The following is a 115,343-nucleotide window of genomic DNA, read 5'->3' on the forward strand; positions in this document are numbered from 1 at the left end:
TTACATTCTCAACCGCTAGCACTAGAAGACAGGAGCCTTGCTCACCTTTTGTATGGGCTTATGGCCTGCTTTCCACTTTTTCTCGTTCCCGCAGCGCTCAGCCTGCTCATTAATGTCTACCAGCCACAACAAGATTCAAATAGCACTATGGCAGTGCATTTGCGTTGGCAGCGCTGGTCTATCGTCGGTCTGTTTGCTGTTATTCTCGTTGGTTATCTAGCTAGCCCGCAGTGGCTCAGTACAACACTCTATGTTGCTGGTGCAGTGTGGTTTGGTGGCCGAGTGTTTAAAGGCTGGTTGAGCCTAATTGAAGGCCGAAAAATCTAACCCTACATATCCTAATACTATATTTAGAATCAGACTGAGAACCGCCTGTGACTAGTTACGAAATCCTATGCCTGCTATCTGCACTGTCTTTAGTCATTTCGCTTATTTCCTCCCGTTTACATCGCTGGCAACAGACTATAACGATTACCGCCTTAGCTTTAGGCTTAAGCCTAATAATTTTAATTGCTGGTAAAACTTTTGGTGTAGAACTCTATTCCACTTTAGTGACCGATTTAGAGCAACTCGATTTTAAAGCGTTATTACTCAATGGAATGTTAGGTTTCTTGTTGTTTGCAGGGGCCTTGCAGATAAAGCTCAATGTACTCAAACAGCAGAGGTGGGAAATCTTTGTACTCGCCTTTGTCGGTACCTTGATTTCCACCCTCATTATCGGTGGTTTGCTGTATGTGCTTTCTGGATTTTTAGGCCTACAGCTTAATTTTAGCTATTGCCTGTTGTTTGGAGCCTTGATATCTCCTACTGATCCTATTGCTGTGCTGGCGATAATTAAGCAGTTGGGGGCGCCAGAAGATATCGCAATTCAAGTCGAAGGCGAGTCACTGTTTAATGACGGTATAGGATTAGTTATTTTCGTTGCCATATCTCAGGTGGCTTTCTCCACAGAGCCGCTAACTTTTGCTGGTGTCAGTGGTTTATTTATTCGTGAGGCGTTAGGTGGACTGCTTTATGGCGGGGTGTTAGCTGCGATGCTTCATGGCATGCTGCATTTATCCGAAGATCGTACTCAGTACTTGTTAATGACACTTTTAGTGCCAAGCGCAGGTTATGTGGGCGCAGATATGCTTGGAGTATCTGGCCCGTTAGCTATGGTGGCATCGGGGATCATCATAGGCAATGTCAGTGTACCTAAGTTACTCAAAGAGAGTGAGTGGGAGCATCTTGATAATTTTTGGCTGTTGATTGAGTCTTTCTTTAACTCATTATTGTTCTTGCTGCTTGGCTTACTCTTGCTACTGATCCATTTTGACGCTGAGCTATGGTGGTTTATGTTGCTTTCAGTGCCTATTGTACTCGTTGGCCGCATCATCAGTATCTATCTTCCTTATTTCGGATTTAGGCGCTTTAAGCGCTATAACTCTTATGCCGAGAAGATATTAGTTTGGGGCGGCCTACGTGGTGGCTTGGCTCTTGCTATGGCAATGAGTTTACCTACTGGGGTATTGATTATATCTGGTAGCAATATTGATTTGCGTGAGTTACTTATGGTGATGACGTATGCGGTAGTAGTGTTTTCAATACTCGTTCAAGGAACCACAATTCCAAGCTTAATCGATAAAAGTAACGCTGAGCATGCAGCTCAGCGTAAACCTTAATCTGTACTAATTTGAACACTTACTCAAGATTCGCTCTGCTCTGACTCATAGCTGTTGCAGGTCATCGCGAGTATTGGCTAGTGGTACAAATTACCTAATACTGCTTTAACGAGTTCCTCTGGATGAGCCTGAGCCGCTGTATCTATCGCGCTTAGGTTCATCATGACACCATCACCTTTAAGCTGCTTAATTGCTTTAGCAAATGTTGCTAGCTGATCGGTATCAATGGCATAACTTGGGTTAACAACAACCGGTAAGTGACTTAGGGCTTTTAACTCAACTAATGCGGCCAAATCTAGCGATGGTTTGCCTGAATTGTTAAGTGTGGTTACGCCTGACTCGCAAAGTATAAGCTGCTGATTGCCCTGACTTAAAACTTCTTCAGCGGCATTAAGCAAGTCATCTACACTTGCCATTGCATTACGCTCTAAAATGACCGGGACCAGTAAGCTACCGAGTTGGCTTAGTATGGCTTGGTTATACATCAAGTTACCTGCAAGCATCACCACATCGGCAAATTGAATTGCCATGCTTAAATCTGTTTCGTGCTCAATAGCTAACACACAAACTAGATTGAATTGGCCTAGGGCATGCTTAAACTTTTCTATCGAGCTAATAAGATCACTCTGCTGACTCAAGCCCTGAATAACAACCGCCTGGAATCCAGACTCTTTAAGCTCTTTTGCCATTTGTTCAAATTGCTGTAAATCGAGTGGCAGTTGTACTTGAGCTATAGCTCCTAAGTTACCATTACCAAGGCTCAGTTGGCCGCAAATCACTTGAGTTGACTCACTCTTGTATTGCTTACTCACGCGCATCTGTTTGTTTGGCGGCGTAGCGGTAACCGTGGTCGACTTAGAAGTGTCAGGCTCTATCATTAATTGACTATTACTTAGTTGAGTTGGTTTAACCGTTTCACATGGGTAGCAGCCAAGCACCTTGATAAAGCGAGTGGTTCTTTCTAACTCTTTCAGCGCTGCCTGCATTGGCTCACTCGACAAGTTGGCATCAATATCGAGATAGAACATCTCTTCCCATGGGGTACCAGGAATTGGACGCGACTCGAGTTTGCTCATATTAAGGTTTCGGGCTTTAAGTACGAGTAAGGCTTCAACCAATGCGCCAGGCTTTTGCCCTGTCGCCATAATCAGTGTGCACTTAGCTGGAAGCTGAGAAGGCACTTCAACAGCTTTTCTTGCAACAACAATAAAGCGGCTTTGATTGATTTTTTGATTGGCAAGTCCACTTTCAACGGCTTCTAATTGATATAGAGCGCCACCTTCAGCGCTGCCGATAGCAGCCACGCTGTTATCATTAGCATTGCATACCATCTCCATCGCTTCTGCGCTGCTTGAGCAATACTCGAGTTTGAATTCACCATGTTGGCTCAGGTATCGACTGCACTGACTTATTGGCTGTGGGTGGGCGTAAACGGTTTTGATATCGTTAATGCTGCTGCCGCTCTTTGCTAATAAACAATGGCCAACTTCAATAGTGGTTTCACCGACAATGGCAAGGCTGGTGTGCTGTAACACATCATAAACCTCGTTGATTGAGCCTGATGAAGTGTTCTCAATGGGTAGGAAACCATAATCCGCGTGACCAGATTCGACGGCCTGAACGATTTCATCAAAACTTTGGCAGCCTAAATCTTGCATCTCTACTTGGCGTCTATCGCAGTAACGACTCGCTGCAAGATATGAATAAGAGCCGCGCGCCCCTAAGTAGGCGATACAATATTGTTGCTGTTGAGTTTCTGGGTTTGCACGGCCATGCAAATAGGCTTGTTGGTTAAGTACAGAGTCTTCGATAATGCTTTGATAAAGAGATATAACGTAGTGGGCATCTAAACCTTGTTCTCGGCCTTGTTTCACCAAGCGAGATAACAGCTCTTTTTCTCGAATGGTATCGCGTATAGGCCTAACATCAACCTCTTTACTGCGGGCGACATCTAAACTTAATTCACGGCGCTTAGCAAGCAGGGCCAGTAGTTCATTATCGAGGCTAGTGATCTGCTCTCGAGTGTGGTTTAAGGGTTGTGGTTTACTCATCTTAGCCTCTGAATCTATTTCTAATATCCGTAGCAATAAGCATGAAGATACAGCTTATCTTTGCTGATATAAAAAAGCCTCCCATGTGGGAGGCTTTGGAATTTTTACTTTCGTTTTTACACCAAAGTTCCGCCTCCGAGGGTGGGGGACATAAAAAAGAAAGTAAAAAATACAGTATGGATTTTGTTCATGGAATTAAAACTAAAGGGGTGGGACTAGAGTGTCAATCAAAACTTGGTCTAATTGAGTTTTTTGCATAAAAAAGCGCACCCGAGGGTGCGCTTTGCGTGTAATTTTAACAATGATATCAAGCTGCGTATTCCTCCTCTAAGTTATCATCAAAGTCGTCATCAATGGCATCATCTTCTATTTTAAGTGTTGCGTGACGTTGACTTTCTGGTTTATGAGTCAGGCGATTTAGCTGTTTCTCCAGCTTTTGTCCCATTGCATTAATTGCTGCGTAAAGGTCGTCGTGTTTCGCCTGGGCAAATAACTTGGCACTTGGTATGCCCACAGAAGCTTCAATCTTAAACCCTTGCTTCTCCTGTAGAATAATAACGTGTGGATTAATTAGCTGCACATCGTGTCTGGCTAACTTTTCTAATCTGGCTTCAATACGTTCGCGGATAGATTCAGTAACTTCGAAATGCTTGCTAGTAATCTTTATCATATATCGAACCTTTTGTTGTTTCCTTGAGTTCAGACTACCAATCTCAGGTAGGAAAGTCGTGATCTAAATCACGTTTTAAGGGCTCTTTTAGACTGTTCGGCTTTTATTTGATCACTTAGACAAATATAGCCAATAAATGGCCAAATTTCCTTGAAAACAGGTAAAAAGCAGGTCATATTGGATTGGATAAGTCCCCCCTTATTTAGCACTTCTTACAAAAAAATGTGTGTAAATAACCCGATAGCACTCTCTTTAATCCCCCTTTATAATGCTGACTTGAGATAAATTTATTTTCGAGAGTAGCCGAACATGGAACGAAATGTAGTCAAAGTGAAGGTATGGGATCTCCCGACACGGGTTTTTCATTGGGGTATGCTGTGTTTGCTTGGTGGATTGTGGTGGACTGCTGATGCTGGAGAGATGGAGTGGCATCAGATCTTAGCCTACATGTTGATGATACTCATTGTCGTGAGGCTTATTTGGGGGATTATAGGAAGTGAAACAGCTCGATTTAGTCACTTTGTTCGCTCACCAAAAAGCGTCATCAACTATCTTGGTAAAACTCGACGTGAGGGGATCTCGTCATCTCTCGGCCATAACCCTGTAGGGGGCTATATGGTGGTCACACTCATCGCACTTGTTTGTGTTCAGCTCACAACGGGTTTATTTGCAACCGATGAGATTTTTACTGAAGGTCCTCTTTATTCTCTCGTTAGCTCAGATACAGCAAGTTGGTTAACTTGGCTGCATAAAAAGAACTTCGATCTTATTTTACTCCTCGCCGCAGTGCATGTGCTTGCCGTTGGGGTTCATATGTTGAAAGGGGATAAGATTTTAGGTGCGATGTTTAGCGGCTATAAGAAGTTACCTGAATCGATGCAGCTAGATGACAAGAGCGATGAACTCGCATTTGTATCAATTTTGAGAGCGCTAGTATTAGCCTTGATTATTGGCGTCATAGTGGTGAACTATTTGATGTGGCCAGTGATTGATATGCTCTAGGGCTCAGCACCGTTTATAAACTAAGTATATTTGGTTAGCCAATAAAAAAGCCTGTTGTTTAACAGGCTTTTTTAATTTAAAAAACTGACAAGTCAGAATTAGTCTTTCTTGTAAACGTCATGGCAGCCTTTACAGCTCTTACCTGTATTACCAAAGGCTTTCTTAATCTCTTTCTTATCCCCTTTGCTAGCAACAGTCGCTAAAATGGCTGCATTGTCTTGGAAAGTTTTCATCTTGTTATCGAAGTCAGCTTTGTCGCTCCAGATTTTTGCCAAGGCTTCAGTATCACCTTTATCAGAACCAGCAATAAAGCCTTCAAGAGGAAGCTTTGACAGCGCAGCCACATTTTCTGCACGCATAGCAAATACTTCAGCATTGTATTCTTTCTTACCTTTTAACATGGCGCCCATGTCACCAAAGTTATAAGCAATCATGCTAAAAGCAGATTGACGGTAATGGACAGCATCTTCAGCTTCTTTAAAATTATTTGCGTAAACACTTGTTGCGAACGTTGCAGTTGCTGCTAGTGCTATAAGGCTCATCTTTGCAATTTTTTTCATGGTGATTCTCACGTTTTTATTGTGTTATGTGATCTTGCTTTTGCCATTGTATAGAGTTTTATCCTGCTGACACTAATCGTTTTTTACGATCGTTACTCTTAGTTACAAATGAGTGTTATTTAGTAAGTACTAATGATTTATCAAAAGTGTATTAAGGTGGCGGTTTTGCTACAATCCATTGTAATGACGCACTAGTACGTGAAGAGCTTAAATTAGGAGATTGCATGCGCGCAGAGTGGGATTCAGTGTTAGAGAAAGTCTTATTGCAGCAAGAGCTGCAGAATTTAATCGTATTATTTGAGCTATTGCTTACTGAAGAAGAGCGCAGTGCTGTTGCTGGTAGATTAAAAGTTTTTCAAACACTATTGCAAGGTGAGATGAGTCAGCGGCAAATTGCTCAAGAGTATCAGATAAGTATCGCAACCATTACTCGCTGCTCCAATTATCTAAAACACATGAGTTTGCAGCAAAGAGAAAACGTTAAGCTGTTAATATTATAAAGATTAACAGCTCTGCTTTAGGTTACTTATGCTCAATATCGTGTATTGGTGTTGGCGATATCATTTAGCAGTTGTGAAGTGACGGTTGTGTGCTTGCGGTTCATAGAGCGCCGAGCAAAGATATACAGAGCATAGCTAAACAAGATGATGCTAAGCACGGGAGCCAGTTTAGAATCGAGCTTCAACAGCAGTAAAGCTGTTAACACATATAAATACGGCGTGTGCTCGTAGATAAATGCAGGTAATCTACCTTCTTTTCTGCGCCTTTTCGAGTCAGTACGGCGGTTTTGGGAGCGTAATGCATAGACTCTACTGCCCATGAGAAATAATAGAATTGAGAACGCTTGGGCATAGGTTTGCTCAAGCATCATGACACTTATGCTACCGAGAGCTAAATATGTGTAGGGCAGGGCTTCGTATACAGGTTTAGATAACATTTGCAGTTCCTTTGCAAAAATCTGGCTTAGATCCGTTGTAAACTTCTAGTCATTAGCATTGATAGCTAACGGCTGCAGTGTAGACCAAAAAAAAGCCCGCTTCACATTAATCGGTGAAACGGGCTTAAATTCATTCTAAAGAACTAGCAGAATTTAGTGTCTGCAGCCACAGCCGCCGTTACCGTCACAGCCTTCTTTAGCTTCTTTTGTTTCATCGTCACTACAGCAACCGCCTTCGTGTCCGTGATCGTGTTCACCACCACAGCAACCGCCTTCTTGTCCGTGATCGTGTCCGCCGCCACAACAGCCGCCTTCATGAGAGTGGCCATGGCTACCACATCCGCCGCCATGAGCGTGGATATGACCGTGAGCGATCTCTTCTTCAGTTGCTGCGCGTACTTCAAGTACTTCAACGTTGAAGGCTAGAGATTGGCCTGCAAGAGGGTGGTTACCGTCAACAACGACAACATCATCTTTAACCTCAGTAACTTGAACTGGGCGCTGGCCCATTTCAGTTTCTGCAATAAAGCGCATGCCTGGAACGATATCTTCGATATCGCCAAATGCAGAGATTGGCACTTCTTGGCGAAGACCATCATGATATGGGCCGTAGCCTTGCTCTGCATCAACAGTTACATCAAGGATGTCACCTTGTGCTTTGCCTTCAAGCGCAGCTTCTAAACCAGGGATCATGTTTTCTGCACCATGCAGATAGATCATTGGCTCGCCTTCAAAAGAACTTTCTACAAGCTGACCTTTCGCATCTGATAATCGGTAATGGATGCTAACAGCACATTTTTCGGTGATTTTCATATTGGCTCCAATCGGAAATTTGCGCGCATTCTAGCCTGCTTTAAAGGGATTTGCGATAGAGTGAATGTACTTCTGCTACCTAAGCCACATCTTTAATTTCGGTAAATACCGCAGAGTCGAACAAGTTTTGCCCTTGAAATATAGTTTTTATTGGTTAGTAGCAAATTAATTTGCCTATTTTATTAAGCTAGAATTGACTATTTTTTTGAGCTTATCTGTTGATAATATCGGCTAGATGGCTGTTTTGATTTGAGCTAATGCTATTGCCATATAGTCGCTTATTTATTGCTCTCGCCATGGATTTTATCTATTAAATATCAGTTTGTTACAGATTTTATAGGTTTTAGTTTACGTAAGCGTAAGCTGATTTCTCACCTGTTTATGGTGAGATGATTGATTACAAATAGGTATTTATGAGCACTTTGTCTTGAGTTTTAGACTGTAAGCTTGTTAATTACAATAAACTTACATTTAGGGCTTGACACTCGCAGGTGAAAAAGGCAATTCTGTTAGTACACGAATTATTCCATTTGGATAACGACAAATTTTTATGTTTAGCCACGTTTTAATGATCACCATTATTACAACCACCACGATTACCAACGTGGGGGCGGGCTAAGCACAACCTGATATAAGTGAAATATCAAGCCCGCTCCCCCTAAAGGAGCGGGCTTTTTTGTTTCTTAAGGTGGCGCGGTAAAAGGAGTTTACGATGAAAGTTATGAAGTTTGGTGGTACCTCGCTTGCTAATTGGCAGCGTTTTAAAGGCGCAGCGGAGATTGTTAATCGCTCAGCAAGTTCTGAACCGACAGCAGTGGTTTTGTCCGCGCCAGCGACGGTAACAAATGGCCTGATTGAGATGGTTGAGGTTGCCATCAATGCCGGTGATTATCACGCCGTTCTTGCTAAGGTTGAAAAGGTCTTTAACGATTTATATGGCGCAGCTGCTGAGAGCTTAAACCCTGAGCAAAACGCAGTTCTAGCGGAGAAGCTTAAGTTACAGCTGAGTTTTTGGCAGAGTAAATTGCAGGGGATGAGCTTACTTGGCGAGTGCCCTGAAAGTGTCGAAGCGCAGATCTTGGTTGGCGGTGAGAAGCTGTCGTCTGCGTTAATGGTCGAGGTGATGAAATCCTTTAACCATAGTGCCGACCTATTAGTGCCTGAGTCTTTACTGCTCGGCTATGGACCTCGTCTTGAATCTGCCGTCGATATTGAAGCCAGTAAACTTCGTTTTAACGCTGTGGATCTGTCTGCGGTAACAGTTTGGGTGATGCCAGGCTTTACTGCCGGTGATTCCCAAGGCAATGTTGTAACACTTGGACGTAACGGATCCGATTATTCAGCTGCGGTATTATCGGCTTGTATTGGCGCCAGTTGTTGTGAGATCTGGACCGATGTTGACGGTATCTATAATACTGACCCAAGAGTGGTTGCCGATGCGAAACTGCTGTCACAACTCAGTTATCAAGAGGCGATGGAGGTTTCATATTTTGGGGCGAAAGTTTTGCACCCTAAGACAGTGGCACCTATCGCGCAGTATCAGATCCCTTGTTATATCCGTAACACTTTTAATCCTGAGGCCGTGGGTACTCTAGTATCTGATAAGCCCGATGAAACAGGGCTTAATGTAAAAGCCATTTCTAACCTAGACGATCAAACTATGTTCGATGTCTCAGGTCCGGGTATGAAGGGTATGGTGGGTATGGCGAGCCGCACACTGGGAGCCATTTCTCGCTCAGGGGTTTCGGTGTCTTTGATCACCCAGAGTTCCTCTGAATATAGCATCAGCTTCTGTGTTGCCACTGAAGATGCCATTAAGGCCAAGTTCGCTTTAGAGCAAGAATTTGAGCTTGAGCTTAAAAGTGAGATTTTAGAGCCGATAGAGATGCGTCATAACTTAGCAATTGTCTCCTTAATTGGTGATGGCATGCGCACCCATAAAGGTGTGGCGGCTAAGTTCTTCCAAGCGCTTGCTCAAGCAACCGTTAATATCGTGGCGATTGCTCAGGGCTCTTCAGAACGTTCAATCTCTGCGGTTGTAGAGCAGCGAAAAACTAAGCATGCTATCGCAGCCTGTCATCAATCTTTCTTCGATGTGCAGCACTACTTAGATGTATTCCTTGTCGGTTGCGGCAACGTGGGCGCAGGTTTGCTTGAGCAGATAAAGCTGCAACGTAGCATGTTAAAGGAGCAGCATATTGCTATTCGTGTCTGCGGCATCGTTAACTCTAAAAAGATGTTGCTAGACCCTCAAGGCATCGACTTAGGCAACTGGCAGGGCGTATTGGCCGATAGTGAACAAATTGCCGATCTTGATGCCATGCTCGTATGGGCAAAGGAGCAGCAATTACTCAACCCTGTGCTGGTAGACTGCACTTCGAGTGAATTGGTTTCAAATAAGTATCTTGATGTGATGAATGCAGGTCTGCACGTAGTGACGCCAAATAAGAAGGCCAATACTCGAGATATGGCTTATTACCAAGAACTGCGTAGAACAGCGCTTAAGCAGCGTCGTCAGTTCCTGTATGAAACCACGGTTGGCGCTGGATTGCCGGTTATCGACAACTTAAAGAAGTTACTGTTTGCCGGAGACAAACTGCTGCGTTTCAACGGTATTTTATCAGGAAGTCTGTCTTATATCTTCGGGATGCTAGATGAAGGCATGACGCTTTCACAAGCAACATCAATCGCCAGAGAGAAGTGTTTCACAGAGCCTGATCCTCGTGATGATTTAAGTGGTATGGATGTTGCGCGTAAGGTGCTGATCCTTGCTAGAGAGGTGGGGATGGAACTTGAGCTGAGTGATATCTATGTCGAATCTGTGCTACCAGAATCATTCGATGCCTGTGGTGATGTTGAGCAGTTTATGGCAAATCTTCCAGCGGTAGACTCAAGCGTAGCTCAGCGAATTGAAGCGGCTAAGGCACAAGGCAAGGTATTGCGTTATGTCGGTCAGATCGATGACGAGGGTTGTAAAGTGAGAATAGCCGAAGTCGATGCAAGCGATCCGCTATACAGTGTTAAAGGCGGCGAGAACGCCCTAGCTTTCTATAGTCGTTACTACCAGCCAATTCCATTTGTGCTTAGAGGTTATGGCGCCGGTACCGATGTGACAGCTGCTGGTGCATTTGCCGATATATTACGTACTTTAAATTGGACTCGTGAGGTGGGCGTATGAGCGTAACCATTTATGCTCCAGCATCTATGGGCAATGTCGGAGTCGGTTTCGATCTGCTTGGTGCCGCTTTGGCACCAATAGATGGCAGCCTACTGGGCGATACCGTCAAAGTTGAATCTGCCGAGCAGGGGCTTTCACTCGTTCTTGCTGGCCACTGGGCAGGCAAGCTGCCGCAAGATGAGCGAGACAATATTGTTTATCAATGTGCAGAGTTTTTCTTAAGTCATTTAGATAAAGATGTAGGCCTTAAGTTGACCCTAGAGAAGAACTTACCTGTAGGCAGTGGGCTAGGTTCTAGCGCGAGTTCAGTGGTTGCGGCTTTAGCGGCCCTGAACGACTTCTTCGATAAACCTTTCTCTGAGCAAGATTTACTGCGTTTAATGGGTGAGTTTGAAGGCAAGATCAGTGGTTCAATCCATTATGACAATGTCGCGCCTTGTTACTTAGGTGGTATGCAGCTGATGCTAGATACTCCTAAAACAGTTTGTGAAGCGATCCCTGACTTTAAACAATGGTATTGGGTGGTGGCCTATCCAGGGATCTCGCTATCGACTTCTAGAATGCGTCAGTTGATGCCAAGCGAGTTTGATAAGCAGACCACGATTGATTTTGGCCGTTATCTCAGTGCGTTTGTGCATGCTTCATATAAGCAAGATGCTGAGCTAGCGATTTCAGTATTGAAGGATGTATTGGCCGAGCCTTATCGCGCGCCGGAAATTCCCAATTATCAAAAGGCAAAGTCTGCTTTAGCCGAATTGGGCATGTTAACCACAGGGATCTCTGGCAGCGGACCGACGCTGTTTAGTATTACCGATGATCTCGATGTGGCCAAACAAGCGCAGCAATGGCTAGATGCGAACTATGTTGAGCCCGGTAAAGGCTTCTCTCATATATGCAGAATTGATAATCAAGGGACTCGTCGAGTCGATTAAACGTCTTAACTAGACCTAATAACAGAATTTAAGGAAGTCGTCATGGAGCTGTATAACCTAAAACACCCATCACAGGTGGTGAGTTTTACCCAAGCGGTCAAGCTAGGCCTTGGAAAAGACAGAGGCTTATTTTTCCCGAAAGTCATCCCAGAGTTGCAAGATGTGGAAAGCTTATTGGCATTGCCATTTGTTGAAAGAAGTAAAAAAGTCATCGGTGCTTGGTTAGCATCGGAGCTTGGCCAAGATACCGTCGATAGATTAGTGGAACGTGCCTTTAACTTCGAGCTTCCTTTAGTGAAAGCCGATAGCAATCTCTATAGTCTTGAGCTATTTCACGGGCCAACCCTTGCCTTTAAGGATTTTGGCGCACGCTTTATGGCGCAGTGTTTAAATGAGTTGGCAAAGACGGAGAAGATTAACATCTTGACCGCTACCTCTGGTGATACCGGGGCGGCGGTGGCTGATGCCTTCTATGGCTTAGACAATATCAATGTGGTTGTCTTATACCCTAGGGGGAAGATCAGTGTGCTCCAGGAAAAGATGTTCACCACGTTAGGGGAGAATATTCACACGGTAGCGGTAGAGTCTGATTTTGATGCGTGCCAAAGCTTAGTGAAGCAATCTTTTGAAGATCTGGATATTCGAGATGGCTTGCACCTTAACTCTGCAAACTCAATCAACATTAGCCGCCTATTGGCTCAGATCTGTTACTACTTCGAGGCAGTTGCTCAATTTAAACAACACAATGAAAGTGAGCCTGTCATTGCAGTTCCTAGTGGCAATTTCGGCAACCTAACGGCGGGTCTATTTGCTAAGGCGATGGGACTACCAGTAAAACGTTTTGTGGCTGCAACAAACAGTAATGATACTGTGCCTCGCTATCTAGGCAGCGGTGACTGGCAACCTGAAGCAACAGTCGCCACCATATCTAATGCTATGGATGTAGCTGAGCCGAGCAATTGGCCACGTGTAGAGGCAATTGTAGAGGCGATGGGCTGGTCATTGGCAGATATCATAGGTTTAGGCGTCTCTGAGACTGATACTGCTGAGTCGGTAAAAGCCTTGAACAGTGCCGGATATTTGTCTGAGCCCCATGCTGCGATTGCGGCATTGGCACTAAAACAAACCATGTCTGCAGATGAGAAAGGTATCTTCTTGGCAACGGCGCACCCTGCAAAGTTTAATGAGGTGGTGGAAGATATTCTTAAAATAGAGCTTACTCTGCCAGAACCTTTAGCCCGAGTTGTGCCAAAGCAAATTTTATCGGCTGAGTTACCAGCAGATTTTGGTTTACTAAAACAACATCTTTTTAAGTTGTTAGCCGACTAAAATTACGACAATAGTTACGACAAAAGATAGCCATTACCTAAACAAGGAAGCTGTTAATGCTTCCTTTTTTTTGTTGGTTAAATGTGTGTATTCATTTAAATGTACACTTGTTCTTGTTGTTGGTTTTCATGTGCTTGACACTTGATTGTATTTTTTAACATTTGATACTAAATGTGCAGCCTAAACCTAGTGCTGTGCGATCTGTGTCACAATTCTTTGCTAGGAATTTTTATATCTTGCGCCGCAGATTTTAAAAGGCGGGAGTCATTGTGTTACGTTTTGTCATGGGTGTTCTACTAGTAAGCCTATTAAGTGGCTGTGCAACAGAAGATTTTGAGCTGTACCACCGAATTAACGAGGCCTATGACTTTGAGGTGACACATTGCGATAGCTTTGCGATGGTGACGGGCTTTGGTCGTGGCGATAATGCGCTAGCCGATGCCAGATTAAGTGCCATTAAGCAGGGTGAGGAGCTTAAAGGCACTCATATCGTATGGTTGCAATCTGACTTGGGTGAGCCAACAAAAGTGGTCGCTGTGATCTATAAGTGTTTGATCTAGTCCTTCAGCGCTGCCTTACTGTTTTGCAAGGTAGCGTAACCAATTAATCTCCTCTTGCCAGATCTCTGCTCGTACCGTCTCTAAAATTAGCGGGATCCCCTTTACGGCATCTAACTTCATTAAGCTGGCAAATGCCTCTTGGCCGATTTCACCTTGACCTAAAGACTCGTGACGGTCGACCCGACTGTTGAGCGGCGTCTTGCTGTCATTCAGATGCATGGCCTTTAGGTATCGGTTGCCGACAATTTTATCGAATAGTTCAAAAGTCTGCTCGCAGGTGGCTTTAGTTCGAATATCGTAGCCTGCAGCAAATAGGTGGCAGGTATCGATACAGATACCAACTCTAGTTTTATCCTCAACTCCATCGATAATCTGTGCTAGTTGCTCGAAGCTGTGGCCAAGGTTTGAGCCCTGACCTGCGGTATTTTCGATTACTGCAGTGACATTAGATGTACGTTCCAAGGCTAAATTAATCGACTCGCTAATATTGGTTAAGCAGTCATCGATAGGCATTTTTCGAAGATGGCTACCCGGATGAAAATTGAGTAGCTTTAATCCTATCTGTTCACAGCGCTGCATTTCATCATAAAAGGCTTCTCGTGACTTATTGAGTAACTCAGGATCGGGGTGGCCAAGATTTATGAGGTAGCTGTCATGGGGCAAAATCGCCTCAAATGCAATGTCAGCTTCGACGCAGTGCTGCTGAAATAGTGCTACCTGCTTAGGATCTAATGGGGCTGCTTGCCATCGACGTTGGTTCTTGGTGAATAGGGCAAAAGCATTTGCGCCAATGGCTGCTGCGTTAAGGGGGGCATTGGCTATGCCTCCAGCTGCGCTAACATGTGCTCCAATAAGGTGAGTAGCTTGCATCTTTATGTATCCTTGTTGAGCCTAGGTTTGTTCTTTGGCTATTATGCCATGCAAGATAAACCCTGTACTGAGCATATTTATTTTTAGTCAGTCCAATAGCTACAAGTTCTTGTTAGTTAATCCAAAATAGCTTGATCTCTATCATTAACCCGACTGTAAGTGGTTTGTTATGTTGGGCGTTATTTATACTGTTTACTAATATAGATGATAGTGGGGGCGAATTAGGATGGAGATGACTATGCTAGCGAGACTCATGCACGACCATAAGCATATTGCTATTTTGCTTAAGGTTTTAAAGGCTAAATATACTAAATTAGCCGCAGGTGAAGCGATAAACTATAACGTGGTACGAGATATAGTGGAATATATGCAAAGTTATGCAGAGCATAGCCACCATCCATTGGAAGAAGTGATTTCTGAATTTTACTGGAACAAGCTTGGCCGCTCACACATCAATGAAAAGCTGACTTCTGAACATTTTAAATTAGGTGAAGCCTCTACTTCGCTTATGGCGACGTTAAACCTGATTTTAAACGATATTGTGGTATCGAAAGAGCAGCTGGTTGCCGATCTAGAAAGTTATGTTCGAATGCAGCAATCACACATGGAATATGAGGAGTCAACTGTATTTCCTAAGTGGGATGAAGTGATTACCGATGAAGACTGGCAGAAGGTAGCGGCTCTGTGCGACGCGCGTTTGATTGATGACCCTTTGTTTAGTGATAGTGATAAAGTGTTGTTTGAAGAGCTTAGAGAGTACTTGGAAACGGCAGATTAACTAATTACGACTTGTATGATAAAACTAAAAAAGAGCGCTTTAGCGCTCTTTTTGTTTCAATCACATCAGGAGGGTATCTAGCTCGCCACTGAAATTATTATCCATTTCTTGAAGTTCCTTAAGTAAGCGGTGCTTCTCTTTTAGAGCTTCAATTTCACGCCACTTCCGCTTCTTATTGGAGCTTCTTGAGCGGCTTGGCTTCTCTACTATACTATCTAGCGCACTACCATAATCGAGTCGATTCATGGCAACCTCCTGTTTTTTTATTTTGTCTTCAATTTAATAGCATGATTTTTGTTCATGTTGCAACTAAAATGTTTCAAAAATGTTAAATTCAAATGAAGTTTTAATGTCTTAGTTTGAGTTCGTGGAGGTTAAAAATGAATGTGTTTCAAGTTGCAGTGGAATCTTTATACCAATCAGTATAAAGATTTGGTCGCTCAGCGAGAGTTTAGTGGTTCTGAGGCGAGGTCATTAAATGCTCCTCGGTAACTGCTCCTGCGTTACTCTACCTCCTATATCCATATAGTCGTGCATTAATGACATTCGCCGCATCCATGCAGCTTGCAACGTGTGAAGAGCATAGTTGAACTAGGGTTAAGCTCACTCTTGTTCCTTAAGAGTCAAAGCGTCAGAGTCGCTAAAACTCGCCATTCTGGAGCGTTTTTGGCTGCCTACTTCAGCGTTGAACAGCTTTACAAGGGAATAGCCATTCTTACAGCTATTCGCCTTGAATTAGTTTGCCAAAAACCGCTCTGAGTAGATCAACTTCTTATACTGATTGGTATTAGCTAGTGAAAAACAAAAAAGCCAGTAGAAACTGGCTTTTTTTGTTAGGCATGGAAAGCCGTGTGCTGAGCAGTATTAAATTTTGCCCTGCTTAAACAGGTTAATTAAACCATTGCTCGATGAGTCGAGCTCTTTGGCTTCAGTATCAGCGACCAGACGTTCTAGTACATCATTACCGAGTTGTTTACCTAGCTCTACACCCCACTGGTCGAAAGAGTTTATCTGCCAGATAGCGCCTTGAACAAAGGTTCTGTGCTCGTAAAGGGCAATAAGTGAACCTAAGGTCGACGGTGTTAGCTTATCCATCAAAATAGTATTGCTTGGCTTATTACCTGGCATCACCTTATGCTTAGCGATAAGCAGCTTCTGCTCCTCAGCTAATCCACTTTGGTTAAGCTCAGCTAATGCCTCATCGAATGTTCTGCCCTGCATCAATGCTTGGGTTTGTCCGAAGCAATTTGAAGCAAGTTGTACATGATGCTCACCCACTGGGTTGTGGCTATTTAGCGGCATAATAAAGTCAGCCGGGATAAGCGCTGTACCTTGATGCAGTAGCTGGTGGTATGCATGCTGGCCATTGGTGCCTTCACCTCCCCAAATAATCGGGCCAGTGCTGTAATCAACATCAGTACCGTTTAGGGTGACAGATTTACCATTACTTTCCATATCGAGTTGTTGGAAGTAAGCTGGTAGACCTCTCAGGTAATGATCATAGGTAAGCACGACATGAGACTGTGCATTGAAAAAGTTGCCATACCAAAGCGAGAACATACCCATAATCACCGGCATATTGCTCTCTAATGGGGTATTGGCAAAATGTTCATCCATCTCATGAGCGCCAGCCAATAATTGACGGAAGTTATCCATACCGATTAGCAGGGCGATAGGTAAGCCAATAGCAGACCATAATGAGTAACGTCCACCGACCCAATCCCACATTGGGAAGATGTTGTTAGCATCGATACCAAACTCAGTAGCTTTAGAGACGTTCGAGCTCACGGCGACAAAATGCTTTGCCACATCAGACTGTGATGCACCTTGGCTTAAAAACCACTCTTTTGCGGTTAGCGTATTGGTTAAGGTTTCTTGGGTACCGAAAGACTTAGAAGACATCACAAACAGGGTGGTTTGTGGATCGAGCCCTTTAAGTTTTTCAGTGATAGAAGTACCGTCCACGTTTGCCACAAAGTGACAATTTAGCTCACCTGTCCAATAAGGACGCAGGGCTTGAGAAACGATTTTTGGGCCTAAGAAGGAACCTCCAATACCTATGCTTACCACATCAGTAATGGTTTTACCTGTATAACCTTTCCACTGACCAGAAGTCAGCGACTCGACGAACTCACCCATTTTTGCCAATGTCTGCTGAACTTCGGCGACAATATTATTGCCATCGACATTAATAACTTTGTCAGCAGGGGCACGCAGAGCTGTGTGCAAAACTGCACGTTGTTCTGTGTTGTTTATCACGTGTCCTGCAAACATCGCCTTAATTTTCGATTCAAGCTGAGAGTCTTTGGCTAGATTAAACAGTAATGACATCGTCTCTTGTGAAGCACGGTTTTTAGAATAATCTAAAAATAGGCCGCATGCCTGAGTCGACATATTACCGAAGCGTTCAGGTTCAGTAGAAAAGAGTTCGCGCATATGAGGAAGCGATTTACTGTGCTTCTCAAGTGCTTGCCAGCTAGCTTGTTGAGTGAGTTCTGTCATAGTCTTGTCCTATTCCGTTAAGACGAAAGCTTTTCTTTTAGCATAACTTCGAGCTTACCCTGGTCGATAGCGAAGTTGCGAATACCTTCGGCTAGCTTCTCTACTGCCATAGGGTCTTCGTTGAACTCCCAACGGAACTGGGCTTCAGTCATTTCAGCTTCTGGAGCAACTACTTCGGTTGCTGGAAGAAGCTTTTGTACGATAGGCGTGGTGCTATTTTGTAGCTCTTCTAGTAGTGCAGGGCCAATGGTTAGTCTGTCACAGCCGGCAAGTTCAATAATCTCGCCTGTGTTTCTGAAACTTGCGCCCATAACTACAGTATTAAAACCATGACGTTTGTAGTAGTCATAGATACTTGTTACTGATACTACACCTGGATCGTCCGTGGCGCTGTATTCAAGACCCGTGTCTTTCTTGTACCAGTCAAGGATACGACCAACGAAAGGAGAGATTAGGTAAACCCCGGCTTCTGCACATGCACGAGCCTGAGCAAAACTAAATAGCAAGGTTAAGTTACAGTTAATACCTTCTTGCTCAAGTTGCTTAGCGGCGCAAATTCCTTCCCAAGTTGACGCTAGCTTAATAAGGATACGAGACTTGTCGATACCAGCTTCTTGGTAAAGCTTGATAAGCTTGTGTGCTTTAGCGATTGAGCCTTCTTTATCGAATGAAAGGCGGGCATCAACTTCTGTAGAAATACGACCTGGAACAATTTTTAAGATCTCAAGACCAATATTGACGGCAAGTTTATCACCGGCATCTTCAATCTGTTGCGCTAGAACATCACTCTGGCTTTTGGCCCAGTCGATGGCGTTTTCAATAAGTGCGCTGTATTCAGGAATTTCAGATGCTTTTAAAATAAGAGAGGGGTTGGTCGTGGCGTCTTCTGGCTGGTAACGTTTTATGGCTTCAATATCACCTGTATCGGCAACAATTGTTGTGAAAGCTTTAAGTTGTTCTAATGTGTTGGCCATGGGTTTTACATCCTTTACTCTATGAGCAGCATCGATTGGACAATAAATTTAGCAGCTATTAAAAGCCATTTTAATGAACATTCCAACCATATATGAAAAAAAATTACACAAAAGTTGCTAAAAGTCATTTAAAGGGCTTTTTTTTGTAATCTAACTACGTGTTGTAGTTTACTGCTGCGGCTTAATAAAAGTCTAATCAAGAAGTATAGCTTTTTTATGAATGCATAAAATTAAAAAAGCCCATGGCTGTGATAACCATAGGCTTTTGTTAACTTTTACCTGAATTACTTAAGTACTGGCACTTCTTCTGTGCCGGTAACATGAGCTTCGATACGGCGATTGGCTTCGTTTGCTTCTGCAGAGCTTCCTTCAATCAGTGGCTGAGTTATACCGTAGCCTTTAGATGATACTTTGCTCGATGCAACCCCGTACTCATTGATAAGGATCTCGGCAACCGCTGCGGCGCGGCGCTCAGAAAGCGCCATATTGTAATCAGCTTTACCTGTATTTGAAGCATGACCAGAGATAGTCACTTCGGCATTAGGGTGCTGACTCATGTATTCAGCAAGCTCCTTGATATCACCGTATGATGACTCTTGTACCGTGGCGGAGTTGGTAGCGAACTTAGCTTCGATATCAAACTTGTCTTCAGCTTCTTGATAGATAGTACAACCGTTAGCATCCACTTTGTGAGTCGATGGTGTATTAGGGCACTGATCCATATCATCAGTCACGCCATCATTGTCAGAGTCTGCCACTATTACAGGTGCTACAACCGGAGCAGGCTTTGACTTGCTACCAAAACGATAACTTAGCTCAAGCCCCCAGTAGTTACTTTCCATCTCTAGGGTTTTCCACTTATCTTCGTCAAGGTTTTCATAACGACGGTACTTAGCTTGGATTTTAAGGTTATCGGTAATGTTATAACCAATGCCTGCTCCTACGTATGGAGCGACGCCATTATCGCTGTAGTATTCACTACCATAGTTCTTGTTGTTGGAGATGATGTAGTTAAAGGCACCCGCTTCGGCAGACAGGCTCCAATCACCAGCAAACGGCCAAAATGCCACTAGGCCAAGGTTCATTCCTTTAGCACCAACGTCATTTAGCTTGTTTGAATAGTCGACCCACTGAGCTCGACCTAGGTCTCGATAACCTAGCTCTGCACCAAAGTAGTCATTAAATAAATAACCTGCGAATACGTCCCATGCATAAGGGTCGTCCTCACCACAGCTTTTCATGGTTTTTTGATCGCAATTGGGTTGGTAGTTATTGATACCGACACCGCCACCTACATACCAGGGGCTCATGCCATCAGCCGCGCTAGCAGCAAAAGGTAACATCGAAGTAAGCAGAACTGCTTTTAGTGTGTTGTTCATCATTCAAAATCCTTATGTTTTATAAAAACTTCTCCATCTGCTTTTATTCAATGTAAGCAGGGCTAGCACTTATCACGGAGATCCTTTTATGCTTTAGCCAGCTGGCACTATTATCTGCTGCAAATGTAATATTTTCCACTTCAATTGTTAAATTATACGGGTAAATTAGGTTGCAAAAAAAGGGCGCTTTAAAAAGCGCCCTTAAATTTGCAGTGAAATTAGCTCTCAGATGAGGCTGTTACCGAGTCCAAACCCAGTTTTCAATGCTTTCTGGGTCAACCCCGTTAGCCTTGATATAATTCCTGTGGTCGACTAAGCGCTGCAGCATATCAGTGGTGATTGCTACATGCTGGGTTTCATCAATAACGCTTTGCTGGAATAGTTTATACGCCATGTCTATAACCAAGTGGTAACGTGAAGTACCGTTACGCACGCCCATATCAAATGGTGTTGTAGTTGAACCTTCCTCTTCATAGCCTTTGATTCTGAAACGCTTACTGCCTTTATAGTCAAATACCAGTTTCTTAATGGTGTTTGGATAACCGTGATAGTTAAATACCACGCCTTTATCGGTGGTAAATATTTCATCCATCAACCAAGGCTTACTTTGGAACTCTAAGCTACCTAGGCCACTACTTGTAAGCTCGGTAACACTCACGAAACGAATACGTACACGTGGTAAGAGCTCGCGGATAAGTACCAGTGAGGCCATTGCTTCTTGGGTGACGTAGTCCCCACAACCAACAAGAACTACATCAGGACTTTCATCTGAGGCAAAGTCCCAAACCATGACACCGTCTTTAGCTTGTTGGCGGGCTTCATTGAGCGTGAGCCATTGTGGCAGATCTTTCTTACCTGCAACTAAGATGTTTAACTTGTCTCGATCGGCATAGGCGCGTTCGGTGTAAACCAGTGTACTGTTACCATCTGCGGGTAGATAAGCCGAAATGATCTTAGGATGTTTCTCGAGCATAGCACCTAGGAAAGATGGATTTTGATGTGAGTAACCATTGTGATCTTGACGCTCAAGTAGTGATGACAATACTACGTTACAAGCAGGTACAGGCTTACGGAAGTGCACACCTTGGCTTGCGTATACGTATTTACAGTATTGATCTGCCATCGATGATACAACCTGCGAGAAAGCCTCATAAGTTGGGAACATCGCATGGCGACCCGTTACGGTATAACCATGTAGCATACCGAACAATAGGTTTTCTGAAAGTAGCTCAATGACTCGGCCATCACGGGACATGTCTTCATCCCAGCTTTCTATAGGCCACTGCCATGCACGACTCGTTTCTTCAAACACTGCTTGTAGCTGGTTTGAATAGGTTTCATCCGGGCAGAAAATACGTAGATTGCGTTGGTCGCGATTGAGCTTAAAGGCATCACGCATCCATTCACCCATCTTATACATAGATAAGCCGCGATGACCGCGTGGAGTTTCCGGGCCGTAGGCAAGCTTTTCAAGATCGGGTTGTGCCAATGCTCGAACCACTTCACCGCCGTAGCTTAAATGTTGTCGACCACAAGACAGTTCTTTAGGCGGTAGCAGAGACTGAATGTCTTGGTCGAAGATAAGCTCGCCTTTGTCGCTGATGCTATATAACTCGCTGAACTTGTAGCTGGCTAGCCATGTATTGAGGGCATCTAGATGCCCCTTGTCGCTAGCACACTTATTAACGATAACTTGGTGGGATTCGCAGTTACCCTCTAACTTCTTACCATTAAACTCAGCTGTACCCGTCCAGCCTTTTGCCGTACGCATCAAGATCACTGGCCAGCGCGGCTTTACAATGTCTTCGCCAGCGCGAGCTCGGGTCTGGATGTCATTGATCATTTCATATGACTTATCCATTGCCGCAGCCATTTGAAGGTAAACGTCTTCTTCTAGCTGGTCATCAACAATGATTGGCTGATAGCCTAAGCCTCTAAACTCAAGGTCGAGCTCTTCATGGCTCATACGCCCCATACGAGTTGGGCCAGAGATCTTGTAGCCGTTAATATGAACGATAGGCAGCACAGCACCATTGTTCTTTGGTGAAACAAGGCGGTTAGCGTACCAAGATGCGGCTAGTGGCCCAGTTTCAGATTCCCCATCACCAATTAGACACGCTGCAATCAGATCTGGATTATCTAACACGGCGCCCCAAGCAACAGACAGTGAATAGCCTAATTCGCCGCCTTCTAGGATTTGGCCTGGCGCTTCAGGGTTTGCATGGGAAGGGTAGCCATAGGCTGCTGAGAATTTCTGGCAAATATCGGTAATACCGTCTTCGTTATATGGAATGGTGTCTGGGTAGAAATGGCTTAAGGAGCCTTCCATAAATAAGTTTGCTTGAACGGCTGGGAAGCCGTGACCAGGACCGACCAAGTAAACGAAGGAGCGTTTGTGTTTGCTGATAAGTCTGTTGACGTTAGCATAAACAAAGTTGATCCCCGGACAGGTTCCCCAGTGGCCGAGTAGCCTTGGCTTGATATCGCTATGTTCGAGTGCGCGTTTATGCAGCACGTTTTTCTTTAAGTAAATTTGTGATGTCGCTAGAAAGTTAGTTGCTCGAACAAATTTCTTTAGTGCGACAATTTCTTGCTGATGTGCCATAAATATCTCCATTTACGTAATCATAAAGTTAAACAAATTTCATATTGGTCACTATATTTGTAATTTTATTACGAGAATGTGGCCTAGCTCCGATTTTTTGAATGCAATTTGTACAAAAAGTATCGCCAGCAGGATGTGAGAATTGTGTTAATTTGGTTATTTTGAGTGGTGTGGTTTGTGGGAAGGTGTGATGCTGATGTCAGGTAAGTGCTGAACTGTGATCTATATCGCTCAGGGTTGAAGCAATGCTATGCTATTTTGCTGCGCGGAATACAGCAGGCGTGATGTAGTTTTTTCACGTTTAAGACAATTTGAAAATAAAATCTGCTGTTATTTAAATACTTAGGAAGGTTAATACAGGATAGACACCATCGATGGCTGGTTTAGCTCGATTGGGTTTGTCATGGGGATTGAAATAATATGATAGAAACAACGGTTAATTTTCTCAATGCGCTGCTTTGGGGAAAACTATTAGTATATGGTCTGGTTGGTGCTGGACTGTACTTTACAATTCGACTGGCATTTATTCAGCTTACTCATTTTAAGCATTCTGGCGAAATCATGCTTAAGAGTCGTCAAGGCGGCGGACGAAGCGGCCTTTCTTCTTTCCAGGTTTTCTGTACCAGTATGGCGGCTCGTGTTGGCGCTGGTAATATGGCCGGTGTGGCGGTTGCGATTACAGCGGCAGGCCCAGGTGCAGTATTCTGGATGTGGCTTATTGCCATCCTAGGTATGGCAACGGCAATGGTTGAGTCAACATTGGCGCAGGTTTATAAAGTACGCGATCAAGACGGGCAATACCGCGGTGGCCCTTCCTATTACATGGAAAAGGGCCTTGGTCAGCGTTGGATGGGAATTTTATTCTCAATCTTCTTGATCATTGCTTTCGGCCTAGTGTTTAACGCTGTTCAAGCCAATACCATTACTGGTGCAATGACTCAGGTCTTTAATTTAGATGCGACTTACGTCGGCATCGCAATTGTGATCCTCAGTGCCTTTGTGATTATGGGCGGCTTAAATAAAGTGGCTAAGGTATCGGAAATCGTCGTTCCGATTATGGCTATTGCCTATATCTTGATCGCTTTTGTTGTTGTGGCAATGAACATCGAGAAGCTTCCTGATGTATTTATGCTGGTGATAAAGAGTGCGTTCGGTCTGCAAGAAGCCGTTGCAGGTGGTGTGGCATATACTATCGCTCAAGCGATGCAAGCTGGTATCGCTCGAGGTTTATTCTCTAACGAAGCGGGTATGGGTAGCGCGGCAAACGTCGCAGCGAGTGCATCGCCAAATCCAAATCATCCAGCGTCGCAAGGCTTTGTACAGATGATGGGTGTTTTTGTCGATACCATAGTTATCTGTACAGCAACAGCGGCAATTATTTTATTGGCGGGTGACTTAGGTTCAGACGGTGATGGCATTAAGCTAACCATCGAGGCATTGACACAACACGTTGGACCTTGGGGTGGTGGATTTGTTGCATTAGCAATTTTGCTATTCTGCTTTACCTCTATCATTGCTAACTACTCTTATGCTGAAACCAACGTAATGTACTTGTCGGGTAACAGCAAGAAAGCACTGCCTATCTTTAGAGTGTGCGTTTTAGGTATGGTGATGTTCGGTGCTGTAGCTAAGATTGGTCTAGTGTGGAACTTAGCCGATGTGTCTATGGGCCTAATGGCGACTGTGAACATTATTGCCTTATTACTGCTGTCTGGTTTAGCGATTAGAGTGATTAACGATTATCGTCAACAATTAAAAAGTGGCGAAACTCCAACCTTCGATGCAAGCAAGTTCCCTGAGCTATCTAATTTAGAAGGTGGGATCTGGACCAGCAAAACCGTTGAAGAAGAAGCCAAGGCTCAGGCTAAGGCCGAAGCGAAAGCAGAAGCTGCTGGCGCTTAATCTATAAGCGGTATCAGTACAATCTAAAAAACCACGCCGTTTAAGCGTGGTTTTTTTGTTTTTGTTCAGTATCATTGTCTTAGAATATCTTTAAAGGACCTATGCATGCTGATCTTAGTCTCTCCAGCAAAAACACTCGATTTTGACAATCCTCCCGGCAGCGAAAACTATTCAATGCCAACGTTACTCGATCAAAGTGAACAGCTGATTGAAGTTTGCCGTAAGTTAACACCGACTGATGTGGCAACACTGATGAAGGTTAGTGATAAAATTGCAGGCTTAAACGTAGCAAGATTTAGCTCTTGGCAAAAAGAGTTCACTCCGACGAATGCTAAGCAAGCTGTATTCGCTTTTCGAGGTGATGTATACACAGGGCTTGACGCCGATACTCTTTCGCCACAGAGCTTGGATAGGGCCCAGCAGCAGTTGCGGATCCTGTCGGGTCTATATGGTTTGCTTAAACCTCTGGATTTAATGCAGCCCTATCGTTTGGAGATGGGCACTCGTTTGGCGAATGAGCGAGGCACAAACCTCTATCAATTCTGGGGCGATATCATCACTGATGAGTTAAACCAAACGACGGCAGAGCAGGGGAGTGAGTTTATTATTAACCTCGCGTCAAATGAATACTTTAAAGCGGTTAAGCCTAAAAAACTAAACGCAGGCTTGATTACTCCAGTGTTTAAAGACTGCAAGAACGGTCAGTACAAAGTGATTAGCTTCTTTGCCAAAAAAGCTCGTGGCATGATGGTACGTTATATTTTAGATAATAATGTCGACTCGTTAGAGGCGTTGACCAAGTTCGATACAGCTGGTTATTACTACAGTGAGAAGGACTCGACAGTGAACGAGCCCGTCTTTTTGCGTGAAGAGCAATAGTGGTCAGTAACGCTAGTCGAAAAAGTTAAAAAGCAGCCTGATGGCTGCTTTTCTATTTTTAAGCTTACAAAATTTTATAATTAGGCCCCTCTTATCAGGGCTCCAGAGGCTTTATTAGAGACGGTAACTATCTCATCTGCATCGAATATGATTAATCTCTTAAATCCTTATTCACAGACTCAGAAGTCTATCTGATAGGTTTGACAGTACCGAAATTAAGTTTATATAAAGCTGTTCGAAATCTAGAGGCATTAAAAAAGCTGGGCAGCGATAAGAACATTGCAGTCCCTTTGAGTTTAGGATCAACTTCAACAGTTAAGGATACAACAAGTTCGTTAGTATAAATAAAACGAAGGGCTCTTTGTTGTAATTTCACCGCTACAAGATTGTCTCTATAGTCCGTATGGTTTTTTTATTGGCCATTAAGCAGAGACAAACTGTCTCTAAGACCATGTAGAGATAGATGTTTATTATGAGTTTTCTCTGTTTTTATTACTTATATCTCACTTTTAAAAACAATCTAGCAAAAAGTGTGCTTTACCTCCCGACTATATCTGTAAGGCAACGCTATATTAGGGCGTCGGTTTGTTTTAGGAGAAATGGCTCGTAATGAATATAGAACTAATGCAGCAACGAGCAGACCATGCCGTTGTATTGTTGAAAGCGTTAGCCAATGAACGTCGTTTATTTATCTTGTGCTACCTTCTTAATGAAGGCGAGATGTGCGTTGGTGAAATGAACAAGAAATTGGGTTTAAGCCAATCAGCTCTGTCCCAACATTTAGCTTGGTTACGTAAAGATAATTTAGTGGAAACACGCAAGGAAGCTCAAACGGTTTATTATTCGTTAAAGAGTAACGAAGTTGCAGAGATCATTAAATTATTGAACAACATCTATTGTGAAAGCTTAAAGACAGTAGCTTAGTTAAAGCTAAGGCCAGTTGTTAGCTGAGATGGTTTATTTTGCTAACGAGGCTCTTGTCTGGAAAGTCAGCACCGTGGATGTAAAATAGAGAGGCTTGCCTCTCTATTTTTTTATCTACTGATTCTGAAGTCTTGGTATCAGAGCTGTTGGGTTGGGATGTTTGAAAGGTTTTATTGCACCCAGTTAGCAGATTAATTTCATGCTTGACGCATATTAGAGTCTTTATCATTTATTGCAATGTACAGTAATGGCAAATTTCAGATATAAAAAAACCGGCCAAGGCCGGTTTTTTTCATTTGCTTTAAACTAAAATTAAGCTACTAGAGCTTTGATTTTAGCATTCAAGCGTGACTTATAACGAGCAGCCTTATTCTTGTGAATAAGACCTTTAGTCGCCATACGGTCAACAATTGGTTGTGCTACAGCGAAAGCAGCAGTAGCTGTCGCGTGGTCACCTGCATTGATTGCAGCAATTACTTTTTTAACGTAAGTACGTAACATTGAGCTACGGCTAGCGTTGTGTTGGCGACGCTTTTCAGATTGAAGCGCGCGCTTCTTTGCAGACTTGCTATTAGCCAAGGTGCAACTCCTAAAACTGGGTTTGGTATTTTTAAGGTCGAGGAATATGCCGTATTTTTGTCACTTTGTCAATGACAATGTTCGAATCAATCTGATTAACTCAAAATAATCCAACCAGCTTGGCTATCTTCAACCTAACTCGTGTAATATGTGGCCCAATTCTAGCAGGTATTACCATGAGACAATAGAGGCAATACCAATTTTTACGTGATATTGCCTAAAGTAATTTAGCTCTATTTCGGAGCAGGGGGCGTTTTGAGCAAGAAGTTAGTGAAGTCAGGCATTATCGTGAGTGCTATGACGTTGATTTCCCGTGTTTTAGGTTTAGTTCGAGATGTTGTTATAGCGAACCTTTTGGGAGCAGGAAGTAGTGCGGATGTATTTTTCTTTGCGAATAAAATTCCCAACTTTTTAAGACGCCTGTTTGCCGAGGGCGCTTTTGCACAAGCATTTGTCCCCGTTTTAACTGAGTACCAAGAAAAAAACACCAGTGAAGAGGTCAGAGAGCTGATTTCCAAAGTCGCAGGTACCTTGGGGATACTGGTCACTGTCGTGACTTTAGTCGGGGTAATTGCTTCTCCTGTCCTAGCTGCGCTGTTCGGCGGAGGCTGGTTTTTAGCCTGGGTGAATGACGAGCCTAATGGAGCAAAGTTTGAACTAGCCTCCTTGATGTTGAAGATTACCTTCCCTTATTTGTGGTTTATCACCTTTACCGCTTTAGCGGGATCGATTTTAAATACCCGTGGTCGTTTTGCAGTCTCAGCCTTTACCCCGGTGTTTTTAAACATCGCTATTATCGCTGCAGCCATCTATCTTGCGCCAAATCTGAGTCAGCCCGAAATCGGCTTGGCTTGTGGTGTGTTTTTAGGTGGTTTAATTCAGTTTTTGTTCCAAATACCTTTCTTAATGAAAGAAAAGGCGGTGGTTAAGCCAAGCTGGGGCTGGAATCATCCTGGTGTGACCAAAATTCGTACCTTAATGATCCCGGCACTGTTTGGTGTATCTGTCTCACAAATAAACCTGCTACTCGACACGTTTATTGCAAGCTTCTTAATGACGGGGTCAATCAGTTGGCTATATTACTCAGACCGATTACTCGAGTTTCCGCTCGGTTTATTTGGTATTGCTATCGCAACCGTTATATTACCAGCGTTATCTAAGCGTCATGTGAATGCTGAAAGTGTTGAGTTTGCAAAAACTATGGACTGGGGCGTAAAAGCGATAATCTTATTAGGCCTACCAGCAATGTGCGGCCTTATCATGTTGGCTAAGCCTATGCTGATGGTGCTATTTATGCGCGGTGCATTCAGTTATAACGATGTTGAAATGGCATCTTATAGTTTGATGGCGTATGGCAGTGGCCTTCTCAGCTTTATGTTGATAAAAATCTTGGCCCCTGGCTATTACTCCAGACAAGATACCAGAACGCCAGTTCGCTACGGGATTATTGCTATGGTGAGTAATATGGTGTTTAACCTTATTTTTGCGATCCCATTCGGTTATGTCGGCTTAGCTATTGCGACTTCGATGTCGGCGCTGCTTAACGCAGGTCTATTGTATCGCGGGCTGCATAAGGCAAATGTCTATCGAGTCAACAAGGCTACCGTGATGTTTTTAGTTAAATCAGCAATAGCGGCTGGGGTAATGTTACTGGTATTGTTTCAGTTCGACCCGACAACACCGCAGTGGCTTGATTTATCCTTTGTTGAACGCAGTTATACCTTGGCTAAATTGATTGTATTTGCAGCAGTCGCATACTTTATTTGCCTAGTTTGCCTCGGAATTCGTCCTTGGAAGATGAAAGCTGCAGTTTGAGTGCTGATTATAAAGGCTAGCTGGTATATAATCCGCCCATTTACTCTCATGTGTCGTGTAAGATAATGGAATTAATCCGCGGTATTCATAACATTTTGCCGAAACATCGAGGTTGCGTATTAAGCATAGGCAACTTTGATGGTGTTCACCGTGGTCATGCGGAAGTGATTAATCGGTTAGTCAAGAAAGCAGAGCACCTAGGTTTGCCTGCCGCAGTGATGACCTTTGAGCCACAACCGCGAGAGTTATTTCAGGGTGAAAGTGCACCAGCTCGTTTAAGTTTGTTGCGAGACAAGATAGTCTTGCTCGATGAGCTAAAGATCGACCGCTTATTGTGTGTAAACTTTAATAATAAGTTTTCCAGTTATAGCGCTGAAGATTTTATTGAGCAGTTACTCGTTAAGGCTTTAGGTGTTAAGTACTTAGTTGTTGGTGACGATTTTTGCTTTGGTAAACAGCGCCAAGGTAATTTTGATATGTTACGCAAAGCCGGTGAGAAATTCGGTTTTGCAGTGGTTAGCACTCAAAGTTTTATTTTGGGCGATAAGCGTGTCAGTTCAACGGAAATCCGCAAGTTACTTGCAAAAGGCAACCTAGAGCAAGCAAGACGATTATTAGGGCACCCTTTCACCTTAAGTGGCAAGGTGGCTCATGGTGAGAAAATTGGTCGAACGATTGGTTTTCCTACTGCTAATATTGCTTTAAAGCGTAAAGTTACACCTGTTCGAGGTGTATTTGCGGTCAAGCTATATTGGGATAACAGCGATATATATGAAGGCGTGGCTAACGTTGGCTTTAGACCTACGGTAAACGGCCAAGTCTGTCAGTTAGAAGTCCACCTATTTGATTTTGACGGCGACCTTTATGGTAAAACCGTCGAAGTGGAGTTAGTGGCAAAGATTAGAGACGAGCAGCCATTTGGATCGTTAGATGCGCTGAAAAAACAAATTAAAGATGATGCCAATAGAGCGAAAGCCCTACTTGGTAGCGATGCAGGCTGAACAGCTTAGCGAACAAAACGGTAAAGGATCAATGAGCGACTATAAATCTACTTTGAATTTGCCGGAAACAGAGTTTCCGATGCGTGGTAATTTGGCTAATCGTGAGCCAGAGATGTTAAAATCTTGGACCGAAAATGGACTGTACCAACAGATCCGTGAAAGCCGTAAAGATGCCAAACCGTTTATTTTGCATGATGGTCCTCCATATGCGAACGGTGACATTCATATTGGCCACTCAGTAAACAAAATTCTTAAAGATATTATTATTAAGTCAAAAACCATGTCTGGTTTTGACGCGCCATACATTCCTGGTTGGGACTGTCATGGTCTACCTATCGAGCTTAAAGTTGAGCAAAAAGTGGGTAAGCCAGGCCATAAGGTTACAGCGGCTGAATTCCGTCAGAAATGTCGTGAATATGCGGCTAAACAGGTAGACGGTCAACGTGATGATTTTATCCGTTTAGGCGTATTTGCTGATTGGCAAAATCCATATTTAACGATGGATTACAGCACTGAAGCTAACATCGTCCGTTCACTTTCAAAAGTAATTGATAATGGCCATCTGCACAAAGGTGTTAAGCCCGTGCATTGGTGTACTGATTGTGGTTCTGCTTTGGCTGAAGCTGAAGTTGAATATGAAGACAAGATGTCACCAGCTATCGATGTGGCTTTCACTGTTGTCGATAAGCCAGCCTTACTTGCTAAGTTCGGTGTAAATGAATACCCACATAACATCTCTATGGTTATCTGGACGACGACACCTTGGACTCTGCCTGCTAACCGTGCGTTAGCTGTAGGGGCTAATGTTGAGTACACCTTAGTTGAGATGGTTAAAGAAGGTCAGGCACAAGCATTAGTGCTAGCGACTGATTTGTATGAATCATGTGTTGAGCGTTTTGGCGCTGAATCTCACACTGTGCTTGGTACCGTTGCGGGTAGTGATTTAGAACTTCTGCGTTTTAACCACCCATTCTATGATTTCGATGTTCCCGTTATTTTAGGCGATCACGTTACTGTTGATTCAGGTACGGGTGTGGTTCATACCGCTCCAGGTCATGGTCAAGACGACTTCGTGGTTGGTCAAAAGTACGGCCTAGAAGTGGCTAACCCAGTTGGTGATAACGGCGTTTACAAGCCAGATACAGAAATCTTCGCTGGTTTACATGTATTTAAGGCTAACAAGAACGTTGTTGAACTGCTAGAAGAGAAGGGTGCACTACTTAATCATGTACAGATTAAGCACAGCTACCCACATTGCTGGCGCCACAAAACACCTATTATTTTCCGTGCAACACCGCAGTGGTTCATCTCGATGGATCAAAAAGGTCTACGTCAGCAAGCATTAGGTGAAATTGAGCAGACTCAGTGGATCCCTGACTGGGGCCAAAGCCGTATCGAGAAGATGGTGGAGAACCGTCCTGATTGGTGTATTTCACGTCAACGTACATGGGGCGTGCCTATTACCTTATTTGTACACCGTGAAACAGAAGAGCTTCATCCTGATAGCGTGTCGCTAATGGAGCGCGTTGCGGCTCGTATCGAGCAAGAAGGCATTCAAGCTTGGTGGGATCTAGATGCATCAGAGCTATTAGGTGATGAAGCTGACCAATACCGTAAAGTTACCGACACATTAGATGTTTGGTACGACTCGGGTTCTACTTTCTCGTCGGTTGTTGCTGCGCGCCCAGAGTTTAATGGCCACCCAATTGATCTGTACCTTGAAGGTAGCGATCAACACCGTGGTTGGTTTATGTCATCGCTAATGATTTCGACTGCGATGAACGGTAAGGCACCTTATAAGCAAGTGCTTACTCACGGTTTTACCGTTGATGGACAAGGCCGTAAGATGTCTAAGTCTGTTGGTAACGTGATTGCACCACAGCATGTGACTAACAAGCTAGGTGCTGACATTCTACGCTTATGGGTTGCAGCAACAGATTACAGCGGTGAAATGACTGTATCTGATCAGATCCTAAACCGTAGTGCAGACGCGTACCGTCGTATCCGTAACACGGCTCGATTCCTATTGGCTAACATCAATGGCTTTAATCCTGAAACTGATATGGTTGCAGTTGAAGACATGGTTGCCTTGGATCGTTGGGTTGTTCGCCGCGCAGCAGCACTACAACAAGAGTTACTAGAAGCGTATGACCAGTACAACTTCCACTTAGTCACACAAAAGTTGATGCAGTTCTGCTCTGTTGAGCTAGGCAGCTTCTACTTAGATATCATCAAAGACAGACAATACACAGCGAAAGAAGACAGCAATGCTCGTCGTAGCTGTCAGTCTGCACTGTATCTTATCTCTGAAGCTATGGTTCGCTGGATAGCGCCAATTCTAAGCTTTACCGCTGACGAAATCTGGAAGCTACTTCCAGGTGAGCGCGGTGAGTACGTGTTTACTGAAACTTGGTACCAAGGTTTACAGTCAGTCGCACTTGAATCTGATCTAAGCGATGAGTACTGGGATCAATTACTTGCTGTTCGCGCAGAAGTAAACAAGGTGATTGAGAACGCACGACGTGAAAAACAAGTCGGTGGTTCATTAGAAGCTGAAGTGACCTTGTATGCTGATGAGGCACTTCAAGCGGTACTTGAGAACTTAGGTGATGAGCTACGTTTCGTATTGCTAACCTCTAAGACTGAAGTTGTTGCTCTAGCTCAAGCACCAAGTGATGCAATTGAGACAGAACTTGCTTCATTGAAGTTAAGCTTGAAGAAGTCAGAAGCTGAGAAGTGTGAACGCTGCTGGCACCATAGAGAAGATGTTGGCGCAGTAGCCGAGCATCCAACTCTATGTACTCGCTGCGTAACTAATATCGAAGGCGAAGGCGAAACTCGTCAGTTTGCTTAAGTAAGTGATAGCAACGGCTCTTTTATAGGGCCGTTGTTTTTTTGTAAGTTAATTTTGTATTGTTTATCATTTTATTCTAAAGAATACGAGTTGATGCTATCTATGGAAAAGGAACAGTTGATGCCAACTAACTGGAAAGACAGTGGCCTGCGTTGGTATTGGGTCGTTGTGTTGGTTTTTTTAGCCGACCAACTATCTAAGCAATGGGTATTGTCGAATTTTGACCTATATGAGTCGATTCAGTTACTGCCAGTGTTTAATTTTACCTATGTACGTAACTATGGCGCTGCGTTTAGCTTCTTGAGTGATGCTGGCGGATGGCAACGTTGGTTGTTTACCTTCGTAGCAGTTGGCTTTAGCGTATTGTTATCGGTTTGGCTGCGTCAGCAACCAAGCAAGATGTGGCGCTTAAATCTTGCATACACCTTAGTGATCGGCGGTGCATTAGGTAACTTAATTGACCGCCTACAACATGGCTACGTAGTCGACTTTTTAGATTTCTATTGGAATACTAGTCATTTCCCTGCATTTAATATTGCTGACTCGGCAATTTGTGTTGGGGCAGGACTTATTATTTTGGATTCTTTTGTTGCCGGTAAAGACGACAAGAAATCAGATGGTATAAAGGAGTAACTTAAGTGTCAGAGATGCATTCAGTTTTATGTCATATGAATATTGTACTTGAAGACGGTTCTACTGCAGAAAGCACTCGCTCAAGTGGTAAGCCTGCAAGATTCAACGTGGGGGATGAGAGTTTGAGCCCAGCGTTTGAAGCTGAGATAGTTAACCTTAAAGAGGGTGACAAGCACAGCTTTACACTGCAGCCTGCCGATACTTTTGGTGAGTCGAATCCCGATGCTGTTCATCATATGGACAGAAGTCGTTTTCCTGCTGACATGAAACTGGAATCTGGCGTGATAGTGAGCTTTGCTGGCCCTGGTGGCAGTGAGATCCCAGGTATGGTGAGAGACGTGGTCGCTGACTCAGTGACCATAGATCTGAACCATCCACTCGCAGGTCAAGTGTTAACCTTTGAGCTTGAAGTGGTACAGGTACTGTAATTATGAATATTCTTCTGGCAAATCCTCGTGGTTTTTGTGCAGGTGTTGATCGCGCCATTAGTATTGTTGAGCGCGCATTAGAGTTATTTTCTCCACCTATTTATGTCAGGCACGAAGTGGTTCATAACCGCTACGTGGTGCAGAACTTGAAAGAACGTGGTGCCGTGTTTGTCGAAGAGCTAGATCAAGTACCAGACGATAGCATCGTTATCTTTAGTGCTCATGGTGTATCTCAAGCCGTTCGAGCCGAAGCTAAGAGACGCGGCTTAAAGGTGTTCGATGCGACTTGTCCTCTTGTCACTAAGGTTCATCTACAGGTCGCTCGTGCAAGCCGTAAAGGTATTGAGTGCATCTTAATTGGTCATGCAGGACACCCTGAAGTGGAAGGCACCATGGGTCAGTACGACAACTCTGCTGGTGGCGTACATTTAGTTGAGTCACCTGAAGATGTAGCAAAGCTTGTGGTCAAAGATCCTGACAACCTTTGCTTTGTGACTCAAACAACCTTATCAATGGACGATACCGCGGATGTGATCTCGTCTTTACAGAAAAAGTACCCTTCAATCGAAGGGCCGCGTAAGGATGATATCTGCTACGCGACGCAGAACCGCCAAGACGCAGTTCGCAATGTTGCTGAAGAAGTGGAACTATTTATCGTCGTTGGCTCCAAGAACAGTTCTAACTCAAATCGTCTGCGTGAGTTAGCACAGAAGAAAGGCACACAAGCTTTCTTAGTGGATAATGCCGATGACGTGGATGCCACATGGTTTAATGGCGTAGAACGCGTTGCCGTAACCGCTGGGGCATCTGCGCCAGAGGTCTTGGTTAAGCAGGTTGTCGATGCGATTGCTAAAATGGCACCGAGCGTAGTAACAGAGGTCGAAGGTCAACTCGAAGATACTGTTTTCGCGGTACCTGCTGAGCTTCGTTGAGGCTTCGTGAAGTTGAGATACAAATTGAATTAAATAAAAAGAGGCTTAGGCCTCTTTTTTTTCGCTTAAAATTCAGCCATATCTTGTATGTTAATCAGGAGTGCGCATTAATCACCACAACTCAACATTCGACTAATCTACTATTAACCTGTATGCTTTCATATTACTATAAGTCACCGATTTTAAACATTAAAAATAAATTTTAACGTCAAGAATATGACGAATACTGAGGAATTGACGGAATGAACACCAAAGAGAAAGGACTTTCATTGATTGAAGTGTTAGTTGCTTTGGTTATTTTGACCGTCGGCTTGATCGGCGTTTTCAATCTTCATGTGATCTCTAAGCGCGGTAGTTTCGAGTCTTTCCAGCAGACTCAGGCCGCCTATCTCGCCAACGATATTATTAGTCGTATCAAATTAAACCGTTCTCAGCTTACATCGTATGCAGGTACTTACAGTGGCACGTTATCTATTCCGGGCAAACGTTGCGATGTTTCTGTGGGGCAACCTATTGATACCTGTAATACATTTGAGACTCGATTATGGGATCTCTATCAATTGGATCAGCAAGTTTTAGGCTACTCAGAAGTGCTTGATGGTAAAAAAGTTGGCGGGTTAGATAACGCTACAGCTTGTATAGAAGCAAAGGATAGTGGTGAGGTAACTGTTGTACTTAGTTGGCGTGGAATGAATAAAGTAAATAAAGCTGGGCCTCTTCAACCCGTTTTTGTGCGTGGTTGTGGTGAAAGTAAAAACAAGAACCAGCGTCGATTTTACTTCATTAATACGGTAATTCTTTAATCTTATGAATACGGATAATAAATTAAGTCATGCGCAGTGGGGATTTTCGCTTGTTGAGCTGATGGTCGCAATGGTCGTGAGTTTATTTTTGACTCTTGGTGTTTTCTCAATGTTCGCAATGTCTTCTACGAACGTGACAACTACTAGTCAGTTTAATCAGCTGCAAGAAAATGGCCGAATTGCACTTGCTCTAATTGAAAGAGATGTTAGTCAACTAGGCTTTATGGGGGATATGACAGGTACCGACTTTGTGCTTGGGATGAATACAACGATTGACGCCCCTGCTATTGCTGCTGCCAATGATTGTATAGGGGCTGGGGCTAACAATGCGAGCTTTCCAAATAATCAGGCTGCTCATTTTAGACGCATTTGGGGTTATGAACATAGCGCTGGAGGTGGGGGAATGGCATGTATTCCTGATGTATCAGTCGATACCGATGTATTGCAAGTTAAGCGGTTAATCGGACCGTCTATAGCGCCTGCTGCACTGAATTCAAATCGCTATTATATGGCGACAACGTCTAGCCAGGCCGTTATTTTTGCCGGAGATCAAGCTGTACCGCCGCTAACTAACTCCCGAATTTGGGAGCTTCAACATCATGTGTATTTCATACAAACTGATAATAATGTGCCCGTACTTATGCGTAGAGTGTTAGGTAAAGGCGGAATGAAATCAGGAAGTAGCTATGAACAACTCGTTGAGGGGGTAGAAAATATTAGAGTTATGTATGGCTTTGATAGTAACGGCGATAAGAGTGCTGATAGCTTTAGGCCAGCACAAAGCACTACAAGCTTTATGTGGGATAACACCGCTTTACAGCGTTTAGTCGCGGTTCGTATTTATGTATTAGTGCGCTCTCTTGAAGAAGATAATAGTTATACAAACAACACCGTTTATACGCTTGGTGACAAAGAAATAGCGGCAAATGGTGATGGTTTTCGTCGCAAGGTCGTTATGACCACCGTCGTGCTTGAAAATCCCATTTTGCTTTAGGACATTATGTATGAAAATCAAAAAACAGAAGGGAGTTGTACTTTTTTTCTCTCTTATTATTTTGCTGATTATGACGGTAATTGGTGTAGCGCTAGCTATAAACTCTAATCAATCTATAAAAATGGCCGGGGCGGGGTCTGAGAGGATCGAAGCGATGGTTGAAGCTCATGGCGCGTTGGATAAAGTTTTAGCGGCAAAAGCTGGAACTACTTTAGCAAATATCAATGCTTCGCAAACAGTCGTTGACGATACATTTAATGCATCTAGTACTTTAGCACCTATGGTTGATGGTGATGTGGCTTGTCAAAGAAGTTCGGCCGCGAGTGGCGCAAATTTGATTAGCTGTAGGCGCGTGGAGGTTTCTACTGATGCAAGTTTCGGACGAAATAATATGGGTCGAGTCAGTATAGTCACTGGCGTAGAGCAAGAAGTATTAACTGGGAGTTAACTATGTTGGGTAAGCGAATTTTAACAGCGGTAGCATTTGCTGTAGTCGTTCTCTCTGGCGCAAGTCATAGTGATGATACTGAGCTCTATGTTTATGAATCGACCGCTCGGTCTGGGGCAAGACCTCAAGTGCTCATTATCTTTGATAACTCAGGCAGTATGGGGAATATGGTCGATGATGCTGAGGCATTTTATGATCCGGATGTCACTTATCCTGCGGTAGGAAGTGATAATTCTCTACAGGAGAGAATGGTTTATTTTACTAAAGGTGGTATTGATAATACAGCAATGCCTGTGCCTGATAGCCCATCAGAAAGCCGTCGTTTTTTATCAGAGATAAACGGTTGTGAGACCTCTTGGGAATATTTAAAGAATTACGGTGTGTTTACCGGTTTTTTCAGGGAGTATGGCTTTTCAGGGCAAAATGGGACTTGGCAGGAAGTGCCCGATAACAATGGCGCTAATATAACTCATATTGATTGTTTCGATGATATTGAAGGTAAAAAATGGCGTAATGCTCCTAATCAACCTTCAGGGTTTCCAATTGATAGTGCTGGTAATAAGAAAAATCCAATTCGCTATGCCGAGGTTAATGCTAGTTCAACCACTGCTGAAATTGATGCAGCACATACAAAAGCACAGCAGACTGGCTTTGGTACAGGTCAATCAATAACCCTCTATACCGATAACTATTTACGCTGGTATCACGGCGACCAAGAAAGTGTACCTCAGACCCGTTTAGCAATCGCAAAAGAAGTGATTAAAAATACCATTGTCACAACGCCAAGTGTGGATTTCGGCTTAGCTATTTTTAACATTAACTACCCTCGAGAGGGGGATGGTGATGGTGGACGGATTATCTCTGGTATAAAGGTGATGAACGAAGCGAATAAAATCTCTTTACTGGAAACCATTGATAACTTACCAGCATCGACCAATACGCCGTTATGTGAAACCCTTTATGAAGCCTATCGCTATTTTTCTGGTAAAAGCGTTTATTTCGGTGACGACGATTATAATGTCGGTAACTTAGGTTATAAAAAGAATATCCCCCCTCGCGACACGCACAAGGATGTTGAATCTGACGGGAAGTATGTTTCGCCTTTTAAAGAATGCCAGAACAGAGCCTATGTCGTGTATATAACCGATGGTGTTCCGACATTAGACAATAATGCTGATCAAAAAGTATTGGAATTACCCGGCGTAAGCTCTAGCGACAAATTTATAAACACTAGCCCCTCTTTTACCAGTTACCTGCCAGCGTTAGCTGGCTGGATGAATACTAATGATGTCAATACATCTGAAGCCTATCCTGATGACCAAAATGTAACGACATTTACGATAGGCTTTAGTGAAGGCGCTGATGCGGCTGCCGCGCTCCTTAAGAAAACGGCAGAGAAAGGGGGGGGAGAGTACTTTCATGCAGCGGATGCGTCCGCTTTACAGGCAGCATTACAACAGGTCTTTTCTCAGATCTTGGAAGTTAACGCAAGCTTTACCTCTCCCTCTATAGCTAGCAATAATTTTGACAGAACACGAACCTTTGATTCCGTCTACTATGCGATGTTTTTACCGAATAAAGGGCCGAGGTGGTCTGGTAACTTGAAAAAGTTCAGAGTAACAGGTGATGGTGATATCGTCGATAAGAGTGGGGCTAATGCTTTAGGCAACGATGGTAATTTAGTGTCATCGGCGTGTTCTTATTGGACATCAGATTCTACCTGTGCCTCAGCTAGTGATGGTGGTGACGGTAATGACGTTAGAGTTGGTGGGGCAGCAGACTCTATAGGATATATACAGAAGAGAAAACTATTGAGTAATATCGGCACTAATGGTGCTATGGCGACATTTAATAAGTCTAACGCATCTAGTTATGCGGGGGGCGATGCTAAACTTTCATTGCATATGGGAGTGGATGAAACCCAACTGGAAGATATGTTTAATTGGGCAAAAGGCTACGATGTCGATGATGATAATGGTAATTCACAGACAGATGATGCCCGTGACGAACTAATGGGTGACCCACTTCATTCTCGGCCATTAGCGATCAACTTTGGTACAGCTAACATACCTGATATTCGTATCATTATGGGAACCAATCATGGTTTTTTGCATATGTTTAAGGATGAAAATGAAACCGTTAGCGAGTCATGGGCCTTCATGCCTTATGAGTTATTACCTAATATTAGAGAGCTAAAGGCAAATGTACCTACGGGCGTCCACTCTGTTTATGGCCTAGATAGTTCACCCGTTAGTTACGTTAAGACTGGTGCATCAGGCTTAGATAAAGCATGGGTCTTTGTTGGTATGCGACGTGGTGGTAAATCTTACTATGCATTTGATGTAACGACTCCAGACTCTCCTAGGTTTATGTGGAAGATTGATCCAGATAGCGCCGGAATGTCTGAGCTAGCACAAACTTGGTCTGAACCCGTAGTGACCCACATCCCAGGTTGGCCTGCAGGCAATACCGATCCGAGTAAAGCTAAACCCGTATTAATTTTTGGTGCGGGTTACTCGCCGTCAACCAAAGATGGCGCTAACGTAGGAATTCAAGACACTGAAGGTCGTGGAGTTTATATTGTTGATGCAGAAACTGGCACTTTAGTGCATACATTTGGGCCTGATTCATCATCAAGTGCGACTCAGATCCCAGGGATAACAGATAGTATTCCGAACTCAGTGGCAGTTTTAGACAGTAACAGCGATAAGTTAACCGATAGGATTTATGCATCAGATACTGGCGGCAATGTTTGGCGACTAGATTTACCAAGTGCTAACCCTAAAGATTCAACCAATCCTTGGACAGCATTTAAATTTGCTGATTTAGGAGGGAGTTCTTTAACAAGCGATAGACGCTTCTTTGCTGAGCCTGTTGTTGCTCAAACGGTTTTTACTAACTTAGCTGAAGTTGATGTGACTTATGATGGCACCACTACGACAGTAAAAACTTATCAGGACATACCTTATGATGCCGTAGCTATTGGGACAGGGCATAGGCCGCACCCTTCAGACAAGACTCGTCAGGATAAGCTATTTACTCTACAAGATCGTAATGTAGTAACACGATCTTTTAATGGAACCAATGGAAATACGGTTCCAGAGCCCATTACTTTGGTGGATCTTTATGATATCACGAGTAAAGCAGCCTCTACTGAATCGGAGGATATTACCTTTGGTAAGAAGTTTGGCTGGTATTATAGCCTAGGAGCGATTGGAGAGAAGAGTCTAGCCGGCGCATCGATTATTCAGGGACGGGTTTACTTTACTTCTTATGTACCCGGTGATACCTCTTCAACCAACCAATGTCTGATTGCTGGAATGGGCCGCCTATATTCTTTTGCTTTACATAAGGGGACTCGTACATATACGCAAGAGTATATTGAATTAGGGGAAAGAGTACCAGATACGCCTCCTCCTCTAATCCCAGAGGGAGATATCTATTTTCCCATTCCAGATGCTCCAAGATTACCTTGCGTTGAGGGAGACGTAAATTGTCCTAAACCACCAGATTGTCAAAATGGTGATGATAAGTGTGTTGGATCGGCTCTTGGGATTAACCGAATTTACTACCATGCAAATGACTAAGGTATTTTATGTTTAATGCTAAAGGTTTTACACTTATTGAGTTAATGATTACTGTTGCAATAATAGGGATCTTGGCATCAATCGCATACCCCTCTTATATCGACTATATTCTTCAAGCCGGACGTTCTGATGCGAAAGTGATACTACTAGAGGCAGCTAATAAACAAGAGCAGCTATATCTAGATAGTCGAACCTATACCGTGAATATGGCCACTTTGGGTTACTCTGCAAGCCCAGCTTTGAGTGAAAATGGTTACTATAAAATCAGTAGTGAAGTCCCTGAAAAAGGACAGTTTAAATTAACTGCTACGGCGACTGGCGATCATGCTTATAGAGACCAAGTCTGTAATACAATGACGATTAATGAGTCAGGAGTTAAGACACCATTGGAGTGTTGGTAATGAATAAAATCATATGTTGCTTGTCTTTAATATTGTTATCGAGTCCAACTGTGATGGCAAAGACAAAAGAGATGAAAGACTATAAATGCTTTCTTAAAACGACCACTGTAGATCAAATAGCCTTCTATTCATGGCCAGTTAATAAGTTACAGTTAAAGATAGCAAAGTTGCCCGCGAGAAAAGTACCAGACAGAAATGATGGTAAGCGAGCTTACATTAAGGAGGTTGTTGAGTGTGTAGGCTTACATGAAACATTTAATACGGCTGCGGGTAAAAAACTAGATAGTCTTACGGTGCGATAATCGCTTTATTTAAAGCAGTAATTTAATCTATTACTGCTTTTCGTTTAGCTACAGCTTGTAGCTGCTGATGAGAATCGACTTTTCCCCGCTCGACCTAATTCAATTGCTTTCGAATTAACATTGGTTTTATTCGTTGGGCAGTACGAAATAACACCAGAAGTAAAACTTCCAGTTATAAGACCGTCAGATGAAAAACTAACGGATTTTTCATCATAAGAAACAAAGTCCTTTGAATTAAAACCGTCTATAACTCTGATCACCTTATCGTCTATACCATTTGTGCTATCAAGTGTTCCAAGTACTCCATTATCGATAAAAACGCTAAAACCATTTTGCCAATCTGTTCCGCATGTTCCATCTCTCAATGGGCAAACTGTAACGGTAGAACCGTAACTTACAGCTTGGCTTCTAGCTAACTGTAATGATTGCTGTATATTTCTAATCGCTGAGTCACTACGGGAGTTTTCATAAAAAGAATTAAAAGAGGGCGCAGCGACGGTAATTAATATTGTCGCGACAGCTAAAGTCACCATTAGCTCGACAAGAGTGAAAGCGCTTATTCTTTTTTTATAGTCTTTCATGGCGATATCCTTTGCCTAATAACATATGCAAGTATATTACAAAGTGTACTAATTTTCAGCAGATAAATCGGGCTAAAAACGCGCCAATATATTGGCTTGTAGGCATTTTTGACTTTTTAATCTGTAAGAGTTTTAGAGTATCGTAAACGCCTCTATGAAATACTAATCGCAGCTGATGTCGTTTTTCTGTGAGAACCTCACTCTTCCCGATTGGCTAACAATGACGGCACGAGATTCTGAGTTATTGATTGTATCCGGGCAGTAACTCAAGGTTCCATTAGTACCAGAGGCGAGCCCATCGGGTAGGAACCTGATTGCCGGACGGTTGTATCCAACATAATCCTTAGTGTTAAAAGGGCCGACTTGATAAATAACTCGATCATTACCGTCAATTAAGTTGGGCTGACCTGAGTCGCTGAAAACGGTAATATTATTGCGCCAGTTTTCGCTGCAGCCTTGTGCGGTGATAGGGCAAACCGTCACTCTTGAGCCATAGGAAACGGCATGATTTCTTGCTAATTGTATCGATTGTTGAATTTTTCTTATGTTTGAGTCGGCACGTGCTTGGGCATAAAAAATCGTGAACGAGGGGACGGCTATGACTATTAGAATGGTCGCTACGACGAGAGTAACCATGAGTTCGATTAAGGTAAAACCTGTAGTTTTGTGGGGCATATTAACTCATCCTTGAGTTGTTTTAATATTTACATCCTGTAAATATTAGGAGGTGGGGGTAAAAGCAAAGTGTAGCTTACAGATATCTATTGTAAGTGTTCATTGATATATTGTTCTGTTATATGAAGACTGCGTTTACTTTTGTGCTATGCCATAAATCACTTTAGGCTTCATAGTTTTACTAGTGCGTGATAAGCTAGCGCGCAGCCAAATTGAGCCTTTCAGCAAGTTTTTAGGGAGTTTTACAATGAAAAAAGTCGAAGCCATTATTAAACCATTTAAGTTAGATGATGTGCGCGAATCACTTGCTGATATAGGTATTACTGGTATGACTGTTTCAGAAGTTAAAGGTTTTGGTCGCCAAAAAGGACATACCGAGCTTTATCGTGGCGCTGAGTATATGGTCGACTTTCTGCCTAAGGTCAAAATTGAGCTAGTGATCCAAGATGAGCTTTTAGAGCAGGCATTAGAAGTTATTGTTGATACCGCGCGTACAGGTAAAATTGGTGATGGAAAGATTTTTGTCACTGATATTGAACGTGTTATTCGTATTCGTACTGGTGAAGAGAACGAAGAAGCGGTATAGCGATTAACGACTTTTTCGCATTATCAGTTATGACAAATAATGCGAAAAAGTTAGAGTTGTACTAGAAGCAGTACAAGAAGTTGAGTTAAATCTAATTAAGCTCTTGGCTTGGCAGAAGAGTCTCTAATCACTGGCTCCGGCTGGAATATTTTAGCCAAGTCTGATTTTTCCTCTCTACGTTTCGCTATCAATAATTCAGTCGCAATATGCGCGATCTCCTCATTGGGCTGATGCACGGTCGTAAGTTTAGGCCATGTTTGGCGTGAAAATGGACTATCCTCGAAGCCTACAATTGAGATCTCAGCAGGAATATCCACTCCCTCTAATCGTGCTGCAAACAAAGCACCTGCAGCGATTTCATCGTTACAAGCGACAATGGCAGTTGGTCTAACGCTTTGATTCAATAATTGCTTTGCACCTTGAACCCCTGACTCGAAAGAGTATTTACCATCGATGATATGGTCTTGGTTAACAGAGATCTTGTTATCTTCTAGTGCTTGTTTAAATCCAGCTAAACGCTCTTTAGTTGATTCATGTTCATGATCGCCACTTAAGAAAGCGATATCTCGATGCCCCAAGTCGATAAGATGCTGAGTTATGGATATCGCACCGGATCTGTCATTGACCAAAACTGCTAATCCAGAGCCTTTGTCGGCTTTCTCGCCCGCGATAATGCGCACATAATTCGCGTCGATATTATCAAGGGCGGCCAAGATCACCGGATCTTCTGATAATGGTGGTGTAAGCACCAAGCCTGATAAACGGTTATGCTTAACTAACTTGGTTAGCTCTTCACAGATGTTCTCGGCTCTTGAGTTACAAGGGTGAATTAATAATTCGTAGCCCAGATCTTTGCATGCAGACAGGATACCGTTCTGCATATCGATGATGTAATAAGCATTTGGATTATCGTAAATAAAACCAATTACATAGGACTTAGTGCCAGCTAAGTTTCTTGCAGCTAAATTAGGCTGATAGTTCAGCTCGTTAATAGCTGCATTGACTTTATCTATCGTGGCCTGCTTTACCGATGGCTCATTATTGGTAACCCGTGACACTGTTTTAATCGATACGCCAGCATGTTTGGCAACATCATTTATGGTGACTTTCATTAAGCAATATTCTCGTTAGTTACACACTTTGTGCTGCCAAAAGATGGTAACACAAGATTAACAAACAGCGTGGCAAAGGTGCAATTTGTCCGGAAATTTAGCGATATAGTGCGAAGTTTTAGTCGATTTAGCAATGATAAGCGGTCAACTTTTTATGTTTTTTCACCCTAAAGCAAAAAAGTTCACTTATTGAGCAGCTTGTTTGTGCGTAGTTAACTTTCTGTATTTAAAAGGTAAATACGCGAGTGTTTTTGCGGAAATGTTATTGTATACGATTATTGTGAGTGTGTTGGTTATTTTGTTGTGGCGCGACTGTTAATAATTGTGTAATGTTTGCCCTAGACATGACAGCGTTGTCATTCCGCTTCTGGAATGGTTATGGATATAAAAAAAGATAATAAGTTATGGAAGGGAAACGAGATGCGACCATTAACCTTTAAGAAAAGTGTACTAGCTACAAATATCGCACTGCTGATGAGCGGGGCTTTGTCTGTTTCTGCTATGGCGGCAGAGGCTGATGCGAAAGCTGCAGCAGCAGACGAAAACATTGAGAAGATTGAAGTGCGCGGCATGCGAGCCTCAATGAAAGCCTCAATCAATGCCAAAAGATTCTCTGATTCAGTGGTTGATGCCGTAACTGCTGAAGATATTGGTAAGTTTCCCGATGGTGATGTAGGTGAATCACTAGGCCGTATTCCGGGTGTTGCCGTTAACCGTCAGTTTGGCCAAGGCCAGCAGGTTTCTATTCGAGGAGCATCGAGCCAGCTGACTCGAACTTTGCTTAATGGCCATTCAGTAGCATCGACGGGTTGGTACGACCAACAGGCCATCGACCGTAGCTTTAACTACTCTCTACTTCCGCCTGAAATGGTAGGCGCAATCGAAGTTTATAAGTCATCACAAGCGGATATTCCTGAAGGTGGTATCGGTGGTACGGTAATCGTTAAGACCCGTAAGCCACTAGACTTGGATGCAAACTCAGTATTTATCAGCGCTAAAGGCGACTATGGCACAATCTCTGAAGAGGTCGATCCTGAGCTTTCTGGTTTATACAGCTGGAAAAATGAAGATGAAAACTTCGGTTTCCTACTTTCAGCTGCAGCTTCAGAAACTAACTACCAGCGTAACGGAATTGAATCGCTAGTCGGTTGGGGGGATATCGTTCCTACAACGTTTGAGCAAGAGCGTGAGCGCACAGCAATTAACGGTGCATTACAATACCGCCCGACAGATAACCTAGAGTTTGGCTTGAATATCATGACGCTTGATATGAAAGCTAATAACGCCAATACCTCACTGTTTACCATGTTCCCTGATGATAAAGAAGCGGCTTGTGAGCAAACTAACGCATCGGGCACTTGTACCTTCTATCGTCGCGATGGCAAGGGCGAGAACCCAGGTTGGGCGCAAACTTGGGCTCGTAAAGCGAGCATGGATTCAAATACTTATGATTTGGATTTCAAATATGAAGCGGACAGCTACACCTTAGAAGGCCGAGTGGGTAACACTAAGTCTGAAGGTGGTACTGATATGACGGCTAACTACGGTTTCTGGTTAGGTCAGCCTGGTGATTATGCCGGAACTTATGATGCGACCGGTGAGCAGATAAAAATCGATATCGCCAATAAGTCATTTGACGCAGGAGATTTTGGTGGCCCACTTTCTCCGGCAGGTTGGTCTCTTAAGAAGCAGCCAAATTCAGATGAAGAGACTTACGCACAGTTCGACGTGACAGTCCCTGTTGATCTAGGCGCTATCACCTCATTTAAGACTGGTGTTCGTTGGGCAGACCATGACGTAAAGCAGGAAACTTTCCCCGCTATTGTTAACGCCGATGTGACGGCTAAAGATGCATCAGCTTACTATTCAGGAACAGTTTCTTCTGGTGCAGGCTTTACTCTACCTAAGCCAAACCTCGATGCAATGCTTGCAGATGCAAACGCGGCAATTAGTGGCTTTAGCAAAGAAGGTACTGTTTATAAGTCTGGTTACGGCACCATTACCGAAGAGAACTTAGCGCTATATTTAATGGCTAACTTCGAGTCAGATGGTGTTCGCGGTAACTTTGGTCTACGTTATATCTCAACCGATGCCTCTTCTGATTACTATAAGCTACAATCTGACGGTACTTATGCAGATAACTTGAGTACAAGAGATGCTAGCTACAATGATGTGTTACCAAGCGTAAACGTTGCCTTTGATGTTGCACCAGATGTGATTATCCGTACTTCGGCATCACAAGTTATCTCTCGTCCTAACTATGGCGATATGTTCGCCTCTTCTGCGCTAGCCGGTTATAACGACGGCACAGCGGGCAATGAAGTGGTTAATACGGGTAATATTGCACTAGAACCATTTAAAGCAACACAAGCAGATTTGGGTGTTGAATGGTACTTCAGCCCAGATGGTCTAGTTGCTGCAACATATTTCATTAAAGATATCAGCTCATTCGTTACTTCAAATCAAATCTTAGATCAAAGCATCGGTATTATTGACCCTGATTCTGGTGAAGATAGCTGGACTAAGTCGACTAAGAAGAATGGTACTGGTGGTCAAATTCAAGGTGTCGAGCTTCAATTGCAAGATTCATTTGAAAACGGCCTAGGCTACTCAGCTAACTATACTTTTGCAGATTCAGATGCACCTGCTGATAACTATCCGGATGAAGTGAGTGTATTCTCTGATTCATCTAAGCATACAGTTAACCTAGTGGGTTACTACGAGATGGAAGACTTTTCTGCTCGTGTAGCTTATAACTGGCGCAGTGAATACATGATCCGTGAGCTTCCAGGTTTCTACGGCAACCGTGAGCACCAAGACTATGGAACTGTTGATTTAAGTGCTAACTACAACATTACTGATTACCTATCTGTGACTTTCGAAGTAGTTAATCTACTTGAAGAAGATAGCGTACAGCTTGGTGTCGCTCCAGATTCTGCTGAAGTAAAGCCAGAGCTTAAGGATGGTTACCCAGCATGGAGCTTCGAAGGTGAAGCGCGTTATAAGCTAGGTGTTGCATTACGCTTCTAAGCAAATAGAAAAATGAGTACAAGATAAAGCCCAGCATTTGCTGGGCTTTTTATTGAAAAGATAAAATCAGTTAAAGCTAATTAAACGCTGTGATTCCGGTCAAAAAATGCAGGTGCATAACTGCTAAAGCTTACTGTTGATACTGATTGGTATTATTGGAGGTGAGATGGATATTAAAAGAATAGCGATTGTTGGTGGTGGTACAGCGGGCTGGCTGGCGGCAAACCATCTTGGTAAAGCGCTGCAAGAAAATGATCAGTTATCAATTACGTTAATCGAATCTCCGGATATCCCAACCATTGGGGTCGGGGAGGGCACGGTACCCGCAATACGTCAGTCGCTGCAAAGCTTTGGCATTAGCGAGACCGAGTTTATTCGCCGCTGTGATGTCACCTTCAAACAATCGATAAAGTTCGTTAACTGGCTCGACAAGAGCCAGCATGGGCAAGATAACTTTTATCACCATCTGTTCGATATGCCTGGCTCAGTGCTGCAAGATTTAACTGCTCGCTGGTTAGCGAACAAAAATAGTTGTTACGCTGGTTCGGTATCGCCGCAGCATGAAGTCTGTGAAGCTTTTAGGGCACCAAAGAATATAAGCGATCCTGAATATGTGGGAAAGCTCGGTTATGCCTATCACCTCAACGCGGCTAAGTTTGCTAAATTGCTCGGTGAAAATGCTAAACAGCGATTTCGAGTTGAGCACCTTTGGGCTAATGTGCAGGAAGTTATTCTTGGGAAAGACGGTGAGATAGTATCTCTAGTCACAGATAGTGCAGGCAAGCTGGATTTCGATTTCTATATTGATTGTAGCGGCTTTGCTTCAATACTTATAGATAAGGCGCTTAAGGTTCCTTTTTTAAATAAGGCTGAGCAGTTGTTTGTCGACAAGGCAGTAGTCGTTCAAGTTCCCACTGCCAATGACGATGTTATCCCTCCCTTTACCATTTCTACCGCCCATCAGGCTGGTTGGATTTGGGATATAGCCTTAAGTAATCGCCGCGGTATTGGCTTGGTCTACTCTTCTAAATATATGGATGATGAGACCGCAATCAGCAAGCTAGATACCTATCTAGGCGGTACGCTTGCTGAGCATCAGCATAGAATCATTCCAATGACAGTCGGTTACCGTGAGCGGTCATGGGAGAAGAACTGTGTGGCATTGGGCTTGGCGCAAGGCTTTTTGGAGCCATTAGAGGCGACATCGATTCTTTTGACCGACTTTGCTGCCGGATTTTTAGCTCAACGCTTTCCAGATACTACTTCTCAGTTAGCCGCAATACAGCAGCGTTTTAATCACGTTATGGGTTATGCCTGGGAGCGAGTAGTAGACTTTATTAAGCTACATTATTGCCTGTCGGATCGTGAAGATTCACAATTTTGGATAGATAATCGTGATCCGGAAACTATGTCTGTAGAGCTCAAAAATCGGTTAGCACAGTGGCAAGATTTTGTGCCCTGTAGAGAAGACTTCTTTAGCAGGTTCGAGGTATTTGATTTAGAAAATTACCTCTATGTTCTGTACGGTATGCAGCATACCCCTGAGCGGAGGCAAAGGAACCTTGAGCTAGGGGCTGAATCCTGTGCTTTACAGCATAGACTGCATACTGTGGCTAAACAGCTTACAGCCGAGTTACCGCAGCATAGAGACTTGTTAGAGAAAATAAAGCGTTACGGTTTGCAGAAGGTATAGTTAATCTTTTTAGCCAAGTTCGGCAATGCTGAACTTGGCTAATACTATGATTTATGTTGATTGGTATTAATGAGTCAGATCATAGTTGTTTTGCTTTTCAATCAGGCGTGAGATCTGCTGTAGTGATACTAGGTGAGCGTAGATTAATGGCAGTAAGCCGTTTTCTTTTAAAGATAAGAACTCTTCATTGCTTAGCTGGTTTAAGGCCTGCTCATCAACCACATATATGCCGTCGATGTTAATTGGCTGCTGACTTTCGGCTAGCTTAATTGTTAGCTGTTTTGCGGTGAATAAACTTTTCGATGCTAACAACTGACAAATGTTGCCTGTTTGCTCATTAAATGCGGCGATTTCTAGCAGTGCTTGAGTACGTTTCTTAAGGTAGTCACTCTGCTCTTTGTCATCGTTAAATAAGCGCTGTGCATTCTCGCTGACTTCTGTCACTAACGGACTGGCTGTATCGACACAGATAAGTACGTTGTCACTTTCCTGACTGGTTTTAACTAAAGATAACGGTGCGTTATTAAAGCCTTTAGGCTTTATCATTGCAGGCCATTCACTCGTTTGGCAGTAGAGGTTTAAGTCGTTTTTAACTCCCATCATGGCAACAGGAATAAACTGCCCTGTTTCGCTATTCTTAACAAATACCAGTGGAAACTCGGTCGCTAATTGATGGAATTCGTGGAAAACAACAGGAATGAGTTGTTGATCGGCAAAGCGACGATAGTCTTTAGACTCAGTAACGCACATTCTAAGGTGATCATTAGAGTTAAGTGGGACGATATTATTTTTCATTGTTATAGGGTCCTTGAACGTAATCTTGTTTAAGCAGTCGTAGGTGAACGCTTTTGTGTTGCTAATGAGTGGCGTTTGTTGTGTTTAGGTATACTTTTAAGTGACAACGTTGTCAATTAAACCCTGAGCGCAATATTTCCCAATAGCTGGTTACTGCTAATAGTGGCCAAAGTTAATTAATGCCCTACCGTAACCACTTGTTTTTAAATTAGTTTTAGTTTGGTGTTTAATGCGTTTTAATTTGAGATGGAAAAAGAGTGACAAATAAAGGCAAGCCAATGGGTAAGCGATATTTATGCCGTCGGTACATGGTTTTTGTACGTATCGCAATGTTTTAATTTGCTTTTATTTGTTTGTGCCTATGCGGGTGAAATATAAATAGAGCCAAATGTCAGATAAATGTAGCTGTTTTGTATGTGTTTGTGTATATTCTAAATGACAGCGTTGTCATCTGCTTGTGTGACAGCTTGTTGTAAGGTCTTCATGGATGGGAAGAGGTCTCCCGCCCCATGTTTTTGACGAACAATTATGTTTGTTACTCCTATATAGTCTCTCCCCAGAAACTAGCGTGGGCCGAGTACTGATTGAGTACTCGGCCATTTTTTTATCTGGCACATTTAGGAGAGCCCTAAACGACACAATGTAATCAGAGACAAGCGTATTAAATTCTGAGTAAGATTGAGTTCTCGTTGATTTCCATAAGGGGGAGAAATAACGAGGTCGAGTAAGAGCATTTCACCTTTTAATAATAGAATCATAGGGAATGTAATGAAGATTAGAGTGATAGTTTCAGCAGTAACGCTAGCATTGACAGTTAGCGCATGTTCAAAGCAGAGCGAAACTGAAGAGCTTACTAGTGCCATCTTCCCCATAGAGCAAGGCTCACAAGTCGTTGAACAATCCGCTAGTAATAAAGCGTTGACTCAAGGTTCACTAACTCAAGCTAGATTGAAGAAAATTGGTGAAACCCTAGATATTCGTTACCGCGTGGTGACTAACATCCCAGACGAGCACTGCGACAAAGATGCGGCCGATGGTCGCTGTTTCCTAGCTGAAATCGACCTGACATCCGAAATCGCTATCGACAGTAAAGACTGGTCTATCTACTACTCTCAAATGCGACCGATTCAAAGCATTGTAGGCGATGAGTTCACTATCTCTCGCATTCAGGGCGACTTACATAAGATCTCCCCTGCAGCTGGCTTTAGCGGCATTAAAAAGGGCCAAACTAAAACGATTCAATTTCGCGGCGAGTTGTGGCAGTTATCAGAAACTGACGCCATGCCAAATTACTACATTGTTGCAGACGGTTTGGAGCCGGTTATTATTCGCAGTACTCAGCTATCGCTCGACCCTGAAACAGGCATGGAACTACGCCCCTATGTAAGCGCGTTTACCGACAGTGAAACTCAATATAAGCGTCGTGAAACCGATAAGCTTGAATGGGCGACAACCCAAGTCTTGTACCGCAGTAACCTAGATACACCTAACAGTCCAAAGTTAGCCGAAAATGCTATTTTGCCGACACCAACCAAGGTTGCTCTAAAGAGTGATGCAAAGTCGGTCTCACTAAAAAGCGGCCTAAAGCTAACACTCAACGGAGTGAGCCCTGGGGCTGTAGATGCTGCGCTACAGCGTCTAGCACAGCTTGGGGTTGAGCAAACTGACAAGGGGATTAAAACGGTACTATTACCTTTGCCTGTCCCCGGAGTTTTGGGAGAGTATCGTCTCGATATCTCTAGCAGCGAGATTAAAATTCTCGCCGCAGACGATGCAGGCTTCTCCTATGGCTTAGCCTCACTGGCAGCACTGGTTGATGTGGAAACCTTAACAGTCAACCCTATGCTGGTGGAGGATGCGCCGCGCTATGATTTTCGGGGCATGCATATCGATGTATCGCGTAACTTCCATAGCAAACAGTTAATTCTAGATCTGTTAGATCAAATGGCGGCTTATAAGTTAAATAAGTTACACCTGCATATGGCCGATGATGAAGGTTGGCGCTTAGAAATAGCGGGATTGCCTGAACTAACAGACGTCGGCAGTAAGCGTTGCCATGATCTCAATGAAGATACTTGTCTGCTACCTCAGTTAGGAAGTGGCCCATTTAGCGAGGCTAAAGTTAATGGCTACTATAGCAAAGCAGATTATATTGAAATTCTGCAATACGCTAACGCAAGGCAAATCCAAGTGATCCCATCGATGGATATGCCGGGTCATTCTCGCGCCGCAATTAAATCAATGGAAGCGAGATATCGCACCTTGATGGATGCAGATAAAGCCGAACAAGCTAAACAATATCTATTGTCAGACAGTGAAGATAAAACGGTTTATTCATCAATCCAGTACTATAGCGACAACACCTTGAACGTTTGTATGGAATCAACCTTTACCTTTATCGATAAGGTGATCGATGAAATTGCTGCGCTGCATAAGCAAGCAGGTGTACCACTGGATCTATATCATATCGGCGCCGATGAAACAGCAGGTGCTTGGATAGAGTCACCAGCATGCAAAGCCTTTATTGCCAATAATGATAAAGGCGTAACCAAGATGGAAGAGCTTGGCGCCTACTTTATTGAAAGAACCGCTAAGCTACTTGCTGATAAAGGTATTGAAGCCGCAGGCTGGAGCGATGGTATGAGCCATACTCGTCCTGAGAACATGCCAAAGCAAGTCCAATCCAATATTTGGGATGTAGTGGCTCATGGTGGACACCAGCGTGCGCATCAGCAAGCAAATCTTGGCTGGCAGGCGGTACTCGGACAACCTGAAGTGCTGTATTTCGATTTCCCCTATGAGGCTGATCCTAAAGAGCATGGTTATTACTGGGCGAGTCGTAATACTAACTCTAAAAAAATCCATAGCTTTATGGCTGGGAACTTACCCGCCAATGCGGAGCAATGGACCGACATCGAAGCCCTTCCATTTGAAGCCGATGACACCCTAAAAACAGATGAAGCAGGCAAGGTGATTAACGGGCCCTTAAAAGCATCATTCAGCTTTGCGGGGATTCAAGGTCAGCTATGGAGCGAAACGGTACGCAGTGATGAGGTCGCCGAGTATATGATGTTTCCTCGGCTGATGATGCTTGCAGAGCGTGCATGGCATCAGCCAAGCTGGGAAGTGCCCTATCAGCATCAAGGCGCTGTTTATAATCAAACTAGCGGCTATTTCACTAAAGAGATGCGCCAAGCCCAAGCCAATGATTGGCACCGAGTAGCTAACACTTTAGGGGCTAAAGAGTTGCTAAAACTCGATAAAGCCAATATTGCCTATAGAGTGCCAACGCCTGGGGCTGTCATTAAAGAGGGGAAGCTGTTTGCCAATGTTATTTTCCCAGGGCTTAAAATTGAGTACCGCGACGCTGGTGGACAGTGGCAGGCATACGCAGAGGGCGTAGAGGGCGTAGAGGTGACCACTCCGGTTGAAGTTCGAGTTATTGCCGCAGATGGCAAACGTAAAGGACGTACCTTAGTTGTTAATTAACAGATGGTTAACAGCTGTTGGTGTTACCTATGTAAGCAATAACTAAGCCTAAACGTAGCACTGCTCATGGTATTGCTACGTTTTCCTTTTTTTGTTTGGTGAGTTTAAAAAATAAATGACAACGCTGTCATTGGTGTTGTAACATGAGATTAACTTAGTGGGCTTTAGTCGCGAATTCACGCATAAAGTCCAGAGCCATTCTGTATTAATAGAATGAGAACGATAAAGAGGTCTGTCATGGGCATGAGCCAGACGAAAGAAGAGTCCCTATATATTGGAATCGATGGTGGCGGCAGTAAGTGCCGTGCAACAATCTACACTCACGATTATTGCATTCTAGGCACTGGAGTTGCTGGTCGTGCCAATCCACTTCATGGTTTAGCTCAAACATTTCAGTCAATTGAAGAGTCTACTCAATTAGCTCTTAGCGACGCTGGCCTTAAGCCTTCTGATAGTAGACGTTTAATCGCTGGCCTTGGCCTCGCTGGGGTCAACGTACCTCGTCTCTACCAAGATATTGCGAAGTGGCAACATCCATTTGCCAGCATGTATTTAACCACAGATCTTCATACGGCTTGTATCGGTGCCCATCAGGGCGAAGAAGGTGCTGTGACCATTACTGGCACTGGCTCTTGCGGTTATGCTCGTGTGGGTGATAAAGAGTTGTTTCTCGGTGGTCATGGGTTTGCTTTAGGTGATAAGGGTAGTGGCGCTTGGCTTGGTTTAAAGGCGAGTGAGTCGGCATTATTGGACTTAGATGGCTTCGGCGAAAAAACTTTATTGACCCAGAGGTTACTGCAACACTTTGAAGTTAGTAATGCCCTTGGTATTGTCGAAAACTTAGCGGGCCAGTCTTCTAGCACCTATGCCAAGCTTGCACATATTGTATTTGAGTGTGCTCGACTAGATGATGGCGTAGCATTAGATATCGTTCGGGAAGGCGCTAACTATATCAGCCAGCTGGTGAGAAAGTTATTTGAAATTAGCCCGCCTCGATTCTCTATGATAGGTGGCTTAGCAGAACCATTAGCTCCCTGGTTAGCCGAAGATGTACTTGCGAAACTATCTCCAAGCTTGCAGCCACCAGAGTGGGGCGCTGCATTTTTTGCTCAGCAGCAGTATACAAAAGCATAGCAGGGTCACTATTTTACTAAGTGGGAATAAGATGAAGCAGACGATAATTGCCGACCGCGTATTCGATGGGCAGACATTTCATACAGATTTAGCCATCACTTTTGAAGATGGTCATATTGTTTCATTCGACACAGTTCAAGGCGCCCATGAATCTCGCGTCAGTGGATTAATTGCACCGGGCTTTATCGATGTGCAAGTCAACGGTGGTGGAGGGGTGTTGTTTAACTCCTCGCCAAATGTTGAGGGCATCGAAGCCATAGGTAAAGCCCATGCAAAGTTTGGCACGACGGCTTACTTACCAACACTCATTACCGATGATGTCGGTGTAATGCATAGGGCGGCTGACGCCGTAGCATTAGCGCTTGAGTCGAACAGTGCTGGCGTGGTTGGAGTACATTTTGAGGGGCCTCATCTAAGCGTACCTAAAAAAGGTGTGCATCCACAATCATATATCAGGCGGATCTCCGATGCCGAGTTGGCTATTTTCAGTCGCCAAGACATAGGCATTAAAGTGGTAACGCTTGCACCTGAAAACGTCTCACCGGATGTCATTCAAGCTTTAGTCAAAGCCGGTGTAAAGGTATGTCTTGGCCATTCCAATGCTGATTATGACACGGTCAAAGCGGCTCTTGCTGCTGGGGCGATAGGCTTTACCCATCTTTATAATGCGATGTCTGCACTGGACTCTAGAAACCCAGGAATGGTTGGGGCTGCACTCGAAAGCGCAGAAGCTTGGTGTGGCTTGATTGTAGATGGTCATCATGTTCATCCCGCATCTGCACGAGTTGCTATCAATGCTAAACCTAAGGGTAAAGTCATGCTAGTGACCGATGCAATGCCTCCTGTTGGTGTAGATGAAGAGGTGAGCTTTGAGTTATTTGGCACTCAGGTATTAAGAGTGGGCGATAGGCTGAATGCGGTGACGGGGGAGCTTGCAGGTTGTGTGCTGGATATGGCTGGAGCCGTGGCTAATACCGTCAATATGCTCGGGCTAGCACCAGACGAGGCGTTAAGAATGGCTTCCTTGTATCCTGCCGAGTTTCTTGGCTTAAGTGATAAAATGGGTACGCTACAAGTTGGCGGGCGTGCAGATATGGTGTTACTGGATGACAAATACCGCGTAGATCAAACTTATATTGGTGGTGAGTTGGTTTTTAAGGGCTAATCATCAATGCTTGTTTTAACTTAAACTGAGCCTCTGTAGTAAGTAATAACTTCAAATACTGCAGAGGCTTTGCTTTATGTAGACGGCGATAAAAGCGATAACAAGGGCTGTTTAGATGACAACAATAATAGATAAACCCCGAGTAAGTATAGCTAGTGTGGCAGCTGAATCGGTTTCTAAGCCGGCAGCAAAACCTAGACTTAAGTCATTAGATGCACTGCGTGGCTTTGATATGTTTTGGATCTTAGGTGGTGAAGCCATATTTGCAGCTTTGCTGCTATTAACAGGCTGGGCTGGTTTTAACTGGTTTGATAGCCAGATGCATCATAGTACTTGGCATGGCTTTACTTTCTACGATCTAATTTTCCCGCTGTTTATTTTCCTCTCCGGCGTTGCACTAGGCCTGTCACCCAAGCGTTTAGACAAGCTACCATTGCCTCAGCGGATGCCGCTATACCAGCATGCAATTAAACGACTGTTACTATTACTGCTATTTGGGGTTATCTATAACCATGGCTGGGGGACGGGAGCACCATTCGCGCTGGGAGATATTCGTTATGCCAGCGTGCTAGGTAGAATTGCCTTTGCATGGTTTTTCTGCGCCTTGTTAGTGTGGCATACCAGTCTAAGAACCCAGATAGTTACTGCCATCCTTGTATTAGTCGGTTACGCCGTCCTGCAAACTTTCCCTTTTATGACGTTAGGTAATAGCGGCGCTTTTAGCCAGACAGGCTCAATTAACGCCGCTGTAGATAGCTTGTTGTTACCGGGCATAACTTATCAGAATGCAGCGGTCGACCCAGAGGGAATACTCTCGACTGTTCCTGCCGTTGTAAATGGCTTATTTGGTGTGTTTGTGGGGCACTTTATTGTAAAGCCACAGGTTAAAGGGGAGTGGTTTAAAGTCGCGATATTGGCACTGTCAGGCTTAGGTTTATTGGTATTAGGTTGGGCGGTTTCGCCATGGAATCCCGTGAATAAAACCCTGTGGACCAGTAGCTTTACCTTAGTGACTTCAGGTTGGAGCATACTTTTCTTAGCCTTGTTCTACACCATTATAGATGTTTTAAAAGTGCAGAAGTGGGCATTTTTCTTCACGGTTATTGGCTGTAACTCTATCGTTATCTACATAGCGACTAGCATAGTCAATTGGAAGTACGCCGCAACGAGTCTATTTGGTGGTGTCATTTCAAGTCTACCAAATCATGTTCAGGCACTTGGCAGCGTAACTTCTCTGTTGTTGGTGCAATGGTTAGTTTTGTACTGGATGTATAAGCGCAATATCTTCATTAAGGTTTAAGTTGGTCTGTTTACAATAGGATTTGATTAAGCTCTTCGAGTCAAAGTCGTATAGTGGGAACAATTGCGCTCAATTGAGCCGTAGAAGCAATAAATGACAGCGTTGTCTTTTTGGTCGTAATGTTTTAACATCGATGAAACATTAGGCTTGAGATGGCCTGAGATTGTAAGTGAAAGTCGAGAATATAAGCAGGCAGTCGTCTGCATAAGTTAACTGGTAACAATGAAGGATGGGGTAGCAGTTTAATCTGGTATCATAAAATTAATTACTATAAGAAGCAGGTTTAATACATGACAGCAACGACTCAGGCTCAAGCTAGCCCCAAGAGCAGTTTACTGCCTATGACCATAATTGGTGTGTTATTTTTCATCTTCGGATTTGTGACTTGGCTTAACGGCTCGCTGATCCCTTTCCTTAAAATTATTTGTGAGCTAAACGAATTCCAAGCCTTATTTGTGACGTTTGCTTTCTATATTGCCTATACGGTGATGGCGCTGCCGATGTCATCGATATTAAAGAAAACCGGCTATAAGAATGGCATGGCAATTGGCCTAGCTATTATGGTGGTTGGTTCTTTGCTATTTATTCCTGCGGCACAAAGCGCAAATTATACTCTGTTCTTAGGAGCCTTGTTTGTTCTCGGTACCGGTCTAACCATTCTACAAACCGCATCTAATCCTTATGTTGTGCATATTGGCCCTAAAGAAAGCGCCGCGATGCGCATTAGTATCATGGGGCTTATTAATAAAGGTGCAGGCGTCATCGTACCTATCTTATTTACTGCATTGGTACTTTCAGGTTTTGAAAACTTTACAGCAGATCATCTAGCTGCATTAAGTGAAGCTGAGCGATTAGCACAAATTAGTGAATTGTCTTCAAGACTGGTTATGCCATATATCTATATGGCTGTCGCGCTGACTTTCCTCATTGGTTTAGTTAAGTTTTCATCGCTTCCAGAATTAGAGTTTGAAGCAGCTGAAGATCATCAGGAAAAGGGCAGCATTACCCATTTCCCGCAGGTAGTTCTTGGCGCCGTAGCCCTGTTTGCCTATGTTGGCGTCGAGGTTATTGCTGGCGACACTATTGGTTTGTATGGCGAAAGCTTAGGTGTTCATAACTTTGCGTCGCTGACCTCTTATACCATGGTGTTTATGGTATTTGGCTACATTATCGGCGTGACCTGTATTCCTAAGTTTATCAGCCAAGAGAAGGCGCTACTTGGCTCGGCGATAGCAGGTATTGCATGTATCATTGGCGCAGCCTTAGGTTCGCGTGAAAGCACTATGATTGCCGATGTGCTTTGGGGTTGGAGTGGTATTCCTGTGATCCCAGACACAGTGACTTTTGTGGCTATGATGGGCCTCGCTCATGCACTTGTATGGCCATCAATCTGGCCATTAGCATTAGAAGGGTTAGGTAAGTATACGGCTCAAGGTTCTGCATTGCTTATTATGGGGATCTCGGGGGGCGCAATCTTACCTCTGGTATTTGGTAAGGTGGCATACTTTGCAGACAATACTCAGGTAGCTTATTGGGTTGGCCTACCTTGTTATCTATTCATCTTATTCTACGCCCTAAAAGGCCATAAGATGCGTAGCTGGTAACAATCGGTTATGAAGCTCCTGCCAAGCAAGAGCCGTTATAAAGGAGCCTAAGGGCTCCTTTTTTGTTTTAGAATTTAAAGCGGAAAAATCTAAGACGGTAAAACCGAAAGAGCAAAGTCGAAAAGATTAAGAGCTGTAGCTCGGCAGTTATGCGGTCATTGGTCTTAAAAAGGTAATGGATAGCTAGTAAGTGCTAAGACTGTAAAGGCTGGATGAGAGCCGGATAGAAGCCGAAAAAGCTCAGATAGAAAAGCCGGAAAAGCAAAGGCGAAAAGATAACAGGTCTGTAGCTCGGCATTTATGCCGTCATTGGTTTTAAAAAAGGAGATGGATAGTTAGTAAGTGTTAAGACGGTAAAGGCCGGATGAGCGCTGGGTAAAAGCTGAAAAAGCCATTTGAATATGGTGAAGCCTTTCTTGTTGAACAGTTAGTTTAACAGAATGAGGCGATTGAACTGCAGATACAAAAAAGCCACTCATTGAGTGGCTTTTTTGTTTTTATGGTGCCGGCACCAAGAGTCGAACTCGGGACCTACTGATTACAAGTCAGTTGCTCTACCAACTGAGCTATGCCGGCTTATCTGCTTAACAAGTTATCTAATCAAGTTAGTGAACTCATTAATAAATGTTGGTGCCCGAACCCGGAATCGAACCAGGGACACGAGGATTTTCAATCCTCTGCTCTACCGACTGAGCTATTCGGGCAACTAAGTATTACCAAAGTAAATCTTAGATTTGCTACTGCAAACTTAACAGCTTTAAAGCCCGTCTCGTTTGGAGTGCGCGTATAATATAGTGATGTTTTAGAAGGTGCAAGTGCTTTTCGCCTTGCATGGATAAATAACAACCTAAAGTTTGCAAGTAATTACTCGGTTGTTGATATTGTAGGCGATGCGGGCAGTGTTTGTGTGGTCTAGAGGTTCATAAAGACTAGTGATTACAGCGTCATTTCTATTTTGGTAAGCCTAGAAACGTTACTGCTCTCACCGAGATAAGCTTCAATTGTCTTATCGATACGCGACAGCACTGTTTTGAGTAATACCAATCAGTATAAAGGCGTAGCTAATGGAATGGATAGTTGAGTCTTTCATATCAACAAATACCTTCTATCTATAATTGGGGTAAAGCTTGTTAAAGGAAAGGTTTCAGGGTGAGATAGTAGCGGAACCACGAAGAGCTTAGTTTAGAAGGTGTGATTCTCAGATACAAAAAAGCCACTCGATGGAGTGGCTTTTTTGTTTTTATGGTGCCGGCACCAAGAGTCGAACTCGGGACCTACTGATTACAAGTCAGTTGCTCTACCAACTGAGCTATGCCGGCTTATCTGCTTAACAAGTTAACTAATCAAGTTAGTGAACTCATTAATAAATGTTGGTGCCCGAACCCGGAATCGAACCAGGGACACGAGGATTTTCAATCCTCTGCTCTACCGACTGAGCTATTCGGGCAACTAAGTATTACCAGAGTAAATCTTAGATTTGCTACTTCAAACTGAGCCTTTAAAGCCTGTCTCGTTTGGAGTGCGCGTATAATATAGCGATGTTTTAGAAGGTGCAAGTGCTTTGTTGTGCGACTGAACAACAAATAGCCGTTAGGCGGGGTAAATGCTTTGTTTTATTGCTGTTTGTATTTTATTTCTACAAGATCTGGCGGGGCGAGGGCGGAGGGAGCCGGGCGGGGCTGTATGAATGAACCTAGATCAGGGTGAACGTTTGAGCGAGTAGGCAACCGTTCAGCAATGAAAGCTTGATAGTGCTTATTTAATTATTCAGGTATTAAAGAGGAAAACTGTGCGGAAATTGAAAGCACTCAAATATGTATAGGCTCTACAATCGTGCATATGAATAGCCGATGTAAAAAAGCACTCGGATCTGAATTAGTTTTATCGCGGCTAAGTCGCTGGAAAACAGATACAAAAAAGCCACTCGATGGAGTGGCTTTTTTGTTTTTATTGTCTTGTCCTGAAATGTGTTTACACATTTAGGACTTTATAATGACTACACCAATACCAGCCCGCGTTAAGCGAACACAGCGAGATTATTCGTTAGGCTTTAAATTACAAGTTGTAGCTGCCGTAGAAAAAGGCGATATGACTTATAAACAAGCTCAAACAACCTATGGCATCCAAGGTCGCTCCACGGTACTTACTTGGCTTAGAAAGCACGGTAAGATGGACTGGACTCAACCAGTGAGAATGACTATGCCAAAAACAACTAAAGCTAAAGAAACCCCAGCTCAAAAGATTAAGCGCCTTGAAAAAGAGCTGGAAGATGAGCACTTACGTAATCTATTACTCAATGAAGCCGTTGATATTATTGATGCAGAATATGGAGCTGGCCTTAGAAAAAAGTACTTAGCCAGGGAGCGAGAAGTCTTCAAAAACAGAAAGTAACGAGCTTAAATCGCGCTTGTAAGCTTCTGGGTATAACAAGACAAGCTATCTATCAAAGAGAACGAAGAGCGAATTGTAGAGCAATGGAGTTAGCCCCTGTAAGAGCGATGATACTAGATATCCGTCGGTTTATGCCTCGGATTGGTGGCAAGAAACTCTACTTTTTACTTAAACCTAAGTTCATCGAGAAAGGGATTAAACTTGGGCGCGATAACTTCTTTAGTTACTTGAAAAGTGAAGGCTTGTTAGTCAAACCTAAGCGTAATTATACCAAGACGACTAACAGTAAACATTGGATGAAGAAACATCCAAATTTACTGAAAGAGTTAGTGCCAACAGCACCTGAAGAGGTGTTTGTTAGTGATATAACATATGTGCAATCAGAGCAAGGCATACATTATCTATCATTGGTAACTGACGCGTTCAGTCGTAAAATAATGGGATATGAATTAAGTAATGAAATGAAAGCTACAGACGTAGTCAAAGCGTTAGAAATGACGATAAGTAATCGGCAGTATCAACATCGAGCAGTGCATCACTCAGACAGAGGGTTACAGTATTGCTCTGCCGTTTATCAGTTAGCGTTGCAAAGAAGTGACATCCGCGCATCAATGACCGATGGATATGACTGCTACCAAAACGCACTAGCAGAACGTATAAATGGGATATTAAAGCAAGAGTTTCTATTATCTCCTTGCTGCAACCTTAATGAGTTAAAGCAACTCGTTGAGGAGTCAATTTTTATATACAATGAGCTGAGACCGCACTTAAGCTTGGGTATGAAAACACCTAATCAAGTGCATAAAAAAGACCAGCAGCAGAAGCTACTGGTCTAGTAAAAACCGTCAACCTATTTCAGGACGGGACATATGGTGCCGGCACCAAGAGTCGAACTCGGGACCTACTGATTACAAGTCAGTTGCTCTACCAACTGAGCTATGCCGGCTTATCTGCATAACAAGTTATCTAATCAAGTTAGTAAACTCATTAATAAATGTTGGTGCCCGAACCCGGAATCGAACCAGGGACACGAGGATTTTCAATCCTCTGCTCTACCGACTGAGCTATTCGGGCAACTAAGTATTACCAGAGTAAATCTTAGATTTGCTACTACAAACTCACTGGCTTAAATGCCTGCCTCGTTTGGAGTGCGCACATCTTATAGCGGTGAAAAATTTCCTGCAAGGGCTTTTTTGTTTAACGGCCACTGTTCGCTTAGTTTGTGTGCAGGGCGCTAAAAAACGAACAATCATTGACATGTTTGTGACTAAAATACGCACTACAACCTCTGATGTAGGACGGTTATCGCTTTTGGACTGGCAGGTTAATCATAGTGTTTTACATATATAAAGAGGGAGGGAGGCTTAGTGACTCACTTATTTTATCAAGGTTATGACTCTAGAATCGTCTATGAGTGCTTGTTTTTTAAACTGGCGCGGGGCGTTAAACATAAAGGCGTCGCTTAAATTAAGTTTAAGCGACGCCTTTATTGGTTCATTTTATAAGCTTGCAGTGTTACTCGTCATCTTTTTGAGGAACATAACCCTCAATCTCAACGTCTTTGCCTTCAAACAGAAAGTTTACCATCTGCTCTTCTAAAAATTTACGATCCTCAACATTCATCATGTTAAGTTTCTTTTCGTTGATCAACATGGTTTGCTTTGACTGCCAAAGAGCCCAGGCTTCTTTACTCACATTGTCGAAAATACGCTTTCCCAAATCGCCAGGGTAGAGCTGAAAACCTAGGCCTTCTGCTTCTTTGTTTAAATACACGCAGTTTACTGTGCGAGCCATGATTACTCCTTATTTAATACAGAACCTAAGTCGGCCAAAATTCGCTCGGTGGCCGAGGCTAAACCAACTTTTGGTGGATGAGTTAAGTTATACCAGACCGTGGAAGTTTGTTCCATGATCTGGTTATCGCTATGCCCTGTTGCTCGGATGAGTACCGGCTGGACATCGAGGTGAAAGTGGCTAAAGGTGTGTCTAAATCCTGTTAGTTCAAGCTCTGAGATCACCTTTAGCTGTTTGTCTTTTATATAAGTATCTAATTCTTGGCGCTGACTAAACTGCGGGAAGCACCAGAGCCCGCCCCAAATACCCGCCGGAGGACGCTTTTCTAACTGCACTTGCTGATTTTCTTCAATGACTAGCAGCCAAGCAGATTTTTCTGGAATGGTTTTCTTAGGTTTTTTACCAGGGAATTCGCTCTGACGACCACTTAACTGAGCCTTACAGTCAATGGCGACCGGGCATTGAGCGCAGTTGGGTTTTGAGCGGGTGCATACTGTCGCACCTATATCCATCATGGCCTGGTTATATTTTTGGATATCTTTTGCTGGCGTTAGGTTTTCAGTTAATAGCCAAAGTTGTTGCTCTACAGGTTTTTTACCAGGCCAACCTTCGATAGCGCCGTGGCGAGCCAAAACACGCTTAACGTTACCGTCGAGAATGGGGAAATTAAGCCCCAGTGATAAAGACAGTACCGCTCCAGCGGTGGAGCGGCCAATGCCGGGCAGCGCTAAAACGTCATCGAAATCGGTTGGAAACTCACCACTAAACTGTGATTGCATTGTTTGGGCTGCTTTATGCAGGTTACGTGCGCGTGCGTAATACCCAAGCCCAGTCCAATAGTGCAGCACTTCATCTTGCTCGGCACTAGCCAAGGTATCGATATCTGGAAATCGAGCAATGAATTTTTCGAAATAGGGGATAACGGTGGCAACTTGAGTCTGCTGCAGCATGATCTCTGAAATCCACACTTTGTATGGGGTTTTAGCGATTTGCCAAGGGAGCTGTTTACGACCAAAGTTGTCGTACCAAGTAATAATTCGGGTTGAAAAAGAGGCGGTAGTTTTCATCGGCGCAGTGTAACTTTAGCCTTGGCGATTAACAAGCCGACACTTGTGCTTATTAAGCAGGAAATGATGCAAATTGTTATTGGATACGTGCAGTGTTTGAGCGCTAAAGCAAGTTATTTGCGGGCAAACTATAGCTGTTGCTCGCACAAACTGAGATTCTTGGTATAATTTCGCCACAATAAGGCTTGCACTGAAGGTTTAACTTTGGATAATGCCTTTCTTTTTTAAATAATAGCTGTCTAATGCTAGCGCAGCCTTAAGCGAGGGCGATAATGAGCGACGTAACAACCGCTGAATTCAATGAAGAGGGTAAATACCTTCGTAAAGTCAGAAGCTTTGTGTTGAGAGAGGGCCGTCTAACTAAAGGTCAAGCTCAAGCAATGGAGCAGCAATGGCCTAAAATTGGTCTAGATTACACTCCTGAGCCAATCGACTTAGTTGAAGTCTTTGGCCGTGAAGCTGATACCGTTTTAGAAATTGGTTTTGGTATGGGCGCATCATTAGTTGCAATGGCGAAGGCTGCACCAGAATTAAACTTTATTGGTATTGAAGTGCATAAACCTGGTGTTGGTGCCTGTCTGGCAGAAGCTGCAGAAGCTGGCGTGACCAACCTACGTGTTTATCACCATGATGCGATTGAAGTGCTCGAGAACAGCATTGCCGAAGGCAGCCTGGCTTGTGTGCAATTATTCTTCCCAGATCCTTGGCATAAGACTCGTCACCATAAGCGTCGTATCGTTCAAGCGCCATTTGCTGAATTGATCCGTAGCAAACTTAAGGTTGGCGGTGTATTCCATCTAGCAACAGATTGGGAAAACTACAGCGAGCATATGCTGGAAGTGATGACTGCAGCGCCTGGTTATAAAAACCAATCTGCAACAGGTGATGTCGTAGAGCGTCCAGCTCACCGTCCGCTAACTAAATTCGAAGCGCGTGGCCACCGTTTAGGTCATGGTGTTTGGGATCTTATGTTTGAGCGCGTTTAAGCGTTTAATAAGAAAGTAAACTTTAAAATAAGCTATTTAGGAGAGTAACCATGGCAGCAAACCGTAGCCGTCGCTTACGTAAGAAATTACGCGTTGATGAGTTCCAAGAGTTTGGATTTGACGTTAACTGGACTTTTAATGAGTCAGTAACTGAAGAGCAAATTGATGCGATCGTTGATCAGTTTATTGATGAAGTCATTGAACCAGCAGGTCTTGGTTATCATGGCGGCGGCCATAAAGAGTGGGAAGGTATTATTGCCACTCAAGATATTGGCAAGTGTACTGAAGAAAACAGAGCCGCTGTTAAGGCGTTCTTTGATGCACAACCAGTATCAGATCTTGAAATTGGTGAGCTTTTCGATATCTGGTGGGGCTAATGCCTGAATTGGCATTACTTGAAGAGGTCATCGAAAAAGTTCGGCCTCTTCTAGGACAGGGGAAAGTAGCTGATTATATTCCAGCGCTTGCCCAAGTCGATGCTAATAAGCTAGGTATTGCGGTGACAACCTCTGACGGTGTCACAATAGGGGCTGGAGATTATCTCGAGCCCTTTTCAATTCAGAGTATCTCTAAGGTATTTAGTCTTACCTTAGCGCTGATGTTGTATGAAGAAGATGAAATTTGGTCGAGAGTAGGTAAAGAACCCTCAGGCCATTCTTTTAACTCTTTAGTACAGGTTGAATTGGAAAAAGGCTTACCTCGAAATCCATTTATCAACGCTGGCGCGCTGGTCATTGCCGACCTTTTGCAAAGTCGCCTAGGTGCTCCTAAGCACCGTATGCTTGAGATTGTTCGTCAGCTCAGTGAAAACCATCGCATAGGTTACGATAAAGTCGTTGCCGCGTCTGAGTATCAACACAGTGCAAGAAATGCTGCGATTGCTTACTTGATGAAGTCCTTTGGTAATTTCAACAATGATGTCGATACTGTGCTGCATAGCTATTTTCATTATTGTTCGCTGCGCATGAGCTGCGCAGATCTATCCCGTGCTATGTTTTACTTAGCAAACTCAGGTAAGAGCCTTGCTGGTAAGCAACTTATTACGCCTGTGCAAAATCGGCAGCTAAATGCCTTATTAGCCACATCTGGTCTTTATGATGGTGCTGGTGAGTTCGCTTATCGTGTCGGTATGCCGGGTAAGAGCGGTGTCGGTGGTGGAATTATCGCGGTGATCCCTGGCGATATGTCTGTGTGCGTTTGGTCCCCAGAGCTTGATGCCAACGGCAACTCTTTAGCGGGCACTGCTGTGTTAGAGGCTTTGAGTCAGACTTTAGGTCGCTCAATTTTCTAGTATTACTGTTCGACTTTGTTATATCTGCATCGATATCAGTACCTACACCAGTTGTTTGTGATATTTGGCTAATAGTTAGTTTAATTGGCCAAATATCTTACTGCTATACATCTTCAAAACCTAACGAACCACTCTTAATTCTTTTAAAACAGTAGCTTGTGTGTTTTGGCATAGTCTGTGCTTTATCTCAGTCAATATAAAGATTTAGATAATAGCGATAAAGGATTGAAGCGATGAAAAAATTACTTACCTCAGTTGGGATCTCTGCAGTGTTGCTTTCGGCAACTAGCCTACAAATAGTTTCTGCTCATAGCGACCATGATATGACCAATGAGTGTGAAGTCTCATTGAATTACGATGTTACCGTAGAGCCTAAGAAGCTTATCGTGAGCGAGGTTGGTGACGAGAAGTACCGCATTGAAATGGATAAGCTGTTTGTTAATGGCAAGCAAGTTTCACTCAATAGTGAACAGCAAGCATTAATTAGCCAGTATTCGCAAGAGGTTTCAACGCAGGTTCCAGAAGTCATAGCACTGGTTAATGATGCCGTAGAGATGGCATCAACGGCAGTGAGCTTAGCCTTGACGCCACTATTAGGTGATAGCGCCGGCGCTAAAATTGACGAGATGATGGCAGGTCTTGAGGAGCGTATCGAGACTGTGGCTTACCAGAATGGCGATAAGTTTTACTTAGGTTCGACCGAGTCTTCTTTAGAAGATGCTTTTGGCGAAGAGTTTGAGCAAGAGATGGAAGAGTTAGTACAAAACTCTCTAGGCAGCATGATGATGACTCTGGGTGCACAGATGATGTCTGGTGACGGTGATAGCTTCGAACAGAAGATGGACTCATTCTCACATAAAATGGATTCAATCGGCGAAGAAATAGAGCTGCAGATGGATCAACAAGCCGAAGATTTAGAAGCGCGTGGCGAGAAACTATGTGAAAGATTTAAAACCTTAGTGGTGCTAGAGCAGCAATTGCGCAGTGAAATTCCTGAGCTTGCTAATTATCCCCTAGTTGAAACAGCAAACACGACTTTGCAGGAGTAAATACAGTTTCACTGGACTCTTTGGCTGATCAAACATAATCAGTACTTCTGTTGCTTCTGACTGTCTTGCAACCCCCCTGCATCCCACCTTTATGCAGGGGTTTTTCCGTTTTAAGCCCTGCTAAACTTTTGTACTAGCTAAGAGCTTTCAAGTTAGGCCAAACTACATATTTGATGAGTTATGGGGATTTTTTGGTATACTTCTAAAAATAAAAGCAAAAACCAAATATTGGTAAATAATAAAAACTCTACTCTAGCGTACGCATATTCACTTAAGATATTGTTTTTATACTAAATAACATGTCTTAGCGATGGAAGTACTATTACTGTCGTAAACACCTTAAGGCGATTTACATGTTAGAACTTTTAGAACCAATCGCAATTTTTACCCATGTGGCTCGAGCGGGGAGTTTTAGCTCTGCAGCGAGAAAGTTAGGCATATCAAAGTCTAAAGTCAGTACCCAAGTGGCCGATCTGGAGCACAAGCTTGGCGTTCAATTGATTCAACGTACAACTAGAAGCTTGAGTTTAACCGAGGCGGGTCAGCTACTGTATACCCAAGGTGAAGAGTTATTAAGAGATGCCGACCAAGCTGTTGCTAGCGTTCATAATCTTAATGATGCTACCCGAGGCGTATTGAAAGTTGGTATTTCTCAGTCTTTCGGCACCATGCATATCATTCCTGCTTTGCCAGAGTTTATGGCAAGGCATCCAGAACTAGAGTTACAAGTTAGCCTGCTCGACCATAAAGTCGATGTGGTTAGCGAAGGTTTAGATCTGCTTCTTACTATGTCAGAGCAATTGCCCCTTGGCATGGTTGCCAGACCCTTGATGAAATGTCAGTTCTTGTTAGCCGCCTCTCCCTCATACGTTGCAAAACATGGCGTTCCTAGCCGCCCAGAGCAGCTGGTGGACCATAATTGCTTGGTTTACCAAGGTGAGTGGCATGAGCATAGCGTATGGCAATTTAAACAGGGTGAAGACAACTGTGAAATTGGCGTAACAGGTAATTTCAGAGTCGATAATGCGCCAGCACTTAAGTCTGCTGCAGTTAGTGGTTTGGGTGTGGTTTATCTTGCCAGTTACCTGCTCGAAGATGAGCTTGAGAAGGGCACTTTAGTCCCTCTTCTTGAAGACTGGCAGTTGACTCATAATTTACCATTGCAGGCTGTTTACCCAAGACGTAAGCATTTAGCACCTAAGGTGAGCGCCTTTATCGATTTTATAAAGGATCATATCGGTACCCCGCCATATTGGGACGCCCCCTTAAAAGACTTGTATGCAAAGCGTAAGTAAATGGGGAAACATTGTTCTGCATTTGGGACGCTGTAAAGCTGAACGAGTGTTGGTACTTGTTACTCTTTGAAATTCAGTTACTTAAGCTCTGTAGCTAAATTGTTTAGCCAAGCTAGAGTTAGTTTTGGCTAAACAACTTTAAATCATTTCAGTTGCAGTTTGTTTTCATTTTAATACAATTGTAACCAGTTGATTCAAAAAGTTCTGAGTCCTATAGTGCAATCGAGAATGACCCCTCTCAATTGTGCTATACAGAGCCGCTATATGCAGTTTTGTATCAATGCTGGTAGGCTTTAATAACTAAAACAATACCAGCCTTAAAACCATCATCCTAGTTTGGTTTGCCCCGGTTTCCAACCGGGGTATTTTTCTATCTACTCTCGATATACTCCCCAAATTTTAGTGGCATTCTCAATCGATAATTCCTAGCTAATAGCTGAAAGAATAGTATTCCCTTGTGAAGCTGTTCAACGCAGAAGTAGGCAGCAAATACCGCTCCAGAATGACGAGTTTTAGCGGCTCTGATACTGCGACTCTTAAAGAACAAGAGGGAGCTTAACCTTAGTTCAATAATGCTCTTCACTCGTTGCAAGCAGTATGTCCCCGGCATGCTTGCAGACATTTCCTCCATACTTGGAGGTTAGATGCAGCGAATGTTATTAATTCACGACTATATGGATATAGGAGGTACGAGACCAAGGATAATGGAATGGACCCATCCACTTTTAATCGGCCTCGCAATGGGCCACGATGTAGTTGCTTAAACTCATCAGAAAGAGGACGGGTCCACTATGAACATTACTACAATTGGTCTTGATATCGCAAAGTCCGTTTTTCATTTTGTTGGCGTTAATAAAGCCGGAAAGCTTGTCAAAAAGAAGATAATTAAGCGCAAAGAGTTAGTGCTTTTTCTTGCTCAAATAGAACCTTGCCTTGTTGTGATGGAAGCCTGTGGCGGTGCAAACTATTGGGCTAGGGAGTTCGAGAAAGTTGGCCATCAAGTTAAGTTAATAGCACCCCAGTATGTCGTTCCCTACAGACAAGGAAATAAGAATGACTATAACGATGCACTTGCGATAGCTGAAGCAGCACAACGCCCCAACATGCGCTTTGTAGAGCCTAAGCCAGTAGAGCAGCAAGATATTCAGATGCTGCATCGAATGAGAGAAAGACTAAACAAACAATCTACTGCACTGATAAATCAAGTGAGAGGTATGCTCGCTGAGTACGGCATTGTCATCACAAAAGGAAAAGCGTCTTTTAGGACAAAGCTACCAGATATTCTAGAAAATGCCGATAACGAATTAACAGTCAAAGGCCGAAGTGTTTTTTATCAACTATATGAAGAGTTTAATGACATTGAGAAGCGACTTAAAAACTGTGATGCCCAAGTTCAACAAGAGGTGAAAAGTAACCAAGTATGCCAGCGCTTAGAAAGCGTACCAGGCATTGGCCCTGTGACTGCCACAGCATTTTATGCAGCTGTTGGGCAAGGTAAAGATTTTACCAATGGGAGACATTTTTCAGCATGGTGCGGTCTAGTACCCAAACAGCATAGTAGTGGCGGGAAAAATAATTTGCTTGGTATTAGTAAGCGAGGAAACGCTTATTTGAGAACGCTATTTATCCACGGGGCAAGAACTGTCTTACAGCATAGTTCTAATAAAACTGACAGATTTAGTTGCTGGGCTAGCGCACTTGCAGAAAGGCGTGGCTTTAACAGAGCTTGTGTTGCCGTAGCTAATAAGCTTGCACGAATAGCGTGGGTTATAGCAGCAAGAGAAGATGAATACCGTATCACAGTATAAATTAATCATTAACGCGTCAACTTAACGAGATAATCATAAGTTTTGCTAACCACCAAGTTGCCAAGATAATTGATTTGATGATGAGACAGTCAGACTGTTCTGCTTAAAACCTTGCTTCGCCACAGGCTCTAAAGAAGCCGTAAGGATGATAAGGAAAGTAGAAGCAAATATCCATCAGGGCCAGAGGAGTACCTCAATAACAGGCCGAATATATGGGTGCAATGAACTCTTCTCAAAGTCGATATTAAATATCTTGCAAACCGGATGGGTCCATATATGGTCGAAGGTAGAATAATGCAGGAGCGATTATCGAGAGTAATGCAGGAGTTGTTACTGAGGAGAAATTAATGACCTTGCCACATAAGCGCTAAACTCTCGCTGAGCGACCAAATCTTTATACTGATTGGTATTACTCATGACTTCCTGTTACAAATGCCATCAAACTAAGCGCAATAAAACGGATTACCAGCCTTTCTACTTAACTGTAGCGACTGACAGTGGCTCCCGTGATGAGTGAGCTTCGAACAATGCAGTTCGTTACCTTTGGGTATGCTCTAAATCAGCATTAAGTTGAGAGCTGAAAGGCCGTTGAATACCAGCCTTCTAAGAGTAATACCAGACTCTGAAATCATCGGATATAGAAGGATGGAACAATGAATATTCTCAACAGAAAACAGTATGTACTATTGCTAGCCGTGTTAATTGTATCGACCAGTGGCCACTTATTTGCTAGAGGTGGAGGGCAAGGTTTTGGTGGTTACAATGCCATTAGCAAGGCCGAGCTTGAGGCTAGTTGGAATGGTCAGCGCGGCTCTCAACATACTGCTATCAGAGGTGTTAAGGTTCAGTGGTATGCTGATGTATGCGGTACAGCAAATGGTCATGTCACAGATGTAAAACTCTGTATAAATGATAAGAAAAAAATGACTAAGGATGACAGCCATTGATTCAATTTTTACTGTCAAAGCTATTTGTTATTTCTTAGTGCCAAGGTTTAAAGTCAATCTTGGCTTTTTAATCGCTATCGGTTATTCATACTCAACTTTCTAACACTCTTTGAGTATTCAAATCGGCAAGCTGAGCTACTGCTTGTTTTCAGGATAATGCCCTTGAAATTAGAGTGTTAACCACCTTACACTCTGCATGAAACTGAACAGCCTATTCCATTCTCGCTTCGTAGCGCCATTTATTTTATGAGACGTGTATTACATTGAATAAATTTATTAAGTCACTTTTCTCCTCATCAGCTGATTCAGAAGCTGTTAGCTCAAGACAAGCTAGCCAAAATGAATACTCTTTTCAGCATCATCGTTTATATTACGATGGATTGCTCCAGCTACAAGTAGTTAAACAAAATGGACTCCATGTTGAGCTGCACAGTCAGTTTGAACTGCTTGGCAGCCATAACTGCGAGCTCTTGCTGGCTGAGTGGCTTGATGATAAGCGCTTTATTGCTGTGGACTCTACAGGCCGAATTTTTAGTGCTGTATTTAATGCTGCCGACTCGCGCAAGGTTAGTCTGTCAGCTATCGCATCGTTAGAACTCTACCCGACAGAGAATGCTTGTATCAGCAATGATAAACTTTGGGTCGTTGGCGCTAAGTTAGGCGGGCGACGCAGCGTGAAGTCATTATTCTGTGTCGATATTGCGTTAGCACATGAGCGAGCCATAAAGAGTCTGCAAAAGGTTAACTATTTTGAGCTCAATGCCGCAGACATCGCAGATTACCAAATGCCATTTAAGTTTGTTGATGGCAGCATGGTGTGTGTCGCAGACAATGAGTTTGTATTTTATCAGCGTGAAAAGCGCCGAATGCATCAGCTAGTGAGCTTTAATCCTATGACTGCTGAGGTTAACGTGTACCCGCTTGAGGGCAAGCCTGCACCGACGGAGATCTCTTTTCGAAATACCTTCTTTATGGATAAAAAGCGCGGTATTGCATTACTTGCCAATACCGAGACGCTTAGTTTGTCTGGCAATAAAGCTGTTGCATTGACTAATGGGGAACCGAGCTTTAATTTTGAATTACAGTTTATCGATTTTAAACAGAAAAAAGCGCTATGGAGCCACATGGTGAGGGCGCTCAAGCCATCACAAATCTGCGCTAAATATCAGGCTGAGGAACTTGTTGAATCATTAAGTGCGATTGCTGCTGGCGATACCAGCTCAAGCCATCATGATGAGCTGCAAACTTTTATCGAGTGTCTAACATCGGCAAGTGTCTCGGCCGATGGCAATAGTATCTGGCTTGGTTGGCAAGATGGAGTGGTGCAGCAGCTGTCGTTAACCGGGGAGCGTATGTCGCCCGAGTTTAACCTGATGCAAGAAAACAGCAATGGTAAGCAGCGGTCTGTACAAATCTTTGGTCATGAGCCCGTTGTGATTAAAGCTCAAATTGATAAGCAATTGATAGTGGCCGCTGGTGAAAGCGAAGATGCACGTACTTGGAAGATGGAAATTGTAGATAAACAGGAGTATTTATCGACCACACAGTCTGACAATCATGACAAGGCCGGTAGCGAATGGCAGAGTCAGAGTCAGAGTCAGAACCAAAGCCACAAAGAAAACTCAGCTAACGGTGATGTTTCAGTCGTCTGTCAGCCGCTGGAGTGCAGCTTAGTTATTCCGGCTAGTTTAGCTGAAGTGCCGACATTGAGTGGGCAAGTCGATATTTGTCTTCAAGATGTCAATGATACTGAAGCAAAGGTTCGCTCGCTTGAAAAGCTCAATAGTCTTATGCCAACACTTAAGATTCATTACCATCAAAGTAACCAGGCATCGCTATTCTTTGGCTTTGTAAATCAGCAAGTCGACGGCTGCGCCGTGCAGAGCGAATATGATGTGTTTGCCGCTGCAGCTTACGATGAAAAGGGCGCGGAGTTATTAGCGAGTATTATCGAGCAGTTTGCTAGTTGGAATAGCGCCGCGGATTTGACGGGCCTTAAAGGCGCGCCAATAATGGCCGATGCGGTGTTAGGTCTGGCTGATAAGCGCCAGTATTTGCATATTCTTGCTAAGTACTTTATTGCCATTGGTGGTCAAGAGCCGATCCATCCATTTCATGTCAACAGAACCATGATGGTGATCCGTGAGCAACATGCCGATACGCCTGAGCTAGCAGATTTTATGGCGAAAGTGCCATGGCCTTGGAATGATGTAAGTTTTACCGTACCTAATGTCGGTGATTATGACTAAATGCTAGCAGGGCTCTGGTATTGGGGGGTAGGAGCAAGGTCGTATGACCTCGCTCCTGTCTGTGGCGCTAGCGTAGCAAGGCGTGTCTAAAGCTGACCTTTCTTAGAAACAATATGGGATGATGTGGTTGGATTTTTCATTATATGGCCGCCTTTCAAGCCTTTTATAGTACCAATTGCAGCAATAATCCAAGCGCAAATTAAGCCGGTAAATAACATAATCGCTGCCCACTCAAAGGCGGGCAGCCCAGTATGTATTGCCAGCTGGCTTGTGCCGGTAACACAAGTGCCAACGGGGAAAGTAAACGCCCACCAAGTCAGTGCAAAGGGCATTTTCCTGCGCAGAGCACTTAATGTCAGTAAGCTTGCTAATATCGACCAGAAAAAAGCAAAACCCCAAATAGGCACGCCATAGAGAATAGCCATGGTATTCATGCTTGTGGCGATCGGTTCGTCGACCACAAGCACTGCTACAGCCCCTAGGGTCCCCGCCGCGGTAATCGACTGACCTAAAGGCCCCAAGATTATCCATAGCGTGGGGACTCGTGCTCCTCCTGACGTCCCTGAGTGAACTAAGCGGCTCCATATCATGGTGATAATAATGAGGGCGCTCATTAAGCTAACGCCAAACATGGCATAGCAGGCGTAAAGCATTGTCTGCTGCATAGCGATAGTTGGCGCATGGGGAATTAACATGGCGCCAATGGCCGCAGAGACCATAGGTGGGACGACGGGCATAAGCCAACCGCCGAAAGCTGCGTCACTGCGGATTTTATAATGGGTGAAAAGACGAAATGTGATAATCACGGCTGTTGCTATCCCGCCAAGAGTACCAATAAACCACAGTGTCCAAGCTATGGTTATCGACGTCTCTGAGGCCATGATTTCTGGCCCGAACAAGATAGTTCCTCCTGCCACCGTAAGCATCGCCATTGGCGGCGCCCCGAAAAACTGTGCCATAACCGGATCATTAAATTGTCGCTTGATGATATGGGGCTTAAGAATCGTCTGAATAATCTTTATCAGTAACATGGCCAGAAGCATCAAGGCTGCGAGTAACCAAATAACAAACCCTATGCTGCTAAGGTCTTTACCGACTAGAGGTAAACCGACTGCTGCGTTAGCTATGATGCCTGTCCCCATCACTGAGGCAAACCAGTTTGGCCCTATCTCTGTACTTAGCTCTGGATTTGGCTCTGGATGATTTAGTTCTGTACTGGGCTCGACTTGAGTATTGTCAGACATATGTCCCCTTAACGGCTAAATTTTCAACTAACGTTACAACCTCAACTATTAAAACTATGTTGCTTGTGATGATAAGTACAATTTTGAATTGCTTGCTGCTAAACAAATTGAACTAACAAGATTTGCTAAGTGTCTATTTATACTTTTTGACTTGTTTAAATGGGGGGGGCTTTGAATAGAAATATTTCTGATTTGAATCAAATCAGGTTGTTACTGGATTTAGTTCATACTAAAAACATGAGCCGCACCGCACAGCGCTTAGGTAAAACAACCAGTGCTATATCTAAAAACTTGCAGCGACTGCGTGAAGAGCTTTGCGACCCCCTCTTTATTAGGCAGCCATCAGGACTAGAGCCGACGACATACGCCTTAACTCTTACCGCTAAACTGACTAATATTCAAAAGGATATCGATGCAGCCTTCGATTCTGAGTCATTCGATCCTAAGTTATTTAAAGGTAAAATCACCTTAGCTGCGAATACGGCGTTAATGCACCAATATCAGGGGGAACTATTACTCGCGTTAACAGAGCAGGCGCCGCTGGCCAATATTGAAATTGTCCAATGGCAAGAGGATAGTTATCAGAGAATACTCGATGGCAGTATTAATGCAGGCCTACAATTTTTGAATGAGAATTGCACTCAATCTATTATGCAGCATGTTCTTCAAAGGCATGAGATTGTGCTAGTCACTGGTGGCAAGCATAGTGCATCAAGCGCAAGAGAGGCCTTATCATCTCCCTTAGCAGTGCTTAAGATCCATGGTTGGAATGCTGACTCGGTTCGCTTTTCTCGCTACCTCTATCAGAAGGGGGTAGAGCATAATGTGCGTTTGCAGTGTGAAGATCTTCCTAGCCTATTATCATGCCTTGAGCGCAGTAATTTTGTCTCTCCGTTACCACGCTTCCTATGTCCAGGTAACTTAAAAGCGCTTACCTTAGATGAGCCGGGTAATGAGATAAGCTCAGTGGTGTGTATCCCCTCTACTCATAGAAACGAGCCACTGTATCAATGGCTCGTAGGACTCATTAAATCACTAATGCCAGTAAAGTTGTGAATATAGACAAGATAGCCTATTGCTTAACGAGTTTATTGGCGATAAACGCCGCTGCGATAGCGACAAAAATGACAGAGAAATAGATCATAGTGACTCCGGTTTTATGTTTGTTAATGTAGCTGTTGTTGATGCTGTTTTAGCAGGCTCTGCTTCTAAAGCGTCGGTCTGGATAGCACCAGCCTGTAAACAGACTTTCTCGACTGAAATAGCAGGCTTAGGGCCTTGTTTTATCCAGCGAGCCAATATGACTCCCAAGATCAGAAATAGGGCGGCGTAGCTCATGAGTAAGGTCGGTAGCTGAAACCCATTGGTTTGCCCTGTTGCAAACGAACCCGCACCCTGTAATGTTGGCATCACGCCATAAATCACCCAAGGTTGACGGCCATACTCAGAAAGAAGCCAGCCGGATAAATAAGCGATAAAAGGAATGGGCAGGGCATAGGTGCTGAGCTTGAGTAGTCTAGTGCTAACGCTGTTAACTCTGCCTTTGATGGCTAGGTAAATCCAGTAACTACTGAGTAGCAAAATGAATATGCCTGCGCCGACCATCACACGGAAACTAAAAAATAGCAGGCAAACATTGTTGACCGTGTCGTTAGCCGCTAGGCGGATCTGCTCTTCGGTTACCTCGATTAGATCCGGATTGTATTTTCGAACTAGCTCGGCATAGCCAAGATCTTGCTGGTGGGCTTGTATAAGCTCTCTTTTAGCCTGTTTGTTTGATGAAGATGAGTAAGCTGCGATGGCCTGATGGGCTAATAAGCCGTTGCGAATACGCTGCATATTTTCAGCTCTTAACTGCTTGATGCCCTTCACCGGCTGAGTGTCATCGGTTCCAGATAGCATCCAGCCAAGCACTTTAGGGATCTTAACTTCGAATCTATTCTCCTCTGCTTGCTGATCCGGTAGTGCAAATAACACCAGATCGGCACCATCTTGCTGCGTCTTCCATAAGGCTTCGAGTTGCGCCAATTTCATCGGTTGCGCCTGATGAACGTCACGGCCGTGAATGTCTCCGCTAAATATGGCAAACAGTGAGAAACATAAGCCGATACTGGCTCCTATCACTACCCCCGTTTGGGCAAAGGCTTGTTGTCTATTTTTTTGTAGGTAATAGCAGGACAAAGAGATAAGAGTCACGCCACCGATTAAGAATGCACCAGTAAACATATGGGCAAAGCGTGTACTTGCCATAGGTGTGCTGACAATTTCAAGTAGCGAACTTGCTTGGTATGTCATGGTGTTGATATCAAATTGCATTGCTGAGCTTGGATCATGCATCCAGCCATTGAGTACGATGACTGGTAGCTCGGTATAGGCACAGATAAAGGGTAATAACCAAGTGATGAAAAGGTGAACCTTGGCGGGAAGATATCGCCAACCGACATAGAACAGGCTCACCGCGGTAAGCCAGAGCATCATACCAGTAGACACTATGGTGCCAAGCAGTCCGACATATTCACTGAATACGCTGTTGATAAATATGTCGAGTTGTTGCCAGTCTTCCGGCATGGGAGGAGTTAATATACCAGTGATAATTAATACAAACACAATAGGCAAACACAGCTTGCCAATAAATTGCGCTGCCGATTTATATTCAGCATTTGATTTGGTGACGTATAAGGTTTCAAAAATTGCAGTGACTAGCATAAGGCCAATAAACAGAGGCACAAAAATTTGGTGCACCATCATACTGAGTGCAAATTCGAGTCTGGCGCTATCGGTTAAAGCGTGTTCAATCATTAGTACTTACCTATCCATATAGTTAGGCAGACCATAACAGGATTGATTTTCCTATAAGTTGAATCTGTTTTTCCTGAAACGATATTTAGTCAGGGAAATGGTTCTGAAGTTAGTTGACTTTGTTAGCGCAGCCGCTAGGTATAAAATTGTGGATGGAACAATAAAAAATCGGTCACATCTAGTGACCGATTCGTTGGTTTCATTGAGATCTTCTAATCAGATTCGTTTAGCTGTTTTGCTCAATCCACAGGTCGATTTCACTTTCTAGTACATCTAATGGTACGGGGCCATTTTTGAGTACGATAGTGTGAAAATCACGAATATCAAACTTATCGCCTAGCGCTTGCTGCGCCTTATCTCTAAGCGCCAATAGCTTAAGCATGCCCACCTTGTAGGCAGTGGCTTGTGATGGCATCACGATATGACGTTCAACCATCTTGATAGCGTCAGATTTAGCATTGGGCGTATTAGTGACGTAGTACTCGATGGACTCTTCACGAGTCCATTTCTTAGCATGAATACCTGTATCGACTACTAAGCGGCATGCGCGCCAAAGCTCCATGGCTAAGCGGCCAAAGTCAGAGTAGGGATCTGAATACATGCCCATCTCCTTCGGGAAGTACTCGCTGTATAGACCCCAGCCCTCAATATATGCAGTGTAACCGCCGAACTTACGAAACTTAGGTACAGCCTCCAGCTCTTGAGCGATTGCTATCTGCATATGATGCCCCGGCGTGCCTTCATGGTAAGCCAGAGCTTCCATCTGATACTTTGGCATCGCCTTCATATCATACAGGTTAGCGTAGTAAGTGCCTGGACGGCTGCCATCGGGTGATGGGTTGCTATAAAACGCCTTACCGGCAGACTTCTCTCTAAAGGCTTCGACCTGTTTTACGATCATTGGTGCCTTAGGTTTGACCTTGAACACTTCGTCTAAGCGACCGCTCATGGTGTCGATAAGTGCGGTGGCTTCACTTAAGTAGGCTTGGCGACCCTTATCGTCATTGGCATAGTAAAACTGCTCGTCATCACGCATGAACTTAAAGAACTCAGCGAGTGAGCCTTCGAAGTTAACCTTGTTCATGATGTCACGCATCTCGCTGTGAATACGCGCCACTTCCGATAAGCCAAGTTCATGGATTTCACTGGCGCTCATATCGGTTGTTGTCGTGCGTGCGAGTGCGTTGTTGTAATACGAGTCACCTTGAGGGAATTTCCAGGCGCCATCGCGGGTATCGGCTTTAGTTTCAAGCTTGGTCATATAGGCGATGAGCTTGTCGTAGGCAGGTTTTACATCTGTTACTAATGCGCTTTTAGCCTCACGTAATAAGCTTTCCTTGTCGCTATCGCTGATTTCAAGTTTTGCCATTTTACGCTTAAAGTCGGCCCAAAGAGCGCTGTCTTTTACTCTTTCATTAGTCGCCGAATTTGCTGTAAATGGTGCGCCTGCAACTATGTTCTTGCTGTCGTTGATCACGTAAGGAAAGACAAACTTAGGTGCGATAATGCCTTTGCTTTCACGCACTTCTAATGCAGTTTGTAGCTGAGATAAACGTTTAGGCACGCCTTGCAAGCGGCTTATATAGGCCTTGGCATCTTCGACATTACCAATTTGGTGCTGGTTTATCAGAAACGAAGCTATTTGCGAGTGGCCGCCATACATCTGGTTAACGGGGTAGCTATGGTAACGCCATTTATCGTCTTTAATGGCTTGCTGAAGCTTTTGCGTTAGTAGTTGGTAGCTAAGTAGAGTTTGTCTATCGAGCTTGCTTGAGTTGATTTTTTGAAGCTGAGCTAAATGTTTTTTGTCGCGGGCAAGGGCGGCATCATCGGCAGTATCGCCCATCTCATCCCATTTATCGTAATCGGTTTTAATGCCGAGATGGGTTTGGGAGATGGGGCTTGCCATGACATTTTCCATGAAAATGCTTTCGAATAAGGCGTTGGCTTTTTCTGACTCACTCTCTGCCTTATGGGCAACGGGCTCACTTGGGCTAGATAGTGAAGTGGAAGTTGGGGCGGCGACGGCGGAGGCGCCAAGCATAGTGCTGGCGCTGAGCCCAAATGAGAGCGAGAGGGCAATAAGGCTAACTTTTGTTTTTATAGGCATTTTTAGGCTTCCTTAGAATTATGATTGTTATCCTAAAGAAGCCAGCGGTTAATTTTTTGATCTAAGTGTTAGCAAATATTTCCAAATCTATAGGCTGTGGCTTATTAATTAAGCTATTCAGTTGCTTAGGGAGTATTAGTAAGCCGTTATACCATCTATAGGAATTGTGACAGTAGCTCATTGACGAACATGTGACCTTTGCTAGTCAGCTGCCAGTGTTCATCCGATTCAGTCATTAAGCCCTTAGCACAGCCTTGCTTAACTCCGTCACTGATGGTGTCTCGAGTTAAACCTGTGCGCTGTTCAAATTCCACCTTAGGAATTGGACTCATTAGGCGCAAGCGGTTCATCAGATATTCTAAGGCTCTGTCTTCCTCTACCACCTCTGTTGTTTCATCGGTGTAGTTATCAGCGGCTAAATAACCTTTAGGGTGCTTAATCTTGACGGTGCGGACAATTTTATTGTCATCAAGTAGGGTTATTTTACCATGAGCGCCACAACCAATCCCTAAGTAGTCGCCAAACTGCCAGTAGTTAAGGTTGTGTCTGCATTGGAAGCCTTCTTTGGCATAGGCCGAGATCTCGTACTGCTGGTAACCTAGCGCAGCTAGACGCTTTTGCCCCTGCTCGTAGATCTGCCATAGGTTTTCATCATCAGGAAGCTGTGGCGGCTTAGAGTGGAATAGGGTATTAGGCTCAATCGTTAGTTGATACCAAGACAGGTGGGGCGGAGCAAGCTCTGCTGCGGTCTCTATGTCGCTAAGGGCTTCATCAAAACTTTGGTTTGGCAGGCCGTGCATCAAGTCTAAGTTAAAGCTCTGGTAACCAGAGACTTTAGCCTTTTGGGCGGCAATATGAGCTTCGTCTTTATTGTGAATACGCCCGAGCAGGTTGAGCTTGTCGCTAGAGAAACTCTGTACCCCGATTGATAGTCGGGTCACGCCAGCTTTGCAATAAGCTTCGAAATCATCGTGCTCAAGGGTGCCAGGATTAGCCTCCATGGTAATTTCGATATTGTCGCTAAACGGAACTAGCTTATCGACTTCAGCTAATAAGCGCCCAATCTGCGCGGCATCGAACAGAGAGGGCGTGCCGCCACCGATAAAAATCGTGTCTAAACGTCTACCTTGCACGTAATGCAGATCTTGCTTGAGATCTTTTATCAGTGCATCGATATATTCAGTTTGCGGCAGTTCACCATGCTGTCCATGGGAATTGAAGTCGCAGTAAGGGCACTTTTGTACGCACCAAGGAATATGGATATATAGGCTTAACGGTGGCAGGGTTAACATTAGTTAAAGATACCTTGTTGCTTCATGGCTTCGATTAACAACACTAGGGCTTTACCACGATGGCTTAGCTTATTCTTCTCATCACTGCTTAGCTCTGCAGCAGCGCATTCGTGCTCTGCAGGGATAAAGATAGGATCGTAACCGTGGCCGTTTACGCCTTGCGCAGCAAAACCAATAGTGCCTTCCCATGACGCTTGGCAGATGATTGGGGTTGGATCTTTAGCATGACGCATATAAACCAATACGCACTGAAAGCGTGCACTACGCTCAGCTTGGTCTTCAAGGGCATTTAATAATTTTGTGTAGTTTTGCTCATCTTTAGCGCCTTCTCCAGCGTAACGCGCCGAGTAAATACCGGGTGCGCCTTGTAAGAAGTCAACTTCTAGACCCGAGTCATCGGCAATGGCGGCATGGCCAGTGATCTCAGCGGCATGTCTGGCCTTGATGATGGCATTTTCAACAAATGTGGTACCCGTCTCAGCCACTTCTGACACATTGAATTGGCTCTGAGCTAAGATCTCGACGCCGTAATCGGCCATCAATTCAGAAAATTCTTTGAGTTTACCTTTGTTGCCGCTAGCAAGGACGATTTGATTCATGGGATGCCTGTAGATGAGTCTAAAAATAATGGCGGCAATAATAGCCGAGATACGGGGTTTTCGATAGAGTAAACGTCACAAAAAAACAGGGGCGCTAGGCCCCTGTGTGTTCGATTCAATCTAAGATTATTCGACGTAAAACTTCTGCTTAAACTTGAGTATTGTGTTGAGTTTTTTACCGTACTTGACTGCGATTTTAAAGTTTATCTCTTGATCGTCACGGTAAGGGACTTCAGCGATGTAATAGATAGAGTCCCCTTCACGAATTTCTCTAAACTTTAAGTCGACTCTGGCATCGAGTAAGTTATTGGCGACACCAGAAATTTCCACGGGTACTGCAGGATTCCCCTTAACGCTTGTGTCGAGCACCGCAATATTAATTATGCCAGTGTAGCTACTACGCTTGATGCCATAAGACTTGGCAATACTAGGGGTTAAAAAGGTGCTGCTAAGGGCAACATAGTGGATATCGTAGTTACCCACTTTTTCTTTTTGTTCGGCAAATGCGTTGCTGCTTAGGCAAAAACAGAGCATTAGCATAGTGGTTAAAGACCTGACCATATTCGTTTTCCTGAGGAAGATATCTTGTTAACAGTATAGAACTTAGTTTAGCTCAACGCCTTAAACTTCTTATAACTATAAGGTTACAAAAGGTTTTGTACTTCAGCTGGAATAAGCTTAGGAGCGGTGATCCTGACTTGTTTATGGCGTCCCATCTGGCCTTTAATAATGTCTATATCCCCTTTAGGGACTTTAAAGGCTTTCGATAGGTACTTAGTAAGATGGGCGTTGGCCTTGCCGTCTACGGGGGGCGCAGTAATGGCTATTTTAATCTCTTCACCATGTAGGCCGACTATTTGGTCGCGACTAGCTTTAGGCTGAATATAGAGTTGAAGCAGCAGGTCGCCCTGCTGCATTATGGCTGGTGTCACTATACGCTAGCCCAGAATGGTATGTATTGCGCTAGTAAGATATTGACGAAGTTAAGGATAATCATCATCACTAGCAGTGATAAGTCTAGTCCGCCCATCGCTGGCAAAATGCGGCGGATTGGCGCAAGTAGCGGCTCAGTTAACTGACCCATTACCATTTCGATTGGGTTACTGCCTTGGCTTACCCAGCTTAAAATCGCACGTAGGATCAGCATCCAAAATAGCAATACGCCGGCTTCTTTAATCACCGACACTAAAGAGACAAGCAGTAAGGTAGGTACATTAATTGCCGCACCAGCCATCAGGCTTAAGATGACAAACTTAAGTACCACAACCGTTATTGCGAGTACGAAAGAGGCGGTATCAAAACTGCCAAAAGAGGGCAGTACGCGTCTTAAAGGGCCAACAATTGGGTGAGTGGCCTTTACGATAAACTGACTGAAAGGGTTATAAAAATCGGCTCTAGCTAATTGTAGCCAGATACGTAACACCACGACCATCAGGTATAGATCGAATACCGTGCTTATCAGAAAACTAAATGCATTCATCTGTTTACTCTACTTGTTCAAGTTAAATTTAAAAACTAGTACTGCTTGGCCATCTCTTCGGCGCGGGCGATACAATTGTTCATTGCATTATCGACCAAACCTCTTAAATCACCTTTTTCAAACGTCTCAACCGCCTGCGCCGTTGTGCCGCCTTTTGATGTTACGTTCGCTCTAAGCTGAGCAAGACTCACATCTGGGTTTTGTTTGACCATCAAGGCCGCGCCAAGTGCTGCTTGCTGCGCCATCTCTCTTGCGGCAAGTTCAGACATGCCACCTTTCACTGCACTTTCTACCATAGATTCTAAAAATAGGAAGAAATATGCTGGAGAGCTACCCGCAAGTGCGATCACTTGGTTTAATTCATCTTCCTTACTGACCCAGACGACTTCGCCGCCAGTTGCCATTAAGGTTTCGCAAATGGCTTTTTGCTCAGCCGATATGTCATCGCCCGCATAGAGCCCTGTCAAGCCTACACCTATTTGGGTGGGAGTATTAGGCATAGTGCGAATTAGTTTGATCTCTTGCTTAAAATAATCACTATAACGCTTGGCTGTTACGCCTGCGGCTATGGTGATAATCAGTTTATTAGAAAGGTCCAGACCGCTTAGCTCTTCGCCGACGACTTGCATCAGGTGTGGCTTTACGCCAAGCACGATAACATCGGCCGCTTGCGCCGCATCTAGGTTGTTATTCGATACCTTAATGCCAAAGTCTGCCACCATAGCATCGAGCTTAGGTTGGCTTGGATTCGTGGCTTGGATTAGCTCAGGGCTATAGCCACTTTTGACTAAGCCACTGACGATACTGCGGGTCATATTGCCTGCGCCGATAAAGCATACTTTCTTTTGTGTCATGGAGATCTCTTTTTGTTTTAGTTAGCTGCACCGAACATCTTTTGCACTTACAAGGAAAAAGATTATTTAATTAAGGGCTATTTTACTAAAGACTATTTCAGTAAGCGCTATTTTACTCATTAATATCTGGCCGAGTAAGAGCAATATAAGTTTTATGTTATTAAACAATTTTCATATTGATACTCAATCCGCCAGTTGTTGCTTATGCCTTGCTGTAATCACGCTCGCCAAAGATAGCGCTACCAATACGCACCATGGTTGATCCATGGGCAACGGCAAGCTCTAGGTCATTACTCATGCCAACAGACAGGGTATCGACATAATCAAAGCGTTGAGCCAATTGGTTATACAGTGCCTGCAAGGCTGCCATTTCATCTGTGGCCGTTTGTTCATCGACATCGGCCGATGGAATAGCCATCAAGCCGCGAAGAGTCAGATTAGGCATCTGGGCAATCTTGTCTGCGAGAGCCAATATTTCATTGGCCGCGACGCCAGACTTACTCGCTTCTTGGCTGATGTTGACTTGAATACACACATTGATCGGCGGCATCGAGTCCGGGCGCTGCTCATTCAGCCGTTGGGCGATTTTTTCACGCTCGACTGTATGCATCCAGTCAAACAGTGTCGCAACCACTTTGGTTTTGTTTGATTGTAGTGGCCCGATAAAGTGCCACTCAATATCTGGGTAGTCTTCGCTAAGTGCATTGACCTTAGATTCGCCCTCTTGCACATAGTTTTCGCCGAAGCGACGCTGACCCGCATGATAGGCTTCAATGATCTGGTTATTGGGTTTTGTTTTGCTCACGGCAAGGAGTTGTACATCTTCTGCTCGGCGAGAAGAATTTTGCGCCGCTTGTGCAATCCGGCTCTGGGCGATTGCGAGTCTGTCTGTTATTGTTGTCATGTTGTAAGTTTTTGGTTGAATGGATATCCCAAACTATGGAAATCACAGAGTTACTTGCCTTTAGTGTAAAACACAATGCATCAGATCTACACCTTTCAGCGGGTGTTTCTCCCATGATCCGTGTTGATGGTGAAGTGAGAAAGATTAATTTACCCGCTTTAGATCACCAAGGTGTACATAGCTTAGTCTACGACATCATGAACGATAAGCAGCGTAAGGATTATGAAGAGCACCTAGAGATAGATTTCTCGTTTGAAGTGCCGGGTCTTGCACGTTTTCGTGTTAATGCTTTTAACCAGTCTCGTGGTTCGGCGGCGGTTTTCCGTACCATTCCCAGTGACATCTTGAGTCTGGAGCAATTAGGCGCACCGGAGATCTTCAAAAAAATCTCAAGTTTCCCCCGTGGTCTAGTATTGGTCACCGGCCCAACTGGCTCGGGAAAGAGTACCACCTTGGCGGCAATGATCGATTATGTGAACGAAAACCGTCACGACCACATTCTGACCATTGAAGATCCGATAGAATTTGTTCATCAAAATAAGCAGTGCTTGATTAACCAACGTGAAGTGCATCGCCATACCCACAGCTTTAACGCGGCACTGAGAAGTGCACTGCGTGAAGATCCAGACGTGATCTTAGTCGGTGAGATGCGAGATCTTGAAACCATTCGTCTGGCGATGACAGCGGCGGAAACGGGTCACTTAGTCTTTGGAACCCTGCATACCACCTCTGCGGCTAAAACCATTGACCGTATTGTCGACGTTTTCCCTGAAGGTGAGAAAGGCATGGTAAGAACCATGTTGTCTGAATCTTTGCAGGCGGTTATCTCTCAGACCTTGATTAAGAAAGTGGGCGGCGGCCGAGTGGCGGCGCATGAGATCATGATGGGGACGCCTGCGATTCGTAACCTTATTCGTGAGGATAAAGTCGCGCAGATGTATTCGGCAATTCAAACGGGTATGGCCCACGGAATGCAGACGCTGGACCAATGTTTACAGAACTTGGTTAATCGCGGCCAAATCTCCCGTGAAGATGCCATGGCTAAGAGCTCGAATAAACAAACCAACTTTTAATAGGTAATAGGGATAGCTAGTCTATGGATGTTCGTCCTTTTCTAAAGGTGATGATTGAGCGTAAGGCATCGGATCTATTTATTACCGCAGGTTTCCCACCGAGCGCTAAAGTTGATGGTGAGCTGCGCCCCTTAGGTGAGAATGCTTTTACTCCTGCCCAGTCGTTAGATTTTGTTGAGTCATTGATGACTGATGTGCAAAAGCAGGAATTTCACGGGACTCGTGAGTGTAACTTTGCCTTTTCGGCTAAAGATCTTGGCCGATTTCGTGTCAGCGCCTTTTGGCAGCGTGAGTTTCCCGGCTGCGTGATGCGTCGAATCGAGACTCAGATCCCTGAGGTTGATGACTTAATGTTGCCGCCTATCTTAAAAGATTTGGTGATGAGTAAGCGCGGCTTAGTGATTTTGGTTGGTGGTACCGGTACAGGTAAGTCGACCTCGCTTGCGGCACTGGTCGGCTATCGAAATACCCATGCCCGCGGTCATATTCTGACGATTGAAGATCCGGTGGAATTTGTTCATGAGCATAAGCAGAGCATCATTACTCAGCGTGAGGTGGGGATCGATACCGAGTCTTTCGATGCAGCGCTTAAAAGTTCTCTGCGTCAGGCGCCTGATGTGATTTTGATCGGTGAAATTCGTAGCCAGGAAACTATGGAGTTCGCGCTGTCTTTTGCCGAGACGGGTCACCTTTGTATGGCGACTCTGCATGCTAATAACGCTAACCAAGCGCTCGACCGTATCATGCATTTAGTGCCGGAGAGTAAGCACCATCAACTGCTGTTTGATTTGTCGTTAAACTTACGCGGTATTGTGGCGCAGCAATTGGTGCCTAAGAGCGATGGCAGCGGAAGGCGTGCGGCGATTGAGGTATTGATTAATACCCCGCGTGTCGCCAGCTTGATTGCTAAAAATGAGCTGCATACCCTTAAAGAAACCATGGCAAAGTCAAATGAGCAGGGGATGCAGACCTTCGACCAAGCTTTGTTAAAGCTCTACAGCGAGGGCGAGATCAGTTACGCCGATGCGCTGCATCATGCGGATTCACCAAACGACCTGCGACTGATGATCAAGCTACAAAGCTCAGATACGACTAGCAGTAGCTCTATGGATGGGGTCACACTCAATTTAGACTAGGCTAAGTCACCCCGATAAAAGCTGGCAATATATTCAATTGCCAGCTTTTTTTACGGCCCGTGTTGAACTCAAAGCAGATTAAAACGTATCTGTAGATAATATTCAAAGGTTAAGGAGTTATCTTGGCTAAGTATTTAGGATTGACCAAGGACGTCGGCCACCAAGTACGTGGCAAGACGGGGGTGTTATTAGTTAATTTAGGCACTCCAGATGAACCAACCCCCTCGGCGCTCAGGCGTTATTTGGCGGAGTTCCTAGCCGATCCCCGTGTAGTTGAGATCCCGAAACTCGTTTGGATGCTTATCTTGCACGGTATTATCTTACGAGTTCGTCCAGCAAAATCAGCGGCGCTTTATAAACAGGTGTGGACCGAGCAGGGCTCGCCGTTGATGGATATTACTCGCCGCCAAGCCCAAAAGCTGGCTGAGCACTTTGAAAAGAGCGGCGAGGATGTCTCGGTGGACTTTTGTATGCGTTACGGCCAGCCGTCGGTGTCATCGACGCTGCAAAGAATGCATCAAGAGGGCGTAGACAAGATGGTGATATTGCCTCTGTATCCGCAATACTCGGCGCCAACAACGGCGTCAGCTTTCGATGCAATCGCCAAAGAGCTTGCTACTTGGCGGTATCTGCCTGCGCTACATTTTATCAATAGCTATCATGACCATCCTGACTTTATCGATGCACTAGCGGCATCTATCGCTAAAGACTTTGAGCTTAATGGTCAGCCGCAAAAGCTCGTGCTGTCATATCACGGTATGCCGGAGCGAAACCTCCACTTGGGCGATCCCTATTATTGTTTCTGTATGAAGACGACTAAGCTGGTGGTCGAGAAGTTGGGACTAACTGGAGATCAGTATATAACCACCTTCCAATCTCGCTTCGGTAAAGCCAAATGGCTGACGCCCTATACCGATGCCACCATGGAAGCGCTACCTAGTCAGGGGATTAAAGACATTGCCGTGGTATGCCCAGCCTTTAGCGCCGATTGTTTAGAGACGTTAGAGGAGATCGCTGGCGAAAATCGTGAGATCTTCGAACAGGCGGGTGGTGAAGAGTATCGATATATTGCCGCATTAAATGATAACGATGACCATATTCAGATGATGGCGAATATCGTTAAGCCGCATATTTAGGCGTGTTTACTTCGTGTTCTCCGTGTAGCAAACGAAGAGAGCGCTTCGTGGTAAATAGCTTTTAAAGCAAAGAACCCAGCTTGTGCTGGGTTCTTTGATTTTTGTTGGTGAATCAGGTTTGGTCTTAACTTGCCTGCATTGAGGCTAAGCCTGCCTTTTTAGTCCCCGTACTGATTTTCAAAGTAACTTTCAACAATCAGTACAGCAGACATGGCATCAACTTGCCCCTTAGTCAGGGCCTTGTATCCTCCCATCTCAAACAGCCTAGCTTTAGCGTCTGCAGTGGTGAGACGTTCGTCTTGAGTCTCGACTTTTACGCCGAAGCGACCACTTATGCGATTGGCAAACTTGCGTGCTCTTTGGGTCATCTCTTGCTCGGTGCCATCCATATTGAGTGGTAGGCCAACGACTACAAGATCGGGTTTCCATTCGGTAATGAGTGCGCCAATCTCTTCCCATCTAGGGATCCCGTCTACAGCCTTTATCGACAATAGTGGTCTAGCGCTTGCGGTGAGTTCTTGCCCTATAGCAATACCGATACTCTTTGTGCCGTAATCAAAGCCTAAGACGCTTTTATCGCCCATCTTTGTCTTTCCTGTTTTATGCCGTTAAAAGGCGGTATTTATGCGTGACCAGCATGTTGAGACAGCTGCCAGATATCAAAACCCAGAGACTCAGTCGCCAGCTGCCAACGTTTGTCATGTTCGATGTCAAACAGTAACTCAGGGCTTGCCGGGATAGATAGCCAAGTGTTTTCGGTGAGCTCTTGCTCTAATTGTCCACGAGTCCAGCCAGCATAACCCAGTGCGATAACAAACTTCTCTGGCGCCTTATCTGAGCCTAAACAGGCTAAGATATCTTGCGATGTGGTCAACATCACTTCTGGTGTAATCGCATCGCTATTACTCCAGCAATCTTGCGTCGTATGCAGTACAAAGCCGCGCTCAGGATTGACTGGGCCGCCAGCAAGCACTTCTCTTGCGAGAGTACTAATAGGTTCTGGCTCCTCGCTTAGCTCCATCTGCTCTAGAAGCTCGTCAACGATAATGCCACTGGGCTTATTGACCACTATGCCCATGGCGCCTTTTTCGTCGTGCTCACAGATATAGATCAATGAACGTTCAAAATAGGTATCCTGCAAGGAAGGCATAGCGATTAAGAAGTGATTTTGTAAACTGTCCATAGACTTTTCCATATAAGTGGGAGTTTAGCCGCCAGCCAATTTGACAGTGTAATTGAGTTTTTCGAGCAGGGTCTTAATTTGCTCTCTATTGTCGGTTTGCACTTCGATATTGAACTCTTTTACTGTACCGCCGCAGCCGCACTGTTTTTTGAGTTTTTGGGCTAAGGCTTTTAGCTCTTTTTCTTGTAAGCCAAGGCCTTTAATCACTGAAACGCCTTTGCCTTTACGGCCTTTGCTATCGTTATGAATTCTGACAATGCCATCACCTTCCGGTGCCGATTGGGTCTGTTTTTCAGGAGCAATTCTGCCGCCATCGGTGCTATAGACTAATGATACGTTTGGATCGGATTTCATTTGAGTGGTCGCTGGTGAACTAATGTGGCCAGTTTAGCAAAGAAGCTAGCGTTACGGGAGAGGCTGGTTAAGAGAAACTTACTCGTTTGTCAGGTTAATGGCAGCCTGACAAACGGCTTTTATAGAAATAGCGCTAGCTTAATCCATAATGATGTAAAGGCCTGAGTCGTTATTAATGGTAGCGGCTGCTTTTCCTCGGTTTACTTGAGAGCATTAAAGGTACAGCGCTAGCTCAATTAATAATGATGCAAGGGGCAGTGTCGTTATTAATGGTAGCGGCTGCTTTTCCTCGGTTTACTTGAGAGCATTAAAGGTACAGTGCTAGCTCAATCAATAATGATGCAAGGGGCAGTGTCGTTATTAATAGTGGCGACAGCTTTTCCTCGGTTTGCTTGAGAGCGTTAAAGGTACAGCGCTAGCTCAATTAATAATGATGCGAAGGTCAGTGTGGCTAGGGGGGCCAAATATTTGTGAGTACTAGGTAGCGCAATAGAGCATGAGGTCAGCACAAAGCCAATTGCAGTGCCTGCAAAGTGGGTTACTGGGGCACTGGCAATAGCGATAATCAACCAACTAAGCACCAAAAGAGGCAGAATAATCAGTGAGTGTTTACTGAGTTTATCGGCTAAGGAAGCTTGATTATCAGGGGCGTCAGAGACATTTTCCGGTGTAACCAAAAACACCACTGTAGCGATGGCAAAAGCTGCGATAAACCAGAACATAGTGACTCTCATTAATAATATGGTAATTGATAATCATTATCATTAGGCCGTGCGGTTAAGTCAAGATGCCTGACAAGAGTATTTACCAAAATTGAGTTGTAGATTAAGAAATAGCTCTGTAAGCTGGGCGAATAAGTGCACAAAATATAAAAGATTATGGTTGGAGAGAACATGAAGAAGTTATTGGTTATCATGGCTGCACTAGCATTAAGTGCATGTAGCTCACTTAAAACAAGCTCAGATTATGATCCAGGTGTAAACTTTTCAGAAGTGAAAACTTACGCTTGGGTAGAGAAGAAAACTGATGATGCGACTTATCATTTAGATGGCCTAATGGATCAGCGTGTTCGTAAAGCCGTTGACGATCAACTGCAGCTAAAAGGTCTAGCAAAAGCAGATGTGGCTAGCGCCGATGTATTAGTTAATTACCTAACCAAAGTCGATAAGAAGATCAATGTCGATACCTTCAACAGCAACTATGGCTATAACCCATATTATGGTCGAGGTTGGGGCGGTGGCGTCGGCCACACCCAAACAACCGTTCGTGAATATGAAGTAGGGACTTTGATCCTCGATTTAGTTAACGCAAAAACAGGTAAGCTTATCTGGAGAGGTTCTGTTGCCGATACGATGCGCGATAAAGATACCCCTGAAGAGCGCGTAAAAGTGGTAAATGAAGCCGTAGGTGCGTTATTAGTAAACTACCCACCAAAGCCTGAAGATAAGTAAACTTTTAGTCATTTAGCTTTTGTCACTTAGCTTCCAGTAACGAAAAAACGGCCATCAGGCCGTTTTTTTATACCTATTTTTTTAGGTAACCCCTCTAGTTCACAGCTGAATAAGTCGAGATTCTTTAGGTAAGTAATCCGCGCATTAACGCTCTGACTTCTTTATTGAACTCATTTTCAGCGCGGCTTTTATGTTGAATAACATCGACGTTTGCTTGCCAACCCAATTGCTCAAAATCAATCTTAAGCTTACAGAGTTGTTGAGCCGCTATAGCTTCTTCACAAAGGTGAAGTGGTAATAGCGCCCAACCAAAGCCTGCTTTAGCGAGTTCGAGTAACATGTAATAGTTATCGGCATGCCATACATCGGGAGAGTGGGGGGTATTAAACCAACCCTTTTGTTTTGCTTTCGAGCCAATGACTAACTGTCTGTGGAGTTTGAGCACATCAATGTGCGACGAGGTTTCCTGAGCAAGAGGATGGTTTGGGTTCACCAGTAATTCAAACTTTACTGTTCCGAGTGACTCGAAATCGAGACTCTCAGAGTATGTTAGTTCGCTAAAGACAATACCTAGGTCGGCTCGTTTGGTATCCACGAGATGAATGATATCTAGACTGGAAGCACAAAGTAATTCCAGCTCGCATTCGGGGTATTGGTTCGAGAGGCTGCTGAGTAAAGCTGTGAATTTGTTATAGGGGATCCCTTCATCAACGGCAAGGGTGAGCTTTAAATTATCTTGTTTATCCAGCGCGAGTACCTGCAAGTTAAGACGTTGATGCTGTGCCAGCACAGCTTTGGCCTGAGGCAATAACTGCTCGCCTGCACGTGTCAAAATGGGGTAACGGTGGCTTCTATCAAACAGGGTTTGGTTGGTGTCGATTTCGAGATTGATAATGTGCTGACTAATCGCAGACTGTACCTTGCCAAGCTTTCTCGCTGCTGCAGAAAAGGAGCCTGTTTCGACGGTCGTTACAAATGAATAGAGCTGTTCAATGGTCAACATATCAGTAAAAGTGATGGTATCTAATTTTCATGTATCGTAGATAAAGATGATAATAGCTGCAACTTAATTTAGGGTTATTTATCATGACAGTTAAAGACAGAATCATTCACGCCATTTTATTTGAGGCCTTTGCCTTAGCGATTATTGTGCCTGCGGCATCTTTGTTATCGGGCACAGAAGCAACCTCTATGTTGGCGGTAGGCGTTGGCTTGAGTCTTTATACCGTTGTTTGGAACTACTTTTATAATATCTGGTTTGATAAGCAGTTCGGCAGCGACAGAGTCAATAGAAGCCTCAAGATGCGCATTGGTCATACTTGTGGTTTTGAAGGTGGGCTTATCTTTATAACCGTACCAGCCATAGCCTGGTTCTTAGGTGTAAGCTTGTTGCAGGCGCTAGCACTTGAAGCAGCCTTCTTAATCTTTTTCTTCTTCTATGCGGTGGCGTTTAACTGGTGCTACGACAATATTCGTATCAAGCTCAAGCTAGCCGACTAGTTTTGTAACTGGCTTTATTAACTTCTTATTACTTTCAACGACTCTTTTAACTACTCTTTCAACCCATCAACCCTTTGCCGTTGTAACTAAAGTTGCAGCGGCTTTTTTATTTGTTTGTTATTTCATCTATATACGGCTTGTGATAGGGAGATAATTGATGGTAATACTTTTTTAAAATTCGTCATACTTTTGGCTTGTGAGTTGATCTTAATCAGATTTCTTTAAATGATGGATATATATAGTCCGTGTTGAAAAAATGAGCTTAAACATTTGCTTATCACTATATGGACATATAAAGATGCATCACAAACTAAAATTAATAGCCCTCGCTTTATCTGTTACTAGTTTTACCTCTTTTGCGGATGAAATTGAAAAGATCACTGTTCACGGTTTACAACATTATGAGGATGGTACCTACACCAACGTCTATCTAGGCAGTGATGTTACGGTTATTAGTAATGAGATGATCCATGCTGCCGGCGGGGTGGATATTAATAAAATATTAAGTCAGTTTGTTCCGGGGTTATTCGCCAATGGACGAGCTGGGCGCCATACCGATACCGATTACTCACTGCAAGGGAGTCGGCCACAAGATATTCTCTGGCTGCTAGACGGTAATCGGCTAAACAACCGCCTTTATGGCTCGACTTATACCGATAGCATCAATCCCATGCTGATTGAGCGCATTGAAGTAATCAAAGGTCCTCAGAGTGTACTCTTTGGTTCGGAAGCGATTGCGGGTGTCATTAATATCATTACTAAAAGTTATCAGGGAAGTGATGCTGGAGAGCTGAGTTTCGCTGCTGACACCTTGCCTAGCTATGATCTCTCCGGTTTTGTTAGCACTGAAGTTGACTCGGTGCAATTGAGCTTAGCCGCAAGCTCAAGTCAGTCTGAAGGCTATGCACTCTGGCCCGATGAAGAGTATTCACCAACGGCGGTATTAGATAAAGAGCGCGGCTATCAGATGAATAACCTAAATGCCAAGCTTCGTTGGTCGCTCAGTGATGCTCAGCAACTTACTGTTTTTGCCCAGTATAGCGATGGCTTGCTCGAACGCCCGTTAGCCTATGATGCGATATTAAGTGAAAATGAGCGCAAGCAAACTATCGCCTATGCAGATTGGCAGCTTGAGGTTTCTGAGCAGTTACTGTTGCAAGCTAAGGTTAATTACCAGCATTGGGATTCGCAATACAGTGAGATCACTTTGGACGAGAAGGGTAATGCGACAGTGACATATTGGCAGAAATATTGGGGCTTTAAAGATCTCGGCGCAACGGTTAGTGCTAATTATCAAACACAGGCGGGAAGTCAGTGGGTTTTCGGTGGCCAATATGAAGAGTATGAAGGCGCCGATGAGGTGATGTTGTTCACCGCAGAAAAAGATCATTCCTACTCACTATTTAGCCAGTATCAACCTAAGTTTGAAGCCTTGCCGGATACACAATTATCGATTGGTGCCAGAGTCAATCGGTTAGCAAATGAAGAAACCATCTGGGTGGCTAACCTCGCATTAACTCAGGAACTCACCCCGCGACTGCAACTTAAGGGCAGTCTAGGTAATGGTTACCGACAACCGACAGCTTCAGAGCTGCACTCCCAAGTCGGCACACTCGGAAATGCCGAGCTAGTTGCCGAAACGAGCCAAAGCATTAATTTGGGGCTTCATTATCAGGGAGATGTATCTCTCACAGTCGATGGTTTTTGGCGCAGTATCGATAACCTTATCGAGCCTCGCGCTATGACTGAAGTTGAATTTATTTATGACAACCTCGACGCCCGTGTTGAGAGCTATGGTATCGATCTACACCTTGTTAGTGAGCTGACACCACAGCTACTCATGGAGCTTAGTGGCAGCTATGCCTCTGCCGCAAGGCAAGATACTGGAGAGCAGATTGAGCGTGTGCCAGAATATACTGGATTTGCCAAACTTAACTATGATGTGAATGACGATATATCTGTCTGGATGAGTGGCCAGTACGTGGGGGAGTTTGTCGACTACGGACTGATAGCAGGGGATTACCTATTAACCAATATTGGCATTCAAGCTTGGATAACGGCAGAGCAGGAGCAGCAACTCTCTCTGACTGTCGATAACCTGTTTGATAGTGAGGTGATCCAAAGTATTTTTAAGCACGGTCACAAAGCGCAGTACCCTATTGCCAGCTTAGGTGCGCCGCGCACATTGCAGCTGCAATATCGTTACCTCTTCTAGTTTTCCTTCGCTCAGCTAAACAAACTTGATATAGGGGCTTAAGCCCCTTGTAAGCGATATCAGCATGGGAGGTAAAATCGAAAACTGACAGATATTAACTATGCTTGTATTGTTTAAGTTAATTGTTTGACTGTGTTTTTGTATCAATTGAGTTAATATGTCGCCTATTGCCTGTTAAGTATTAATCATTGATATCGGCTGTGAATACAATTATATGCGGTTGAATATGACGCTTATCATCTAAACCATAGCAGAGTGTAACGGTTTGTCAGGTGAAACATGATAGCAAAGTTAGCGCTACTTTTGATTGTTAGCACACTCCTGTCCACGCCCCTTGTGACCAAGCAGTGGCAAGATAGTGATCTTGATGGTGTGCCAGATCTGAAAGATGCTTGTGCAGCGACGCCGCCAAACCGTGTTGTCGATGCGAAGGGCTGTGACAAAGCATTGCTTAATAAGCGAGGGCCGATGCTATCGATTTTGCCTGACTTATGCCTAAGGACGAGTGATGGTAAGCGATATCCTGCAGCCTGTAGCAAGCTGTCATCTATTTCGGTTAAGTTTGGGTTTGCCCAAGCAGATATTCTGCCTAGCCAAGAGCAGACGATTGAGGTGATTGCGCGCTGGCTTAAATCAACAAGGGTAAGCATACAGCTCGTAGGTCACACAGATTCTATTGGGGATGCAAGTTTTAATCTGCAGTTATCACTCAAGAGGGCTGAGCAAGTAAAAAAAGTATTCGTCGAGCAGTTTGGATTTGCTGCCGATAGATTTCAAATTAACGGTGTGGGGAGCTCGCTTCCCGTTGCTAATAATCAAACCGCGTTCGGCCGTGAACAGAATCGACGCGTTGAGTTTTTAGTTATTGTTCAATAGTTATTTCTTAAATTTGAGGGAGTATATAAATGGATAACTTGCAAGGGTTAATGGAGCAAGCGCCTGAACTGATCGTCACCTACGGTATGAAAGTGCTGTTCGCGATTATCATTTTTGTCATAGGTAAATTCCTATCGAATGTTGCCAAGAATCTAACATCTAAGCTGCTGAAAAAGCGTAAAGTCGACAACACAGTTGTGTCGTTTGTTGCCAATATGGCTTGGGCATTAGTGTTCGTATTTACCATAGTTGCTACGCTAGGGCAGATAGGTGTGCAAACCGCTTCGTTAGTTGCTGTGATTGGTGCCGCCGGTTTAGCTGTTGGTTTAGCACTGCAAGGCTCTTTGTCTAACTTTGCTGCCGGGGTATTGATGGTACTCTTTAGGCCGTGTCGAGTTGGTGACTATGTGGAAGCGGCGGGCGTTGCTGGTACTGTCGATGAGATCACTATCTTTTCAACCCGATTACTGACTCCTGATAATAAGGTTATTATTGCGCCAAATTCAGCCATGATGAACGGCACTATAGTTAACTACTCTGCGATGGACACTCGTCGTTTAGATTTAGTTATTGGGGTTTCTTATGACGCCAATCTTGCCGAGACCAAAAAGGTATTAACTGACATTCTTGAAAACAGTCAGTATGTGCTCAAAGATCCTGCCTACACAGTGGCTGTGGCAGAGTTAGCCGACTCATCGGTTAACTTCGTGGTTCGCCCCTGGGTTAAAGGCTCTGACTACTGGCCTGCACATTTTGAAATCTTAGAGCAGATAAAGGTCGCTCTAGACGAAGCTGGCATAGGTATTCCGTATCCACAAATGGATCTCTATGTAAAAGAGACCCCTGCGGCTTAAACAAAGCCAGTAGATATTGGATAATAAAAAGGTCGGCATATGCCGACCTTTTTATTAGAATTTCTTATTAAACCTAATGGGCGTTATCAGACTGATACTGATAATCAAATTTAGGCATTGACCACTTATAGCGAATGGCGAGCATTCTGAAGCTAAAGCCAAAGATCAGAGATATTGAAAGGTTAAGCCACTCGGGTACACCATTAAACTTCATGGCGACGTAAGCCGATGCCGTCAATAACGCGACCAATGCATAGAGCTCTTTCTTGAAGATAAGTGGCACTTGATTACAAAGAATATCGCGGATCACGCCGCCAAATACGCCTGTTACTACACCCATCACAATCGCAATTTCAGGACTAAAGCCTAACAATAAGGTTTTCTGTGCACCGATAATCGAGAACACGGCTAAACCTATCGCATCGATTGCGAGAAAGAGTTTAGACAGGTGACGCATAACTGGAGCGATCATTACTGTAAGTAAAGAGGCAGCAGCAATGGCAATCAAGTAATGGACATTCTCAATCCAGATTAATGGGTAGTTGCCGAGCAAAATATCGCGCAACGTGCCACCACCAATCGCGGTAACACAGCCTATAATGACTACGCCAAACAGGTCCATCTGTTTTTTACCAGCAGCCAGTGCACCTGTCATTGCTTCGGCCAAAATACCGATTAACCATAAAAAGCTGATAACTTTAACTTCTAACATAATTTGCACTAGCTAAATAAAAGGAGGTGGATTTTGCCTCTTTTTAGATCAAAAATACAATGATAAAAGTTAAATTGATGCATTACATTTTCTAATGAATTGTTTGTTTTGAGTCTTTGTGAAGGCCTTTATTTGTGCGATATGTCTAATTCTTAAGATAAGTTATGCACTTGAGTCGTTTTCATCTTTGTGTAAATTGTTATTTAGTTGTGTAACTTGCTCTCTAGGCTTTGTTTCTATCAATTGTAAACTTAAGTTTTTTTCTGGTAGTTGGCAGCAGGCCACAGTAATATTGAGCAATATTTGATGATTCCAGATCTAGAGACTTGAGATAATGATTGATTTTCGCAGTGATACGGTCACTAAGCCTACGGCTGCTATGCGCGCCGCTATTAGTCAGGCTGAAGTAGGGGATGATGTTTATGGCGATGATCCAAGTGTTAACTACCTTGAAGATATGGCCGCAGAGATGTTTGGTTATGATAATGCATTATTTACCTCTTCAGGGACTCAAGCAAATTTACTTGCCTTGATGGCACACTGTGAGCGCGGCGATGAATACCTATGTGGTCAACAAGCTCATAACTATAAGTTTGAAGGTGGTGGGGCGGCAGTTCTAGGAAGTATCCAGCCACAGCCACTAACAAACCAAGCTGATGGCAGTATCTTATTAAGCGATATCGAGGCAGCGATTAAGCCCGATGATATTCATTTTGCGCGTACGCGTTTATTGAGTTTAGAAAATACCATTGGCGGTAAGATAGTCCCGCAGGAATATTTAGCCTCGGCTCAAGCGCTTGCGTTTGAACGCGGTTTGAAAATTCACTTAGATGGCGCACGTGTGGCTAATGCCGCTGTTGCACAAAATATTCCGATGACCGAAATAACTCAGTATTTCGACTCTGTCTCAATCTGTCTATCTAAGGGATTATGTGCGCCAGTAGGCTCGATCCTTCTGGGGGATGAGCGTTTAATTACCAAGGCGAGACGCTGGCGTAAAGTGCTTGGTGGCGGTATGCGCCAAGCTGGGATCTTAGCCTCTGCTGCGACGCTTGCATTGACCGAACAGGTAGAGCGTTTAGCAGAAGATCATGATAATGCTGCTTATCTTGCTGCCGAGCTTGCTTTGATTGAAGGCTTTGAGGTCGATATGTCACAGGTGCAAACCAATATGGTGTTTGCTGCGGTAAGTGACAAGATTGATACCAAAGCGCTGGCATTAGAATTGAAAGCTAAAGGTATTTTATTGAGCCCAGGTAAAACGATTCGTTTAGTGACCCATGCCGATATTTCTAGAGCCGATATCACGTTTTTTATCAGTGAATTAAAGGGACTGCTAAGCCGCGGTTAACTTGATTTATTTGATAGCTAAAAATAAAAACCTAGGCAATAGCCTAGGTTTTTTGTTTTTAGCCCTAAACCACCTACTTCAGTAGGTGGTTATCATCAATTAGGCTCTGCCTGAAGTACGTTCAATGGCATTGCGGAGTAAGGCAATGTTTAACGACTTATAAGCACGCCGACTTTTGTTTGAAGAGAAAGTGTCCATGGAGGCAAGCTTAGCATCCATGCGATACACGGCTTATAAGTTCATTTAAACATAGCTTATTAACTCAAGTGATACGTGAGCTTTGCTAATGGTGCGGTACAAGCTTCTAAATCAGGACCACAAATGTTCCCTACATTTGTTGGCATTTCCACCAATCCATGGCAGTCAGTGATTTAGCCCATGCTTTAAAGAAAGGCCTATAGGGATATATTTACGGCGTCTTGTTAACGCACGGTAGGAAAGCTTCCTTTTAGGGAGTCTGCTTTATAACAGATGGGCAAAGCCACCTTCTTCAGAAGGTGGATCTTTTACTTTAGGCTAATCGCTAATGCTGGTGGCCGCTATCACCGCCAGAGAGCTGATTACCTTGGCTGTCATAGAAGCCCGAGCTGCCATGTTGAATAAAGCCTTGATGGATCATCTTGGCGATAAAGGGATCGGACTCATTATCACCGACATCGGCAAAGTCCATATCTCGATAGCCTGAAATCAAACTGGTAAAATCATCATTAGAAAGGGCTTTTAACGACGTTAATTGATAACTTACTTTTTGGTTAGCTTGTTGCATATCCATAGTAACGTCCATAGTGACGGGTAAGGCGATTTTTTCAGCCCAAACAAGTTGAACTTGGCTTAGATGTAGCGCACCGTGATAGCGGTTTGCATTTAAACACTCAAGTGCCGTAATTTGATTTTCTCTGTCAGCAGCGATTGGCTGGATTGCTTGTTCACTCTGAGTGAGCTTGCTGATAAGGCTTGTTGATACAAGATGGTTTAATTGCTCAAAGTCAAAGTGCATATTGAGTGAGCGTAAATCGCCTTTACGGTAGGAGATTGAGCGCTGCTGCTCTGGGAAGTAACGTACGTACTCCCCTTGTTTATTCCACATTTCAAAACTAACGGGGCTGCGTTGGTAGATCACTTGATCTTTGTTTCTGAGTAAGGTCATTGTACTTTGTTGACCAGATGCATGGTGTACCTTGTATGTCGCGCTCAGATGGTTGGCGTCAATATCATTGCAGCTAAGCTCTGTGGCATTCGCTGCAGTGAGGCTTGTGGCGCAAAGGCTGATGAGGCTTGTGAAGAAGGCAGCTTTGGTCATTGACGTCTTGATTATTGATTTATTGATAATCGATTTGTCGACAATCGACTTCTCGGTTTGGCTGATGCTGGCCTGAGGCTCAGCCGCTCGTGAACAAAATGAAACTAGCATATATGCTCCTACTGGGGACAAACAAAGACATAAAGCCTCGGATAACGCCCTAGTGAAATGGGATAGAGTTGGCATAGCGTCAGGCCACCGAGTGACTTCTCGGTGGCAATTCATGGCGCTAAGGTCGTTAATTCGAAGTTGACTGAGCCGCCTCAGCTTTTTCGACTAAGCTGCCAGCATGATTCATCACATGGAAAAGATGATTTTGTTCAACCGTGCCTTGCACTAAGTGAGCACCGGGGCCGCTTGCAAAAATCCCTACGTCTTCACCCGCATGGGTTTCGCTGCCAAGGGGCACGAGTGCTTCTTGGTGAAAACCCGCGCTTTGAGTATCGACATAATTGAGGTCAAATCGCCCGGGCGCCGCTGCGTAGCCATAACGCTCATCACCACCGGTTTCAAGATTGGCGTAACCAAGACCGTTGGCATAACCGACAGTGGTGTAAGGTAAACCATTGGCATCGGTTGCATTAGTCACGGCAGGCTGTCCGTCAGCGCCGTTACCTTTCACTAGGCCTAAAATTGGATTGCCGCGAGTGGGGTAGCCTGCAATGGTAAATACATGGCTGTGATCTGCGGTAACCATTAACAGGGTGTCTTTTTCAGAGGTTTTTTCCATGGCGACGCGCACCGCTTCAGACAGTGCGATAGTGTCGTGTAAAGCGCGGGCGGCGTTGCCAGCATGGTGAGCATGGTCGATGCGTCCTGCTTCAATAATTAGCACAAAACCTTTATCGTTTTTCTGCAATATATCGATAGACTTGGCGGTCATTTCAGCCAATGAAGGTTCGCCCGTGACCCCATCCGTAGTGCGGTCGAGTTCATACTCCATATGTGATGAATTAAATAAGCCAAGAGCATGGTCGGTAGTAGCAGGATCGAGTGCTAAGAACTCATCTCTACTGGCGACATACGCACTGTTGGTATATTTCGTTAGCCACTCAGAGGTGAGATCGCGACTATCTAATCGCTTACCGGCTTTACCTTCTGTGTCAGTCACAGTGTTAGGGATAAATGCGCGACGGCCTCCGCCCATGACCACATTGAGCCCCGCGCCATAATCAAAGCTTAGAAGCTGCGATGCGATGTCACTACAACCATTAGTGATGGCTTCATCGGGTAAGTCAGCATCACTTTCCCAGTTACGCTCGGGGGCATGGGCATAAGCTGCCGCTGGAGTTGCGTGAGTAATGCGTGCAGTAGAGACAACGCCGGTCGATAAGCCGGCCATTGCCGCCAGTTCAAGCGAGGTCACTAAGTTTTGGCCATCGGTCGAGGCGCAGTTACCGCGAGTTACCCCTTCAGCTTGTGAAATCACGCCCACATCAGTTTTAACGCCGGTGACCATGGCAGTCATGGTGCCCGCAGAGTCCGGTGTTTGGCCGTCGACGTTGTAGGTTTTGGCTAGGCCGACATAAGGTAAGGTCTCAAAAGACAGCGAGTTTTCTTCACCGGTTTGCCCTTTTAATTGTCCTTCTAGGATCCGCGCCGCAGTTACAGTTGATACGCCCATGCCATCACCCACAAATAGAATGATGTTTTTTGCGGCGCCAGCTTCATTATTAACGCTTAGCTCTTGTGCCTTCGTGACGCGGGATTGACCGTCAACGAACCATTGGTTGACCGCAGTCCAATCTTGACCATCGTTACCATCGGCGCCTTTGTCACCATCATCGCCACAAGCGGCTAGGCCCAACATAGCTGTAATTGATAGTACCAGTAATTTCTTGTTCATTTTTAACTCCATAAATGGGTACTCGTGCTGACGGATTCGTCAGTGAGTGTCAGTAGTTAATTCGTACTGCTGATATGAGTACTCATTGGTTAGTATTTGGTGCCACCGAGGGATTGGGCCTGGTTGATGATGTGGAAGATAACGTTTTGCTCCATTACGCCCTGAACGAGATCTGACCCCGCTCCTGTAGCGTGCAGAGTAATATCTTCGCCAGCGTGAGTTTCACTGCCCATTGGCACGAGCGCTTGCTGCATAAACTCTTTATCTTGAGTATCGACAGAGCTTAGGTCATCGCGAAGACCGACCACGGCTCCAGGGCCATTGGTGTAGCCAACTGTGGTATAGGGTTTACCGTCTTTGGCGATAGTGACACTGCCATCGATACCATGCACTAGGCCTAATATTGGGTTGCCACGCTTTGGATAACCCGCAATGGTAAATACGTGACTATGGTCGGCGGTGACCATGATTAAGGTTTCTTCAGGATTGGTGTTTTCGACCGCGGCGCGAACGGCATTCGAAAGCTCAACAGTATCCATCATGGCGCGATAGGCATTACCGGCATGGTGAGCGTGATCGATTCGACCCGATTCCACTATCAATAAGTAACCTTGGTCATTTTTATTGAGCAGTTCTATCGATTTAGTGGTCATCTCGGTTAACGAGGGCTCTCCTGCTGTGTCATCTAAACGGTCGGCTTCATACTGCATATGTGACGAATTAAATAAGCCAAGCAGATGATCGGTCGAGGCGACATCGACAGCGTCGAATCCCGCTTTGTCCCAAACGTAAGCCGAGTTACTCAGGTTGTCAGTCCAAGACTTTGTTAGATCTAAACCATCTTCACGGCGACCAGCCTTATCTTCGCCGTCGGTCATATCACTGGGGATGAAGTTTCTACGTCCGCCACCTAAGGCAACCGTCAGCGCGTCAACTTCATCACGCATCACCAGTTGATAAGCAATATCCTTGCACTCGTTGGCAACGGCTTCTGTGGGAAGGTTTGAGTCGGCCTCCCAATTACGCTCAGGAGAGGTGGCATAAGTTGCTGCTGGCGTTGCATGGGTGATCCTCGCCGTACTAACAATGCCAGTAGAGAGTCCTTTGGCATTGGCTAAATCGACTAAGGTCACCAGTTCATTACCCTTTGAAGATAAGCAATTGGCTCTAAGGCTGGTATCTGATACCGATAACACACCCGCCTTAGATTTTACGCCAGTAGCGATAGCCGTCATGGTGCCTGCTGAGTCGGGTGTTTGCTGATTGGTGTTGTAGGTTTTAACTAGCGCCGTTTTTGGGAACAGCTCAAAGCTTAGGAAATTTTCCTCTCCGCCTTGGTTATTAGCTTGTTGTTGTCCTTCAAAAATACGTGCCGCAGTGAGTGTCGATACTCCCATACCGTCACCGACAAATAGAATGACGTTTTTAGCTGTTGTAGCACTCGTTTGTTTGGTTTTTTCACTGACGAGCTTGGCGCTGTCTTGGTACCATTGACTGTCAGTTTGGCTGCTGGGCAATACAGCAGCATTGGCCGCGAAAGTTGCTAGAGCGGATGAGATAATCACAGCTATTTTTTTGATATTATTCACTATTATCACCGAAAATTTGTAAGGTTTATAGGTAGATTCCTTTGTGGCTTGGTGATTGTCGGGCAAAAGTATGACGCTATTGAGTCGGATTTATGTCGGTTTTGTTGCTTAAGTAATGGCTTGGGATATTGATGAGCTGAATGCAATGGAGTCTTGGGGAGGGTGAATGCCTTGCGGTGTATAGCTTGTGATGAGTTGCAAAAGGGAAAATACAACCAAGGCTCAATAATGAGCCTTTGTTGTAGAATAAAGTTTTATAACTTTGTTTTTAAGATTTACTTTATAGAGAGAGTGTAAACTCGTTAGTCTTCGCTAAGATCTTCTTTTACCGAGTTAACCGCATCTCTTGAGGCATGACCAATGGCGCGGGTGGTATCCCTTGTTGCATGGCCAATATCTGTTGTCACTTCTTTAGTTGTGTGGCCAATTTGACGACCAGCGTCTTTAAGCTCTGCACAACCTGTGGCGGCTAAGCTGCACAATAGTGCGGCAGCTAAAGTTAACTGTTTCATTGAGGAGTTGTCTCTTTCTTATACTTATCATTGTGCAGGCATATTGCCAGTATTATCTAAGCTGCGCTAGGGTAGGCCGTCACGTTATCAGGGTAGCCTTCTAATAAAGGCTGATTATATTTTTTATTTGGTGTTACTAAGTCGCCAGTTTCTAACTTGTAGCTTCATAGCTATCAATCGCCTCCAGCGGGGGATGTGCAGACACTGCTGCGAGACGCTGTGAATATATCCCTATACGCTCTGCGGTTTCATCCCTGAAACCGAAGCCCGCAGCTGTATCTACACCGGATAATAGGTGTTTTCATTTGAACAAATATGGTTGGCGTCTAACTTGGAAATGCCCCAAAGAGTGTTAACACATTACTGAAGGAGGGGAAATCAACGTTTAGTTTGACTTATTTTTTCTGATGTAAGTCGGTGATAACATGTTCAGTGTCAGCAACCGAAGGTTCGTTGAATATAATATGAAAAGTTAAAGTAGTAATAAAGGATGGATAAATAGTCTACGTTTCCGATGTTGATTTGAAGTATTTATTAGCATGAGTGGTGCATTTCTACTTTGAACAAGAGATTCAATTTTTGTATAAATAATGACTTGAACAATAAATATGCCGATTTGATAGTCTTATTCTGGCAACGCAGAGGAACATAATCAACTTAGAGTTTATCAGTACAAATCAATGTCGCAGTTATTACAATATGTTGCATCACGACTATATGTTGTATTGCACTTGTTACAGTTTTTTTGACCATCTAAAGCCGCTATTTTTTCATCTTTCGTCCAGGCCCCAGTACGGTATAACTTTGTACCACAATGGTTACACGTATGAATTGCCTGCTCATCTTCCCTACTCCTTAAACCCCAAGCACGTATACTTCGGCTTCCACAATTAGCGCACTTAATTCCCTTACCATCAAAGAGGTCAGGGTGTTGCTTTCGATAATCAGAAATATGTGGTAACTCTTCAACATGTGTTTGAGCACCTTCTCCTTGGCTACTAACACTTGTAATTGAATAAATGGCGATGACGATGATTAAAGCTAGGAAAAAAAATGTTATCACTCTTAAAAATCCTAATGGCCTGCCGGATACAAGGCTTTGAAATTGGAGAGCATTAAAGCAAATTCTTATGGTGAAACGCAACAAAATTAATGGGTTGCGGCAAAGAAAAACGCCTGATATGTTTTATTTGGTTACCATACATATCCCAATCTCCGAGCCAGCTTTAGACCCTTTGCACTAACTTACTTCTGTCCAGAAACGAGCTAGAAGCTTCTTTCATCTGTAGCCACAACTTCAAGGCTAGCTAGCCCCAGCAGGCTTAAAGAAAACACCAATTCCCCATCGAAGTTGCCGAGGTCATTGAAGAACAATCGCGTGAGCGAGTCATGGATGACGAGGTAGCCTTAGGTGAGCCATGGACGGCGAATATGAGGCGGTAGCGATTTTTGAAAATGTCCGAGGCTCGTATCTAACGCATGTAACTTCGTCGGGGCGGCTGGGACTCTTTATGACGGAAATAGACAAGAGGGGGAAGCTGTTGTCCCCCTTTTGCCCGAGTGTGAGCTGGAAGCTCACGATCTTTATCAAACGAAGTTTGATTTCCCTTTCAGGTAGGCAAACAAAATGTTGCTGGCGCTATACCAAAATACCAGCAACATTCAGCAAGCTAATTAGTGCAGTTTCAGATGTGGGTGTACAATTCGGCTAATGCCTTTGGCAAACATTAACAGGGTGCCTTTAATTGGGCCGTGAAGCTCAATCAAGTGTCTGCGGTATAAAGAGGTGTAGACGAAGCGAGCAATCTTACCCTCAACCATGACGCCGCCACCGATAAAGGACATCAAATTACCCACTGTGTGGAACTTAGATAGGTTAACCAAGGCACCTAGGTCTTTATAAACATAGTTATTTGACGCGGCTTTTCCGGCCAAAAGTAACTTAATATTGTCAGCTGTCATCAACGCCATTTGACGTGCCGATTGACCACGAGGAGGTACCCAGCTGCCATCTTCTTGAGGACATGCTGCGCAGTCACCGATAGCAAAAATCGATGGGTCTCGCGTGGTTTGCATGTTTTGCTGCACCATGACTTGGTTGATATGGTTACTTTCAAGTCCGCCGATCTCTTTTAGAAAATCTGGGGCTTTAACGCCGGTTGACCAGATCACCATATCAGATTGAATAAATTCGCCTTCAGAAGTGTGTAGACCTTCTTCTGTTACTTGGTTGATGCGGGTGTTGGTCATCACTTTTACGCCGATAGAAGTTAACTCTTTGGCGACAGAGGCTGAGATCTCTTCTTTTTCAACTTTTGGTAAAATGCGCTCATCGGCTTCAATAAGAGTTATTTCCAATAAGCTACTATCGATTTTATAACCGAAGCCGCGTAGCTGTTCCACCGCATGGTGCATCTCTGCTGACATTTCAACGCCGGTTGCACCAGCGCCGACAACGGCAATTTTGATTTTGTCGTCTAATTGGTGGTGGCTGGCGTAGCGCATGAACTTATTAAGCAGCATGGTGCGAATTTCCATTGCTTGTTCGGTGCTATCTAAAAATACGCAATGATCGCGAACGCCAGTAATATTAAAGTCATTGGCGATACTGCCAATGGCAATGACTAAATAGTCGTAATCGATACGGCGCGCTGGTAGTAATTCACGACCTTTGTCATCGTTAATTGGCGCGAGAATTACCTGCTTAGCTTCTCTATCAAGATCTGTCATAGCCCCTTGTTGAAAGTGATAACCATGATTGGCTGCGTGACCACGATAGCTAATTGCATCTATACCAATATCTAATGCGCCGGTGGCAACTTCATGCAGAAGAGGTTTCCAAACATGGCTTTCGGCACAGTCAATCAGTGTGACTCTGGCTTTGCCTTTACGCCCGAGTTGGTGACCGAGTTTGGTTGCGATCTCCATTCCACCAGCGCCGCCACCTACGATGACAATATTAGGCATTTCATGCATGAGTTTTATAATCCTTAATCAGAAAACTGTAAAATAAATATAGGGTTAACTTGAGTAATAGCAAGGTGTAACTATTTAAATAGCAGTTAATTAAGCCTGGTTAATCGTTGCGCTATATACAGAGTAGTTACGACAGATAAGCATAAAAAGTGTAGCAGTAGATATGAAAAACGGCAATTGGCTAGATTTATACTACCAAGTCTTATTTTAATGATGTTTTCGCCATTAACTTGTTGTATTTATTAGCTTAACTGTTTTGATAATTTATTTTAATCTAGTTTATGAAGCTGGAGGAGGCTTGAGGAGTGTGAACTAGGTTTTGCTAGGAAGTCAGAACTGTGAGCTTGCTCAATATTTCAGCGGGATTTAAAAGCGGCATGCTCTAGGGACTAAAACATGCCGTCAATCATTAGAGCTTGCTTAAGCGAGACTTATAGTCGTCGATAACATGTTCCATGATCTCTTGCACCGATGTGTCTTTAGTCTTGTTATCCATAAAGACTTTGAAGGTCACTAATGCATGTTTGTCATCTTTGAGACGATTGTTTTGCATGGCGAAGTAGGCCTGTTCTTGCTCACACTCCCTGACGACAAAACCTTCATGTTCAAATAGTCGGTTGCCAGAATGGCCATGCCACTTAGTAATTCTGTCTAGTGCGATTTCGCAAGAGCGGTTTAGCTCGACATGATTTCGCCAGCTTGTTGGGTGTGCAGGATCCTTAACGTGAGGGCATCGGACTGTGTAGTTGTATACATGAGAGATTGCTGTCATAAATTACCTACCTGTTCGCTGTGACTAATACCATCTTAGGCATTGTTTTTTATCTTGGTCAACCACGTGTGTGGCTTGAGCGTACTTTCTGTGTAGTTCGAGCAAAAATGGCTAACTAAATATCTACTATTTCTATAGCGTTTTAATATAACGTCAAGTTAACACTTTAGTTGCTGTACCTATTGTTTACCATGACATTCAGTTCAATATCCTTGTTCCAGATCTCACTTTTGCCGATATAGGTAAGCTAATTAGTGGCTTTGGCTAATAAAGCATCAGTTAAATTGCGCATATCCTGCTTGTCTCACATTAGTGACAGAAAGCATCTAGATAAACTTCACACGGCTGAGTGTTAACGGTTTTGCCTCTTTGTTACCTAAAGGTTTTATTTATAGGTGAGTTAAGCTTATAATTTCAGAACAAAAATAAAGCACATATCCTACCTACTGGAGGCTTAAATGGCCGGTTCATCAGTTTCAAAAACTAAGTTGTGGATGTTAGTTATTAGCGCCCTCGCAATATCTGCCTGTGGAGACGCCCCTGCGCCACAACAAGCAGTGATTCCAAGTGTCATCGTTAATACCGCTCACAAAGAAATGATCACGCCTAAGTCTGAATTTGTCGGCCGAACCAGAGCATCTGAAGACGTGGTGATTAAACCGCAGATCCAGGGCCAGTTATTACGACGTAGTTATATTGAAGGCGATGATATTGCCGCAGGCGATCTCTTGTTTGAAATCGACCCATCGACCTATAAAGCGGAGCTTGCTCAGCATCAAGCCGTATTAAAGCAGGCGGTTGCATCGAGGGACGTGGCGGTAATGAACTGGGAACGTGGTCGCCGGTTACTGCCCGATGGCATGATCAGTGCGCAGGATATGGATGAATTGACCAGCCGTAAGCTCACGACTGCTGCAGGCGTTGTGCAAGCCGAAGCGGCAGTAGATGCTGCAGAGTTGCAATTAAGTTATACCAAGGTTTACGCGCCTATTTCTGGCCGTATAAGTCATTCTAAAGTCAGTATTGGCGACATCATTACTCCCCAGTCTGAAATGGCTAATATCGTGCAGCTCCAGCCGATGTGGGTCAATTTTCAAGTGGCAGAGAAAGGGCTTATCACGGCACAACAGCAATTTTCTCAGGCTAAGAATATCGATATGAAGATTGAAGATCTTGTTATGAGGCTGCGCCTGCCTAACGGCACCATGTTTGATGAAACAGGTCATATCGACTTTATTGGTAACCGAGTCGACGCAACGACAGGTACCTTAGCTGTACGTGCCACATTTAAAAATGCCAATAGCTTAATGTTGCCGGGCCTTTTTGTAACCTTAGTGGTTGAATCACCAATCACTGAAAATGCGCTACTTATCCCTCAGGCTTCGGTTCAGGAAGATCAACAAGGTCGTTTTGTGATGGTGTTAAACGACCAAGATGAAGTACAAAAACGCCTAGTTGTACTAGGCGACCGTTTCGGTGTCGAGTGGCGTGTACTCAGTGGCCTAGAAGATGGTGATCGTATCGTGGTCGAGGGATTACAGAAAATTCGCCCAGGTATGAAAGTGAACCCTGTTGAACAAGAAGTTGTTCCCTTTAAAGAAGATGACAAATAAAACAGGAGCGAGTAATGAGACATCAATGCTTAATTGCTAACTTCGTAACTTGTTGCATCGATAGTTGCCTAAGCCTCTATATTAAGGTCGACAGGGGAATGTCATGATGAGTGAATTTTTTATTAGCACAGAAACCCTAAGTTTGCAGTTTTTGACGAGGGAAATGTCATGATTAGTGAGTTCTTTATTAGCACAGAAACCCTAAGTTTGCCTGTTTTAGAAATACAGCTAAACCTTTGCTTATCAGGGGAATGTCATGATTAGTGAATTTTTTATTAACAGGCCTAAATTTGCCTTTGTTATCTCAACGGTTTTAACTTTGGTCGGTTTGATCTCAATTCCAGTGCTCTCGGTATCTGAATTTCCCGAGATAGCGCCACCTCAGGTAAGCGTTTCAACCAGCTACTCTGGCGCCAGTGCCGATATTGTTAAAGACACCATAGCACAGCCCTTAGAAGCAGAAGTTAACGGTGTCGAAGGCATGCTCTACATGGAGTCTAAAAGTGCTAACGATGGTAGCTACTCATTAAATGTGACCTTTGAAGTAGGTACCGATGCCGATATGGCGCAGGTTAAGGTGCAAAACCGAGTGCAACAGGCCATGCCGCGTCTACCTGAAGAGGTGAAGCGTCAAGGGGTGAAGGTTGAGAAACAGAGCCCGAATATGTTGATGGTGGTAAACCTTGTTTCCCCTAACGAAACTTTCGACTCGCTGTTTATCACTAACTATGCCGGTCTAAATGTAAAAGATGCGCTGGCGCGTCAGTATGGTGTGTCAAAGGTGCAGGTTATTGGTGCTCTCGATTATGCGATGCGAATTTGGCTCGATCCTGATCAGATGGCCAGCCTTGGCGTGACGGCAACCGATGTTATCGGGGCGCTGCAAGAGCAGAACATTCAGGTGGCTGCTGGGCGTATCGGCGCTGCGCCAGTGGATCCGGAGCAGCAGTTCCAGTACACCCTGCAGACCAAAGGTCGACTTAAAGATCCCCAAGAGTTTTATGACGTGATGATCCGTGCCAATAACGACGGCTCAAAAGTGGTTGTTGGTGATGTGGCTCGGGTGGAGCTTGGCTCGCAAACCTACGATGCTCAGGGTAAGTTGAATAACAAACCTTCGGCGATTATCTCAATTTACCAGTCACCCGATGCAAATGCGTTGGAGGTAGGTAAGGCGATTAAGGCCGAGATGGAGAAGCTTTCTGAGCGTTTTCCTAATGATCTTGAGTATGAAGTCTTGTACGACACCACAGAGTTTGTTGAAACCTCAATCAAAGAGGTGGTTCAGACCCTGTTTATCTCTATTGCGCTGGTGGTCTTTGTGGTGTTCATCTTCCTACAGGATGTACGCTCAACGCTAGTACCTGCTATTGCTATTCCGGTTTCGCTTATCGGAACATTTGCCTTCTTACTCGCTTTTGGTATGAGCATCAACACCGTCTCGCTATTCGCGCTTATTCTCGCGATTGGTATCGTGGTCGATGATGCGATTGTAGTAGTAGAGAACGTTACCCGCTTGATGCAAGATGAGGGCTTATCGCCAAAAGAGGCAACCTCTAAGGCGATGAAAGAGGTGACAGGTCCCATTATTGCCACCACCTTGGTTCTGCTTGCGGTGTTTGCGCCAACGGCTGTGATGCCCGGGATCACCGGACAGATGTATGCACAGTTCTCGGTGACCATCTGTATCTCAGTGCTTATCTCATCCATCAATGCATTGACCTTGAGCCCCGCTCTGTGCGCCTCTGTACTGCGTGCGCCTAAGTTACATGAAAAAGGTTTTCATGCGGCCTTTAACAAGCATTTTGAGCGTGTAACGGGCAAGTATATGAAGTTGGTATCCTCCCTGACACGTAAGCTAGTGTTAGTGGGTATCGTCTACGGCTGTTTAATTCTGTTAACCGGGGGGATTGCTAAAATTCTACCGTCAGGATTTGTGCCAATGGAAGATAAGAAAGCCTTCATGGTGGATATTCAGCTGCCCGATGGTGCATCCCTTAACCGTACCGAAGATGTGATGCGTGATCTGGTGGAGCTGACACTGGCCGAGCCGGGAGTAGAGAATGTTATTCACGCCAGTGGCTTTAGTATCTTGACGGGCTCGGTTTCTTCAAACGGCGGCTTGATGATTGTCACCCTGTCGACCTGGGATGAGCGTGAGTCTGCGGATATGATGGAGTCGGCGATTGTGGCCAAGCTGCAAGCTAAGTATGCGGCGAACCCTGCGGTGAAGGCGATGGCATTCTCTTTGCCACCTATTCCTGGTGTGGGTAGTGTCGGTGGCTTCGAGTTTGTGCTGCAAGACACCCAAGGCCGTACCCCGCAAGAGCTAGCCTCTGTGATGCGCGCCTTGATTATGAAAGCCAATGAGCAGCCTGAAATTGCCATGGCCTTTAGTAACTTCCGCGCAGATGTACCGCAGATGTTTGTCGATGTTGATAGAGACAAGGCCAAGGCGCTGGGGGTCTCACTCAACGAGATCTTCGCGACCATGCAAACCATGCTGGGCTCAATGTACGTTAACGACTTTAACCGCTTCGGTAAGGTGTTTAGGGTCATCTTACAGGCTGAAACGGAGTATCGTAATTCCGATAAAGACATTTCGCGTTTTTATGTTCGCTCAAAAACCGGTGAAATGGTGCCACTTAGTACTCTCGTCACTGTAACGCCGATTTTAGGCCCTGATGTGATGAACAACTACAACATGTTCAGCTCGACGACCATCAATGGTTTCCCTGCAGCTGGGTTTAGCTCTGGTGACGCGATTACGGCAATGGAACGCGCTGCAAATGAGTCACTGCCATCGGGTTATACCTATGAGTGGACAGGACAAACCTATCAAGAGATCAAGGCGGGTAACCTCGCGCCACTTATTTTCGGCTTGGCGTTAGTGTTTACTTACCTGTTCTTGGTGGCTCAGTATGAGAGTTGGACCATTCCATTTGCGGTTATCCTCGCGGTGCCGATTGCGGTATTAGGAGCCTTCCTCAACATCTTGCTGGTAGGTTCAGACTTAAACCTCTACGCCCAGATTGGTCTGGTGCTGCTTATCGGCCTCGCCTGTAAGAATGCCATCTTGATTGTTGAGTTTGCTAAGCAGTTACGTGAAGAGGGCAAGAGTATTCTAGAAGCGGGCGAGACTGCGGCGAGACTGCGTTTTCGTGCGGTACTGATGACGGCTTTCTCTTTCCTATTAGGTGTGTTGCCTCTGGTTATTGCTACTGGCGCGGGGGCGGGTAGCCGCCGCGCTTTAGGCTACTCGGTGTTCGGCGGTATGTTAGCGGCCACTGTGGTCGGGACGCTGCTTGTGCCAGTATTTTACGTCATTATGCAAAAGATGCGTGAAAAGGCGAAAGGGCTGCCTCAAGACGAAGAGGCTGCTAATTAATGCCCATTGATTAATGAGTGATAGTTGTAGAACTAAGGCCTGCTTTGATAGTAGGCCTTTTATTTTCAGCCCTAAACAATCGACTTCAGTAGGCTTATTTACTTCCGGTTTTAAAGTCACACACTCGTGTTAAGTCCGAGTGTTTACATAATTGAATAAACCGGAAGATTCGCCAGAAAGGAAAAAGCCCACTCCGAGGAGTGGGCTTCTAAGCTTGCTTTAACTTTTGCAGGGAAAAAGCGAACATGTTGATTATACCAAATATGTATCCCTTTGTATCGCTCAACTAAGATTAAAATAGTCATAAATAGCGTTATGGGCTGTCTCTGGCCTTTTTAATACTAGAAAATGATGCCGCTGTACTTTACTGCCTGCCGAACTGTCACAGTGATGTGAAAGATAGCAAGCTCACTTTTTTAAACATAAGTCGCTTGCTAGTTTCAGCTATTACTCTGTTAACTGATGCACTGGACTCAAATTGGAGCCAAGCTGGATCACAGTGCGTTAGTGAAGATTTGGCAGATCTCTTCATGAGTTGCCTGCTTAGGGTTAGTGAAACCACAAGCATCTTTTAGCGCGTTATTAGCAAGTGTCGGAATATCTTCCGCTTTAACACCTAGCTTAGTGAGGTTTTCTGGGATGTTAACCGCGACAGATAGCGCTTTAATTGCGGTAATCGCCGCTTCGGCACCTTGCTCATCAGTCATGGCTGCGACATCGACCCCCATGGCTTTAGCTACATCCTTTAGACGCCCCGGCACAACCTGCGCGTTGTAAGCTTGAACGTGTGGTAACAATAATGCGTTACATACGCCATGAGGTAGGTCGTAGAAGCCACCTAGCTGGTGGGCCATAGCGTGGACATATCCAAGGCTTGCGTTGTTAAACGCCATACCTGCAAGGAACTGGGCGTAAGCCATCTGATCGCGCGCCTCGATACTTTGGCCATTTTCAACGGCTTCTACCAAGTTACCTTGAATAAGCTCTATCGCTTTAATTGCACAGGCATCGGTAATCGGATTTGCCGCGATAGACACATAGGCTTCGATGGCGTGAGTCAATGCATCCATACCCGTTGCAGCAGTCAGGCCTGCTGGCTTAAGCAACATTAATTCAGGATCATTAACTGATAAGATCGGCGTGGTGTTCTTGTCGACAATGGCCATCTTAATATGGCGAGCTTCATCGGTAATGATACAGAAACGTGTCATTTCACTCGCGGTGCCCGCAGTGGTGTTAATGGCAACGAGTGGCAGCTGAGGCTTGATAGAGACATCTAAGCCTTCGTAATCTTTGATACTACCGCCGTTGGTGGCAACCAGTGCGATGCCTTTAGCGCAGTCATGAGGTGAGCCGCCGCCTAAAGAGATAACAAAGTCACAGTTGTTTGCGTTTAAAATTTCAAGACCCGCTTCGACATTGCCAACAGTTGGGTTTGGCTGAACACCATCAAAGACGACAGAGCGAATGTCGTTGCTCGCTAGTTTGTCAGTGACTTGAGCGACCAGACCAATTTCAACCAGAGGTTTGTCAGTAACAATTAGTGCATTTTTAAAGCCGAGTGACTTGATGTCACCAATGGCTTCAGTTACGGCATCTTGACCTAAGATATTGACAGATGGGATAAAAAATTTAGCAGCCATAAGAATCACCTATTATGCTTAATGTTCAAAGTTGTTATCTTTTCTGGTAATTAAAGTACCAACAGCAATGAAATAAAGGTGTGATCTTCCTCTAATAATCGGCAGGGTTTGGCGAGAATTCGGTCGAAAGTTGGATCCATCTTCCCGAACTTGTAATTTTATGACATCAAGTACGATTACCAGCCTAAAATGGCTCATTATACCAATCACATTAAATATGTGATCATTCAGCGGGAAGTCAAAGCCCTGTAGGCAAGGCGGATGATTGAAGCTAATAGTTATTCTATATCGAGAGCATCTTACGCAGTATACAGGGCTTTGAAACCCGCACTGCGTGAGCCTCTCAGGCATTCCACTTCTACGTTGCACTAATTTAAAAGGGAATAACCATTTCTTCATCAATACGCCTTGAATTGAAAAGCCTGAGTGGCTTTGAACTGACCACATATTTAGTACGATTGGTATTAATTGCTGAAAACAAGTTTATTCAAAGATTTCCATGCCATGTGGCCTACAGAAACCCAATAGTTGGACTCAGATGAGTATTCGCAATACGGCGGCAAGCGGGCGTTTCTCGAGCTATTTAAGCTCGAATGTAGGCAAGTTAACTATCAATTTATCAAAAGTAAAAAGTAAACGAATTAAAGCAATAGGCTGGCGTCAATTTCGTGGAACTGGTTTACTGAATCAATCAGTGATTTGGCCGTTAATGTTGGCACGCCATAGACCTGAGTTTCTACGCCATATTTCTGGTGGATCCTTTGCATCAAGAGATCAAAATCGCCATCACCAGAGAGTAAAATGACGCAATCGACTTCGCTTGCCGCTTCCATGATGTCGATAGTGATCCCCACATCCCAATCTCCTTTCGCCGATCCATCGCTTCTCTGGATAAAAGGTTTGAGTTTCACCTCAAAGCCGATGTGTTTCAGCGCATCTTGAAACTTTAGCTGACCATCGTCACCGCGATGAATCGCATAAGCGGTGGCCTGGCTGACATCGCCTTCGTAACCTAAGTGTTGCCAGAGTTTACGGTAATTGAATTGTTTGCCATAGGCTTGGCGGCAGGTGTAATAGATGTTCTGTACATCGACAAATAGGGCGATTCTCTTCACTGTATACTCGTTTAGGTCGCTTGGGAGTTAAAGGTGCGTGCTATTTCACTGGGCACGGAAGTCCTAAATACTATTGCATAGAAGCGAAAATAGCGAAGCATTTAGCTTGGGGCTAAGTGCTCAATGGATTAAATATAGATGT

General features: G+C 44.2%; 97 protein-coding genes, 6 tRNA genes and 1 other annotated feature (2 of these 104 running past the window's edge). Of the genes, 54 read left to right on the forward strand and 49 right to left on the reverse strand.

Annotated elements, in window-relative coordinates:
* On the forward strand, positions 1-327 hold the 3' portion of the coding sequence (locus SPEA_RS05510) for a hypothetical protein (protein ID WP_012154315.1). It extends 12 nt beyond the left edge of the window; the window shows 327 of its 339 coding nt (coding positions 13-339); its start codon lies beyond the left edge, outside the window; its stop codon occupies positions 325-327.
* Positions 328-374: 47 nt separating this feature from the next.
* Positions 375-1,661, forward strand: a complete 1,287-nt coding sequence (locus SPEA_RS05515) for a cation:proton antiporter (protein WP_012154316.1) — start codon at positions 375-377, stop codon at positions 1,659-1,661.
* Positions 1,662-1,738: 77 nt separating this feature from the next.
* Here the strand turns inward: SPEA_RS05515 and pheA are convergent, their stop codons facing one another.
* On the reverse strand, positions 1,739-3,712 hold the full coding sequence (gene pheA / locus SPEA_RS05520) for a prephenate dehydratase (RefSeq protein ID WP_012154317.1): 1,974 nt from the start codon (positions 3,710-3,712) through the stop codon (positions 1,739-1,741).
* Between the two features lie 41 nt (positions 3,713-3,753).
* On the opposite strand from pheA, the gene SPEA_RS05525 reads away from it, so the two are divergent.
* On the forward strand, positions 3,754-3,972 hold the full coding sequence (locus tag SPEA_RS05525; protein WP_041410855.1) for a hypothetical protein: 219 nt from the start codon (positions 3,754-3,756) through the stop codon (positions 3,970-3,972).
* Positions 3,780-3,898, reverse strand: a sequence feature (Phe leader region). It overlaps the preceding gene by 119 nt.
* A 47-nt stretch (positions 3,973-4,019) precedes the next feature.
* Here SPEA_RS05525 and hpf read toward each other — a convergent pair.
* On the reverse strand, positions 4,020-4,382 hold the full coding sequence (hpf, locus tag SPEA_RS05530) for a ribosome hibernation-promoting factor, HPF/YfiA family (protein ID WP_012154318.1): 363 nt from the start codon (positions 4,380-4,382) through the stop codon (positions 4,020-4,022).
* A gap of 309 nt (positions 4,383-4,691) precedes the next feature.
* Here hpf and SPEA_RS05535 point away from each other — a divergent pair, with 309 nt between their 5' ends.
* Positions 4,692-5,384: a cytochrome b/b6 domain-containing protein gene (locus tag SPEA_RS05535; protein WP_012154319.1), complete on the forward strand. Its 693-nt coding sequence runs from the start codon at positions 4,692-4,694 to the stop codon at positions 5,382-5,384.
* A 98-nt stretch (positions 5,385-5,482) separates the two neighbouring features.
* Here the strand turns inward: SPEA_RS05535 and SPEA_RS05540 are convergent, their stop codons facing one another.
* Positions 5,483-5,926: a c-type cytochrome gene (locus tag SPEA_RS05540; RefSeq protein ID WP_398353665.1), complete on the reverse strand. Its 444-nt coding sequence runs from the start codon at positions 5,924-5,926 to the stop codon at positions 5,483-5,485.
* Positions 5,927-6,168: 242 nt separating this feature from the next.
* Between SPEA_RS05540 and trpR the strand changes: the two genes are divergently transcribed.
* The gene (trpR, locus tag SPEA_RS05545) at positions 6,169-6,444 is read left to right on the forward strand and encodes a trp operon repressor (RefSeq protein WP_012154321.1); all 276 of its coding nucleotides are present in this window, start codon (positions 6,169-6,171) and stop codon (positions 6,442-6,444) included.
* A gap of 32 nt (positions 6,445-6,476) precedes the next feature.
* Here the strand turns inward: trpR and SPEA_RS05550 are convergent, their stop codons facing one another.
* Both SPEA_RS05550 and slyD read right to left on the reverse strand, forming a co-directional pair.
* Positions 6,477-6,881, reverse strand: a complete 405-nt coding sequence (locus tag SPEA_RS05550; protein ID WP_012154322.1) for a hypothetical protein — start codon at positions 6,879-6,881, stop codon at positions 6,477-6,479.
* A gap of 153 nt (positions 6,882-7,034) precedes the next feature.
* Positions 7,035-7,694, reverse strand: coding sequence for a peptidylprolyl isomerase (gene slyD, locus SPEA_RS05555; RefSeq protein ID WP_012154323.1), 660 nt, complete (start codon positions 7,692-7,694; stop codon positions 7,035-7,037).
* A gap of 712 nt (positions 7,695-8,406) precedes the next feature.
* On the opposite strand from slyD, the gene thrA reads away from it, so the two are divergent.
* The 4 genes from thrA (at position 8,407) to SPEA_RS05575 (ending at position 13,693) form a co-directional block, all read left to right on the forward strand.
* The gene (gene thrA / locus SPEA_RS05560; RefSeq protein ID WP_012154324.1) at positions 8,407-10,872 is read left to right on the forward strand and encodes a bifunctional aspartate kinase/homoserine dehydrogenase I; all 2,466 of its coding nucleotides are present in this window, start codon (positions 8,407-8,409) and stop codon (positions 10,870-10,872) included.
* Complete coding sequence (thrB, locus tag SPEA_RS05565; protein WP_012154325.1) at positions 10,869-11,804, forward strand: homoserine kinase; 936 nt, start codon at positions 10,869-10,871, stop codon at positions 11,802-11,804. Before thrA ends, thrB begins: the two co-directional genes overlap by 4 nt.
* A 42-nt stretch (positions 11,805-11,846) precedes the next feature.
* Positions 11,847-13,133: a threonine synthase gene (gene thrC, locus SPEA_RS05570; protein WP_012154326.1), complete on the forward strand. Its 1,287-nt coding sequence runs from the start codon at positions 11,847-11,849 to the stop codon at positions 13,131-13,133.
* Positions 13,134-13,417: 284 nt separating this feature from the next.
* A complete protein-coding gene (locus SPEA_RS05575) occupies positions 13,418-13,693 on the forward strand; it encodes a hypothetical protein (RefSeq protein ID WP_041410856.1) in 276 nt (91 codons plus the stop codon).
* A gap of 15 nt (positions 13,694-13,708) precedes the next feature.
* Here SPEA_RS05575 and nfo read toward each other — a convergent pair whose 3' ends face one another.
* Positions 13,709-14,563: a deoxyribonuclease IV gene (gene nfo, locus SPEA_RS05580; protein WP_012154328.1), complete on the reverse strand. Its 855-nt coding sequence runs from the start codon at positions 14,561-14,563 to the stop codon at positions 13,709-13,711.
* Positions 14,564-14,801: 238 nt separating this feature from the next.
* On the opposite strand from nfo, the gene SPEA_RS05585 reads away from it, so the two are divergent.
* Positions 14,802-15,341, forward strand: a complete 540-nt coding sequence (locus tag SPEA_RS05585) for a hemerythrin domain-containing protein (RefSeq protein ID WP_041410857.1) — start codon at positions 14,802-14,804, stop codon at positions 15,339-15,341.
* A gap of 60 nt (positions 15,342-15,401) precedes the next feature.
* On the opposite strand, the gene SPEA_RS05590 is transcribed toward SPEA_RS05585, so the two are convergent.
* The 5 genes from SPEA_RS05590 to SPEA_RS05610 all read right to left on the reverse strand — a co-directional run bounded on the left by SPEA_RS05590 (position 15,402) and on the right by SPEA_RS05610 (position 22,801).
* Positions 15,402-15,587 (reverse strand): DUF3545 family protein, encoded by a 186-nt coding sequence (locus tag SPEA_RS05590; RefSeq protein ID WP_012154330.1) that lies wholly within the window; start codon positions 15,585-15,587, stop codon positions 15,402-15,404.
* A 618-nt stretch (positions 15,588-16,205) separates the two neighbouring features.
* Positions 16,206-17,843 carry a glucose-6-phosphate isomerase gene (gene pgi / locus SPEA_RS05595; RefSeq protein ID WP_012154331.1) on the reverse strand — a complete coding sequence of 546 codons (1,638 nt, stop codon included), beginning with the start codon at positions 17,841-17,843 and terminating at the stop codon, positions 16,206-16,208.
* Positions 17,844-17,860: 17 nt separating this feature from the next.
* Positions 17,861-18,817 carry a transaldolase gene (tal, locus tag SPEA_RS05600; RefSeq protein ID WP_012154332.1) on the reverse strand — a complete coding sequence of 319 codons (957 nt, stop codon included), beginning with the start codon at positions 18,815-18,817 and terminating at the stop codon, positions 17,861-17,863.
* A 284-nt stretch (positions 18,818-19,101) separates the two neighbouring features.
* A complete protein-coding gene (locus SPEA_RS05605; RefSeq protein WP_012154333.1) occupies positions 19,102-20,199 on the reverse strand; it encodes an OmpA family protein in 1,098 nt (365 codons plus the stop codon).
* A gap of 235 nt (positions 20,200-20,434) precedes the next feature.
* Entirely contained in the window at positions 20,435-22,801 is a 2,367-nt protein-coding gene (locus SPEA_RS05610) for a phosphoketolase family protein (protein ID WP_012154334.1), read from the reverse strand.
* A gap of 420 nt (positions 22,802-23,221) precedes the next feature.
* Here SPEA_RS05610 and SPEA_RS05615 point away from each other — a divergent pair, with 420 nt between their 5' ends.
* From SPEA_RS05615 to SPEA_RS05625, 3 genes are all read left to right on the forward strand, one after another.
* The gene (locus SPEA_RS05615; protein WP_012154335.1) at positions 23,222-24,703 is read left to right on the forward strand and encodes an alanine/glycine:cation symporter family protein; all 1,482 of its coding nucleotides are present in this window, start codon (positions 23,222-23,224) and stop codon (positions 24,701-24,703) included.
* A 105-nt stretch (positions 24,704-24,808) separates the two neighbouring features.
* The gene (gene yaaA / locus SPEA_RS05620) at positions 24,809-25,582 is read left to right on the forward strand and encodes a peroxide stress protein YaaA (RefSeq protein ID WP_012154336.1); all 774 of its coding nucleotides are present in this window, start codon (positions 24,809-24,811) and stop codon (positions 25,580-25,582) included.
* A gap of 609 nt (positions 25,583-26,191) precedes the next feature.
* The gene (locus SPEA_RS05625; protein ID WP_012154337.1) at positions 26,192-26,506 is read left to right on the forward strand and encodes an ArsR/SmtB family transcription factor; all 315 of its coding nucleotides are present in this window, start codon (positions 26,192-26,194) and stop codon (positions 26,504-26,506) included.
* A 312-nt stretch (positions 26,507-26,818) separates the two neighbouring features.
* Here the strand turns inward: SPEA_RS05625 and rpsT are convergent, their stop codons facing one another.
* The gene (gene rpsT / locus SPEA_RS05630; RefSeq protein WP_012154338.1) at positions 26,819-27,085 is read right to left on the reverse strand and encodes a 30S ribosomal protein S20; all 267 of its coding nucleotides are present in this window, start codon (positions 27,083-27,085) and stop codon (positions 26,819-26,821) included.
* A gap of 255 nt (positions 27,086-27,340) precedes the next feature.
* Here rpsT and murJ point away from each other — a divergent pair, with 255 nt between their 5' ends.
* The 12 genes from murJ (at position 27,341) to SPEA_RS05690 (ending at position 41,283) form a co-directional block, all read left to right on the forward strand.
* Positions 27,341-28,900, forward strand: coding sequence for a murein biosynthesis integral membrane protein MurJ (murJ, locus tag SPEA_RS05635; protein WP_012154339.1), 1,560 nt, complete (start codon positions 27,341-27,343; stop codon positions 28,898-28,900).
* A 65-nt stretch (positions 28,901-28,965) separates the two neighbouring features.
* The gene (gene ribF / locus SPEA_RS05640; protein WP_012154340.1) at positions 28,966-29,901 is read left to right on the forward strand and encodes a bifunctional riboflavin kinase/FAD synthetase; all 936 of its coding nucleotides are present in this window, start codon (positions 28,966-28,968) and stop codon (positions 29,899-29,901) included.
* Positions 29,902-29,932: 31 nt separating this feature from the next.
* Positions 29,933-32,755: an isoleucine--tRNA ligase gene (ileS, locus tag SPEA_RS05645; protein WP_012154341.1), complete on the forward strand. Its 2,823-nt coding sequence runs from the start codon at positions 29,933-29,935 to the stop codon at positions 32,753-32,755.
* Between the two features lie 120 nt (positions 32,756-32,875).
* Entirely contained in the window at positions 32,876-33,388 is a 513-nt protein-coding gene (gene lspA, locus SPEA_RS05650) for a signal peptidase II (RefSeq protein ID WP_012154342.1), read from the forward strand.
* 14 nt (positions 33,389-33,402) lie between these two features.
* Positions 33,403-33,816 (forward strand): FKBP-type peptidyl-prolyl cis-trans isomerase, encoded by a 414-nt coding sequence (gene fkpB / locus SPEA_RS05655; protein ID WP_398353666.1) that lies wholly within the window; start codon positions 33,403-33,405, stop codon positions 33,814-33,816.
* Between the two features lie 2 nt (positions 33,817-33,818).
* Positions 33,819-34,748 (forward strand): 4-hydroxy-3-methylbut-2-enyl diphosphate reductase, encoded by a 930-nt coding sequence (gene ispH / locus SPEA_RS05660; protein WP_012154344.1) that lies wholly within the window; start codon positions 33,819-33,821, stop codon positions 34,746-34,748.
* Between the two features lie 242 nt (positions 34,749-34,990).
* Positions 34,991-35,551 (forward strand): type IV pilus modification protein PilV, encoded by a 561-nt coding sequence (gene pilV / locus SPEA_RS05665; protein ID WP_012154345.1) that lies wholly within the window; start codon positions 34,991-34,993, stop codon positions 35,549-35,551.
* A gap of 4 nt (positions 35,552-35,555) precedes the next feature.
* Entirely contained in the window at positions 35,556-36,545 is a 990-nt protein-coding gene (locus SPEA_RS05670) for a PilW family protein (protein ID WP_012154346.1), read from the forward strand.
* A gap of 16 nt (positions 36,546-36,561) precedes the next feature.
* A complete protein-coding gene (locus SPEA_RS05675; RefSeq protein ID WP_041411303.1) occupies positions 36,562-36,993 on the forward strand; it encodes a pilus assembly PilX family protein in 432 nt (143 codons plus the stop codon).
* A gap of 2 nt (positions 36,994-36,995) precedes the next feature.
* A complete protein-coding gene (locus SPEA_RS05680; RefSeq protein ID WP_012154348.1) occupies positions 36,996-40,580 on the forward strand; it encodes a pilus assembly protein in 3,585 nt (1,194 codons plus the stop codon).
* 8 nt (positions 40,581-40,588) lie between these two features.
* Entirely contained in the window at positions 40,589-40,981 is a 393-nt protein-coding gene (locus SPEA_RS05685; protein ID WP_012154349.1) for a type IV pilin protein, read from the forward strand.
* Entirely contained in the window at positions 40,981-41,283 is a 303-nt protein-coding gene (locus SPEA_RS05690; protein WP_041410858.1) for a TapY2 family type IVa secretion system protein, read from the forward strand. Before SPEA_RS05685 ends, SPEA_RS05690 begins: the two co-directional genes overlap by 1 nt.
* A 44-nt stretch (positions 41,284-41,327) precedes the next feature.
* On the opposite strand, the gene SPEA_RS05695 is transcribed toward SPEA_RS05690, so the two are convergent.
* Entirely contained in the window at positions 41,328-41,864 is a 537-nt protein-coding gene (locus SPEA_RS05695) for a GspH/FimT family pseudopilin (RefSeq protein WP_012154351.1), read from the reverse strand.
* Between the two features lie 162 nt (positions 41,865-42,026).
* On the reverse strand, positions 42,027-42,539 hold the full coding sequence (locus tag SPEA_RS05700; protein ID WP_012154352.1) for a GspH/FimT family pseudopilin: 513 nt from the start codon (positions 42,537-42,539) through the stop codon (positions 42,027-42,029).
* A 247-nt stretch (positions 42,540-42,786) separates the two neighbouring features.
* Between SPEA_RS05700 and SPEA_RS05705 the strand changes: the two genes are divergently transcribed.
* Complete coding sequence (locus SPEA_RS05705; RefSeq protein ID WP_012154353.1) at positions 42,787-43,125, forward strand: P-II family nitrogen regulator; 339 nt, start codon at positions 42,787-42,789, stop codon at positions 43,123-43,125.
* 95 nt (positions 43,126-43,220) lie between these two features.
* Here SPEA_RS05705 and SPEA_RS05710 read toward each other — a convergent pair whose 3' ends face one another.
* Positions 43,221-44,237 carry a LacI family DNA-binding transcriptional regulator gene (locus tag SPEA_RS05710; protein WP_012154354.1) on the reverse strand — a complete coding sequence of 339 codons (1,017 nt, stop codon included), beginning with the start codon at positions 44,235-44,237 and terminating at the stop codon, positions 43,221-43,223.
* A 420-nt stretch (positions 44,238-44,657) separates the two neighbouring features.
* On the opposite strand from SPEA_RS05710, the gene SPEA_RS05715 reads away from it, so the two are divergent.
* Both SPEA_RS05715 and SPEA_RS05720 read left to right on the forward strand, forming a co-directional pair.
* A complete protein-coding gene (locus SPEA_RS05715) occupies positions 44,658-47,267 on the forward strand; it encodes a TonB-dependent receptor (protein ID WP_012154355.1) in 2,610 nt (869 codons plus the stop codon).
* Between the two features lie 166 nt (positions 47,268-47,433).
* A complete protein-coding gene (locus SPEA_RS05720; RefSeq protein ID WP_012154356.1) occupies positions 47,434-48,960 on the forward strand; it encodes a tryptophan halogenase family protein in 1,527 nt (508 codons plus the stop codon).
* A 66-nt stretch (positions 48,961-49,026) separates the two neighbouring features.
* Here the strand turns inward: SPEA_RS05720 and SPEA_RS05725 are convergent, their stop codons facing one another.
* The gene (locus SPEA_RS05725) at positions 49,027-49,755 is read right to left on the reverse strand and encodes a SapC family protein (protein ID WP_012154357.1); all 729 of its coding nucleotides are present in this window, start codon (positions 49,753-49,755) and stop codon (positions 49,027-49,029) included.
* Between the two features lie 768 nt (positions 49,756-50,523).
* On the opposite strand from SPEA_RS05725, the gene SPEA_RS05730 reads away from it, so the two are divergent.
* The 5 genes from SPEA_RS05730 to SPEA_RS05750 all read left to right on the forward strand — a co-directional run bounded on the left by SPEA_RS05730 (position 50,524) and on the right by SPEA_RS05750 (position 58,447).
* Positions 50,524-53,244, forward strand: coding sequence for a beta-N-acetylhexosaminidase (locus SPEA_RS05730; RefSeq protein ID WP_012154358.1), 2,721 nt, complete (start codon positions 50,524-50,526; stop codon positions 53,242-53,244).
* Between the two features lie 237 nt (positions 53,245-53,481).
* Positions 53,482-54,378: an N-acetylglucosamine kinase gene (gene nagK / locus SPEA_RS05735; protein ID WP_012154359.1), complete on the forward strand. Its 897-nt coding sequence runs from the start codon at positions 53,482-53,484 to the stop codon at positions 54,376-54,378.
* 31 nt (positions 54,379-54,409) lie between these two features.
* The gene (nagA, locus tag SPEA_RS05740) at positions 54,410-55,543 is read left to right on the forward strand and encodes an N-acetylglucosamine-6-phosphate deacetylase (RefSeq protein WP_012154360.1); all 1,134 of its coding nucleotides are present in this window, start codon (positions 54,410-54,412) and stop codon (positions 55,541-55,543) included.
* A gap of 115 nt (positions 55,544-55,658) precedes the next feature.
* Complete coding sequence (gene nagX, locus SPEA_RS05745; RefSeq protein WP_012154361.1) at positions 55,659-56,843, forward strand: transmembrane glucosamine N-acetyltransferase NagX; 1,185 nt, start codon at positions 55,659-55,661, stop codon at positions 56,841-56,843.
* Positions 56,844-57,133: 290 nt separating this feature from the next.
* Entirely contained in the window at positions 57,134-58,447 is a 1,314-nt protein-coding gene (locus tag SPEA_RS05750) for a sugar MFS transporter (RefSeq protein WP_012154362.1), read from the forward strand.
* Positions 58,448-58,947: 500 nt separating this feature from the next.
* On the opposite strand, the gene SPEA_RS05755 is transcribed toward SPEA_RS05750, so the two are convergent.
* The 4 genes from SPEA_RS05755 to SPEA_RS05770 form a co-directional block, all read right to left on the reverse strand.
* Positions 58,948-59,023, reverse strand: a tRNA-Thr gene (locus SPEA_RS05755).
* A 52-nt stretch (positions 59,024-59,075) separates the two neighbouring features.
* A tRNA-Phe gene (locus SPEA_RS05760) sits at positions 59,076-59,151 on the reverse strand.
* 539 nt (positions 59,152-59,690) lie between these two features.
* Positions 59,691-59,766, reverse strand: a tRNA-Thr gene (locus SPEA_RS05765).
* A 52-nt stretch (positions 59,767-59,818) separates the two neighbouring features.
* Positions 59,819-59,894: transfer RNA gene (locus SPEA_RS05770), tRNA-Phe, on the reverse strand.
* Between the two features lie 545 nt (positions 59,895-60,439).
* On the opposite strand from SPEA_RS05770, the gene SPEA_RS22665 reads away from it, so the two are divergent.
* A protein-coding gene (locus tag SPEA_RS22665) for an IS3-like element ISSpe1 family transposase (RefSeq protein ID WP_086024287.1) occupies positions 60,440-61,674 on the forward strand; the annotation gives its coding sequence in 2 pieces (ribosomal slippage) (positions 60,440-60,797 and positions 60,797-61,674; 1,236 coding nt in all).
* Positions 61,675-61,708: 34 nt separating this feature from the next.
* Here the strand turns inward: SPEA_RS22665 and SPEA_RS05785 are convergent.
* From SPEA_RS05785 to mutY, 4 genes are all read right to left on the reverse strand, one after another.
* Positions 61,709-61,784 (reverse strand) — tRNA-Thr (locus SPEA_RS05785).
* A 52-nt stretch (positions 61,785-61,836) separates the two neighbouring features.
* Positions 61,837-61,912: transfer RNA gene (locus tag SPEA_RS05790), tRNA-Phe, on the reverse strand.
* A 441-nt stretch (positions 61,913-62,353) separates the two neighbouring features.
* Complete coding sequence (locus SPEA_RS05795; RefSeq protein WP_012154363.1) at positions 62,354-62,632, reverse strand: oxidative damage protection protein; 279 nt, start codon at positions 62,630-62,632, stop codon at positions 62,354-62,356.
* Positions 62,633-62,634: 2 nt separating this feature from the next.
* The gene (gene mutY / locus SPEA_RS05800; protein ID WP_012154364.1) at positions 62,635-63,699 is read right to left on the reverse strand and encodes an A/G-specific adenine glycosylase; all 1,065 of its coding nucleotides are present in this window, start codon (positions 63,697-63,699) and stop codon (positions 62,635-62,637) included.
* Between the two features lie 272 nt (positions 63,700-63,971).
* On the opposite strand from mutY, the gene trmB reads away from it, so the two are divergent.
* The 8 genes from trmB to SPEA_RS05840 all read left to right on the forward strand — a co-directional run bounded on the left by trmB (position 63,972) and on the right by SPEA_RS05840 (position 73,324).
* On the forward strand, positions 63,972-64,685 hold the full coding sequence (gene trmB / locus SPEA_RS05805; protein WP_012154365.1) for a tRNA (guanosine(46)-N7)-methyltransferase TrmB: 714 nt from the start codon (positions 63,972-63,974) through the stop codon (positions 64,683-64,685).
* 50 nt (positions 64,686-64,735) lie between these two features.
* The gene (locus tag SPEA_RS05810; protein ID WP_012154366.1) at positions 64,736-65,062 is read left to right on the forward strand and encodes a YggL family protein; all 327 of its coding nucleotides are present in this window, start codon (positions 64,736-64,738) and stop codon (positions 65,060-65,062) included.
* Positions 65,062-65,976: a glutaminase B gene (glsB, locus tag SPEA_RS05815; RefSeq protein WP_012154367.1), complete on the forward strand. Its 915-nt coding sequence runs from the start codon at positions 65,062-65,064 to the stop codon at positions 65,974-65,976. Before SPEA_RS05810 ends, glsB begins: the two co-directional genes overlap by 1 nt.
* Positions 65,977-66,209: 233 nt before the next feature.
* Entirely contained in the window at positions 66,210-67,025 is an 816-nt protein-coding gene (locus tag SPEA_RS05820) for a YggN family protein (RefSeq protein ID WP_012154368.1), read from the forward strand.
* 353 nt (positions 67,026-67,378) lie between these two features.
* Positions 67,379-68,320: a LysR family transcriptional regulator gene (locus tag SPEA_RS05825; protein ID WP_012154369.1), complete on the forward strand. Its 942-nt coding sequence runs from the start codon at positions 67,379-67,381 to the stop codon at positions 68,318-68,320.
* Between the two features lie 791 nt (positions 68,321-69,111).
* On the forward strand, positions 69,112-70,128 hold the full coding sequence (locus SPEA_RS05830; RefSeq protein WP_012153491.1) for an IS110-like element ISSpe2 family transposase: 1,017 nt from the start codon (positions 69,112-69,114) through the stop codon (positions 70,126-70,128).
* A gap of 653 nt (positions 70,129-70,781) precedes the next feature.
* Entirely contained in the window at positions 70,782-71,075 is a 294-nt protein-coding gene (locus SPEA_RS05835; RefSeq protein ID WP_223296571.1) for a hypothetical protein, read from the forward strand.
* A 263-nt stretch (positions 71,076-71,338) separates the two neighbouring features.
* Complete coding sequence (locus tag SPEA_RS05840; protein WP_012154371.1) at positions 71,339-73,324, forward strand: hypothetical protein; 1,986 nt, start codon at positions 71,339-71,341, stop codon at positions 73,322-73,324.
* Positions 73,325-73,410: 86 nt separating this feature from the next.
* Here the strand turns inward: SPEA_RS05840 and SPEA_RS05845 are convergent, their stop codons facing one another.
* Positions 73,411-74,568 (reverse strand): TDT family transporter, encoded by a 1,158-nt coding sequence (locus SPEA_RS05845; RefSeq protein WP_012154372.1) that lies wholly within the window; start codon positions 74,566-74,568, stop codon positions 73,411-73,413.
* A 171-nt stretch (positions 74,569-74,739) separates the two neighbouring features.
* Between SPEA_RS05845 and SPEA_RS05850 the strand changes: the two genes are divergently transcribed.
* Complete coding sequence (locus tag SPEA_RS05850) at positions 74,740-75,624, forward strand: LysR family transcriptional regulator (protein ID WP_150102206.1); 885 nt, start codon at positions 74,740-74,742, stop codon at positions 75,622-75,624.
* 84 nt (positions 75,625-75,708) lie between these two features.
* Here the strand turns inward: SPEA_RS05850 and SPEA_RS05855 are convergent, their stop codons facing one another.
* From SPEA_RS05855 to SPEA_RS05895, 9 genes are all read right to left on the reverse strand, one after another.
* Positions 75,709-77,367, reverse strand: a complete 1,659-nt coding sequence (locus SPEA_RS05855) for a cytochrome ubiquinol oxidase subunit I (RefSeq protein WP_012154374.1) — start codon at positions 77,365-77,367, stop codon at positions 75,709-75,711.
* Positions 77,368-77,593: 226 nt separating this feature from the next.
* Positions 77,594-79,477 (reverse strand): DUF885 domain-containing protein, encoded by a 1,884-nt coding sequence (locus tag SPEA_RS05860; RefSeq protein ID WP_012154375.1) that lies wholly within the window; start codon positions 79,475-79,477, stop codon positions 77,594-77,596.
* A gap of 155 nt (positions 79,478-79,632) precedes the next feature.
* Positions 79,633-80,769: a radical SAM family heme chaperone HemW gene (gene hemW / locus SPEA_RS05865; protein ID WP_012154376.1), complete on the reverse strand. Its 1,137-nt coding sequence runs from the start codon at positions 80,767-80,769 to the stop codon at positions 79,633-79,635.
* Positions 80,769-81,368, reverse strand: a complete 600-nt coding sequence (rdgB, locus tag SPEA_RS05870; RefSeq protein ID WP_012154377.1) for an RdgB/HAM1 family non-canonical purine NTP pyrophosphatase — start codon at positions 81,366-81,368, stop codon at positions 80,769-80,771. The genes hemW and rdgB overlap by 1 nt, the downstream gene beginning before the upstream one ends.
* 126 nt (positions 81,369-81,494) lie before the next feature.
* Positions 81,495-81,929, reverse strand: coding sequence for a DUF4426 domain-containing protein (locus SPEA_RS05875; RefSeq protein ID WP_012154378.1), 435 nt, complete (start codon positions 81,927-81,929; stop codon positions 81,495-81,497).
* 83 nt (positions 81,930-82,012) lie between these two features.
* Complete coding sequence (gene yggU / locus SPEA_RS05880; protein ID WP_012154379.1) at positions 82,013-82,285, reverse strand: DUF167 family protein YggU; 273 nt, start codon at positions 82,283-82,285, stop codon at positions 82,013-82,015.
* A gap of 14 nt (positions 82,286-82,299) precedes the next feature.
* A complete protein-coding gene (locus SPEA_RS05885; RefSeq protein WP_012154380.1) occupies positions 82,300-82,848 on the reverse strand; it encodes a YggT family protein in 549 nt (182 codons plus the stop codon).
* Between the two features lie 35 nt (positions 82,849-82,883).
* Positions 82,884-83,702 (reverse strand): pyrroline-5-carboxylate reductase, encoded by an 819-nt coding sequence (gene proC, locus SPEA_RS05890; RefSeq protein WP_012154381.1) that lies wholly within the window; start codon positions 83,700-83,702, stop codon positions 82,884-82,886.
* Positions 83,703-83,904: 202 nt separating this feature from the next.
* A complete protein-coding gene (locus tag SPEA_RS05895; RefSeq protein ID WP_012154382.1) occupies positions 83,905-84,606 on the reverse strand; it encodes a YggS family pyridoxal phosphate-dependent enzyme in 702 nt (233 codons plus the stop codon).
* Positions 84,607-84,641: 35 nt separating this feature from the next.
* Between SPEA_RS05895 and SPEA_RS05900 the strand changes: the two genes are divergently transcribed.
* From SPEA_RS05900 to hemH, 3 genes are all read left to right on the forward strand, one after another.
* Positions 84,642-85,679, forward strand: a complete 1,038-nt coding sequence (locus SPEA_RS05900) for a type IV pilus twitching motility protein PilT (RefSeq protein ID WP_012154383.1) — start codon at positions 84,642-84,644, stop codon at positions 85,677-85,679.
* Positions 85,680-85,702: 23 nt separating this feature from the next.
* Positions 85,703-86,815, forward strand: a complete 1,113-nt coding sequence (locus tag SPEA_RS05905) for a PilT/PilU family type 4a pilus ATPase (protein ID WP_012154384.1) — start codon at positions 85,703-85,705, stop codon at positions 86,813-86,815.
* A 122-nt stretch (positions 86,816-86,937) separates the two neighbouring features.
* Positions 86,938-87,951: a ferrochelatase gene (gene hemH, locus SPEA_RS05910; protein WP_012154385.1), complete on the forward strand. Its 1,014-nt coding sequence runs from the start codon at positions 86,938-86,940 to the stop codon at positions 87,949-87,951.
* A 158-nt stretch (positions 87,952-88,109) separates the two neighbouring features.
* Here hemH and ruvX read toward each other — a convergent pair whose 3' ends face one another.
* From ruvX to SPEA_RS05930, 4 genes are all read right to left on the reverse strand, one after another.
* The gene (ruvX, locus tag SPEA_RS05915; RefSeq protein ID WP_012154386.1) at positions 88,110-88,535 is read right to left on the reverse strand and encodes a Holliday junction resolvase RuvX; all 426 of its coding nucleotides are present in this window, start codon (positions 88,533-88,535) and stop codon (positions 88,110-88,112) included.
* 38 nt (positions 88,536-88,573) lie between these two features.
* A complete protein-coding gene (locus SPEA_RS05920; protein WP_041410859.1) occupies positions 88,574-89,134 on the reverse strand; it encodes a YqgE/AlgH family protein in 561 nt (186 codons plus the stop codon).
* A gap of 24 nt (positions 89,135-89,158) precedes the next feature.
* Complete coding sequence (gene yciH / locus SPEA_RS05925) at positions 89,159-89,488, reverse strand: stress response translation initiation inhibitor YciH (protein ID WP_012154388.1); 330 nt, start codon at positions 89,486-89,488, stop codon at positions 89,159-89,161.
* A 401-nt stretch (positions 89,489-89,889) separates the two neighbouring features.
* Entirely contained in the window at positions 89,890-90,210 is a 321-nt protein-coding gene (locus SPEA_RS05930) for a hypothetical protein (RefSeq protein ID WP_041410860.1), read from the reverse strand.
* A 171-nt stretch (positions 90,211-90,381) separates the two neighbouring features.
* Here SPEA_RS05930 and SPEA_RS05935 point away from each other — a divergent pair, with 171 nt between their 5' ends.
* The gene (locus tag SPEA_RS05935) at positions 90,382-90,939 is read left to right on the forward strand and encodes a DUF4136 domain-containing protein (protein ID WP_012154390.1); all 558 of its coding nucleotides are present in this window, start codon (positions 90,382-90,384) and stop codon (positions 90,937-90,939) included.
* 124 nt (positions 90,940-91,063) lie between these two features.
* Here the strand turns inward: SPEA_RS05935 and SPEA_RS05940 are convergent, their stop codons facing one another.
* Entirely contained in the window at positions 91,064-91,942 is an 879-nt protein-coding gene (locus SPEA_RS05940; protein ID WP_012154391.1) for a LysR family transcriptional regulator, read from the reverse strand.
* Positions 91,943-92,025: 83 nt separating this feature from the next.
* On the opposite strand from SPEA_RS05940, the gene SPEA_RS05945 reads away from it, so the two are divergent.
* The 4 genes from SPEA_RS05945 to SPEA_RS05960 all read left to right on the forward strand — a co-directional run bounded on the left by SPEA_RS05945 (position 92,026) and on the right by SPEA_RS05960 (position 96,384).
* Complete coding sequence (locus SPEA_RS05945; RefSeq protein ID WP_012154392.1) at positions 92,026-92,439, forward strand: PACE efflux transporter; 414 nt, start codon at positions 92,026-92,028, stop codon at positions 92,437-92,439.
* 298 nt (positions 92,440-92,737) lie between these two features.
* Positions 92,738-94,654, forward strand: coding sequence for a TonB-dependent receptor plug domain-containing protein (locus SPEA_RS05950; protein ID WP_041410861.1), 1,917 nt, complete (start codon positions 92,738-92,740; stop codon positions 94,652-94,654).
* Positions 94,655-94,933: 279 nt separating this feature from the next.
* Positions 94,934-95,530, forward strand: a complete 597-nt coding sequence (locus SPEA_RS05955) for an OmpA family protein (RefSeq protein WP_012154394.1) — start codon at positions 94,934-94,936, stop codon at positions 95,528-95,530.
* 29 nt (positions 95,531-95,559) lie between these two features.
* Positions 95,560-96,384 (forward strand): mechanosensitive ion channel family protein, encoded by an 825-nt coding sequence (locus SPEA_RS05960; protein ID WP_012154395.1) that lies wholly within the window; start codon positions 95,560-95,562, stop codon positions 96,382-96,384.
* A gap of 73 nt (positions 96,385-96,457) precedes the next feature.
* Here SPEA_RS05960 and SPEA_RS05965 read toward each other — a convergent pair whose 3' ends face one another.
* Positions 96,458-97,096: a trimeric intracellular cation channel family protein gene (locus tag SPEA_RS05965; RefSeq protein ID WP_012154396.1), complete on the reverse strand. Its 639-nt coding sequence runs from the start codon at positions 97,094-97,096 to the stop codon at positions 96,458-96,460.
* Between the two features lie 334 nt (positions 97,097-97,430).
* On the opposite strand from SPEA_RS05965, the gene ltaE reads away from it, so the two are divergent.
* Positions 97,431-98,447 carry a low-specificity L-threonine aldolase gene (ltaE, locus tag SPEA_RS05970; protein ID WP_012154397.1) on the forward strand — a complete coding sequence of 339 codons (1,017 nt, stop codon included), beginning with the start codon at positions 97,431-97,433 and terminating at the stop codon, positions 98,445-98,447.
* A 523-nt stretch (positions 98,448-98,970) separates the two neighbouring features.
* On the opposite strand, the gene SPEA_RS05975 is transcribed toward ltaE, so the two are convergent.
* The 6 genes from SPEA_RS05975 to SPEA_RS06005 form a co-directional block, all read right to left on the reverse strand.
* A complete protein-coding gene (locus SPEA_RS05975) occupies positions 98,971-99,858 on the reverse strand; it encodes a hypothetical protein (RefSeq protein WP_012154398.1) in 888 nt (295 codons plus the stop codon).
* Between the two features lie 127 nt (positions 99,859-99,985).
* Positions 99,986-101,593, reverse strand: a complete 1,608-nt coding sequence (locus tag SPEA_RS05980) for an alkaline phosphatase (protein ID WP_012154399.1) — start codon at positions 101,591-101,593, stop codon at positions 99,986-99,988.
* Between the two features lie 89 nt (positions 101,594-101,682).
* Positions 101,683-103,188 carry an alkaline phosphatase gene (locus tag SPEA_RS05985; protein WP_041411308.1) on the reverse strand — a complete coding sequence of 502 codons (1,506 nt, stop codon included), beginning with the start codon at positions 103,186-103,188 and terminating at the stop codon, positions 101,683-101,685.
* Between the two features lie 296 nt (positions 103,189-103,484).
* Entirely contained in the window at positions 103,485-103,694 is a 210-nt protein-coding gene (locus SPEA_RS05990) for a hypothetical protein (RefSeq protein ID WP_012154401.1), read from the reverse strand.
* A 1,674-nt stretch (positions 103,695-105,368) separates the two neighbouring features.
* Positions 105,369-106,670, reverse strand: a complete 1,302-nt coding sequence (locus tag SPEA_RS06000) for an NAD(P)/FAD-dependent oxidoreductase (RefSeq protein WP_012154403.1) — start codon at positions 106,668-106,670, stop codon at positions 105,369-105,371.
* A 409-nt stretch (positions 106,671-107,079) separates the two neighbouring features.
* Entirely contained in the window at positions 107,080-107,442 is a 363-nt protein-coding gene (locus tag SPEA_RS06005; protein ID WP_012154404.1) for a hypothetical protein, read from the reverse strand.
* A 458-nt stretch (positions 107,443-107,900) separates the two neighbouring features.
* Between SPEA_RS06005 and SPEA_RS06010 the strand changes: the two genes are divergently transcribed.
* Positions 107,901-109,055: an efflux RND transporter periplasmic adaptor subunit gene (locus tag SPEA_RS06010; RefSeq protein ID WP_012154405.1), complete on the forward strand. Its 1,155-nt coding sequence runs from the start codon at positions 107,901-107,903 to the stop codon at positions 109,053-109,055.
* A gap of 256 nt (positions 109,056-109,311) precedes the next feature.
* Positions 109,312-112,443, forward strand: coding sequence for an efflux RND transporter permease subunit (locus SPEA_RS06015; protein ID WP_012154406.1), 3,132 nt, complete (start codon positions 109,312-109,314; stop codon positions 112,441-112,443).
* A gap of 494 nt (positions 112,444-112,937) precedes the next feature.
* Here SPEA_RS06015 and yiaY read toward each other — a convergent pair whose 3' ends face one another.
* The 3 genes from yiaY to SPEA_RS06030 all read right to left on the reverse strand — a co-directional run.
* Positions 112,938-114,086, reverse strand: coding sequence for an L-threonine dehydrogenase (gene yiaY / locus SPEA_RS06020; RefSeq protein WP_012154407.1), 1,149 nt, complete (start codon positions 114,084-114,086; stop codon positions 112,938-112,940).
* A 641-nt stretch (positions 114,087-114,727) separates the two neighbouring features.
* A complete protein-coding gene (locus SPEA_RS06025; protein WP_012154409.1) occupies positions 114,728-115,201 on the reverse strand; it encodes a LabA-like NYN domain-containing protein in 474 nt (157 codons plus the stop codon).
* A gap of 128 nt (positions 115,202-115,329) precedes the next feature.
* A protein-coding gene (locus SPEA_RS06030) for a hypothetical protein (protein WP_041410862.1) crosses the window boundary here: on the reverse strand, positions 115,330-115,343 show its 3' portion. Its footprint extends 175 nt past the window's final position; the window shows 14 of its 189 coding nt (coding positions 176-189); the start codon falls outside the window, past its right edge — the gene reads right to left on this strand; the stop codon is at positions 115,330-115,332.

The sequence above is a fragment of the Shewanella pealeana ATCC 700345 genome, assembly GCF_000018285.1.
Lineage (GTDB): Bacteria > Pseudomonadota > Gammaproteobacteria > Enterobacterales > Shewanellaceae > Shewanella > Shewanella pealeana.

Bases quoted from the DNA above. Each gene is read 5' to 3' on its own strand.
- pilV (WP_012154345.1), top strand. From the start codon at position 34,991: ATGAACACCAAAGAGAAAGGACTTTCATTGATTGAAGTGTTAGTTGCT.
- SPEA_RS05980 (WP_012154399.1), bottom strand. From the start codon at position 101,593: ATGAACAAGAAATTACTGGTACTATCAATTACAGCTATGTTGGGCCTA.
- yciH (WP_012154388.1), bottom strand. From the start codon at position 89,488: ATGAAATCCGATCCAAACGTATCATTAGTCTATAGCACCGATGGCGGC.
- SPEA_RS05525 (WP_041410855.1), top strand. From the start codon at position 3,754: ATGAAGATACAGCTTATCTTTGCTGATATAAAAAAGCCTCCCATGTGG.
- ileS (WP_012154341.1), top strand. From the start codon at position 29,933: ATGAGCGACTATAAATCTACTTTGAATTTGCCGGAAACAGAGTTTCCG.
- SPEA_RS05720 (WP_012154356.1), top strand. From the start codon at position 47,434: ATGGATATTAAAAGAATAGCGATTGTTGGTGGTGGTACAGCGGGCTGG.
- nagA (WP_012154360.1), top strand. From the start codon at position 54,410: ATGAAGCAGACGATAATTGCCGACCGCGTATTCGATGGGCAGACATTT.
- rdgB (WP_012154377.1), bottom strand. From the start codon at position 81,368: ATGAATCAAATCGTCCTTGCTAGCGGCAACAAAGGTAAACTCAAAGAA.
- SPEA_RS05845 (WP_012154372.1), bottom strand. From the start codon at position 74,568: ATGTCTGACAATACTCAAGTCGAGCCCAGTACAGAACTAAATCATCCA.
- SPEA_RS05855 (WP_012154374.1), bottom strand. From the start codon at position 77,367: ATGATTGAACACGCTTTAACCGATAGCGCCAGACTCGAATTTGCACTC.
- thrB (WP_012154325.1), top strand. From the start codon at position 10,869: ATGAGCGTAACCATTTATGCTCCAGCATCTATGGGCAATGTCGGAGTC.
- slyD (WP_012154323.1), bottom strand. From the start codon at position 7,694: ATGAAAATCACCGAAAAATGTGCTGTTAGCATCCATTACCGATTATCA.
- SPEA_RS05905 (WP_012154384.1), top strand. From the start codon at position 85,703: ATGGATGTTCGTCCTTTTCTAAAGGTGATGATTGAGCGTAAGGCATCG.
- fkpB (WP_398353666.1), top strand. From the start codon at position 33,403: ATGCATTCAGTTTTATGTCATATGAATATTGTACTTGAAGACGGTTCT.
- nagK (WP_012154359.1), top strand. From the start codon at position 53,482: ATGGGCATGAGCCAGACGAAAGAAGAGTCCCTATATATTGGAATCGAT.
- SPEA_RS05610 (WP_012154334.1), bottom strand. From the start codon at position 22,801: ATGGCACATCAGCAAGAAATTGTCGCACTAAAGAAATTTGTTCGAGCA.
- SPEA_RS05830 (WP_012153491.1), top strand. From the start codon at position 69,112: ATGAACATTACTACAATTGGTCTTGATATCGCAAAGTCCGTTTTTCAT.
- SPEA_RS05955 (WP_012154394.1), top strand. From the start codon at position 94,934: ATGATAGCAAAGTTAGCGCTACTTTTGATTGTTAGCACACTCCTGTCC.
- SPEA_RS05835 (WP_223296571.1), top strand. From the start codon at position 70,782: ATGAATATTCTCAACAGAAAACAGTATGTACTATTGCTAGCCGTGTTA.
- SPEA_RS05730 (WP_012154358.1), top strand. From the start codon at position 50,524: ATGAAGATTAGAGTGATAGTTTCAGCAGTAACGCTAGCATTGACAGTT.
- nagX (WP_012154361.1), top strand. From the start codon at position 55,659: ATGACAACAATAATAGATAAACCCCGAGTAAGTATAGCTAGTGTGGCA.
- SPEA_RS05725 (WP_012154357.1), bottom strand. From the start codon at position 49,755: ATGAAAAATAATATCGTCCCACTTAACTCTAATGATCACCTTAGAATG.
- SPEA_RS06010 (WP_012154405.1), top strand. From the start codon at position 107,901: ATGGCCGGTTCATCAGTTTCAAAAACTAAGTTGTGGATGTTAGTTATT.
- SPEA_RS05585 (WP_041410857.1), top strand. From the start codon at position 14,802: ATGCTAGCGAGACTCATGCACGACCATAAGCATATTGCTATTTTGCTT.
- SPEA_RS05535 (WP_012154319.1), top strand. From the start codon at position 4,692: ATGGAACGAAATGTAGTCAAAGTGAAGGTATGGGATCTCCCGACACGG.
- SPEA_RS05940 (WP_012154391.1), bottom strand. From the start codon at position 91,942: ATGTTGACCATTGAACAGCTCTATTCATTTGTAACGACCGTCGAAACA.
- SPEA_RS05700 (WP_012154352.1), bottom strand. From the start codon at position 42,539: ATGCCCCACAAAACTACAGGTTTTACCTTAATCGAACTCATGGTTACT.
- SPEA_RS05750 (WP_012154362.1), top strand. From the start codon at position 57,134: ATGACAGCAACGACTCAGGCTCAAGCTAGCCCCAAGAGCAGTTTACTG.
- SPEA_RS05590 (WP_012154330.1), bottom strand. From the start codon at position 15,587: ATGAATCGACTCGATTATGGTAGTGCGCTAGATAGTATAGTAGAGAAG.
- SPEA_RS05795 (WP_012154363.1), bottom strand. From the start codon at position 62,632: ATGGCTCGCACAGTAAACTGCGTGTATTTAAACAAAGAAGCAGAAGGC.
- hemW (WP_012154376.1), bottom strand. From the start codon at position 80,769: ATGTTAACCCTGCCACCGTTAAGCCTATATATCCATATTCCTTGGTGC.
- SPEA_RS05670 (WP_012154346.1), top strand. From the start codon at position 35,556: ATGAATACGGATAATAAATTAAGTCATGCGCAGTGGGGATTTTCGCTT.
- SPEA_RS06005 (WP_012154404.1), bottom strand. From the start codon at position 107,442: ATGACAGCAATCTCTCATGTATACAACTACACAGTCCGATGCCCTCAC.
- SPEA_RS05895 (WP_012154382.1), bottom strand. From the start codon at position 84,606: ATGACAACAATAACAGACAGACTCGCAATCGCCCAGAGCCGGATTGCA.
- mutY (WP_012154364.1), bottom strand. From the start codon at position 63,699: ATGAAAACTACCGCCTCTTTTTCAACCCGAATTATTACTTGGTACGAC.
- SPEA_RS05950 (WP_041410861.1), top strand. From the start codon at position 92,738: ATGCATCACAAACTAAAATTAATAGCCCTCGCTTTATCTGTTACTAGT.
- SPEA_RS05935 (WP_012154390.1), top strand. From the start codon at position 90,382: ATGAAGAAGTTATTGGTTATCATGGCTGCACTAGCATTAAGTGCATGT.
- SPEA_RS05540 (WP_398353665.1), bottom strand. From the start codon at position 5,926: ATGAGCCTTATAGCACTAGCAGCAACTGCAACGTTCGCAACAAGTGTT.
- SPEA_RS06015 (WP_012154406.1), top strand. From the start codon at position 109,312: ATGATTAGTGAATTTTTTATTAACAGGCCTAAATTTGCCTTTGTTATC.
- SPEA_RS05810 (WP_012154366.1), top strand. From the start codon at position 64,736: ATGGCAGCAAACCGTAGCCGTCGCTTACGTAAGAAATTACGCGTTGAT.
- SPEA_RS05975 (WP_012154398.1), bottom strand. From the start codon at position 99,858: ATGCTAGTTTCATTTTGTTCACGAGCGGCTGAGCCTCAGGCCAGCATC.
- SPEA_RS05945 (WP_012154392.1), top strand. From the start codon at position 92,026: ATGACAGTTAAAGACAGAATCATTCACGCCATTTTATTTGAGGCCTTT.
- SPEA_RS05705 (WP_012154353.1), top strand. From the start codon at position 42,787: ATGAAAAAAGTCGAAGCCATTATTAAACCATTTAAGTTAGATGATGTG.
- SPEA_RS05920 (WP_041410859.1), bottom strand. From the start codon at position 89,134: ATGGACAGTTTACAAAATCACTTCTTAATCGCTATGCCTTCCTTGCAG.
- thrC (WP_012154326.1), top strand. From the start codon at position 11,847: ATGGAGCTGTATAACCTAAAACACCCATCACAGGTGGTGAGTTTTACC.
- SPEA_RS05690 (WP_041410858.1), top strand. From the start codon at position 40,981: ATGAATAAAATCATATGTTGCTTGTCTTTAATATTGTTATCGAGTCCA.
- proC (WP_012154381.1), bottom strand. From the start codon at position 83,702: ATGACACAAAAGAAAGTATGCTTTATCGGCGCAGGCAATATGACCCGC.
- thrA (WP_012154324.1), top strand. From the start codon at position 8,407: ATGAAAGTTATGAAGTTTGGTGGTACCTCGCTTGCTAATTGGCAGCGT.
- ispH (WP_012154344.1), top strand. From the start codon at position 33,819: ATGAATATTCTTCTGGCAAATCCTCGTGGTTTTTGTGCAGGTGTTGAT.
- SPEA_RS05960 (WP_012154395.1), top strand. From the start codon at position 95,560: ATGGATAACTTGCAAGGGTTAATGGAGCAAGCGCCTGAACTGATCGTC.
- SPEA_RS06000 (WP_012154403.1), bottom strand. From the start codon at position 106,670: ATGCATGAAATGCCTAATATTGTCATCGTAGGTGGCGGCGCTGGTGGA.
- glsB (WP_012154367.1), top strand. From the start codon at position 65,062: ATGCCTGAATTGGCATTACTTGAAGAGGTCATCGAAAAAGTTCGGCCT.
- SPEA_RS05820 (WP_012154368.1), top strand. From the start codon at position 66,210: ATGAAAAAATTACTTACCTCAGTTGGGATCTCTGCAGTGTTGCTTTCG.
- SPEA_RS05710 (WP_012154354.1), bottom strand. From the start codon at position 44,237: ATGAAAGTCACCATAAATGATGTTGCCAAACATGCTGGCGTATCGATT.
- SPEA_RS05680 (WP_012154348.1), top strand. From the start codon at position 36,996: ATGTTGGGTAAGCGAATTTTAACAGCGGTAGCATTTGCTGTAGTCGTT.
- SPEA_RS05550 (WP_012154322.1), bottom strand. From the start codon at position 6,881: ATGTTATCTAAACCTGTATACGAAGCCCTGCCCTACACATATTTAGCT.
- ribF (WP_012154340.1), top strand. From the start codon at position 28,966: ATGGAATTAATCCGCGGTATTCATAACATTTTGCCGAAACATCGAGGT.
- SPEA_RS05685 (WP_012154349.1), top strand. From the start codon at position 40,589: ATGTTTAATGCTAAAGGTTTTACACTTATTGAGTTAATGATTACTGTT.
- SPEA_RS05930 (WP_041410860.1), bottom strand. From the start codon at position 90,210: ATGTTCTGGTTTATCGCAGCTTTTGCCATCGCTACAGTGGTGTTTTTG.
- SPEA_RS05990 (WP_012154401.1), bottom strand. From the start codon at position 103,694: ATGAAACAGTTAACTTTAGCTGCCGCACTATTGTGCAGCTTAGCCGCC.
- ltaE (WP_012154397.1), top strand. From the start codon at position 97,431: ATGATTGATTTTCGCAGTGATACGGTCACTAAGCCTACGGCTGCTATG.
- ruvX (WP_012154386.1), bottom strand. From the start codon at position 88,535: ATGGGCGATAAAAGCGTCTTAGGCTTTGATTACGGCACAAAGAGTATC.
- hpf (WP_012154318.1), bottom strand. From the start codon at position 4,382: ATGATAAAGATTACTAGCAAGCATTTCGAAGTTACTGAATCTATCCGC.
- SPEA_RS05575 (WP_041410856.1), top strand. From the start codon at position 13,418: ATGGGTGTTCTACTAGTAAGCCTATTAAGTGGCTGTGCAACAGAAGAT.
- SPEA_RS05625 (WP_012154337.1), top strand. From the start codon at position 26,192: ATGAATATAGAACTAATGCAGCAACGAGCAGACCATGCCGTTGTATTG.
- yggU (WP_012154379.1), bottom strand. From the start codon at position 82,285: ATGCAGCAGGGCGACCTGCTGCTTCAACTCTATATTCAGCCTAAAGCT.
- nfo (WP_012154328.1), bottom strand. From the start codon at position 14,563: ATGCAAGCTACTCACCTTATTGGAGCACATGTTAGCGCAGCTGGAGGC.
- SPEA_RS05615 (WP_012154335.1), top strand. From the start codon at position 23,222: ATGATAGAAACAACGGTTAATTTTCTCAATGCGCTGCTTTGGGGAAAA.
- trmB (WP_012154365.1), top strand. From the start codon at position 63,972: ATGAGCGACGTAACAACCGCTGAATTCAATGAAGAGGGTAAATACCTT.
- lspA (WP_012154342.1), top strand. From the start codon at position 32,876: ATGCCAACTAACTGGAAAGACAGTGGCCTGCGTTGGTATTGGGTCGTT.
- SPEA_RS05875 (WP_012154378.1), bottom strand. From the start codon at position 81,929: ATGGTCAGGTCTTTAACCACTATGCTAATGCTCTGTTTTTGCCTAAGC.
- pheA (WP_012154317.1), bottom strand. From the start codon at position 3,712: ATGAGTAAACCACAACCCTTAAACCACACTCGAGAGCAGATCACTAGC.
- yaaA (WP_012154336.1), top strand. From the start codon at position 24,809: ATGCTGATCTTAGTCTCTCCAGCAAAAACACTCGATTTTGACAATCCT.
- SPEA_RS05860 (WP_012154375.1), bottom strand. From the start codon at position 79,477: ATGCCTATAAAAACAAAAGTTAGCCTTATTGCCCTCTCGCTCTCATTT.
- SPEA_RS05825 (WP_012154369.1), top strand. From the start codon at position 67,379: ATGTTAGAACTTTTAGAACCAATCGCAATTTTTACCCATGTGGCTCGA.
- SPEA_RS05885 (WP_012154380.1), bottom strand. From the start codon at position 82,848: ATGAATGCATTTAGTTTTCTGATAAGCACGGTATTCGATCTATACCTG.
- yiaY (WP_012154407.1), bottom strand. From the start codon at position 114,086: ATGGCTGCTAAATTTTTTATCCCATCTGTCAATATCTTAGGTCAAGAT.
- SPEA_RS05695 (WP_012154351.1), bottom strand. From the start codon at position 41,864: ATGAAAGACTATAAAAAAAGAATAAGCGCTTTCACTCTTGTCGAGCTA.
- SPEA_RS05605 (WP_012154333.1), bottom strand. From the start codon at position 20,199: ATGATGAACAACACACTAAAAGCAGTTCTGCTTACTTCGATGTTACCT.
- SPEA_RS05900 (WP_012154383.1), top strand. From the start codon at position 84,642: ATGGAAATCACAGAGTTACTTGCCTTTAGTGTAAAACACAATGCATCA.
- tal (WP_012154332.1), bottom strand. From the start codon at position 18,817: ATGGCCAACACATTAGAACAACTTAAAGCTTTCACAACAATTGTTGCC.
- pgi (WP_012154331.1), bottom strand. From the start codon at position 17,843: ATGACAGAACTCACTCAACAAGCTAGCTGGCAAGCACTTGAGAAGCAC.
- SPEA_RS05965 (WP_012154396.1), bottom strand. From the start codon at position 97,096: ATGTTAGAAGTTAAAGTTATCAGCTTTTTATGGTTAATCGGTATTTTG.
- trpR (WP_012154321.1), top strand. From the start codon at position 6,169: ATGCGCGCAGAGTGGGATTCAGTGTTAGAGAAAGTCTTATTGCAGCAA.
- SPEA_RS05715 (WP_012154355.1), top strand. From the start codon at position 44,658: ATGCGACCATTAACCTTTAAGAAAAGTGTACTAGCTACAAATATCGCA.